Source organism: Campylobacterota bacterium, assembly GCA_040752835.1.
GTDB lineage: Bacteria > Campylobacterota > Campylobacteria > Campylobacterales > Sulfurimonadaceae > Sulfuricurvum.
This window is the reverse complement of the sequence record JBFMGG010000006.1, coordinates 57,672-168,238: the sequence shown is the minus strand read 5'-3', so window position 1 is coordinate 168,238 and position 110,567 is coordinate 57,672. Positions and strand designations below refer to the sequence as shown.

General features: G+C 52.1%; 129 protein-coding genes and 1 tRNA gene (2 of these 130 cut by a window edge). 74 read left to right on the top strand and 56 right to left on the bottom strand.

The window, feature by feature from the left end; genetic code table 11:
* The 3 genes in view from AB1763_05235 to AB1763_05225 are tightly spaced (at most 9 nt apart) and all read left to right on the top strand, a layout consistent with a single transcriptional unit that may run on beyond the window.
* Window positions 1-1,832: the 3' portion of a diguanylate cyclase gene (locus AB1763_05235; protein ID MEW5832222.1), read on the top strand. It extends 463 nt beyond the left edge of the window; only the last 1,832 of its 2,295 coding nucleotides appear in the window; its start codon lies beyond the left edge, outside the window; the stop codon is at window positions 1,830-1,832.
* A complete protein-coding gene (locus AB1763_05230; protein MEW5832221.1) occupies window positions 1,826-2,665 on the top strand; it encodes a CheR family methyltransferase in 840 nt (279 codons plus the stop codon). The genes AB1763_05235 and AB1763_05230 overlap by 7 nt, the downstream gene beginning before the upstream one ends.
* Window positions 2,666-2,674: 9 nt before the next feature.
* Window positions 2,675-3,277, top strand: coding sequence for a CheB methylesterase domain-containing protein (locus AB1763_05225; protein MEW5832220.1), 603 nt, complete (start codon window positions 2,675-2,677; stop codon window positions 3,275-3,277).
* A gap of 3 nt (window positions 3,278-3,280) precedes the next feature.
* Here AB1763_05225 and AB1763_05220 read toward each other — a convergent pair whose 3' ends face one another.
* The 3 genes from AB1763_05220 to AB1763_05210 all read right to left on the bottom strand — a co-directional run bounded on the left by AB1763_05220 (window position 3,281) and on the right by AB1763_05210 (window position 5,789).
* Window positions 3,281-4,885, bottom strand: coding sequence for a methyl-accepting chemotaxis protein (locus tag AB1763_05220; protein MEW5832219.1), 1,605 nt, complete (start codon window positions 4,883-4,885; stop codon window positions 3,281-3,283).
* A 103-nt stretch (window positions 4,886-4,988) separates the two neighbouring features.
* Window positions 4,989-5,177 (bottom strand): hypothetical protein, encoded by a 189-nt coding sequence (locus AB1763_05215; protein ID MEW5832218.1) that lies wholly within the window; start codon window positions 5,175-5,177, stop codon window positions 4,989-4,991.
* A 72-nt stretch (window positions 5,178-5,249) separates the two neighbouring features.
* Complete coding sequence (locus AB1763_05210; GenBank protein MEW5832217.1) at window positions 5,250-5,789, bottom strand: transglycosylase SLT domain-containing protein; 540 nt, start codon at window positions 5,787-5,789, stop codon at window positions 5,250-5,252.
* Between the two features lie 261 nt (window positions 5,790-6,050).
* Between AB1763_05210 and AB1763_05205 the strand changes: the two genes are divergently transcribed.
* Window positions 6,051-6,566 (top strand): hypothetical protein, encoded by a 516-nt coding sequence (locus AB1763_05205; GenBank protein ID MEW5832216.1) that lies wholly within the window; start codon window positions 6,051-6,053, stop codon window positions 6,564-6,566.
* A 25-nt stretch (window positions 6,567-6,591) separates the two neighbouring features.
* On the opposite strand, the gene AB1763_05200 is transcribed toward AB1763_05205, so the two are convergent.
* On the bottom strand, window positions 6,592-6,882 hold the full coding sequence (locus AB1763_05200; protein ID MEW5832215.1) for a hypothetical protein: 291 nt from the start codon (window positions 6,880-6,882) through the stop codon (window positions 6,592-6,594).
* A gap of 5 nt (window positions 6,883-6,887) precedes the next feature.
* Window positions 6,888-7,409 carry an inorganic diphosphatase gene (gene ppa / locus AB1763_05195; protein MEW5832214.1) on the bottom strand — a complete coding sequence of 174 codons (522 nt, stop codon included), beginning with the start codon at window positions 7,407-7,409 and terminating at the stop codon, window positions 6,888-6,890.
* A 175-nt stretch (window positions 7,410-7,584) separates the two neighbouring features.
* Between ppa and AB1763_05190 the strand changes: the two genes are divergently transcribed.
* From AB1763_05190 to AB1763_05180, 3 genes are read left to right on the top strand one after another with little or no spacing between them, the layout of a single operon-like run.
* The gene (locus AB1763_05190) at window positions 7,585-7,818 is read left to right on the top strand and encodes an OadG family protein (protein ID MEW5832213.1); all 234 of its coding nucleotides are present in this window, start codon (window positions 7,585-7,587) and stop codon (window positions 7,816-7,818) included.
* 8 nt (window positions 7,819-7,826) lie between these two features.
* Window positions 7,827-9,653 (top strand): biotin/lipoyl-containing protein, encoded by a 1,827-nt coding sequence (locus tag AB1763_05185; protein ID MEW5832212.1) that lies wholly within the window; start codon window positions 7,827-7,829, stop codon window positions 9,651-9,653.
* A 7-nt stretch (window positions 9,654-9,660) separates the two neighbouring features.
* Window positions 9,661-11,013 (top strand): sodium ion-translocating decarboxylase subunit beta, encoded by a 1,353-nt coding sequence (locus tag AB1763_05180; protein MEW5832211.1) that lies wholly within the window; start codon window positions 9,661-9,663, stop codon window positions 11,011-11,013.
* 177 nt (window positions 11,014-11,190) lie between these two features.
* On the opposite strand, the gene AB1763_05175 is transcribed toward AB1763_05180, so the two are convergent.
* Complete coding sequence (locus tag AB1763_05175) at window positions 11,191-12,153, bottom strand: chemotaxis protein (protein MEW5832210.1); 963 nt, start codon at window positions 12,151-12,153, stop codon at window positions 11,191-11,193.
* A gap of 154 nt (window positions 12,154-12,307) precedes the next feature.
* Between AB1763_05175 and AB1763_05170 the strand changes: the two genes are divergently transcribed.
* From AB1763_05170 to AB1763_05145, 6 genes are all read left to right on the top strand, one after another.
* Window positions 12,308-14,038 (top strand): molybdopterin-dependent oxidoreductase, encoded by a 1,731-nt coding sequence (locus AB1763_05170; GenBank protein MEW5832209.1) that lies wholly within the window; start codon window positions 12,308-12,310, stop codon window positions 14,036-14,038.
* On the top strand, window positions 14,035-15,210 hold the full coding sequence (locus AB1763_05165) for an aspartate aminotransferase family protein (GenBank protein MEW5832208.1): 1,176 nt from the start codon (window positions 14,035-14,037) through the stop codon (window positions 15,208-15,210). Before AB1763_05170 ends, AB1763_05165 begins: the two co-directional genes overlap by 4 nt.
* Before the next feature lie 8 nt (window positions 15,211-15,218).
* Entirely contained in the window at window positions 15,219-16,208 is a 990-nt protein-coding gene (locus AB1763_05160; GenBank protein MEW5832207.1) for an SAM-dependent methyltransferase, read from the top strand.
* 6 nt (window positions 16,209-16,214) lie between these two features.
* The gene (locus AB1763_05155) at window positions 16,215-16,730 is read left to right on the top strand and encodes an ankyrin repeat domain-containing protein (GenBank protein MEW5832206.1); all 516 of its coding nucleotides are present in this window, start codon (window positions 16,215-16,217) and stop codon (window positions 16,728-16,730) included.
* Between the two features lie 8 nt (window positions 16,731-16,738).
* Entirely contained in the window at window positions 16,739-16,939 is a 201-nt protein-coding gene (gene thiS, locus AB1763_05150; protein MEW5832205.1) for a sulfur carrier protein ThiS, read from the top strand.
* Window positions 16,940-17,056: 117 nt separating this feature from the next.
* Window positions 17,057-17,728 carry a superoxide dismutase gene (locus AB1763_05145; GenBank protein MEW5832204.1) on the top strand — a complete coding sequence of 224 codons (672 nt, stop codon included), beginning with the start codon at window positions 17,057-17,059 and terminating at the stop codon, window positions 17,726-17,728.
* Between the two features lie 3 nt (window positions 17,729-17,731).
* Here AB1763_05145 and AB1763_05140 read toward each other — a convergent pair whose 3' ends face one another.
* From AB1763_05140 to fliL, 4 genes are read right to left on the bottom strand one after another with little or no spacing between them, the layout of a single operon-like run.
* Entirely contained in the window at window positions 17,732-18,043 is a 312-nt protein-coding gene (locus AB1763_05140) for a hypothetical protein (protein ID MEW5832203.1), read from the bottom strand.
* Between the two features lie 8 nt (window positions 18,044-18,051).
* Window positions 18,052-19,224, bottom strand: coding sequence for a class I SAM-dependent rRNA methyltransferase (locus tag AB1763_05135; protein MEW5832202.1), 1,173 nt, complete (start codon window positions 19,222-19,224; stop codon window positions 18,052-18,054).
* Between the two features lie 53 nt (window positions 19,225-19,277).
* Entirely contained in the window at window positions 19,278-19,634 is a 357-nt protein-coding gene (acpS, locus tag AB1763_05130) for a holo-ACP synthase (GenBank protein MEW5832201.1), read from the bottom strand.
* A complete protein-coding gene (fliL, locus tag AB1763_05125) occupies window positions 19,631-20,182 on the bottom strand; it encodes a flagellar basal body-associated protein FliL (protein ID MEW5832200.1) in 552 nt (183 codons plus the stop codon). The genes acpS and fliL overlap by 4 nt, the downstream gene beginning before the upstream one ends.
* Window positions 20,183-20,288: 106 nt before the next feature.
* Between fliL and AB1763_05120 the strand changes: the two genes are divergently transcribed.
* Complete coding sequence (locus AB1763_05120; protein MEW5832199.1) at window positions 20,289-21,083, top strand: ABC transporter permease; 795 nt, start codon at window positions 20,289-20,291, stop codon at window positions 21,081-21,083.
* Window positions 21,084-21,116: 33 nt separating this feature from the next.
* Here AB1763_05120 and AB1763_05115 read toward each other — a convergent pair whose 3' ends face one another.
* Genes AB1763_05115 through AB1763_05095 form a run of 5 tightly spaced genes read right to left on the bottom strand, consistent with a single transcriptional unit; the run spans window position 21,117 to window position 24,899 of the window.
* Window positions 21,117-21,797, bottom strand: a complete 681-nt coding sequence (locus AB1763_05115; GenBank protein ID MEW5832198.1) for a carbonic anhydrase — start codon at window positions 21,795-21,797, stop codon at window positions 21,117-21,119.
* A complete protein-coding gene (locus AB1763_05110) occupies window positions 21,788-22,060 on the bottom strand; it encodes a hypothetical protein (protein MEW5832197.1) in 273 nt (90 codons plus the stop codon). The genes AB1763_05115 and AB1763_05110 overlap by 10 nt, the downstream gene beginning before the upstream one ends.
* 48 nt (window positions 22,061-22,108) lie before the next feature.
* Window positions 22,109-23,458 (bottom strand): DNA repair protein RadA, encoded by a 1,350-nt coding sequence (gene radA, locus AB1763_05105; protein ID MEW5832196.1) that lies wholly within the window; start codon window positions 23,456-23,458, stop codon window positions 22,109-22,111.
* 2 nt (window positions 23,459-23,460) lie between these two features.
* Window positions 23,461-24,345 (bottom strand): signal recognition particle-docking protein FtsY, encoded by an 885-nt coding sequence (gene ftsY, locus AB1763_05100; GenBank protein ID MEW5832195.1) that lies wholly within the window; start codon window positions 24,343-24,345, stop codon window positions 23,461-23,463.
* Between the two features lie 2 nt (window positions 24,346-24,347).
* Entirely contained in the window at window positions 24,348-24,899 is a 552-nt protein-coding gene (locus AB1763_05095; GenBank protein MEW5832194.1) for a TlpA disulfide reductase family protein, read from the bottom strand.
* Between the two features lie 59 nt (window positions 24,900-24,958).
* Here AB1763_05095 and AB1763_05090 point away from each other — a divergent pair, with 59 nt between their 5' ends.
* Window positions 24,959-25,603 (top strand): 5-formyltetrahydrofolate cyclo-ligase, encoded by a 645-nt coding sequence (locus AB1763_05090; protein ID MEW5832193.1) that lies wholly within the window; start codon window positions 24,959-24,961, stop codon window positions 25,601-25,603.
* Window positions 25,509-27,077 (top strand): ribonuclease Y, encoded by a 1,569-nt coding sequence (rny, locus tag AB1763_05085; GenBank protein ID MEW5832192.1) that lies wholly within the window; start codon window positions 25,509-25,511, stop codon window positions 27,075-27,077. Before AB1763_05090 ends, rny begins: the two co-directional genes overlap by 95 nt.
* Window positions 27,078-27,107: 30 nt before the next feature.
* Here rny and AB1763_05080 read toward each other — a convergent pair whose 3' ends face one another.
* Window positions 27,108-27,665, bottom strand: a complete 558-nt coding sequence (locus AB1763_05080; protein MEW5832191.1) for a DUF3365 domain-containing protein — start codon at window positions 27,663-27,665, stop codon at window positions 27,108-27,110.
* Between the two features lie 67 nt (window positions 27,666-27,732).
* Window positions 27,733-28,617, bottom strand: coding sequence for a cation diffusion facilitator family transporter (locus AB1763_05075; GenBank protein MEW5832190.1), 885 nt, complete (start codon window positions 28,615-28,617; stop codon window positions 27,733-27,735).
* Window positions 28,618-28,698: 81 nt separating this feature from the next.
* Here AB1763_05075 and cmoB point away from each other — a divergent pair, with 81 nt between their 5' ends.
* Both cmoB and AB1763_05065 read left to right on the top strand, forming a co-directional pair.
* Window positions 28,699-29,592 carry a tRNA 5-methoxyuridine(34)/uridine 5-oxyacetic acid(34) synthase CmoB gene (cmoB, locus tag AB1763_05070; protein MEW5832189.1) on the top strand — a complete coding sequence of 298 codons (894 nt, stop codon included), beginning with the start codon at window positions 28,699-28,701 and terminating at the stop codon, window positions 29,590-29,592.
* Between the two features lie 2 nt (window positions 29,593-29,594).
* Complete coding sequence (locus AB1763_05065) at window positions 29,595-30,062, top strand: hotdog domain-containing protein (GenBank protein MEW5832188.1); 468 nt, start codon at window positions 29,595-29,597, stop codon at window positions 30,060-30,062.
* Window positions 30,063-30,066: 4 nt separating this feature from the next.
* On the opposite strand, the gene AB1763_05060 is transcribed toward AB1763_05065, so the two are convergent.
* Window positions 30,067-30,660, bottom strand: coding sequence for an MBL fold metallo-hydrolase (locus AB1763_05060; protein MEW5832187.1), 594 nt, complete (start codon window positions 30,658-30,660; stop codon window positions 30,067-30,069).
* Window positions 30,661-30,701: 41 nt separating this feature from the next.
* Between AB1763_05060 and AB1763_05055 the strand changes: the two genes are divergently transcribed.
* The 6 genes from AB1763_05055 to AB1763_05030 all read left to right on the top strand — a co-directional run bounded on the left by AB1763_05055 (window position 30,702) and on the right by AB1763_05030 (window position 35,399).
* Window positions 30,702-31,514: a ferritin-like domain-containing protein gene (locus AB1763_05055; protein MEW5832186.1), complete on the top strand. Its 813-nt coding sequence runs from the start codon at window positions 30,702-30,704 to the stop codon at window positions 31,512-31,514.
* A 60-nt stretch (window positions 31,515-31,574) separates the two neighbouring features.
* Window positions 31,575-32,375: an NAD+ synthase gene (locus AB1763_05050; GenBank protein ID MEW5832185.1), complete on the top strand. Its 801-nt coding sequence runs from the start codon at window positions 31,575-31,577 to the stop codon at window positions 32,373-32,375.
* Between the two features lie 13 nt (window positions 32,376-32,388).
* Entirely contained in the window at window positions 32,389-33,507 is a 1,119-nt protein-coding gene (locus tag AB1763_05045) for a DegT/DnrJ/EryC1/StrS aminotransferase family protein (GenBank protein MEW5832184.1), read from the top strand.
* Window positions 33,504-34,415, top strand: coding sequence for a tetraacyldisaccharide 4'-kinase (locus AB1763_05040; GenBank protein MEW5832183.1), 912 nt, complete (start codon window positions 33,504-33,506; stop codon window positions 34,413-34,415). The genes AB1763_05045 and AB1763_05040 overlap by 4 nt, the downstream gene beginning before the upstream one ends.
* The gene (gene argB, locus AB1763_05035; protein ID MEW5832182.1) at window positions 34,399-35,250 is read left to right on the top strand and encodes an acetylglutamate kinase; all 852 of its coding nucleotides are present in this window, start codon (window positions 34,399-34,401) and stop codon (window positions 35,248-35,250) included. Before AB1763_05040 ends, argB begins: the two co-directional genes overlap by 17 nt.
* A 62-nt stretch (window positions 35,251-35,312) precedes the next feature.
* Window positions 35,313-35,399 (top strand) — tRNA-Leu (locus AB1763_05030).
* Between the two features lie 89 nt (window positions 35,400-35,488).
* Here the strand turns inward: AB1763_05030 and AB1763_05025 are convergent.
* The 12 genes from AB1763_05025 to AB1763_04970 all read right to left on the bottom strand — a co-directional run bounded on the left by AB1763_05025 (window position 35,489) and on the right by AB1763_04970 (window position 43,967).
* Window positions 35,489-35,671: a helix-turn-helix domain-containing protein gene (locus AB1763_05025; protein MEW5832181.1), complete on the bottom strand. Its 183-nt coding sequence runs from the start codon at window positions 35,669-35,671 to the stop codon at window positions 35,489-35,491.
* Window positions 35,671-35,982: a hypothetical protein gene (locus AB1763_05020; protein ID MEW5832180.1), complete on the bottom strand. Its 312-nt coding sequence runs from the start codon at window positions 35,980-35,982 to the stop codon at window positions 35,671-35,673. The genes AB1763_05025 and AB1763_05020 overlap by 1 nt, the downstream gene beginning before the upstream one ends.
* Window positions 35,963-36,661, bottom strand: a complete 699-nt coding sequence (locus tag AB1763_05015) for a hypothetical protein (protein ID MEW5832179.1) — start codon at window positions 36,659-36,661, stop codon at window positions 35,963-35,965. The genes AB1763_05020 and AB1763_05015 overlap by 20 nt, the downstream gene beginning before the upstream one ends.
* A gap of 27 nt (window positions 36,662-36,688) precedes the next feature.
* A complete protein-coding gene (locus AB1763_05010; protein MEW5832178.1) occupies window positions 36,689-37,216 on the bottom strand; it encodes a hypothetical protein in 528 nt (175 codons plus the stop codon).
* A 14-nt stretch (window positions 37,217-37,230) separates the two neighbouring features.
* Entirely contained in the window at window positions 37,231-38,076 is an 846-nt protein-coding gene (locus tag AB1763_05005; GenBank protein MEW5832177.1) for a DNA adenine methylase, read from the bottom strand.
* 28 nt (window positions 38,077-38,104) lie between these two features.
* Window positions 38,105-39,001, bottom strand: a complete 897-nt coding sequence (locus tag AB1763_05000) for a hypothetical protein (protein ID MEW5832176.1) — start codon at window positions 38,999-39,001, stop codon at window positions 38,105-38,107.
* The gene (locus tag AB1763_04995) at window positions 38,998-39,201 is read right to left on the bottom strand and encodes a hypothetical protein (GenBank protein MEW5832175.1); all 204 of its coding nucleotides are present in this window, start codon (window positions 39,199-39,201) and stop codon (window positions 38,998-39,000) included. Before AB1763_04995 ends, AB1763_05000 begins: the two co-directional genes overlap by 4 nt.
* Window positions 39,201-39,410, bottom strand: coding sequence for a hypothetical protein (locus tag AB1763_04990; GenBank protein MEW5832174.1), 210 nt, complete (start codon window positions 39,408-39,410; stop codon window positions 39,201-39,203). Before AB1763_04990 ends, AB1763_04995 begins: the two co-directional genes overlap by 1 nt.
* A gap of 91 nt (window positions 39,411-39,501) precedes the next feature.
* On the bottom strand, window positions 39,502-41,493 hold the full coding sequence (locus tag AB1763_04985; GenBank protein ID MEW5832173.1) for a DNA cytosine methyltransferase: 1,992 nt from the start codon (window positions 41,491-41,493) through the stop codon (window positions 39,502-39,504).
* Window positions 41,486-41,968, bottom strand: coding sequence for a hypothetical protein (locus AB1763_04980; protein MEW5832172.1), 483 nt, complete (start codon window positions 41,966-41,968; stop codon window positions 41,486-41,488). The genes AB1763_04985 and AB1763_04980 overlap by 8 nt, the downstream gene beginning before the upstream one ends.
* A gap of 591 nt (window positions 41,969-42,559) precedes the next feature.
* Entirely contained in the window at window positions 42,560-43,375 is an 816-nt protein-coding gene (locus tag AB1763_04975) for a ParB/RepB/Spo0J family partition protein (GenBank protein ID MEW5832171.1), read from the bottom strand.
* Window positions 43,353-43,967 carry a ParA family protein gene (locus AB1763_04970; GenBank protein ID MEW5832170.1) on the bottom strand — a complete coding sequence of 205 codons (615 nt, stop codon included), beginning with the start codon at window positions 43,965-43,967 and terminating at the stop codon, window positions 43,353-43,355. The genes AB1763_04975 and AB1763_04970 overlap by 23 nt, the downstream gene beginning before the upstream one ends.
* Before the next feature lie 538 nt (window positions 43,968-44,505).
* Here AB1763_04970 and AB1763_04965 point away from each other — a divergent pair.
* Complete coding sequence (locus tag AB1763_04965) at window positions 44,506-44,775, top strand: hypothetical protein (protein MEW5832169.1); 270 nt, start codon at window positions 44,506-44,508, stop codon at window positions 44,773-44,775.
* On the opposite strand, the gene AB1763_04960 is transcribed toward AB1763_04965, so the two are convergent.
* On the bottom strand, window positions 44,735-44,938 hold the full coding sequence (locus AB1763_04960; protein ID MEW5832168.1) for a hypothetical protein: 204 nt from the start codon (window positions 44,936-44,938) through the stop codon (window positions 44,735-44,737). The two genes, AB1763_04965 and AB1763_04960, sit on opposite strands and share 41 nt — an antisense overlap.
* A 694-nt stretch (window positions 44,939-45,632) precedes the next feature.
* Here AB1763_04960 and AB1763_04955 point away from each other — a divergent pair.
* A complete protein-coding gene (locus AB1763_04955; GenBank protein ID MEW5832167.1) occupies window positions 45,633-46,394 on the top strand; it encodes a S24 family peptidase in 762 nt (253 codons plus the stop codon).
* Window positions 46,395-46,403: 9 nt separating this feature from the next.
* Complete coding sequence (locus AB1763_04950) at window positions 46,404-46,904, top strand: hypothetical protein (protein ID MEW5832166.1); 501 nt, start codon at window positions 46,404-46,406, stop codon at window positions 46,902-46,904.
* 21 nt (window positions 46,905-46,925) lie between these two features.
* On the opposite strand, the gene AB1763_04945 is transcribed toward AB1763_04950, so the two are convergent.
* From AB1763_04945 to AB1763_04935, 3 genes are all read right to left on the bottom strand, one after another.
* On the bottom strand, window positions 46,926-47,279 hold the full coding sequence (locus AB1763_04945; GenBank protein ID MEW5832165.1) for a hypothetical protein: 354 nt from the start codon (window positions 47,277-47,279) through the stop codon (window positions 46,926-46,928).
* A 40-nt stretch (window positions 47,280-47,319) separates the two neighbouring features.
* Window positions 47,320-47,523 carry a hypothetical protein gene (locus AB1763_04940; GenBank protein MEW5832164.1) on the bottom strand — a complete coding sequence of 68 codons (204 nt, stop codon included), beginning with the start codon at window positions 47,521-47,523 and terminating at the stop codon, window positions 47,320-47,322.
* A gap of 287 nt (window positions 47,524-47,810) precedes the next feature.
* Window positions 47,811-48,905, bottom strand: a complete 1,095-nt coding sequence (locus AB1763_04935; protein ID MEW5832163.1) for a hypothetical protein — start codon at window positions 48,903-48,905, stop codon at window positions 47,811-47,813.
* A gap of 256 nt (window positions 48,906-49,161) precedes the next feature.
* Here AB1763_04935 and AB1763_04930 point away from each other — a divergent pair, with 256 nt between their 5' ends.
* The 35 genes from AB1763_04930 to AB1763_04760 all read left to right on the top strand — a co-directional run bounded on the left by AB1763_04930 (window position 49,162) and on the right by AB1763_04760 (window position 73,624).
* Entirely contained in the window at window positions 49,162-49,581 is a 420-nt protein-coding gene (locus AB1763_04930) for a hypothetical protein (protein MEW5832162.1), read from the top strand.
* The gene (locus tag AB1763_04925; protein MEW5832161.1) at window positions 49,582-49,881 is read left to right on the top strand and encodes a hypothetical protein; all 300 of its coding nucleotides are present in this window, start codon (window positions 49,582-49,584) and stop codon (window positions 49,879-49,881) included.
* Window position 49,882: 1 nt separating this feature from the next.
* Complete coding sequence (locus AB1763_04920) at window positions 49,883-50,236, top strand: hypothetical protein (protein ID MEW5832160.1); 354 nt, start codon at window positions 49,883-49,885, stop codon at window positions 50,234-50,236.
* A complete protein-coding gene (locus AB1763_04915) occupies window positions 50,233-51,054 on the top strand; it encodes a conserved phage C-terminal domain-containing protein (protein MEW5832159.1) in 822 nt (273 codons plus the stop codon). The genes AB1763_04920 and AB1763_04915 overlap by 4 nt, the downstream gene beginning before the upstream one ends.
* Entirely contained in the window at window positions 51,047-51,649 is a 603-nt protein-coding gene (locus AB1763_04910; protein ID MEW5832158.1) for a DUF6475 domain-containing protein, read from the top strand. The genes AB1763_04915 and AB1763_04910 overlap by 8 nt, the downstream gene beginning before the upstream one ends.
* Window positions 51,646-52,239 (top strand): hypothetical protein, encoded by a 594-nt coding sequence (locus tag AB1763_04905; protein MEW5832157.1) that lies wholly within the window; start codon window positions 51,646-51,648, stop codon window positions 52,237-52,239. Before AB1763_04910 ends, AB1763_04905 begins: the two co-directional genes overlap by 4 nt.
* 130 nt (window positions 52,240-52,369) lie before the next feature.
* A complete protein-coding gene (locus AB1763_04900; protein ID MEW5832156.1) occupies window positions 52,370-53,011 on the top strand; it encodes a hypothetical protein in 642 nt (213 codons plus the stop codon).
* Entirely contained in the window at window positions 53,001-54,857 is a 1,857-nt protein-coding gene (locus AB1763_04895; GenBank protein ID MEW5832155.1) for a terminase gpA endonuclease subunit, read from the top strand. Before AB1763_04900 ends, AB1763_04895 begins: the two co-directional genes overlap by 11 nt.
* A complete protein-coding gene (locus tag AB1763_04890) occupies window positions 54,857-55,048 on the top strand; it encodes a hypothetical protein (protein MEW5832154.1) in 192 nt (63 codons plus the stop codon). The genes AB1763_04895 and AB1763_04890 overlap by 1 nt, the downstream gene beginning before the upstream one ends.
* Window positions 55,049-55,156: 108 nt before the next feature.
* Window positions 55,157-55,393, top strand: coding sequence for a hypothetical protein (locus AB1763_04885; protein ID MEW5832153.1), 237 nt, complete (start codon window positions 55,157-55,159; stop codon window positions 55,391-55,393).
* Between the two features lie 89 nt (window positions 55,394-55,482).
* The gene (locus AB1763_04880; protein MEW5832152.1) at window positions 55,483-56,970 is read left to right on the top strand and encodes a phage portal protein; all 1,488 of its coding nucleotides are present in this window, start codon (window positions 55,483-55,485) and stop codon (window positions 56,968-56,970) included.
* Complete coding sequence (locus AB1763_04875) at window positions 56,967-57,761, top strand: S49 family peptidase (GenBank protein MEW5832151.1); 795 nt, start codon at window positions 56,967-56,969, stop codon at window positions 57,759-57,761. Before AB1763_04880 ends, AB1763_04875 begins: the two co-directional genes overlap by 4 nt.
* A 13-nt stretch (window positions 57,762-57,774) precedes the next feature.
* The gene (locus AB1763_04870; GenBank protein MEW5832150.1) at window positions 57,775-58,290 is read left to right on the top strand and encodes a hypothetical protein; all 516 of its coding nucleotides are present in this window, start codon (window positions 57,775-57,777) and stop codon (window positions 58,288-58,290) included.
* Window positions 58,290-58,649, top strand: a complete 360-nt coding sequence (locus AB1763_04865; protein ID MEW5832149.1) for a head decoration protein — start codon at window positions 58,290-58,292, stop codon at window positions 58,647-58,649. The genes AB1763_04870 and AB1763_04865 overlap by 1 nt, the downstream gene beginning before the upstream one ends.
* Before the next feature lie 10 nt (window positions 58,650-58,659).
* Complete coding sequence (locus AB1763_04860) at window positions 58,660-59,691, top strand: major capsid protein (GenBank protein ID MEW5832148.1); 1,032 nt, start codon at window positions 58,660-58,662, stop codon at window positions 59,689-59,691.
* Entirely contained in the window at window positions 59,691-60,152 is a 462-nt protein-coding gene (locus tag AB1763_04855; GenBank protein ID MEW5832147.1) for a Rho termination factor N-terminal domain-containing protein, read from the top strand. The genes AB1763_04860 and AB1763_04855 overlap by 1 nt, the downstream gene beginning before the upstream one ends.
* 2 nt (window positions 60,153-60,154) lie before the next feature.
* On the top strand, window positions 60,155-60,436 hold the full coding sequence (locus tag AB1763_04850; GenBank protein MEW5832146.1) for a hypothetical protein: 282 nt from the start codon (window positions 60,155-60,157) through the stop codon (window positions 60,434-60,436).
* Window positions 60,436-60,741, top strand: a complete 306-nt coding sequence (locus AB1763_04845; protein MEW5832145.1) for a hypothetical protein — start codon at window positions 60,436-60,438, stop codon at window positions 60,739-60,741. Before AB1763_04850 ends, AB1763_04845 begins: the two co-directional genes overlap by 1 nt.
* Window position 60,742: 1 nt before the next feature.
* Window positions 60,743-60,910, top strand: coding sequence for a hypothetical protein (locus AB1763_04840; protein ID MEW5832144.1), 168 nt, complete (start codon window positions 60,743-60,745; stop codon window positions 60,908-60,910).
* Window positions 60,888-61,802, top strand: coding sequence for a phage tail tube protein (locus AB1763_04835; protein MEW5832143.1), 915 nt, complete (start codon window positions 60,888-60,890; stop codon window positions 61,800-61,802). The genes AB1763_04840 and AB1763_04835 overlap by 23 nt, the downstream gene beginning before the upstream one ends.
* A gap of 90 nt (window positions 61,803-61,892) precedes the next feature.
* Window positions 61,893-62,339, top strand: coding sequence for a hypothetical protein (locus AB1763_04830; protein ID MEW5832142.1), 447 nt, complete (start codon window positions 61,893-61,895; stop codon window positions 62,337-62,339).
* A 375-nt stretch (window positions 62,340-62,714) separates the two neighbouring features.
* Window positions 62,715-65,285 carry a tape measure protein gene (locus tag AB1763_04825; protein MEW5832141.1) on the top strand — a complete coding sequence of 857 codons (2,571 nt, stop codon included), beginning with the start codon at window positions 62,715-62,717 and terminating at the stop codon, window positions 65,283-65,285.
* Window positions 65,285-65,623 (top strand): hypothetical protein, encoded by a 339-nt coding sequence (locus AB1763_04820; protein MEW5832140.1) that lies wholly within the window; start codon window positions 65,285-65,287, stop codon window positions 65,621-65,623. Before AB1763_04825 ends, AB1763_04820 begins: the two co-directional genes overlap by 1 nt.
* Complete coding sequence (locus AB1763_04815) at window positions 65,620-66,252, top strand: hypothetical protein (GenBank protein MEW5832139.1); 633 nt, start codon at window positions 65,620-65,622, stop codon at window positions 66,250-66,252. Before AB1763_04820 ends, AB1763_04815 begins: the two co-directional genes overlap by 4 nt.
* The gene (locus AB1763_04810) at window positions 66,249-66,635 is read left to right on the top strand and encodes an NlpC/P60 family protein (protein MEW5832138.1); all 387 of its coding nucleotides are present in this window, start codon (window positions 66,249-66,251) and stop codon (window positions 66,633-66,635) included. The genes AB1763_04815 and AB1763_04810 overlap by 4 nt, the downstream gene beginning before the upstream one ends.
* A complete protein-coding gene (locus AB1763_04805) occupies window positions 66,623-70,243 on the top strand; it encodes a phage tail protein (protein ID MEW5832137.1) in 3,621 nt (1,206 codons plus the stop codon). The genes AB1763_04810 and AB1763_04805 overlap by 13 nt, the downstream gene beginning before the upstream one ends.
* A gap of 12 nt (window positions 70,244-70,255) precedes the next feature.
* Window positions 70,256-71,113, top strand: a complete 858-nt coding sequence (locus AB1763_04800) for a hypothetical protein (protein MEW5832136.1) — start codon at window positions 70,256-70,258, stop codon at window positions 71,111-71,113.
* Window positions 71,114-71,115: 2 nt separating this feature from the next.
* On the top strand, window positions 71,116-71,490 hold the full coding sequence (locus AB1763_04795) for a hypothetical protein (protein ID MEW5832135.1): 375 nt from the start codon (window positions 71,116-71,118) through the stop codon (window positions 71,488-71,490).
* Window positions 71,490-71,753 carry a hypothetical protein gene (locus tag AB1763_04790; protein ID MEW5832134.1) on the top strand — a complete coding sequence of 88 codons (264 nt, stop codon included), beginning with the start codon at window positions 71,490-71,492 and terminating at the stop codon, window positions 71,751-71,753. Before AB1763_04795 ends, AB1763_04790 begins: the two co-directional genes overlap by 1 nt.
* Window positions 71,753-72,097, top strand: a complete 345-nt coding sequence (locus tag AB1763_04785; protein ID MEW5832133.1) for a hypothetical protein — start codon at window positions 71,753-71,755, stop codon at window positions 72,095-72,097. The genes AB1763_04790 and AB1763_04785 overlap by 1 nt, the downstream gene beginning before the upstream one ends.
* A gap of 3 nt (window positions 72,098-72,100) precedes the next feature.
* Window positions 72,101-72,280, top strand: coding sequence for a hypothetical protein (locus tag AB1763_04780; protein ID MEW5832132.1), 180 nt, complete (start codon window positions 72,101-72,103; stop codon window positions 72,278-72,280).
* Window positions 72,273-72,839 (top strand): glycosyl hydrolase 108 family protein, encoded by a 567-nt coding sequence (locus AB1763_04775; GenBank protein ID MEW5832131.1) that lies wholly within the window; start codon window positions 72,273-72,275, stop codon window positions 72,837-72,839. Before AB1763_04780 ends, AB1763_04775 begins: the two co-directional genes overlap by 8 nt.
* A complete protein-coding gene (locus tag AB1763_04770) occupies window positions 72,832-73,047 on the top strand; it encodes a hypothetical protein (GenBank protein MEW5832130.1) in 216 nt (71 codons plus the stop codon). Before AB1763_04775 ends, AB1763_04770 begins: the two co-directional genes overlap by 8 nt.
* A gap of 2 nt (window positions 73,048-73,049) precedes the next feature.
* Complete coding sequence (locus tag AB1763_04765; GenBank protein ID MEW5832129.1) at window positions 73,050-73,394, top strand: hypothetical protein; 345 nt, start codon at window positions 73,050-73,052, stop codon at window positions 73,392-73,394.
* Complete coding sequence (locus AB1763_04760) at window positions 73,391-73,624, top strand: hypothetical protein (GenBank protein MEW5832128.1); 234 nt, start codon at window positions 73,391-73,393, stop codon at window positions 73,622-73,624. Before AB1763_04765 ends, AB1763_04760 begins: the two co-directional genes overlap by 4 nt.
* A gap of 11 nt (window positions 73,625-73,635) precedes the next feature.
* Here AB1763_04760 and AB1763_04755 read toward each other — a convergent pair whose 3' ends face one another.
* The 5 genes from AB1763_04755 to AB1763_04735 all read right to left on the bottom strand — a co-directional run bounded on the left by AB1763_04755 (window position 73,636) and on the right by AB1763_04735 (window position 79,518).
* Window positions 73,636-73,986 (bottom strand): hypothetical protein, encoded by a 351-nt coding sequence (locus AB1763_04755; protein ID MEW5832127.1) that lies wholly within the window; start codon window positions 73,984-73,986, stop codon window positions 73,636-73,638.
* The gene (locus tag AB1763_04750) at window positions 73,983-74,537 is read right to left on the bottom strand and encodes a hypothetical protein (GenBank protein ID MEW5832126.1); all 555 of its coding nucleotides are present in this window, start codon (window positions 74,535-74,537) and stop codon (window positions 73,983-73,985) included. Before AB1763_04750 ends, AB1763_04755 begins: the two co-directional genes overlap by 4 nt.
* A gap of 93 nt (window positions 74,538-74,630) precedes the next feature.
* Entirely contained in the window at window positions 74,631-75,788 is a 1,158-nt protein-coding gene (locus AB1763_04745; GenBank protein MEW5832125.1) for a tyrosine-type recombinase/integrase, read from the bottom strand.
* A 462-nt stretch (window positions 75,789-76,250) separates the two neighbouring features.
* Entirely contained in the window at window positions 76,251-77,420 is a 1,170-nt protein-coding gene (locus AB1763_04740; protein ID MEW5832124.1) for an FAD-dependent oxidoreductase, read from the bottom strand.
* 97 nt (window positions 77,421-77,517) lie between these two features.
* The gene (locus AB1763_04735) at window positions 77,518-79,518 is read right to left on the bottom strand and encodes a nitrate- and nitrite sensing domain-containing protein (GenBank protein MEW5832123.1); all 2,001 of its coding nucleotides are present in this window, start codon (window positions 79,516-79,518) and stop codon (window positions 77,518-77,520) included.
* Between the two features lie 167 nt (window positions 79,519-79,685).
* Between AB1763_04735 and thrC the strand changes: the two genes are divergently transcribed.
* A complete protein-coding gene (gene thrC / locus AB1763_04730) occupies window positions 79,686-81,158 on the top strand; it encodes a threonine synthase (protein MEW5832122.1) in 1,473 nt (490 codons plus the stop codon).
* A 33-nt stretch (window positions 81,159-81,191) separates the two neighbouring features.
* Here the strand turns inward: thrC and ppk2 are convergent, their stop codons facing one another.
* Together ppk2 and AB1763_04720 are read right to left on the bottom strand one after the other, a co-directional pair.
* A complete protein-coding gene (gene ppk2 / locus AB1763_04725) occupies window positions 81,192-82,103 on the bottom strand; it encodes a polyphosphate kinase 2 (GenBank protein ID MEW5832121.1) in 912 nt (303 codons plus the stop codon).
* Window positions 82,104-82,143: 40 nt separating this feature from the next.
* Window positions 82,144-84,060: a thioredoxin domain-containing protein gene (locus AB1763_04720; protein MEW5832120.1), complete on the bottom strand. Its 1,917-nt coding sequence runs from the start codon at window positions 84,058-84,060 to the stop codon at window positions 82,144-82,146.
* Window positions 84,061-84,202: 142 nt separating this feature from the next.
* On the opposite strand from AB1763_04720, the gene dsbD reads away from it, so the two are divergent.
* Both dsbD and AB1763_04710 read left to right on the top strand, forming a co-directional pair.
* Window positions 84,203-86,008, top strand: coding sequence for a protein-disulfide reductase DsbD (dsbD, locus tag AB1763_04715; protein MEW5832119.1), 1,806 nt, complete (start codon window positions 84,203-84,205; stop codon window positions 86,006-86,008).
* Window positions 86,008-86,391: a thioredoxin family protein gene (locus AB1763_04710; protein ID MEW5832118.1), complete on the top strand. Its 384-nt coding sequence runs from the start codon at window positions 86,008-86,010 to the stop codon at window positions 86,389-86,391. The genes dsbD and AB1763_04710 overlap by 1 nt, the downstream gene beginning before the upstream one ends.
* Window positions 86,392-86,394: 3 nt before the next feature.
* Here AB1763_04710 and AB1763_04705 read toward each other — a convergent pair whose 3' ends face one another.
* Genes AB1763_04705 through AB1763_04695 form a run of 3 tightly spaced genes read right to left on the bottom strand, consistent with a single transcriptional unit; the run spans window position 86,395 to window position 88,312 of the window.
* Window positions 86,395-86,925: a hypothetical protein gene (locus AB1763_04705; protein MEW5832117.1), complete on the bottom strand. Its 531-nt coding sequence runs from the start codon at window positions 86,923-86,925 to the stop codon at window positions 86,395-86,397.
* Complete coding sequence (lpxB, locus tag AB1763_04700) at window positions 86,922-87,968, bottom strand: lipid-A-disaccharide synthase (GenBank protein MEW5832116.1); 1,047 nt, start codon at window positions 87,966-87,968, stop codon at window positions 86,922-86,924. Before lpxB ends, AB1763_04705 begins: the two co-directional genes overlap by 4 nt.
* A complete protein-coding gene (locus tag AB1763_04695; GenBank protein MEW5832115.1) occupies window positions 87,965-88,312 on the bottom strand; it encodes a c-type cytochrome in 348 nt (115 codons plus the stop codon). The genes lpxB and AB1763_04695 overlap by 4 nt, the downstream gene beginning before the upstream one ends.
* A 73-nt stretch (window positions 88,313-88,385) precedes the next feature.
* On the opposite strand from AB1763_04695, the gene AB1763_04690 reads away from it, so the two are divergent.
* Complete coding sequence (locus tag AB1763_04690) at window positions 88,386-89,606, top strand: dihydroorotase (GenBank protein MEW5832114.1); 1,221 nt, start codon at window positions 88,386-88,388, stop codon at window positions 89,604-89,606.
* 49 nt (window positions 89,607-89,655) lie between these two features.
* On the opposite strand, the gene AB1763_04685 is transcribed toward AB1763_04690, so the two are convergent.
* Complete coding sequence (locus AB1763_04685) at window positions 89,656-89,955, bottom strand: chorismate mutase (protein MEW5832113.1); 300 nt, start codon at window positions 89,953-89,955, stop codon at window positions 89,656-89,658.
* A 236-nt stretch (window positions 89,956-90,191) separates the two neighbouring features.
* On the opposite strand from AB1763_04685, the gene AB1763_04680 reads away from it, so the two are divergent.
* The 4 genes from AB1763_04680 (at window position 90,192) to AB1763_04665 (ending at window position 94,393) form a co-directional block, all read left to right on the top strand.
* Window positions 90,192-91,589: an FAD/NAD(P)-binding oxidoreductase gene (locus tag AB1763_04680; GenBank protein ID MEW5832112.1), complete on the top strand. Its 1,398-nt coding sequence runs from the start codon at window positions 90,192-90,194 to the stop codon at window positions 91,587-91,589.
* A gap of 93 nt (window positions 91,590-91,682) precedes the next feature.
* Window positions 91,683-92,411: a twin-arginine translocation signal domain-containing protein gene (locus AB1763_04675; protein MEW5832111.1), complete on the top strand. Its 729-nt coding sequence runs from the start codon at window positions 91,683-91,685 to the stop codon at window positions 92,409-92,411.
* A gap of 12 nt (window positions 92,412-92,423) precedes the next feature.
* Window positions 92,424-92,837 carry a hypothetical protein gene (locus AB1763_04670; GenBank protein ID MEW5832110.1) on the top strand — a complete coding sequence of 138 codons (414 nt, stop codon included), beginning with the start codon at window positions 92,424-92,426 and terminating at the stop codon, window positions 92,835-92,837.
* A gap of 317 nt (window positions 92,838-93,154) precedes the next feature.
* Window positions 93,155-94,393, top strand: a complete 1,239-nt coding sequence (locus AB1763_04665; protein ID MEW5832109.1) for a porin — start codon at window positions 93,155-93,157, stop codon at window positions 94,391-94,393.
* Window positions 94,394-94,525: 132 nt separating this feature from the next.
* Here the strand turns inward: AB1763_04665 and AB1763_04660 are convergent, their stop codons facing one another.
* A complete protein-coding gene (locus AB1763_04660) occupies window positions 94,526-96,028 on the bottom strand; it encodes a DUF4080 domain-containing protein (GenBank protein ID MEW5832108.1) in 1,503 nt (500 codons plus the stop codon).
* Window positions 96,029-96,101: 73 nt separating this feature from the next.
* On the opposite strand from AB1763_04660, the gene ppsA reads away from it, so the two are divergent.
* Window positions 96,102-98,492 carry a phosphoenolpyruvate synthase gene (gene ppsA, locus AB1763_04655; protein MEW5832107.1) on the top strand — a complete coding sequence of 797 codons (2,391 nt, stop codon included), beginning with the start codon at window positions 96,102-96,104 and terminating at the stop codon, window positions 98,490-98,492.
* Here ppsA and AB1763_04650 read toward each other — a convergent pair.
* The 4 genes from AB1763_04650 to AB1763_04635 form a co-directional block, all read right to left on the bottom strand.
* A complete protein-coding gene (locus AB1763_04650; GenBank protein MEW5832106.1) occupies window positions 98,489-99,316 on the bottom strand; it encodes a universal stress protein in 828 nt (275 codons plus the stop codon). The genes ppsA and AB1763_04650 overlap by 4 nt on opposite strands.
* Before the next feature lie 19 nt (window positions 99,317-99,335).
* The gene (locus tag AB1763_04645; GenBank protein MEW5832105.1) at window positions 99,336-101,039 is read right to left on the bottom strand and encodes a cation:proton antiporter; all 1,704 of its coding nucleotides are present in this window, start codon (window positions 101,037-101,039) and stop codon (window positions 99,336-99,338) included.
* A 90-nt stretch (window positions 101,040-101,129) separates the two neighbouring features.
* Complete coding sequence (locus AB1763_04640; GenBank protein ID MEW5832104.1) at window positions 101,130-102,761, bottom strand: Na/Pi symporter; 1,632 nt, start codon at window positions 102,759-102,761, stop codon at window positions 101,130-101,132.
* An 89-nt stretch (window positions 102,762-102,850) separates the two neighbouring features.
* On the bottom strand, window positions 102,851-103,438 hold the full coding sequence (locus tag AB1763_04635) for a hypothetical protein (GenBank protein ID MEW5832103.1): 588 nt from the start codon (window positions 103,436-103,438) through the stop codon (window positions 102,851-102,853).
* Between the two features lie 114 nt (window positions 103,439-103,552).
* Between AB1763_04635 and AB1763_04630 the strand changes: the two genes are divergently transcribed.
* On the top strand, window positions 103,553-105,175 hold the full coding sequence (locus AB1763_04630; GenBank protein MEW5832102.1) for a YcaO-like family protein: 1,623 nt from the start codon (window positions 103,553-103,555) through the stop codon (window positions 105,173-105,175).
* Window positions 105,176-105,183: 8 nt separating this feature from the next.
* On the opposite strand, the gene AB1763_04625 is transcribed toward AB1763_04630, so the two are convergent.
* From AB1763_04625 to AB1763_04615, 3 genes are all read right to left on the bottom strand, one after another.
* Complete coding sequence (locus AB1763_04625) at window positions 105,184-106,215, bottom strand: hypothetical protein (protein MEW5832101.1); 1,032 nt, start codon at window positions 106,213-106,215, stop codon at window positions 105,184-105,186.
* 133 nt (window positions 106,216-106,348) lie between these two features.
* Window positions 106,349-106,831, bottom strand: a complete 483-nt coding sequence (locus tag AB1763_04620; protein ID MEW5832100.1) for a rhodanese-like domain-containing protein — start codon at window positions 106,829-106,831, stop codon at window positions 106,349-106,351.
* 98 nt (window positions 106,832-106,929) lie between these two features.
* Window positions 106,930-107,721 (bottom strand): polysaccharide deacetylase family protein, encoded by a 792-nt coding sequence (locus AB1763_04615; GenBank protein MEW5832099.1) that lies wholly within the window; start codon window positions 107,719-107,721, stop codon window positions 106,930-106,932.
* A 90-nt stretch (window positions 107,722-107,811) separates the two neighbouring features.
* Here AB1763_04615 and AB1763_04610 point away from each other — a divergent pair, with 90 nt between their 5' ends.
* Window positions 107,812-108,123: a hypothetical protein gene (locus AB1763_04610; GenBank protein ID MEW5832098.1), complete on the top strand. Its 312-nt coding sequence runs from the start codon at window positions 107,812-107,814 to the stop codon at window positions 108,121-108,123.
* A 7-nt stretch (window positions 108,124-108,130) separates the two neighbouring features.
* Here AB1763_04610 and AB1763_04605 read toward each other — a convergent pair whose 3' ends face one another.
* The 3 genes from AB1763_04605 to AB1763_04595 form a co-directional block, all read right to left on the bottom strand.
* Window positions 108,131-108,943: a hypothetical protein gene (locus AB1763_04605; GenBank protein MEW5832097.1), complete on the bottom strand. Its 813-nt coding sequence runs from the start codon at window positions 108,941-108,943 to the stop codon at window positions 108,131-108,133.
* 85 nt (window positions 108,944-109,028) lie between these two features.
* Window positions 109,029-109,889, bottom strand: coding sequence for a zinc-dependent peptidase (locus tag AB1763_04600; GenBank protein ID MEW5832096.1), 861 nt, complete (start codon window positions 109,887-109,889; stop codon window positions 109,029-109,031).
* Complete coding sequence (locus AB1763_04595) at window positions 109,886-110,461, bottom strand: hypothetical protein (protein MEW5832095.1); 576 nt, start codon at window positions 110,459-110,461, stop codon at window positions 109,886-109,888. Before AB1763_04595 ends, AB1763_04600 begins: the two co-directional genes overlap by 4 nt.
* An 89-nt stretch (window positions 110,462-110,550) precedes the next feature.
* On the opposite strand from AB1763_04595, the gene AB1763_04590 reads away from it, so the two are divergent.
* On the top strand, window positions 110,551-110,567 hold the 5' end (the start) of the coding sequence (locus AB1763_04590) for a PDC sensor domain-containing protein (protein ID MEW5832094.1). The gene runs 853 nt beyond the window's last position; 17 of the gene's 870 nt are visible here — the first part of the coding sequence; its start codon is at window positions 110,551-110,553; its stop codon lies off the right edge, out of view.

The following is a 110,567-nucleotide window of genomic DNA, read 5'->3' as shown; positions in this document are numbered from 1 at the left end:
ACACTTTCCACGTCGACGATTTCGTCAACGGCAAAGTCGACGTCATGAGCGTTTTCCGCTCCAACGAGCTGTATTATCTCGACAAGGCGGGGATTGAATACGAAACGATCGATCCCGCCGATTACGGGTTCGTGATGAGTGCGGTGAACCTTTTCACGTCCCCCGCCGAAGCGCTGAAGCATACGGAACGGACCCGGCGTTTTATCCAGGCGACGAACCGTGGATGGCACTACGCGTTGGCCCATTCGGACGAGATCGTCGATATTATTCGGCGCAAATATACCACCAACAAGTCCCGTGAAGCGCTGCAGTACGAGGCGAAAGTGACGAAAGATCTGATGCTGACCGATTTTTACAAAATCGGCGAAGTCAATCCCGAACTCACCGTGCGCGCCTTCAAGCAGCTCTCGCAGGCGGGGCTTTTGCGTTCGGACCAGAAGCTCGGACGGTTTATGTTCAACGATATCATGGCCGCTTCGGACAAGGGGCTCGAACTGAGCCCGGAAGAAAAAGAGTATCTCCTGAACAAGAAAAAGATCCTCATGTGCGTCGATCCCGAATGGTATCCTCTCGAAGCGATCCGCGAGGGCAAGCACATCGGTATGGCCGCAGAGGTAGTGGATCATTTCGAGAAAAAGCTCGGAACGCCGATCGAGCTTGTGCCGACCTCTTCTTGGGAACAATCCCTCCAATACGTCAGGTCCCGGCGGTGCGATATTCTTTCCCTCTCGGGCGAGACACCCCAGCGGCTGGCCTATCTCGATTTTACCGAGCCCTACCTGACCTTTCCCCTCGTGCTGGTCACGACCGTGGAAAAACCTTTCAGCGAAAACCTGAATGATCTGAAAGGGAAAAAAATCGGCGTCGTCAAAGGATATGCGACCCTCGGACGGCTGAGGGAACAGTACAAAGAGGTCTCGATCGTCGAGGTGGCATCGATTACCGAAGGGCTGAAAATGGTCGAGAGGGGAGAACTGTTCGGATACATCGACAATCTGGCGGTTGCCACCTCGTACGTCCAAAAAGAGTACGCTGGCAGTCTCAAAGTCTCGTCGCGCCTCTACGAAAAAGACGAATTGCGGGTCGCGACCCGCAGCGATCAGCCGATCCTGCATTCGATCTTCGAAAAATCGGTTCGGAATCTCGACGAGGGGACGATGCAGGGGATCTACAACCGCTGGATGTCCACCGTCGAAGAGGTCCCCTGGATCGACCGGAACGTCATCTACAAAACACTCGGTTTCATCCTCCTCGGATCGCTGATGTTCGGATGGCGTTATTACGATCTCCGGCGCCTGAACACCAAACTCCGGGAGATGTCGATCACCGACAAACTGACGGGGCTTTACAACCGTCAAAAGACCGACCAGCGCCTGATCGAAGAGAAAACGGTACTGTCGCGTTATTCGGAATATCGCAGTTCGATCATACTGATCGACATCGATTATTTCAAAACGATCAACGACACCTACGGCCACCAGGCGGGGGATACCGTTCTTTGCGAGCTGGCGGGCATTTTCCGGAAAAATCTCCGATCGATCGACATCGTCGGCCGGTGGGGGGGCGAAGAATTTATCGTCATTCTGCCGCACACGGCGCTCGAACAGGCAAAATCGGTTGCGGAAAACCTCCGCGTGGCGGTGGCGGAACACCGGTTTGACGGCTACGGGACGGTGACGATCAGCATCGGCGTGGGGGAAATGGATCGCGCCCTCAGTATCCACGAAAACATTGCGCACGTCGATTGCGCTTTGTACAAGGCCAAACGCGAAGGACGCAATCTCGTCCGGATCGTGGATGATGAAATCTGCGGAAAGACGATGCCGTGCTGAAATGGTTCCGAACCCAAAAAACGAAATCCGAACCGCAGGTTTCGGAAGTGACCGAGGATTTCAGCGACCCTGATGAGGTTTTTGCCTATTTTACGGCAAAAACGGGGATCACCTTCGAACAGAAAAAATCGATTACGGCGACCAAACTCGCCCATTTCGCCAAGGATCGCGGTTATACTTCGTACGCTTCCTTGCTCAGCGCGCTGCACCGCGAAGAACGGGTCATGGAAGCGCTCGTCAATTTCCTGACCGTCAACGAGACCTATTTTTTCCGGGAGATGGCACAGATCGAATTTATCGCGCGGCATGCGGCCTCGTCGCGTTTCGGCGCGCGGATATTGTGCGCTCCGGGATCGACGGGGGAGGAACCCTACACGATTGCCATCGCGCTCAGCGAAGCGGGAGCCGATATGAGCCGTATCGAAATCGTCTCCATCGATATCAACACCGAAGCGGTTGAGCGGGCGCGAAAGGGGCTCTACGGCAAACGGTCGCTTCATCGCCTCTCCGATGCGCTGATCGATCGCTATTTCGATTCGGAAGGGGACAAATACCGGATCCGGGATTCGATCCGCTCGCACGTCCGTTTCGAAGCGATGAACGTGTTCGATCCGCAGATGAAGCGACTGGGAACGTTCGATTACCTTCTCTCGCGGAACATGCTGATCTATTTCGACCCTCCGACCGTGCATGCCGCTGTCAGGGCGTTGTGCGCATTGGCCAAGGGTCCCAAGAGCCTTTTTTTCTTCGGCCATGCCGACATCCATGCCACACCGAGCGAACTGAGCGAACACTACACCGACGGCGTAAAATACTACACCGTCCGTTCCTGAGACGTTTCGATGTACCTTCCGGCCCCTTCCAAAATCGTTCTCATCGGCGCTTCCACCGGAGGGCCGGGCGTGATTGAAAAGCTGATCAGCGGCGTGAGGGGCGATTACCCCTGTCCGATCTGCATCGTGCAGCATTTTCCCTCCGGACTGAGCAGCTCTTTTGCTTCACGACTCCAGAACTGTACCTCCAACCGCGTCGTGGAGTCGTCCGATCGCCTCGTACTGGAGCGGGGAATGGTCGTCGTCGCGCACGGAGGGTACCATCTGACGTTCACCGAAGCGGGAACGGAAGGACACTTCGCCGTACGTCATCTGTACGGAGAGCAGGGGAAACGTCACGATTTCATCCCCAGCGTCGACGACATGTTTTTCAGTGCGGCGGATTTGTGGCCGGGTAAATCGATACTGGCGATTCTGCTAACGGGGATCGGGGATGACGGGGTAGAGGGGATGGTCCGTATCGCATCCAAAGGGGGAATGACGATCTGTCAGGATGAAAAGAGTTCCCCCGTTTTCGGAATGCCCGCCCGGGCAATCGAAAAAGGGGCCGCCGGATACATCCTCTCTCCCGAGGAGATCATCCGGATGATGGACGATTTCGTCCGTACGTAAACGTCAGGTACGGAAAACCGAAATCTGGTCGGTGAGGCGCTCGGTCATCTGGTGCAGATGCTCGGCGGCCGCGGCGATCTCTTCGACGCTTCGTGCGTTGGAGGTTGAGAGTCTGTTGATGTTTTCGATCTTCTGGATAATGCGGTCGGTCGTATCGGCATTCGTCTGCGAATCGGCCGAGAGCTTCTCGATCGCCTGAACGGTATCGGCCAGGGCGCTGACGGCGATTTCGGTGTGATCGCTCACTTCGGCCGACGCACCGGCCAGTTTTTCGATCCGCTGCGTGTTGTGATTCATCTGATCGGTGATGTCGTTGATCGACTGGACGATGACGTTGACGGTTGCATTGGTTTCGATCAGGCTTTTCTGGGTCCGTTCGGCCAGTTTACGCACCTCGTCGGCGACGACGGCGAAGCCCCGGCCGTGCTCACCGGCGCGCGCGGCCTCGATGGCGGCATTGAGAGCGAGGAGGTTCGTCTGGTCGGCGATGTCGGCGATGACGGTGAGGACCTGTTTGACCTGGGACGCTTCGTTGGAGAGCGAATTGAGCCGTTCGTTGATCTCCCCTTCCATCTGGACGGTAAGTGAGAGCTGCTCGATCGTGTTGTGGAGCGCCGACTGCGCTTCGAGGAGGTTTTCGCGGGCGTTAAGCGCTTTGTCGCGTACGGATTGGGCTTCGAGTGCGGAAGCTTTCATCGCTTCTTTCATCTGATCCGATTCCGCGGTTGTCTGGGTGACGATTTTGGCCTCTTCTTCAGCCGCTTTTCCGATCGAGAGGGTCGTTGCTGAAAGCTCGGCCGAAACCGAGAGGTTTTCGCTCGACGTCGAACGGATACCCTGGAACGAATCGCGCAGCAGGTTGACCAGCTCGTTGATTTTCATACTCATCAAGGTCAGTTCGTCGTTCCCTTCGATTTTGACGTTGCGGGTAAAATCGCGGTTCTGCGCGACGGCCTCGATCGTCTCTTCCAGACGGCCGATGGAGGCCGTGATAGTACGGATGATGAAAAAGAAGATCGCCATCATGATCGCGGCACTGATGAAAACGATCACCTCCATCATGACGGCATTCGAATCAAGCGTTTCGAGGTTTTTTTTCTGCATCGACGCGACGAGATCGAGCTGGTCTTTGACGAATTTCTGGTAGACGGCAGTCGATTCCTTGGTGATCTGCTGAAGTTTTTTCCCCTCATCGGTCTGCGCGAATTCAAACGAGTGGATGTCGTTTTCGTTTTCGCTGATGATCTGCAGGCGTGGTTCGTTCATCTCGATCCACGCTTTGTGGTCGGAGGCCATTTTCTTCAGACGTTCCTGGTTTTCGGCCGAACGGGTGATGTCGAGGAGTTTCTGGATCGAATCGGCGAGCTGTTTGTTGGCCTCGCGGTAATTGTGAAGGGTCTCTTCCGTGTAGAGCATCTGGTAGCCGCGCAGTTCCGCCGCCGCCTTGTTCGTATACGAACGAATATCGCCGAGCAGTACCATCCGCTCCGCCGTTTTGTTCGCATCCCGGTTGTTGCTGTCGGTGAGATACCCCAGCGTGACGTAACTGATGAAACTCAGCACCATAAGTGCGATCAGTTTTCCCTTGATCGTAGAAAAGTTAACCATACCGAATACCTTTGTAACCGTTTTGTAATCAAAAACGAAAGTATATCACGCACGATGTTAAATATAACTCAAATTCTACAGACCCGTGCAACGGGAAAGGAGATTATTGGTTGGGCGGCGGCGGCGCTTTGCCGGCACGGATCCCTTCGGAAATCTTTTTGAGCTGGGTATCGAGCGTTTTGGGATGGGGATCTTCTTTGAGCGGGAGAACGAAAGCGAGCAGAATGAACACGAGACTGAAAATAATACCGCTTAAAAGCGCGAGTACGATTTTGAGCTTTTCATCATTCATGCAGACCTCCCGGCGTGTACTGGGAGCATTATAACCTATAATCGGGGAAAAGCGGGGACGCCTCCGCGGGGGTCAGGAGATTTTTCCCGACGAGAGGAGACGGTTGACCAGATCCATGTTTTTCATGACGCGGTTGTAGTAGGGGCGGTTGGAGAGTCCCCCGTTGTATCCGCTGATCGCATAGAAATGGTCTTTGCGGTTGTTCTGGAGCAAAACCAGGTAATGGGTTGCGATTTTGGCCGAAAGTTTGATATCGCCGAGCAGCCGTCCTGCGAGCTGGGCGTCGCTCAGGTCGTTGAGCCAGCGCAGCTTTTTAACGTTCTGCGACACGTGGCGGGCGGTGGCGATTCGGATCTGCATCGGTCCGAGCGATGCTTTCGTGATCGATTTTTTCTTTCGGAAATCTCCGATGATATTCTTTCCGGCACTGCTTTCGGTCAGACAAATGGCGCTGAGCGTGTTCTCGTACGTTCTGCCGTTTTTGTCGGGAATGCTTTTGGCAACATCCCGTACCGTTTGCAAAACATAGAGTTGTTTCGGAGTCATTTTGTTGATGACGTCGTCACTCAAAAGTGACACAGCCAGCAAGGCAATCAGGGCAAGAAATCTCAAAATCTGCACCTCCTAAATTGGATGTGAAATTTTAAGGTATAAGCAAAGCTGTAACCATTGCGTAATGTTTTTAAATAAATCAGTTAAGAAAAACTAATAGAAATCTGGTGTAAGCTACCGTATGGCGGGAAACCGTTCGTTAAGTTTGGGTAAAAATGCTGTTGTAATGTGTTTTATTATGCTGGAAATACGGCTGTTGATTTAAGTTTGGACCCAAAAATATTTCTAAACGAGACAAAAAAAGAGTTCAAAAACGGAACGATGAGTAAAAAAGAAACAAAAATTATCCTCTTTGGCCTCTTTCACCTCGCGGTGACGGTTTTGCATGCCGATATCAGCGTCGCGCTGCTGGAACGGGTCGAATCGAACGAAAAAATGCGGATGCTTTATCGGAATATTCCGTTCCCGTGTGAACCGTTCGGCATTATCGGATTGGAAAAAATGGTCTCGCAGGCTCCGCAGCCCCAGGCGTGCAAACAAGAGATCGAAAGCTTCTGGCGTTCCCACCCTTCGCAGCGTAAATACGCTCTTCTGCACCTACACCCGCGCCAGTCGTATCATTTCCAGCTGATACCGGGAGGGTGCGTGCTCTACGCCAACGGTCCCGAAAGTTACAGCGAGATGCTGTTGCGCGAAGGTTTGGCCGTTCGCGATCCCGCATTCCGCAATCCCGAATGGGACGCGAAGCTTCAGCGGGCCCAAACGGCGGCGGAAAAACTCAAAAAAGGGCTTTACGGGACGTCGATCAGATCGTTGTGTATCAAAGATGAAGAATAAGCGGTTTAAAGTTTAAAAAAAGAGTTTAATCGTTGCTGGTCAGATAGATCCAGAACTCTTTGTGGGTAAGTCCGCGGTCGAGGAAGTAAAACTGCAAAACGGCGACCCGGTAGAGGGTGATGGCCATTTTGGCGTAGGGAACGGCCAGCGAGAGGGAGAGCCACCACGGCTGGACCCGGTTCCCTTTCGAGAGGATCATCTCTTCGACTCCGATGTTTTTGCTCAGGTAGAGGCCAAAGGCGATCGAGAATACGAAATTCAGGATCAGGCCGAAAATGGCGTAGGCAAAAATTTCCTGGGAGGCGAAATCGATCATGCGCGTTATTCTTTATAGTTGTTGATGGCGTCTTGAAGAATTTTGGTCGCGGCGGCTTTGTTTTCAAACCCTTTGACTTTGACCCATTTGCCCGGTTCGAGCATTTTGTAGGTTTCAAAGAAGTTTTTGATTTTTGCCAGCGTGTGTTGGGGGATATCGCCCAAGTCCTGGATCTCTTCGTACGTCGGATCGATTTTCGACGTCGGGACCGCCAGGAGTTTTTCGTCGATACCGCTTTCGTCTTCCATGATGAGAACACCGACAAGGCGGCAATTGGTGACGCATCCCTCAACCATCGGGTATTCGGTCAGGATCAGAATGTCCGCGGGGTCACCGTCTTGCGAGAGGGTTTTGTTGACGAAGCCGTAGTTTGCCGGATAGTACATTGCCGAGTGCATGACCCGATCCAGTACCAGCGCACCGCTCTCTTTTTCCACTTCGTATTTGATGTTGGACCCGCAGGCGATTTCGATGATCGCTTTGACTTTGTCCGGGTTTTCGCCGTAGCCGATTTTGGTTAAATCCATAAGAGTACCTCTTTGTATTTTGATGACGCGATTGTAGCCAATCAAATTTTAAAAATAGCGAAGAGTAACATTTTTTGCACTTGGCCGGGCGAGGCGTATTCCGGTAAATAATATTTAAACATCGTTTGGATAAAATCTGCGCGTTACGATTTGATTACAAACCAAAGGAAAGCGCGTGTTTTTCGAAAGCGTCAAAATCATGTTGTTGGGCATGGGTACCGTTTTTTTGTTCTTGATTATCATGAACTACATGACCGTACTGATGTCCAAAATGATCAACAAATATTTCCCTGAAGCCCCAAAAGCGCCTGAACCGACTCCCAGAGCACAGGCTAAACGCAGTGATGACAAAGCGAAAGTGGCAGCGATTGCCGCCGCGATCCATCATCATCAACTTACCCAAAACTAGGAATCTAAATGGCCAAAAAATACATTGATATTATGGATACGACGTTCCGCGACGGATTCCAGTCGGTTTTCGGCGGACGCGTTCTCATGGAAGATTTCTTCCCTGCGGTCGAAGCGGCGAAAGAAGCGGGTATCCGCCATTTCGAATTCGGCGGCGGTGCACGCTTTCAAAGTCTTTTCTTTTACCTGAACGAAAACGCGTTCGACATGATGGACCGTTTCCGCGCCATCGTCGGACCCGATGCGAATCTTCAGACCCTCGCGCGCGGGGTCAATACGGTGATGCTCGATACCGGTAGCCGTGAAATGGTCGATCTTCATGCCAAAATGTTCAAAAAACACGGCACGACCACGATCCGAAACTTCGATGCCCTCAACGACGTCGAGAACCTCAAATATTCAGGTGAGCGGATCGTTCATCACGGTCTGAAACACGAAGTGGTCGTCACGATGATGGACCTTCCTCCCGGATGTGTCGGTGCACACGACGGCGCGTTTTACGAAAAAACCCTGCGCGCGATCCTCGATTCGGGAATTCCGTACGATTCGATCTGTTTCAAAGACGCCAGCGGAACGTCCAGCCCGCAAAAAGTGTACGAGACGATCCAGATGGCGCGCCGCCTCGTTCCCGAGGGGACCCATCTGCGTCTGCACACGCATGAAACGGCAGGGGTCAGCGTCGCGTGCTACATGGCGGCGCTCGAAGCGGGCGTAGACGGTATCGACCTCGCAGCCGCTCCCGTCAGCGGCGGTACGTCGCAGCCCGATATCCTGACGATGCTGCATGCGGTCAAAGGGAAAAACTTCGATCTCGGCGGGCTTGAACTCGAGAAAATCCTCAAATACGAGGATGTCCTCACCGACTGCCTCAAAGACTATTTCATGCCGCCCGAAGCGACGCAGGTATCGCCTCTGATCCCGTTCTCTCCGATGCCCGGAGGCGCGCTTACGGCCAATACGCAGATGATGCGCGACAACAATATCCTGAACCGCTACCCCGAAGTGATCCGCGCGATGCGCGAAGTGGTCGAAAAAGGGGGATACGGCACTTCGGTTACGCCGGTCTCCCAGTTCTATTTCCAGCAGGCGCTGAACAACGCGCTGATGGGACCTTGGAAAAAAATCGCTCCGGGATACGGACGGATGGTTCTTGGGTATTTCGGAAAAACTCCGGTTGCTCCGGATGCCGAGATCGTCAAGATCGCATCAGAACAGCTCGGACTCGAGCCGACGACTGAAAACGCCATCGATCTGGCCGACAAAGACGAGACGAAATCGATCGCGTTCTGGACGAAACGTCTGGAAGACGAAGGGATCGCCGTCAATGACGAAAATATTTTTATCGCTGCGTCATGCGATGAAAAGGGGATCTCGTTCCTCAAAGGAAACGCAGAGGTCAACGTCCGTAAAAACATTCCCGAAGCCGTAGTGCCTGCGGGTCATGTGCCAACACCAATCAAATCAGAAGGAACCAAAAAAATGTCAAACGCTACCGGAAACTATACTGTTGTCGTAGACGGTCAAAAATACAACGTTCAAATCGCTGCGGGCAACGTCGACGTACAGGTTGTCCCTCACGTGGCTACCGCAGCCGAAGCGCGCGACGAGCTGCCGGTCCAGGAAGGTGCCGAAGTGCGCGCCATGCTGCCGGGTGCGGTGTGGAAAATTATCGCGGAAGCCGGTACGGCTGTCAACGAAGGGGACAAAATCATGATCCTCGAATCTATGAAAATGGAAGTCGACATCGTCGCTCCGTGCAACGGTGTGGTTCAAAGCATCCTTGTCCGCCCGAACGACAAAGTGGTCGAGGGCCAAGCGCTCGCCATCATAGGATAAGTGACGGATGAAAAAACTTCTATTTTCTTTGATCGCCGTTTGGACGTTCGCGACCGCAGGCATGGCATCAAATGCCGCCCCTGCGGCGGCAGCGGTAGAAAACAACGCGACGGCTCATGCGGCGGTCAGTACCCACCGTGAAGAGACGTATCAGCCGATGTCGGCAGGCGATATGCTCGATAGCTTTTATCAGACGACCGGCATCAATGCCCTGCTCAATCCCAAAGAGGGTGTTTTGACCGCGCACGGCGAACCGATGAGCGATTTCCACCAGACATGGGGCCGTACGATCATGTTCTTTGTGACGTTTATCCTCTTTTACCTGGCAATTGCCAAAGGTTTCGAGCCTTTACTGCTGCTGCCGATCGCGTTCGGAGGCCTTTTGGCCAATATTCCGATCGCGAACATTGCAGGGCCGGAAGGATTTTTGGGAATCATCTACAGCATGGGGATCTCCAGCGGTCTGTTTCCGCTCCTGATCTTCATGGGAGTCGGTGCGATGACCGATTTCGGGCCTTTGCTTGCGAATCCGAAGCTTTCGCTTCTGGGCGGTGCGGCACAGTTCGGTATTTTCGGAACACTCGTCGGTGCATACGCGCTGAGCCAGTATACGACGGTTTTCGATTTCACGCTGCAGCAATCGGCGGCGATCAGTATCATCGGCGGAGCCGACGGCCCGACGTCGATCTTTATCGCTTCGGCTTTGGCACCGGAACTGCTCGGGGCAATCGCGGTCGCATCGTATTCGTACATGGCCCTGGTACCGATCATCCAGCCTCCGATCATGCGTGCGTTGACGACTCCCGAAGAGCGTAAAATCAAAATGAAAACATTACGTCACGTGACGCGTCTGGAAAAGCTGATTTTCCCGATTATCGTGTTGATGCTGGTCGTGTTGATTCTTCCGGATGCCGCTCCGCTGGTCGGTGCGTTTGCGCTCGGTAATTTCTTTAAAGAGACCGGAGTGGTCGATCGTCTGAGCGACACGATGCAAAACGCCCTGATCAACATCGTTACGATTTTCCTCGGGCTGGGCGTCGGGTCCAAACTGGCCTCCGATCAGTTCCTGGTTGTCGATACGCTGGCGATTTTGATGCTCGGTTTGTTGGCCTTCTCCGCAGGGACGGCCGCCGGGGTTCTGATGGCGAAATTCATGAACCTTTTCAGCAAAGAGAAAATCAATCCGCTTATCGGTTCGGCCGGTGTTTCCGCCGTGCCGATGGCGGCACGTGTTTCACACAAAGAGGGTATGAAAGAAGATCCTACGAATATGCTTCTCATGCACGCGATGGGACCGAACGTAGCCGGTGTTATCGGTTCGGCGGTTGCCGCGGGTGTCATGATCGCTCTTTTCAAATAATCCGCTTCACTGTTTCACATAAGGGGGGAGTTCCTCTCCCCGATCATCCACTGTTTTCTTTCCGTACAATATTTCCATCGGCAGTGTAGCCGGCTTGACGCCTGCGGATCTCTCCGTACTTAAAACCGGGCAATACAATAGCAATGCATTTGAAAAGCGAGGAAGAGGGGCCCGCCCTTAGCGGGGGAGAAGATTGTTTTTTGACGGTCCCATTTTTTCGATGATGAGGCTGAGAATGTTTTCGCTTTTGGTTTTGTCGATAAAGCCGTCGGCTCCGAGACTTGCCGCTTCGCGTTTGTTGTTTTCACCCGTCATGGAGCTGTTGACGATGATGGGGATCGCCTTGGTCGAAGGGTTGCCCTTGAGTCTTTGGATGACCGTGAACCCTGACATTTCGGGCATTTCGATATCGGTAATGATCGCCGGAATGGATGAAGGGTCGGGGTGTTTGGCAATGTAGTTGACCAGGTCTTTTCCGTTGTTGAAGATCTGATAGCCGACGTGGGCGTGTTCGAAAATCTGGCGGAGATGCCGCTGCGCCGTTTTGGAATCTTCGGCGATGAGAACCGTGCCGTGTTTGAGTTTTTCGGGAAGCGGGAGGTTTTTGATGCTTGCCGCGGCCTGGTCGACGTTGACCATCGCCTGGGGGATGACATCGGCGAGAAGCTTTTCGTAATCGAGTACGAGGCACAGGCTGCCGTCGTCGAGGCGGGTGTCATTGATGACAAGACCGTCTTCTCCCATCCGGTAGCTGTCCGGGGCGTGCATTTCGTTCCAGTTCTTTTTGACGACACGGTAGGCGTACATGATCCGGATGCCGATGATAATGCCGTTGAAGTCGCAGATCAGGAGATTGGATGCTTTGCGTTTTTCTTCGCTCAGTTCGACGTCCAGCCATTTGGGCAGGTTGAGAATCGGAATCTGAAGCTCGCGCAGAACGATCGTCCCTTCCAGCAGCGGATGGGCCCCGGGGATCTGCGTGAGGTAATGGCGTTTGGCTTCGACGACTTCACGCGTTTTGAATACATTGATCGCATAATAGGGCGATTCGGGCGCATCGTCGATTTTAAAAACGAGCAGTTGGACTTCGTTGTTTTTTGCCAGGTTGGTTGCGGCATCGACATGTTCTAAAAGAGACATTATTTCCCCATTTGTTTTTAATCCCTTAATCATATCGAAATTCATCGTTTTTTTTTACTTAATGCAAGGGGGGGCAGTGTAAAATACGCTTAAATCCCTGTGAAAGAAGAACGCAGCGTGCCGTCGCGGCGCGCCATGCCGGGAACCTTGAAAGATGAAAACGACTGCCTGTCCTCTGGATTGTTACGACGCCTGTCGAATCGTTATTGATGAAAACGGGATGCCCAAAGGGGATAAGACCCATCCGATCACCCGCGGATACCTGTGCCCGAATCTCAACCATTACGGCGAGTATCCCCGAATTCCCGCCCCCCGCCTTCACGGCCGGGAAGTGAGCATAGACGAAGCACTGAGGGCGTTGGAAAAGCGGCTTGAGGAGAGTAAACCGCGCGAAGTGCTCTATTACCGAGGAAGCGGCAATGTGGCTCTGATGCAGCGCAGCGTCGAACATTTTTTTGCCCACTACGACGCGGTCGGTACCTCCGGATCGCTGTGCGACGGTGCCGGTGCCGCCGGTATCGAAACGGGACGCGGACGCAACTACGTCCTTTCCCCCCAGATGATTGCACATGCCGAAGCGGTGGTCGTGTGGGGACGCAATCCTCATGCGACCCATTCGCATCTTTTGCCGTTTTTGAACGCCAAGACGCTGATCGTGATCGATCCGGTCGAGACGGAACTGGCCCGAAAAGCCGATCTGCACATAAAAATCAAGCCACGGGGCGATTTGCACCTGGCACTGCTGCTGAGCCGTTTCGCGATCATCGAAGGTTCTCACGACCGGGAATGGCTGGAAGAACATGCGGGCGACGTCGAGGAGTTTTACGAACTTACCCAAAGCATCCGTATCAAGGCGACCCTCGATGCGATTGATGTATCCCTGGGGCAGATCGGCGATATGCTCTCGCTCATTCAGGGGAAAAGAACGGCGATTCTCGTCGGTGCGGGGGTGCAGAAATACCGAAACGGCGCCGAGGTGCTTCGTGCCATCGACGCGTTTGGGGCGGTGATGGGGCTGTTCGGCAAAGAGGGGTGCGGCGTCAGCTTTCTGGGGGATTCATCGGTAGGGATCGATTCCCCGTTTCGGAGCATTGCCAAAAAGGTTTCGAAGCCTACCGTCGATTTTTCGAAGTATAATTGCGTTTTCGTTCAGGGGGCGAACCCCCTTGCCCAGATGCCCGACTCCAACCGGGTACGTCAATCGTTTTCACAGGCGGGGTTCCGTGTCTATTTCGGGTTGTACGAAAACGAAACTTCCCGCGCTTCGGATCTGGTGATTCCGGCAAAGAGTTTTCTCGAAAAAAACGATTTCCGCAGTTCGTACGGAGACTACACGCTGCAGGAGATGCGCAAAATCCACCAAAGCGATATCGGGATCGGCGAGTATGAAGTGGCCCGAAGGCTGTGCGATACGTTCGGCTTTCCCCTTCTGGGGGAAGAGGAGTATCTGGAGCATTTCCGCGATCAAGCAATCGAACGCGAAGGGGTGACATACCGCTCCTCCATCCCCGATATCCCGTATTCGGAGGGGTTTGAAGAGGGGGAATTCGTTTTTCCCGACGAGGTTGAGGCGAGGCTCGAGGAAAGGGAAGGGTTTCATCTCATCACCCCCAAGCATCCCAAAGGGCTCAATTCGCAGTTCTACCGCGAATCGGCCGCTTTTTTCCATCCCGATGCGGGGTTCGAAGAGGGGAGGCGGGTTCGTCTCTCCTCCCCCTCGGGGAGCGTCGAAATGGAAGTCGCGTGGGACGGGCGGCTTCGGAAAGATTGCGTCCTGATTTATTCGGGGACACCCGATGTGAACGTCCTGACGCCCGCGTGGTTGAGCTACGAGGGGGAATGCGCCGTCTATCAAGAACACACACTAAAGGTTGAAACGTTATGACAAAAAATTTTGAAAATTATGTATTGCCCACCTATGGGCGCCAGAACGTCAGTTTTGTGAAAGGGATGAATGCCCTCCTCGTCGACAGTGAAGGGAAAGAATACGTCGATTTTGCCGCGGGGATCGCGGTATGCAGCGTCGGCCACGGCAATGACCGCCTTACCAAAGCGATCTGCGAGCAGGCGTCGCGGATCATCCATGTCTCGAACCTTTACCTGATCGAACCGCAGGCCGAATGTGCCCGCCGGATCGTCGAGCAAAGCGGATACGACATGAAATGTTTTTTCGGAAACAGCGGTGCCGAGGCGAACGAGGGGGCGATCAAAATTGCCCGCAAATACGGTGAGGAAAACGGTCAGCCCAAACGGTACAAAATCATCACGCTGCAGCATTCGTTCCACGGCCGGACGATCACGGCGCTCAAAGCGACGGGGCAGGAATCGATGCACAACTATTTCGGGCCGTTTCCCGACGGTTTCGTGTATGCCAAAAACATCGATGAGATCGAATCGTTGCTGGACGATCATACCGTCGCGGTCATGATCGAACTGGTGCAGGGGGAAGGGGGCGTGCAACCGCAGGATCGCCAGAAAGTCCAGGCACTGGCCGCGCTGCTCAAATCGCGCGATATTTTGCTGATGGTCGACGAAGTGCAGACGGGTATTTACCGCACGGGCGAGTTTCTGGCGTCGAACCTCTACGGAATCGAACCCGACGTGATCACACTGGCCAAAGGGCTGGGCGGGGGCGTACCGATCGGCGTGGTGATGACGAGCAAAAAAGATATTTTCGCCCCCGGCGACCACGGCTCGACGTTCGGCGGCAATTATCTCTCCACCGCAGCGGCGAACGAGGTGCTCGACATCCTCTCCGAACTCAAGCAAAGCGGGGAACTTGATCATATGCTGATCTATTTCGAAGAGTCGCTGGCCCGCTTTGCCGCCGCTCATCCGGCCATTTTCCTCGAACACGTGGGACTTGGGATGATGCGGGGGCTTAGAGTGGCCGACGGGGACACCCTCTCCAAAATCATCAACGCCGCGCGTGAGGCGGGGGTACTCGTCCTCAAAGCCGGACGCAATACCCTCCGTTTCCTGCCGCCGCTGACGATCACCAAAGCGGACATTGACGAAGGGTTCGCGCGTCTTGAAAAAGCGATGGCGTCCCTCTAAGGCTATTCGTGCGTTTTAGCGACTATATGCAAGAGTGGCTGTACGGAGAAGAGGGGTATTACGCCTCGTACCGCCCGATCGGCAAAAAAGGGGATTTCTATACGGCGGTGAGTACCTCCAAGTTCTTCGGGGGAACGATCGCCAATCACATCGTCCGACGCATCGACGAGGGGTTTTTGCGAAGCGACGCGCTGATCTGTGAAATCGGCGCCCATCACGGCTACCTCCTCGCCGATATCATCGAATTCATCCATACGCTGCGTCCGCAGCTTCTGCAGACTCTTCGGTTCGGAATCGTCGAACGGTTCGAAGCGCTTCGAACGGCGCAGCAAAATTATTTCGACGAATCGTTCGGCAACGCGGTGAAGCTCGAACACTACGGCGATTTGACGGAAGTCTCCGAACGGTGCGCCTTTTTCGTCGCGAACGAGATTTTCGACGCGTTTCCCTGCGAATTGTTTTACAAAGGGAAAACGGGCCGCGTCGAAGAGGGGAAAGTCCTCTTCGACATCGACGATCCTGAAATAACGGAGCTGGCCGAAAAATATAAGCAGGATCGGGGCGAAATTGCGCGAGGATACGAGTCGTTTGCTCAGGCGATGCGCAAGGCGGCGGAACGTTTCGAATTCGTCAGTTTCGATTACGGCGAATTGCAGGCGCGAAGCGATTTTTCGATCCGCGTCTATCGTGAACACCAGGTCTACCCGCTCTTTGACGAAGCGCTCGACATGAATGAAGCGTTCGGCCGAAGCGACATCACCTACGACGTCAATTTCACCCACGTAAAAGAGGCGTTTGAAAACGAAGGCGTCGTTTGCGCCCAGTATGCGACGCAGCTTGTGGCGCTCGTGGAGATGGGGATTCTCGATCTGCTTGCGATCCTCAAGGAACGCGCCGGCGAAGCGATCTACAAACAAGAGCTCGAAAAAGCCAAAATACTCATTACCCCTTCGCTGATGGGGGAACGGTTCAAAATGATACGGTTCGTAAAGGAATAAGAAACGATGATGCGGTGGATAATCCCGTTTTTCGTGCTAGCGGCATCCGCCGGCGCGGGAGTGCTGCACGATGCGGCGTTCGATGGAGACCGGCAGTCGATGGAACGCCATATCCGGGCGGGACACAAGGTCGACGAAGCCAATGCCGCGGGGCTGAGTGCCCTGCACGTCGCGATCAAGCTCTCAGACACCAAAATGGCCGCCTACCTGCTCGAATGCGGAGCCGATATCAATTTTCAGGATAACAACGGCAACACGCCGCTCATCCTGGCGGTCAAGAAAAAAGACCTCGACCTCGTGACGTTCGTCGTCCTGCGCGGCGCGGACGTGAATCTGGCCAACAAAGACGGCATCACCCCCCTGCACCAGGCGGCGTTCAGCGGGAATGAGAAAATCGTCGATTTTCTCCTTAAAGCCAAAGCCGATCCCCATCTTAAAAACAACGACGGGGCAACGGCGTACGATTTCGCGATCGCCAAGGAGTTTTTCCAGATCGCCCAACTCATAAAAATGTCGATGTAGGAGAGAGTATGCACATCAAAGTAAACGGCGAAACCCGTGAGGTTTCCGAAAATACGACCCTTTTGGAACTGATCCGTTCGCTCGGCATCGAGGCCAAAGTGATGGCTGCGGCGGTGAACATGCAGATCGTGAAGCAAGACGGGTGGAACAGCGCCGTTTTGCACGAAGGGGATGCGGTCGAACTGCTCGATTTTGTCGGCGGGGGATGAAGCGGACCGTACCGCTGAACCTTGCCTGAAGCTTGCCTCGGATCGAAACGGCGTTGGGATTCTTTCAGCCTCGTAGGCTAAGATGATGGATGATACTTTCGTTTTTGGAGGTTTCCCATGCTTCACGAATTGATGAAACTCCCTTTCGAGCCTTCGTCGCTCGAACCTTCTATTTCCGCCGAAACGCTTTCATACCATTACGGTAAGCACCATGCCGCGTACGTCAACAAGCTCAATGCCCTTATCGCCGGCACCGAATACGAATCGATGAATCTCGAACAGATTATTCAAAATGCCACAGGTCCTGTATTCAACAATGCCGCACAGGTATACAACCACGATTTTTACTGGAAAGGGCTGAGCGGTTCCGTGACCGAACCCTCGGCACGTCTGAGCGCGTTGATCGAACGCGATTTCGGATCGGCCGAGCGTTTCAAAGAGGCTTTTGTGAATGCGGCGATAGGGCTGTTCGGATCGGGATGGACCTGGCTGGTGGTGACCAAGGAGGGGCGGCTCGAGCTGCGGACGACCTCCAACGCCGATACCCCCCTACGACAGGGAGAAACACCGCTTCTGACCTGCGACGTATGGGAACACGCCTATTACATCGACTACCGCAATGCGCGTCCCGACTATCTGGAAGGGTGGTGGAAACGGGTCAACTGGAATTTCGTTTCGGCCAATCTGGCCGATTTCGAAAAAAGCGCTTCGAACCCTCCCTGTAACGACAATACGGACGTATGCGGCTACATCGATACGATGCAGAGGAATGAACGCACCCCCTCCTGAGACTTAGTGCCCGGAGTGAGAGGAAGCGGCAAGAAGTTTTTCGTAGCGCGTTTTGAGAATCAGGTATTCGGTGTGAAGGTCTTCGTACGCTTTTTTATAATCGATTTCTTCGTCGACAGGATCGGAGGGTGCGGGAGACTCGGACACTTGAACCGGGGCATGGGGCTGGGATGAGAGGAGAATGTAGGTCGTTTTTTTGCCGTCTTCTTCTTTTTCGACGCTTTTGAGCTCACCGTTCATCGTCTTTTTGATGACGGTATGGATGCTCAGGCGGTGCATTGCGGCGTATTTTTGTACGGTTACGAGTTGTTCCATCATGACTCCTATAATACGGTTTTACGAACGATGATTCCGCTGAGATAGGCGGAATTCGGGATATTGAGAATGTAGGGATGATCATTGTCTGCGCGCTGAAGCTCCAGAACCTCCAACGGGACCCCCGCCTTGGCGGAAGCTTCGCGGGCGATCTCGAGGAGGGCGTCTTCTCCGATATGGTGCGAGCAGGAGTAGAGTGCGACGATCCCCCCCGGTTTGGTCAACGACAGGCCCGCCGAAAAAAGAAATTTGAACCCCTTGATTGCCCCCTCGGCCTCTTTTTTCGTTTTGGCAAACGGGGGAGGGTCGAGGAAAACCGCGTCATAGCGGTTCGGCGTTGTTTTTTCGAGGGTCAGGAAATCGAAAGCGTCCTGGCGGATGATGTCGCACTCTGGAAAACCGTTGAGTTCGAGGTTGTGCCGGACTTGCGTCAGGGCATGTTCGGAGAGATCGACAAACCGGACGTCGGCACCGTTGCGCAGGGCGTAGAGACCGAAACCTCCGGCATTGCAGAAAACATCCAAAACACGCATCCCCTCGCCGACATATTCCGCACTGATACGACGGTTACGGCGTTGGTCGAGGTAGAAGCCCGTTTTTTGCCCTTCGTGAAGGTTGACGCTGAATTTGATCCCGTTTTCAGTGATCGTAACGGTTTCGGGAACCGTACCGGAAATGACGCCGTTACGGGTCTCGAGTCCCTCTTTGGCGCGTACTTTGGCATCGGATTTGTCAATGATGCCGATGGGGTTGAGGACCTTTCGGAGGGCATCGATGATCGGGGCGCGCAGCCGTTCCATTCCCAGGGTGTTGATCTGAATCGCAAGATAGCCGTTGTAGCTGTCGACGATGAGACCCGGGAGAAAATCGGCTTCGGAGTGGACGACGCGGTAAGCGTCGGCGCATCCGGCTATGGCCTTGCGTTTGACGTAGGCCGACCGGATCCGTTCTTCGAAAAACGAAGCGTCGATCTCTCGGCGCTCAAACGCGAGGACCCGTACCGAAATCGTGCTTTTGCGGTTGAGATACCCCCGCGCGAGAAATGTCCCATCGGGTGCAAGGATATCGACGATCTCTCCATCGGCAATATCGTCCGGGGCGATCAGTTCGTTGCTGTAAACCCAGCAAAAGAAATTGCGTAAGGATCGGGCGGCGTTTTTGGTGACGGTAATGGCGTTCATGGGATTCCTCGTAATGATGCTAAAATCATAACCCAGAGGCGATAAGAGAAGGGTTAAGCCCTGTGCCGTTCAAGGGCGACGACGGCGATCGCGTAGTCGCCGTCATGGGTGATCGAGACGCTGAGGTTTTCGATAGCGAACGCCGTTTTGACCCGTTCGGACAGATCGATCAGCGGTGCACCTTTGGGGTTTTTTGAGAGGATGATATCGTGAAATCCGCACTCGGCCCCGATGCCGCATCCGAGCGCTTTGGCGCATGCTTCCTTGGCGGCCCAGAACCCGGCGGCGTTACGGTGGTTTTTGACGAGGAGAATTTCATCGGGGGAGAGGAAACGGGAAAGCCCCCGTTCGCCGAAACGGCCCAGTAGCCGTTCCATCCTCTGCGTTTTGACCAGGTCGATTCCGATCATTGCACCACGAAATCGGTGAAGTAGACGTTTTTGACTTTACCGTCTTTAAGACGCATGTTGATCTCGTCGACGATCTGTTCTTTGAGTTTCTCTTTTCCTTTGATCGTCGAAATTTCTTCGAGCGATTTGGAAGAGAGAATCCGGATAATGATATCGCGGAAAATCGGTTTTTTCGTATCGAGTTCAGGGCTAAGTTCTTCCCCCTCGATTTCAAGGTTGATCTCGACTTTCAGATAACGGCGTCCGCTTTCGGAAAGGAGATTGACCGTGAAAACGTCAAGCGGGTACATCAGTCCCACTTCGGTCAGGGAAGAATCCGAAGGGCCCGCTTCGCTTTCGGCTTCGTCGGCATGCGGCGCGGCCGCGGCTTCTTTTTTGGCTCCGTGAGCCGCTTCGCCCGCCGCATCATCGTTACCCATCATCAAAAATGCAATGGCCCCGCCGATCGCCAGTACGAGCACCAGTACGATGATGATAATGATCAGCAGCAGGTTCGATTTTTTCTTTTCTCCGCCTTCTGCGGTCTGTTCTTCTTCTTTTTCAGCCATCCGTTGCTCCGGTTGTTTGGTAAGATAATGGATATTGTAGCGAGAAACTTTTGAATTTTAGGCTTTCTTGGAGTAAACTTACCCGATTAAAACAAGGAATAGTGCAATGATAGAGAGGCTATTGGGTTACGTCGGCCGTCCGTTCGTCCGTTTTTTCGACACGATTGAGAGATTCGGGGCGTTTATTCTGTTCCAGGTCAGACTTTTTGCACTCTTTCCGTACGTACTGCGCCGCCCCAAAATTTTTCTGACCCAGATCGAAGTTATCGGGATGGGGTGTATGGGGGTTATTACGCTGACCGCCGTTTTTACCGGAATGGTGCTGGCGATACAGCTTTACAACGGGTTCCACCAGTTCGGCGCCGAAAATTTTATCGGCTATACCGTCTATTTTTCGATTACGCGCGAACTGGGGCCCGTGTTCGCGGCCTTGATGCTGATTTCGCGCTCCATCAGCGCGATGGCGGCGGAACTGGGGACGATGCGGGTGAGCGAACAGATCGACGCAATCGACATCCTGGGGGTCGATTCCAAAGAGTACCTGATCTCTCCGCGCATCGTCGCGACGATCATTTCCCTTCCGCTGTTGGTGGTCTGGTTCGATTTTATCGCCATCGGGGCCGGTTATCTGATTTCGACGGGAGTTCTGGGGATCAATCCGGTCGTGTATCAGGACACGCTGATGCGTCTGGGAGAATTCGACGACATTATGACCGGCGTCATCAAAGCCGCGGTTTTCGGTTACATCGTCAGCGCAATCGGCAGCTACATCGGCTACCATACGACCGGCGGGGCGAGGGGAGTCGGAGAATCGACGATCTATGCCGTCGTCTATTCGGCGGTAGCGATTTTCGTCGCGAACTATTTTCTCTCGGCCCTGTTTTTGTTCCTGGATTGGTAAAAAACCGTCCGGAAGGACGGCATCAGAAGTGTGTTATTCGGCGAGGTCGCTGAGAGGACGGAACTGGTAGGAATCGGGATCGTAGTAATCGATCGTTCCGGTTTCGATATCGTAGTACCACCCGTGGATGAACAGTTTATCCGAGTCCACCAGTTTTTTGACGTAAGGGTAGGTGAGAAGGTTTTCGATCTGGGTGATGATCGAGAGTTGCTCGGTTGTCCGCAGGAGATTGTCCTTGGGGGCGTTGTCTCCCAGTGCGATCAATGCCATCGATTTGGCTTTTTCTCCCAGAGTCAGCCATTTGGCCGTATGGACCATCGACGTATCGCACGTCGTTTTGTACAGCGATTCGATCGCCCCGCAGTGAGAATGTCCGCAGATGATGATCTCGGAGACTCCCAGGACGTTCACGGCGTATTCGATTCCCGCCGCGGTCGAGTGAAAATCCTCGTCGGGTTTGTAGGGAGCGACGAAGTTTCCGACGTTTCGGATAACGAATAAATCGCCGGGATTGGACTGGACGATCAGGTCGGGAATGACCCGTGAATCCGAACATCCGATGAAAAGGGTCTTGGGGTTTTGACCTTCTTTTGCAAGTTTGAGCAGTTGCGCTTCATTCTTGCGGAAGTAGGTTTTCTGGAAGGTTTCGTTCCCTTCGGCAAACTCTTTAAGACGCTGGACACTCAGATCCGAGGGGTTGATGGTCAATGACATTCCTCTATTCCCAGTTTTTTGATGATCGCTTCGAACACGTTGCCCCCTTCGCGGTCGCAGTCGTCATGGTATTCGATCGTGATCATCCGTTTTCCGCCGGTGACGGCACCGCCGTAAATGGTCGGCTGGATTGAACACAAGGGAGTACACGCCTCGATCGTCTCTTCGATCAGTTGGCGTTCTTCGTCGGTCGTATAGGCGAGCGAGAGCTTGGAATAGCGCTCTTCGGATTTATGATCGGCAAAAATGGAACACATAGGCATGTTGTTTCTCCTCAGGTTATGGGTTGGAAATTATACTCGAATCTACCTTTAAAACCACTCCAGCAGTTTACTCACTTCGTCGATTTCGTAGCATTTGACGCTGCTTTTTTCGAGCGGTTTTTTGGGGATGAGTGCTTTGGTGATCTGTTGGGAAGCCGCTTCTTTGAGCCGCTGGTCGAGTTGGTACACTTCGCGGATATCCCCGACGAGCGAGACTTCGCCGATAAAAACGGTCTCTTTTGAGATGGAGCGGTTGCGGAAGCTGCTGATGATGGCGGCGAGAATCGCGAGATCGGCGGAGGTTTCGGTGATTTTGATGCCGCCCGTGATGTTGACGAAGACGTCGTAACTGTTGAGCGGCAGTTCGAGTTTGCGCTCCAGCAGGGCCAGGAGCATGTTGAGACGGTTGGTTTCGAACCCCGTCGCCTGACGTTTGGGATTGGGGGCGTGGGTGTCGCTCACCAGCGCCTGCACTTCCAGCACGATGGGGCGGGAACCCTCCATAATGACGGTCAGGGCCGAGCCGCTTTGGGATTTGGAGCGGTTGAAAAAACGCGAGGAGAGGTCTTTGGCCGAAACGAGCCCTTCGCCGCGCATTTCGAATACGCCGATTTCGCTGGTGGGGCCGAAACGGTTTTTGAACCCGCGCAGGATCCGCAGTTCGTGACCGCTGTCCCCTTCGAAATACAAGACCACGTCCACCATGTGCTCCAGTACCCTCGGGCCGGCGATCGAACCCTCTTTGGTGATGTGCCCGATGATGAAGATGGCGATTTTGCGCTCTTTGGCAATGCGCATCAGGTCAAACGTGATCTGGCGTACCTGCGTCACCGATCCGGGTGCGGAGGGGATCGTCTCGGAATAAAGGGTCTGGATCGAGTCGACGATGATGCATTCGTACGCGCGTTCGTGCAGTTCGCCCAGAACCTGTTCGAGGCGGATTTCGCTGAGGAGGTAGAGGTGGTCGACGTTGGCCCCGAGGCGGTTGGCCCGCAGTTTGACCTGTCCTTCGCTCTCCTCGCCCGTGACGTAGAGGACGTTACGGTTCTGGCGTGCTAGGTTGGAGCCGATTTTGAGGAGCAGGGTCGATTTTCCCACCCCGGGACTCCCTCCGATCAGGACAAGTGACCCCGGGACGATTCCGCCGCCGAGAACCATGTCGAGTTCGCTGTCATCGCTGCTGTAACGCTCGGTCGTCTCTTCGACGATACTCGTGATCTCTTTGGCCTTGGCTCCGGCTGCGGGAGATGATGAGGTGAGTTTGATGATCTCCTGCTGCTGTTCGTTCAGCTCGATAAAACTGTCCCAGCCGCCGCAGTTGGTGCATCTGCCCATCCATTTGGGGGTGGTGAAGCCGCAGTGCTGGCATTCGAAGAGGGTCGTTTTCTTTTTGGCCATGATCAGGCGGCTTTCTCGCCGAAAATCGCGTCGAGGATACCGTCGACGAATTCGTATTTGTCAAACGGGATGAGATGTTCCGCACTCTCCCCGACGCCGATGTAGAGGATCGGGAGTTTGAGGGCGTACGCGATACTGAAAACCGATCCCCCCTTCGCCGTTCCGTCGAGCTTGGTGATGATGATCCCATCAACACCCACCATCTCGTTGAACGCTTTGGCCTGGGCGATCGCGGAACTCCCCTGTGTCCCGTCGAGAATGAGGATTTTGCGGTGGGGCGATCCGGGATGGGCCTTGTCGCAGATGCGGACGATTTTTTTGAGTTCGTTCCCCAGATTCGTCTGGGTGTGGAGGCGTCCGGCGGTATCGATGATGACCTGCTCAAACCCCCGCGCTTTGGCCGATTCGATCGTATCGTACGCCACGGCGCTGGGATCATGCCCCTGGCGCGAAGAGACGATGGGGATTTCGAGTTTGTCGGCCCAGCGGGTGAGCTGTTCGATCGCGGCGGCGCGGAAGGTGTCTCCCGCACCCAGGATGACCCGTTCGCCGTTGTTGAGGTGGCGTTGGGCCAGTTTGGCGATCGTCGTCGTTTTCCCGGCCCCGTTGACGCCGATAATGAGGGTGACGGTCGGTTTGTCGGGGTTGTCGGGGAGGGTGTTCTGGGCGAATGCCAGGGTCGCGAGGAGTTTCGACTCGAGCTGTTCGCGGGTGACGTTTTCCTGATAGAGTTCGCGGAGGATGATTTCGACGAGGTCGTATTCGACGTCGGCTTCGAGGAGGATGTTTTCGAGTTCATCCTTGGAGACGGTGGCTTTTTTTTCGGGGAGTACCGCCGCGATCGCGTCGACCGTTTTTTGGAGCCCTTTTTTGATGAATCCGAACATCCTTAACGCTCCAGTGCTTCGGCGATGTCGTGATCGATGATCTCTTCGTGGGTGGCGCCGGCATAGTGGGTGACGTATTCGCCGTTTTTGTACAGCACCATCAGCGGTATCGGGAATTGCTGTCCGACCCCGATGGTCGACGCGATCGCTCGGGCGAGCTCTTTGTTGTCGGCTTTGTTGCTGATCAGGTAGTTTCCACCTTTGTACTTTTCGCGAAATGCTTCGAGCTCGGCATTGCTTTTGTCGTCTTCGATCGTGATCCCCATGATAATCAGGTCGTCGCCGTATTTTTTCTGGAGATTACCGAGGTGTTTCACTTCGGCCTGGCAGGGAGGGCACCAGGTGGCGAAAATATCGAAAAGAACGACTTTATCTTTGCCGGTGCTGAGGGTGAAGTTGGTTCCCCGTTTCTCGACGGTATAACCCTTGCCTTGGGTATCCATCAGGTTGAACGTAGCGGTAGAAACCATCGCATCTTCGGCCGAATCGTCACCGCATCCCTGAAACAGGAGGGTTATCGAGATCAAAGAGGTAAAAAAGAGTGAAAAACGCATCGAAGTGCCTTTTGGAATTGGATAAAATTAGGCTGATTATAACGAAGCAAAGGTAAAAAGTGACCAAAAGCGAGTTCCGAAGCGTTTGCAGCAAACGACTTAAAAGTGCCAGCCCCGCGACGAAAACGATGCGCGACGCAAAGGTCAGAAGGGTGCTCGAACGGGTTCTTGCGGAACTGGATCCCCGAACCGTGCTGGCCTACTGGCCCATGGACTTCGAGGCCGATATCCGTAAAACGCTCCGGAGTGCGCGCCGCAGAGGAAAAGTATATCTCCCGTTTATGGATGGCGTCAGTTTCAAGATGGTACCATTGAGATTACCGTTGGAACGTAAAGCTTTCGGGATTTACGAGCCTCGGGACAGTTATCGAAAAACAGATTTAATAGATGTAGCTATCGTCCCCGCTATAGGGGTAGACGCCTCGCTGGGCCGGATCGGTTTTGGCAAAGGGATGTATGATCGATTTTTCCCGACCCTTAAAGCCCGACCGTTTACGATTTTTATCCAGTCCTGCGAATGTTTGACAAACAGATTTTTATGTGACGATTATGATGTGCGGTCTGATTTGTTGATTACCCCGCGCGGGGCCTATAGTATGAGGAAAACCCATGTTGAACGAACTACTCGCCGGCGGCGGCATTGCCGTCGCCAGCGGTGTAGTCGGATTTTTAATTTCGAAAAAGATTTCCGCCGCCCATTTTGATTTGTATCTCGAACAGGCCAAGGCCAAGGCCAAAGCGATTGAAAACGAAGCGCAGATCGTGTTGGAACGCGCTTCGAGCCGTTCGCGCGAGATCGAAAAAGAGGCTCAGAAACGGTACGATGAAACGTACGAACAGGTCAAAAAAGACCTCGCGGAACGGGAAGAAAAGATTCTCGCCCGTGAAAAAACGTTCGATCGTTTCCGCAAGAGCGAGGAAGAGAAACTCTCCTCCCAGCGTTCGGCAATCGACAACCGTCGTCTGAATCTCGAACGCAACGAGCGGTCTTTGGAGAAATTAAAAGAAGACTATCGCCGCAAAAGCGACCAGATGCAGGTGATCGTGGAACAGCGCGCGGGACTTTCCGCGCAGGAAGCCAAAGCGATCCTTCTCGAACAGGTGCGGGACAAAGAACGTCTCGCCCTTGCGCGTGAAATGCGGCTCCTCGAGGAGCAGTCCAAAGAACAGCTCAAACGCAAAGCCGATTATATCCTTGCGCAGGCGACGTCCCGTTTTGCGGGCGAGTTCGCGGCCGAGCGGCTCATCAGCGTCATCCATCTCGATGACGATGAACTCAAAGGGCGCATTATCGGAAAAGAGGGGCGCAATATCAAGACCCTCGAAATGGTGACGGGGGTCGATATCATCATCGACGAGACGCCCAACGCCATCATTGTCAGCTCGTTCAACCTCTATCGGCGCGCTATTGCGGTGCGGACGGTCGAGCTGCTGATCCAGGACGGGCGGATACAGCCCGCGCGGATCGAAGAGGTGTACCAAAAAGTGTGCGAAGAGTTTGAAGAAGCGATGCTCCGCGAAGGTGAAGACATCGTTTTCGAACTGGGACTCAGCGGGATTCACCACGAACTGGTCCGACTCGTCGGACGGCTCAAATACCGTTCGAGCTACGGGCAAAACGCCCTGGCGCATACCCTCGAAGTCGCCCATCTGGCGGGCATAATGGCGTCGGAGATGGGGGGCGACCTCAAACTCGCCCGACGCGCCGGCCTGCTGCACGACATCGGCAAGGCGTTGACCCAGGAAAGCGGGGGCAATCACGTCGACATCGGCGTTGAGCTCTGCCGCAAATACAATGAAGATCCCGTCGTGATCAACGCAATTTACGCGCATCACGGGTTCGAGGAGATCAAAAGTATCGAATGCGCCGCCGTGTGTGCGGCCGATACCCTCTCCGCCGCCCGTCCGGGCGCACGGCGCGAAGTCCTGGAGAGTTTCCTGCGGCGCGTCAGCGAGATCGAAGAGATCGCCACCCGCAAAGAGGGGGTGAAACAGGCCTACGCGATCAATGCGGGGCGGGAGGTGCGCGTCATCGTCAACGCCCAAAGCGTCAACGACGACGAGAGCGCGCTGATCGCCCGCGAGATCGCCGAAGAGATCGCCCAGAAGGTGCAGTTTCCCGGCGAAATCAAAGTCAATGTCATCCGCGAAAGCCGCGTCGTGGAGTACGCGCGCTAGAAGGCCGATACCGAAGGGCGGAACCTTCGGTTATTCGGCGATTTCAACCTTTACCATCCCCCGTAAATCTCCCATTTTGTATCCAACCGCTTTGTCTTCGGGATAGGTCGTCTTGAGCGCTTTGCCCAGCGCTGATTCCGGGGCGATGTCGCCGTGGCATTTCAGGCACGCTTCGTTATTGATAAGAATCGGCTTGTAGTAAACGCTACGGGTTTCGGAGAGTTGTTTCAATGTGTGCGGGGGGAGACTTTCTCCGCTTTTGACCATTTTTTCCCATTTTTCCAGCAACTCCTTCTCCTCCCCGACCGCCGCGTTGAGAGGATTGCGGTTTTTGAGGCTGAGTCGCTGGATCTTCGTCCCGCTCTCTTTGGACACCTGATCGGTCATGGGAAGGGCGTTCATCGAACAGAATTCGAGCGTTTTGACCGCTCCGGAAGCTTCCATGTTCTTTTTGACCTCTCCGCCGAGCTTTTGAAGTAGAGCCGAAGAGGATGAGGCGCCTTTCGCGATCCGTTGATCGTCGTTTAAAGCGGCGGCACAGAGAAACGAAGAAGTGGCAAGAGCAACAGCAAAGGGAAAAATTTTCATGAAGTATATCCTTGTATTATGATTTGTATCATTCTATACTATAATAAATAACATTTTCTTCAGACACTCAGTCTAGATACTCTCCCTCAGAATCATCATAGGGGTCCAGATGAATCAGGGCGTGCACGTTTGCATCGGGAAAGAGCTTTTTGAGTGCGAGTTCAATACGGTCTCCCACTTTGTGGGCGTCGTAAAGAGAGGTGCTGATGCTGAAAACGATGTGGACGCTCATGTAGATTTCCGATCCCGAACGGCGGGTACGCAGATCGTGATAGCCGCTGATGTCGTACTGGTTATGTAAAAGGGTATGGATCTTCTCGACGCTTTCGGCGTCGAGCGCCGCGTCCAGGAGCATCAATGTCCCTTCCCGGATCAGCGGGAAAGCCGAATAGATCATGTAGATCCCGATTCCGATCCCCAGCAATGGATCGATGAACGTGTAATCGGTAAAGTGGATGACGGCGAGCGAGATCAGAACCGCCGCGTTGCTGAAGAGGTCGGTTTTGTAATGGAGGGCATCGGCCTCGATGACCATGTTCCCCGTTTTTTTCGCCACAAAGTGCAAAAATACCACCAGCGCGGCGGTTACGACGATCGAGACGACCATCACTCCGATCGAGAGATCCAGGTGCTCGATGGGACTCCCCTGAACCAGTTTGGAGATCGCTTCGTAGAGGATGAACAGGGCCGAGAGGCTGATGACCGTCCCTTCGACGACCGCGGCCAGGGGCTCGAGTTTTCGCCGTCCGAAATTGAAATATTCGTCCGGCTGTTTTTCGGCATTGTGCAGGGCGTAATAGTTGAAGGTCGAAACGACCATGTCCAGCAGCGAGTCGATAGCGGAGGCCAGAACGGCGACCGAACCGCTGATGATGCCGACGGTGAGCTTGAACGTCACCAGCATAAAGGCGACGGTGGTAGAGACGAGGGTGGCTTTTTTTTCGATACGCATAGGGTGATTTTAGCCTAATATGGCTAAAATTTCGGGCTTTCGGATACGAAAAGCAGCTCAAAGGCCCGGACAGGAGAGGGAATGGATTTAAACGCGATACGCGCCGAACGGATGAAATGGATGGAGTGGAAAAACATCGCGCCTTTGCGCGAAGCACTCGCCGTCCTTCCCGATTTCAGGGCCGAACTTTCGTCGCAGAATACGGTCGCCCTTCGCGGCGGCGGAGAGATCGACGCCGCGGAACTCGAAAGAGTCGCACGGATGATGATGCCCTGGCGCAAAGGGCCGTTTGACCTTTTCGGACTTTTGATCGATACCGAATGGCGTTCGGACATGAAATACAACTTTCTCCGCCCCCATTTCGACCTGCGCGGCAAAAAAGTCGCCGACATCGGCTGCAACAACGGTTATTACATGTTCCGTTTTCTCGAAGACGCTCCCGCAAAAATGGTCGGATTCGACCCTTCCGCACTTTTTAAGACGCAGTTCGATCTGATCAACCGGTTTGCGAAAACCGACATCGTTTACGAGCTTTTGGGGGTTGAACACCTGCCGTATTACGAGGAAAAATTCGACGTCATCTTCTGCCTGGGGGTGCTGTACCACCGCAGCGATCCCGTCGCCATGCTCAAAGGGTTGCGGCAGGGGCTCGCCGAAGGGGGAGAAGTCTATCTGGATACGTTCATCATCGACGGCGACGAAGCGGTCGCGCTGTGCCCCTCGGAAAGCTATTCCAAAATTTCCAACGTCTATTTCGTCCCTACGCTCAAAGCACTGGAAAACTGGTGCATCCGGGCCGGGTTTAAAGAATTCGAGGTGCTGGGAACGGTGGTAACAACCTCCGATGAACAGCGCAAAACCGACTGGATCGAGTCGCAAAGTCTTGAAGATTTTCTCGATCCGGCCGATAATAGCAAAACAGTAGAGGGGTATCCCGCGCCCAAACGGGGATACGTACGGATCAAAAAAGGATAATTTTGGCGAAAGAAGCAGTAGAAACAGCGACGGAAGTGCTCCAGTCGGTTACAAATCCCCAGGCGGCGCTGAACACGCACGAACGGATCAATACCTCATTCAGCGGTTATATCGTACGGCTGGAAAGCGGTTACGCGCAGGTGACGCTCGAAACCAGCGACGTCATGCGGGCGGACGAGCTCGGACTGGTACACGGCGGCTTTATTTTCAGTGCCGCCGATTTCGCGGCGATGGCCGCGGTGAACGAGCCCAACGTCGTGCTGGCCTCGTGCAACTGTCTTTTCCTGGCCCCCGTCCGCTCCGGCGACGTCGTGACGTTCGAAGCGACCGAACACCAAAAAGAGGGGCGTAAACGCAACGTCACCGTCAAGGGTTTCGTCCATGAGATCAAAGTGTTCGAAGGGGAATTCAAAACGGTTATTACCGAGCGCCACGTTTTGCGCCTCGATTTGATGAAAAACGTCGAATAAGGGGTTAGACCACCTTCAGCCAGTAGTCGACGTTACGCTGTTCCGCACGGACGCTCGTTGCTCTTCCGTGGCCCGGATAGAGCGGTTTGTCGTCGCTCCAGAGCGCAAACTTTTTGAGGCTTTGGCGCATCGCTTCGGGATCGGAGTAGGGGAAATCCCAACGCCCGATCGAACCTTCGAACAGAAAATCGCCGCTGAAAACGGCATCACCGATCTCGATCATCGAACACCCCGGGCAGTGGCCCGGAAAATGGTGGAACGTCACCCGGATCCCCGAAATGTCAAACGTTTGGTCCCCGTCAACTTCGACATCGGGAACCGAGGGGGGAAGATCGGGCATCCACGTACTCCCCGAAAGAAGCATAAGATCCGCTTTGGGAGCGTAGAGGGGGACGCCCAGCCTGCGCTGGAGTTCGCTGTTGCTCCATACGTGGTCGAAATGACCGTGGGTATTGAGGATGGCGACGGGACTGGAGACGTTGGAAAGGACCCATTCGGTGGCCCCCATCCCCGGATCGATGATGATCTCCTTGCCGTCGATTTTGACGATATAGCAGTTGGTCTGATAATCGCCCATCGGGCGTTTTAGAATTTCCATACAGTGCTCTTTTTTAGTCAAATTTTAGCATAATTGGCTCCATGGAACTTTACGGTACTCTCGAAACACTGCTGGAAACGGCCGCCCCGGCCGAAAAGATCGGGGGATTCAAAACCTTTTATGCCGCCTATCAAAACGGGAGCGTCAGCCGCGATCCCGCCCGGGCGTGTCGGGTTTTCGAACACCCCTCGTATGAGGGATTTTGTACGATCGCCGATCCCAAAGAGGTCCCGCGGCGTAACCATCTCAAATCTCCCCACGGCCAGACGTTGCTGCTGCACGCGATCGCCCACATCGAATACAGCGCGATCGATCTCGCCCTTGATGCGGTTTACCGGTTTCGGGACGAAGGGGAGGAGTTCGAACGCGACTGGCTCGAAGTGGCCGACGACGAGGTTCGTCATTTCGAGATGATCGAGGCGCTGTTGCGCGAACTCGGGAGCGGATACGGAGCATATCCGGTACACGACGCGCTGTTCGAAGCATCGATGCGGACACTGAGCCTCAGCGAACGGATGGCGGTAGTCCCCCGTTACCTCGAAGCCAACGGTCTGGACGCGACGCCGCAGATCCTGCGAAAACTCGAGCCGCACAAAAAAGAGCCGATGGTCGCGAAAATCATCGCGGCGCTCCACGTCATTCTCGACGAAGAGGTCGATCACGTCCGAAAAGGGGACAAATGGTTTGCCCGATCCTGCCGAAAAGAGCAGATCCCCCAATCTTCGTATTTCGAAATCATCGAACGTCATTACCCCGGGAGCTTTCCCCGAAAAATCGATATCAACTGCGAGGCCCGGCGGCGCGCCGGATTTGCCCAGGGGGAACTTGAAAAAATTTCGTCGAACCGATGTTGACGGCGGCCGCGCGATTTTACGTTATAATGCAAAATGTTAATTTTACGGTAAGGTTGGCAGGTGGGCAAGTACGCATTGATCAGCGAGTATCTGACACGGTTTTTGGAAGAGGAAGTTCGCAAGACCGGCCTCGCTAAAACGGTCGTCGGTTTAAGCGGCGGTATTGATTCGGCCGTGGTCGCGGTGCTGGCTCACCGTGCATTCGGAGATGATCTTCTGTGCGTCAAAATGCCCTCGCACTATTCGTCCCAAAGCAGCCTGGACGACGCCGACGAACTGTGCCGCGTTTTCGGCCTTCGCAGCGAAACCCGCACCATCGAACCGATGTTACGCGCCTACGGAGAAGAGGGGATGTCGGCGCTTCGCATCGGCAACCTCTCCGCACGGCTTCGGATGGTGACGCTGTTTGATATTTCCGCGCGTGAAGGGGCACTGGTGCTGGGGACCAGCAACAAAAGCGAATTGATGCTCGGCTACGGAACCCTCTACGGCGATCTGGCCAGCGCCCTCAACCCGATCGGCGATTTGTACAAAACCGAGGTTTTCGAACTGGCCCGCCATCTTGGGATTCCCGATTCCATCCTTTCCAAACCGCCCAGCGCCGATTTGTGGGAAGGGCAGAGCGACGAAGCCGAGATCGGCTACCCTTACAGCGATCTGGACCGTGTGTTGAAACGTTACGTTGAGGAACGCCATACACGCGAAGAGATGATCATGGGTGGAGAAAAACCCGATTTGGTCGATATGATTATCGGAAAGATTTATAAAAATCAGTTCAAACGCCGCATGCCGGTAATCGCCAAACTGACAGCGCGTACCGTCAATATCGATTTCAATTATCCCAGAGATATAACCCTATAAAAAGGAAAAGCAGATGAATATCCCGTTTTATCGTGTCGAAGTCGGAGGAGATGAGAGAGAAAAAATCGACGAGGTGCTCGACGGCGAGGCGCCGGACATCATCAAAGATCTCGAAAGCGCGTTTGAATCGTATATCGGCGCTTCGTACGCCCTGGCCACTTCGCACGGCACTGCGGCACTGCATCTGGCGATGCTGGCGATCGATCTCAAGCGGGGTGACAAGGTACTGTGTTCGATCAATGCCTATCCCTCGGTTCCTGAAGTGGTGCGCCATTTCGACGCCGAGCCGATTTTCATCGATATTGATCCCGATACCTTTAACATCGATCTGGGCAAACTCGAGCATTATCTGGCCGAGAACAAAAGCAAAAAACTCAAAGCGGTCATCGTTTCGCACGTGGGTGGGCAGAGCGTCGACCTAGACCGCCTCTACGAGATCGCCAAACAATACGACGTCAAAATCGTCGAAGACGCTTCAGACGCACTGGGAGCGACCTATAAAGGCCGGAAAATCGGTTCGACCGGCGCCGACATCACCTGTTTTGATTTCAGTCCCCATCTCCGCCGCAACGTCTGTAACGGGGGAATGCTCGTCAGCGACGACGAAGAGATCATCGAACGGGCCCGGTTGCTCCGAAACCATGCGATGGTGACCGAAGACGAATCGCTGGGCTACATCTACGACGTCACCGATATCGGGAGCCAGTACATGATGAGCCCGCTGGATGCGGCCACGATCCTCGTGCAGCTTGAAAAGCAAGACGACATCATCGAACGTCAGCGCGAGATCGCCGCGGTGTACAACGAGCGTCTCGAAGGGGCACCCCACATCAAACTGCCGATTGCGAACGAAGAACATCCCTATTCGCTCTTCATCATCAAAGTCGACAAAAACCGCGACTCTTTCGCCCGTGAGCTTTCGGCGCGCGGGATCGAATGCGGCCTCCACTACATTCCCCTGCACCTGCTGAGCTACTACAAGGCAAAATATTCGCTGCGCGTCAACGATTTTCCGGTCGCGCTGCGCAGTTACCAGCAGGTTCTTTCGATTCCCAACTACGCCGCTTTGAGCGACGATGATGTCGACGAGATCTGCGAAGCAATTCTGGACGTAGCGTCGACCCGGGTGTGAAACGCTTTCTGACACGATGGGGGGAGGGGTATCTGTATCGCCCCTCTCTGCTCCAGAAACTCCTTTCGCTTTTGCTGCTCCCCTTAAGCGCCCTGTATTGTCTGTGCGCCTACATCCGCTACCGTCGAAGCGTTCCCAAAAATCAGGGTATACCGGTTGTCAGCGTCGGCAACCTGATTGTGGGGGGGAGCGGTAAAACGCCTCTGGTGATCGAACTGGCACGCCGCTTTACCAAACCCGCCGTCGTTTTACGCGGGTACGGGAGATCGAGCCGCGGTATGGTGGTCGTCAAAGACCGGGACATTTTGTGCGACATCGCCCAAAGCGGGGACGAAGCGATGCTCTATGCCAAGTCGTTGCCCCATGCCGTGGTGATCGTCAGCGAGATCCGCGAACGGGCCATCGCCGAAGCCAAAGCGATCGGGTGTGACGTCGTGCTGCTCGATGACGGATACGGGAAACACGCCATCGAGAAACTTGACCTGCTGATCCGCGTTCCGACTCCCAATCCGTTCTGCCTCCCCAGCGGAGCCTTCCGCGAAAAACTCTGGAAAGGTAAAGCGGCGATTATCGCCGAAGAGGGGACGACGTTCACCCGTCGGGTGAGCATTCAGAATCCAACGCGTAAAATGGTTCTGGTGACCGCCATCGCCCGTCCCGAACGGCTCGATCCCCATCTCCCCGAAGTAATCGAAAAGGTTTATTTCGAAGATCACCATCTCTTTACCCCCGGCGAACTCGAAGCGATCGTCAAGCGGACCGGGGCGACGAGCCTGCTCGTAACTCAGAAAGACTTCGTTAAAATGGCGTCTTTTAATCTCAACCTCACCGTCATGGAACTTTCCCTGGACGTGGATGAGGCGCTTATCGAACAGGTAAAGGAATACGTCAATGCAAAAAAAGATTGATACCGTCAAAACCCTGATGGACGCGATGCCGTTCATCAAAGAGTTTCGTGACGAGATCGTCGTCATTAAATACGGCGGATCGGCACAAAGCTCCGAAGAACTCAAGGCCAAATTCGCGCAGGATATCGTATTGCTGCACCTGGTGGGAGTCAAGGTCGTCATCGTCCACGGCGGAGGGAGCCGCATCAGCCAGCTGCTGGGGGATCTGAAGATCCCGACCGAGTTTATCGACGGCGAACGGGTCAGCACCCCCGAAGTGATGCGGATCGTCGAAATGGTCCTCAGCGGGGAGATCAACAAGGAGATCACGTCGCTGCTCAATTCCCACGGGGCCAAGGCGATCGGGATCAGCGGGAAAGATGCCCACTTCCTCAAAGCCAAGCCCAAAGACGAAGCCAAATTCGGCCTTACGGGACGGGTGAGCGAGGTCAAAGCCGACGTCATCCACAACCTCCTGCGCGAAAACTTCATCCCCGTCATTGCCCCCATCGGTGCCGACGAAGCGTTGGGACACCCGGGTTACAACATCAATGCCGATCTCGCCGCATCGGCCATCGCCGCCGCCATCGGTGCGTGCAAAGTGATTTTTATGACCGATACTCCGGGGGTGCTGAACAAAGAGAAAGAACTTTTCTCTACCCTCAGCGAAGCGGAAGTCGAAGCGCTGAAAAAAGACGGAACGATTAGCGGCGGGATGGTTCCCAAAGTGGATGCGTGCCTTGAAGCGGTGGACGGCGGCGTCAAAAAAGCGCACATCATCGACGGCCGGATCGAGCACGCGATTTTGCTCGAACTTTTCACCTCCGAAGGGGTGGGGACGCAGATCACCCTGTGATCGGCCCGAACTTTAAGCTTCCTGCGTTATAATTTCGGTCTCTTTTCACACAAAACACTAACGCGGTCGTGGTGAAATTGGTAGACACGCTAGATTCAGGTTCTAGTGGCAGAAATGTCGTGGAGGTTCAAGTCCTCTCGACCGCACCATCGTAAAATAGGCACTTTCAGAGCCTAGCAACAATCACTCAAATTTTTAAGAATTCGTTTGGGGTACAACTTGGGGTACAACTTCGATTTCACGATGCGATATCAACTTTTTTAGATTCAATCCACTTTTCAAGCTTTTCCACCTCGAAATAATTTCGGTTTCCAACTTTGATCGCCGGTATGAATTCTCCCTTCATGTAGAGTTTCGTAAGGGTGTTTTTTTTCAGTCCGTAGATTTTTTCAATATCGCGGTATGTGATAAGCTTTGTCATCATGGTTCCTTTCGTATTACCGAGCACCGGACGTATCCCAGTCCGTAGTCTTCGGTAAGCTGTTTTTTGTAAGAGAATTTTCCGTATTTGACGACTTCGCCGGTGACGATCACCGTGTCGCCGTAGGATGGTGGCTTTTTGATTTTGCATTCGATCCACAGGTGGTCGCACAGGTGGCGGCCTTCTTCGTTCTGAACCCTTCGGATCAGGTGCGAATCTGGGTGGTTTTTGGCTTCCCTGCAATACTCTGCGGTGACGGTTATCGTCTGACCGGATAGATTGCGGAGGCGGTTACGTGGTATGGCGCTCACGGTACGCCTCCTCTTTACTGATCAGTTCAAACTCAATCACCAAAACGTATCGATTATCGAATGATTCTTTACCGTCGATTGATTCCCAAAATAACCCAAACGCATCACTCGGTGACTGTCCCGACATTTCATCATTACCATAGTGCCATTCAACCATAGTATAGGTTCTATTTGTGTATCCTTTAACATTTCGCTCAATTTTAATAGCGCCCTCAGCAATCGCATCCTCTTCGCTGATCTCATTCAATCGCTCAACTCGGATATTAGTGATACGGATAAATGTGCGTGCCATTTCACGGATACAACCGTTCGGGATGCCTTGGCAGTTTATTAACCATTTTGGGATAGGAACAAATCTGCTTGGAATATCAATACAATTAAATGAATTATCAGATAGGTATTCATACGTGATATTAGGTATCTTATCTGCTGTCCAAGTAGTTACTCCCGCGTGTTCAATAATTTTTGCAGGCTCACGAACCCAAAGGACTTCACCTAATCGGTGTTTAAGAGGGAAGCATTTACCGTCAAAGAATACAAAGCATCGACCCTGCTCATCGAACTGAGTAGTAACCTCTATGTCTCCGCTCGGAAGTCGTTTGTCGATACGGCGAGTTTGTGTCTTTCGTCCATCAAGTATCGCTCTCACCATTTCGGTGTTGAATATTGCGGGTTTCATAGTTGATCCTTATCTGTTCCAATATTCTCATTGCCTGGTGGTAGTCGTGCCACTCGTCTGCGGTGTCGAAGTCGTCTCTGGTAACTTCTTCGATCGGTTCCGCTTCCATTCTCGGTTGTAGTTGCGATGCTGTTCCGGGTTGTTCTCCCGCCATCGCTTCACGCTCTCGTAAGATGCTTTCGGGTTGTCCTTGCGCCATTTCTTCATGTAGTTGCGTTTCCACTCCCGTTTTTGTTCCAAAGTGAGACGCGGTTTTTTCGGCTTTTTGACCATCTCGTGGACTTGCACGACATGATCTGTTTTCGGCTTTGGCTCTTTCGGATCCTTGGCCGATTCGGGCTTTTTTCTCCGGCGCTCTTTTACCTCTGCGGCGATTTTGGCATGGTTGTCGATCGACGACGATACTGATCGCTTCGGGGTGATCTGTAGAGGCGGTTGCCCCGTGCGGTCGTATCCCATCATCGCGTCGAAGTCGCGGCGGATCATCGGTTTCTGCCCGCGCTCGCGCATCTGGGCGCAGTAGGTTTCGTAGGTAAATTTCGGGTTTGGGCTCATTTCGTATCCTTTTTTCACCAAATATTGAATAAATTCGGCTGTTCAGCGTTCGGAGAGATCCAGACGCACTCTTTTCGAATGACTGTACCTGCTTTGGAAGATGCTCTTGCATCGAAGCTGATCATACGCCAGTCTTTGAGCATGTCGTTGTAGAGATCGGAGTCATACCCGGACAGTAATACCATCCCGTTCACCTGCAGAAGTTTTTTTAGCAGCTGCTCATGGTCTTCTGCGGTCATTTCGTGGCGATAGTACTTTGTACCAGAATCCATAGAAGACCGCGTCTCAGGAAGATAAGGAGGGTCGACGTAGAAAAAGGTACCTTCATGGTCGACGGTATCGATCAGACGCTCCGCTTCCATATTTTCGATGACCACCCCTTTCATACGTGTGATGATCGCATGAAGGTGATCCGGCAGGGCATCCCATTGTTTCGCCGGAGCGCTGAAAGATGCTTCGCATCGATCAAGCCCACGGAAACCGGTGCGTCCTTTTGTGGCACCGGCCGATCCGAACCCCATATGGGATCTGACGATACATCGGCGAGCCTGCTCTACAGGATCGTCAGTATCTTCCCAACCGAGCTTCATCTCTTCGCGAGCGAACGGTGTCAGTTCTAGCAGCTGAATGAGTTTCGCAGAATCAACCGGGTCACGGAGTACTCTGAACACATTGACGATATCGCCGTCGAGGTCGTTGTAGATCTCGTTTTTGCTTCGCGATTTGCGCAACAGCACACCAGCACCCCCCCCGAATGGTTCGACGTATGTCATGTGTGGGGGCATGAGTTCGATGATCCTGTCAGCCACGCGCCACTTCCCGCCGTGGTATCTGAGCGGTGGTCGTGTCGGTTTACTCATGCTGTTCTCCTTATCTGTTCCAATATTCTCATTGCCTGGTGGTAGTCGTACCACTCGTCGGCGGTGTCGAAGTCGCTTCGGGTGACTTCTTCGCCGCTCTGCGTTCTCTCGCCTTCGTCGCTTCCTTGGATTTGTAGGTCGAGGAGGACTTGTACAGTTTGCGCTTCTGGTTGAGCACTGCTTTGTGTTTCTGGTAGTGCCGCGCTTGGGCTTCTTTTTGCTTCCGCTTTTTGTGCTCGGAGATCTGTTCCAGGGTCATCGAGGAGAAGTCCGCTTTCTTGCGTAGTTCCGGCGGGACTTTTTTGTAGTTCGATCTTCCCTCCGCCTTCATGCGCTCCCTGAGTTCCTTCTGCTTTTGGCGGACATAGTCCGGGTTCTCCTGTTTCTTGGAGAGGTAATACTGTTTTGAGTATTCCCGCTGACGGATCCGTTGCTCCTCGGTATAGGTCCTCTTTGGCGCACCGGACTCCATGCGTTTGCGTCGGTATTCTCTCTGCCGCGCGTTGCGAATCAGTCTTCGCTCTTCTTCGGATAGTGTTGAGTATTTCCCGCGGGGTCGGAACTTCGGCTTCGGCTCTTTTGGGACCTTTTCCTTTTTCGGCTTTGGCTCTTTTGGAACTTTTTCTTTCTTCGGCTTTTTGATCATCTCGTGGACTTGCACGACATGGTCTTTCTTCGGCTTCGGCTCTTTCGGAACCTTGGCCGCTGCGGGCTTTTTTCTCCGGCGCTCTTTTGCCTCTGCGGCAATTTTGGCATGGTTGTCGATCGACGACGATACTGATCGCTTCGGGGTGATCTGGAGCGGTGGAACCACATCATCCGGAGTTATGCCGAACGCCTCGTTGAACTGCTGTTCGGTCATACCGGCGACTCCGCCGACTGATTTGAGGTACTGTGCGTAGGTAAATGCTGGTTTTGCACTCATTTCGTTTCCTTTTCGATATGACTCCCCAATTCCTTGGCGAAGTAGTCTCTGATCTTTTTTCCGTAGTAGGCGATGGCGTCCGGGCGGCTCATCGGAGGGGGGAGTCTGCCCAGCGTTTTTTGTATCTGGATGAAGTTTTTGCGGAAGTCGATGTTTTCGCGTTTGAAAACGTAGGCTTCTCCGTGGGTCATCCGGCGCATTACCAGCACCCCGCTTTGGCATCCACTTTTACAGCTTCAGATGTGACGTACAGAGGGCAGATATCATCTTCTGCAGCATGCACTCCGTCTTGCTGGGTCAGCCCAGCGTCAATACACCGTGCCGGGTGATAACACTTCAGCTCCTCAAGATAGTCGTCGGCAAAATCAGAGAATCCACAGGTAAGGCATTTTTTTGGTATTCTTGGCATGGTGAATCCTTTGTCGATTGTCTCACAGTGAATCCGTCGATGTTCGGAATGGTTGGACGTATTCAGTCTGGGGCAGGGATGGGTGCGGCGCTCAGGCCGCGAAAGAATCAGGGTTGTTTGCGAAGCGTTTCCACGCCTCAAAGTTGACCCGTACCAGAGCCGCTGCGGCCGGTGGGCATACGCTGTTTCCGACCATTCTGACCTGAGCGTATCCTGGGATAGGCTTTTTGTCCGAAGTGTGGTCGATGATGTAGTCGGGGCGAAAGCCCTGAGCGTTGTAGAGCTCTCTGGGTTTGAGCATCCGGAGTTTGATGTCGATGATTTGGTATTTGGTCCCGTCGATCGTGACGATACCCATCCGCTCATCGTCGCTCAGATCCGGTCCGCAGTAGTGCGCGATGAACTCGCGTACCTGGATGATACGGTCCATCGTTTCGATATCCCACGACGCTCCGGTGAGCGGGTCGAAAACAACGTCCACTTTTGCAAAACGGTCTTTTGTGACGACGGTACGAAGCGGATCGGATACGTCCTGACCTATATCCTGACCCTGACCGTAGTAGGTACTCAGGAACGTCTGAACGATTCCCTGATGCGTCCCGGCCGCTGTGATCGTGTGGGCGGGTTCATCGACCGGATAGCCGTAGTTGGTTCCTCTGAATTTGATCGCATAGGAGACGCACAGCGCCGCTTTGCCGTTTCCGTTCGTCGTGATCGTCCCGATCGGATCGCCTACCGGACTGCCGACCGAGCTTGTGAAGTCTCGAACGACGTGTAGGAGCTGTACCATTTCGTTTTCGATCAGGGCGTGACGGTTCTCGGTCGTGATGGTTGTCAGCGGATCGAGTGGACCCCACGACGATCCCTTCGAGCTTTTGTTGTCGATGCCGATCAGAACCGGCGATATCATCGCATGATGGTTCCCGGTTGTCACCGTATGCAGCGGGTCATTCATGACTCCGCCCGGGTGTCCGGTATTGTTCATCATGATGAATGGGGCAACCTCTGCGGAAACCAAACCATGCCGCATCCCTCCGCTGGTGATTGTCGACAACGGTTTGTCCATCGCAGTACCTCTCCCATCTGCTTCCCCGTTGCGTTCTCCGAAGTACGTCGTGACAAACGGTGCCATGTTGGCGGTCGCGAGCGCATTATGGTCGACGGTGGTGACGGTACCAAGCGGGTTATCGATCGAACTTCCGATCGCACCTTTCGGACCTCCGTAGTTTTTGACGATCCACGGCCGATCTACAATGTATGGATTTTTGCTTTGCATCACAAACTTCTTGAGCCCTTTTCCGATTCGTCTTAGTGAGGCATCTTTGAGCGGCCGGTTGATGCGGAGTTTTTGCTCGCGCACCTGCTCTTTTGTCATGAATATCGAGTATGACGGCACCGACCAGTCGATGATGTCCGCAGCGGTTCGGTACGGTTTCAGACCTTTGCTGCCACCGTGCGTCGCTTCGGGCCATACCGGGGCATTACCGTAGCACGTAGCGACCATAAATAGACGTTTTCGGATTGTCGGAGCTCCGTACTCATGTGCGCGAAGCTCTCTCCACTCTACCTGATACCCGAGCTTCTCGAGCTCTCCGACGAAGCGGCTGAACGTCTCACCTTTACGCACCGGGCATGGCTGGCCGTCATCGAGGACCGGACCCCAGTCGGTGAACTCCTCGACGTTCTCCAGGAAGATCATCTTCGGTCGTCTGAGCTTCGCCCATTTGACGACTACCCATGCGAGGGACCGTAGCTGTTTGCAGACCGGCTTCGATCCGCGTGCTTTAGAGAAGTGGGTACATGCAGGCGAAGCCCAGAGCAGCCCGACCGGGTATTCCGGGAAGATAGTTTTTGGATCGACTTCGAACACGTCCGCGGTGAAGTGGATCGTATCGGGGTGATTGACCTGGTGCATGGCAACCGCATCCGGGTCATGGTTGACCGCAACGTCAGGATCACGTCCGATCGCGGCACGTATCCCCTCAGATGCTCCGCCCCCTCCGGCGAACAGATCCACGATCAACCCAAACTCGGGGTCGAAATGATCGAGCATGTCGATCATAGTGCGCTGGATTTTACTCATACGAACTCCGATTAAACGATTTCAGCAACGGGTTATCTTCCGACGTTTCAAAAGGTGGTAGGCAGTAATGCTCGCATCTAGCATCGTACTCACCCATAGGCATTACTGTAAGAGCGCACCATGTGCCGATATTGTCCGATAACAGATAGTTGCACCCCCTGCATCGAGTGTCTTTTTGCTCTTCGCGGACGATGCGGTCGTATTCCGCCATGAAAAAAGCGGCTCCGATGATCAGGTTCGTTTTACGGTCATGCTTTTGGCGTGAATCGAAAACGGGACACCACGGATACAGGGTTCGGACCGGGAACATTTCGCCTCCGAGTTTGTAGACCGGCACGGTAGCACCGTAGCATGCTCCGGCATCCGCCAGCGATCCGTCGGTATGTTCATCGTCATGCTCTCTGGTGTATCCCTTTTCGACGATCTGGCGGGTCCGCTCTTTGGCTACGAGTTCGAGGAAGTTTGATCTGTGCATGGTGAGTCCTTTTTCTTTCTTTCGTGTTCTTCATACCAGCCGAGCAGTACGGCCAGCACCAGCATTACCGCTATCAATACGGTCATTTTTTTGCCTTCGAATATTTCGCACCTGGAGCGTTTTCACCCCATCTACGTTTTGATCCATATAATATTCCGATCACGGCCATAACGGATATGATCAGCGCGGCTCCTATGAGTTGGTCTTCCATGTCTGCTCCTAAAAAAGTATTTTCATGGGGTCAAGTCCTGTGCGTTGACAGAATTTGATGATTTGTTTAAGGGGGGGGGTGATTTCGTTTTTTTGCAGATGCGAGAGCATTACCCCTCATATTTAACAAATTGGCGACGTCATTGTCAAAAAAAACACCACTCTTGTGTTTGCAAGTGATATCTTTGATCCGCTCGATCATTTCCGCAACAGACACAAACTCATCCATCTACGCCGCCTTACATGAGATCGTATTTTTCACACCAATCGAGGAGCTTCTCAAAATTGGTTTCAATGACTTGCCAAGCAATAAACATCGTTTCTCCTTTTCTATTTCTTCGAGGATTCGCACCGCTTCACCGATGCTGATAGATCTGTACTTCATCCGATCTCCTCGATGGTGATTTTGTATCTCTTCCACGGTTGCACTTCCCGGAATAACAGGTGAAAATCATCCCCGCCAAAAAGCAAACGACCATCACCTTGTGTGACAGCAACCTCTTTTTGGACTTTTATTTTTTTAGGTTCGATCGGCTTTTCTGCTTTCGGCTTCGCCGCCTCTTTGAACTCATCCCTCTTGATCTCTCCGGCGTTGTAGCGGTCATAGACCTCGCGCTGTTTTTCCGGCTCGACTCGGCTCAGTTCTTCGAGCACGGAGAGTCCGGTGTCGCGTTTGTTCTCCTCGATGTCGGCTCTGATCTCCGGGTCGAGGTTGAGGAGGCCGAACGCTTTGGAGAGATACGAGCGCGGTTTGGATATCGCGCGGGCTAGATCCTGTTTTTTATCGTACTTGCCGGTTTCCCACAGCCGCACGACCGCCATCGCGATTTCGTAGTCGGTTAGGTCCTCGCGCTGGATGTTTTCGATCAGGGCGATTTCGTCAACGTCGAGTTCACCACGCTCCGACACGATCGCTCGGATTGTAATTGCCTTGTTGAGCAGGTGTGCGCGATATCGACGCTCCCCGGCTACAATCATGTAGCACCCCCCGTTTCTTCGCACGACTACGATCGGCTGCATCAGCCCTTTGCCCCGTATCGATTCGGCCAGTTCGGCGAGCGATTCGGGATCGAAGTTCTTGCGGGGCTGGTCTGGGTTTGGGTATATCTTCGATACCTCGATCTCCATCAGATCGGTAATGCCGGAAGTGCGGGGCTTGGATTCGCTGACCGCGTTATCGAGTGCGTCTAAGTTCATCTCTAAGCTCCAGTATTTCGGTTTGGGCCAGAGCGTTTCCAATGCTGCTGAAAACGCTCTGACCGTTGCCCATCGTGGTGTAGTAGATTTTGCGCGAGCGGATGGCGCTGTCCAGGATGGTGAAGCGCGATCCCTTGACCGCTTTTTTGAATTTGTCGAAGTTGCGGGTAGCGGCGTGGACGTTGTTGAACAGTACGTGGAAATGCGTATCGACGGTGTCCAGTTCGGAGAGGATCGCGTCAAACGTCCGGAACCCGAGCACCTCGGTCACGCGGTCTGGGGTGATTGGGATCACGACGTGGTCGCTGTGCCGGATCGCCGCACGGTTCAGATCGCTGTCGAAGCCTCCGATATCCATGATGAGCGTCACATCGTGCGTGGTGCGGGCGATCAGGTCGTACAGCTCTGCGACGCTGCGCGGCTGATGGACGGTGAACGGTCGACCCGCCATGATGTTGACGTAATGGAGCGTCTGGTTGAAGTCCATGTCGACGATCTCGACCGGACCGATCAGACTGAATGCATGGGCCAGATGCCATGCGGCGGTCGATTTTCCGACACCGCCTTTGGTGTGTGCGAGGGTGATGTTCATTTGGGGCCCTTCGATTTGTATTTATTGCACCCATCATTTAAATCAACATCACAGCTATAGAAATTGCAATCAATATTTAAACATTCAAGTGAATCATGTGGGGAAAAATACCCCGAATATTCACACGTTTCACACGTTTTTGGCTTTGTGAGTTCTTCAACTTCGGCTATCGCCGCATCGTACACTTGAGCGAACTTGTGGTCGTCTTCTATCTGTAATCGTGTCTTTTGCAAAATTTCCAATGCATTCATCGTTTGACCTTTTTGATTGAATTTTCCCGCGGGAAATTTTGAGCGTTCCACTGGATATAGGGATAGTGAACCGCAAAGGGAACCTATACCCAGCGCAACGCTCTCGGTGAAGCCCTCACGGCTAATCCCCTACCGTTAAATTTCCGTAATGTCTATTTTCAGGAGAAGGTCGTAGAACCTCATGCAATCGGATGACTTTAGAGGGCTTCATGGAGAGTGTTTTCCACGGTGAAACCCTTTGGTATAATGTGAGTTCTCACACAAACATCAACACAAAGGGCTTCATGATGGAAATTACTGTTCGATACCAAGGGCACAGCGGGGTGAATCTCGGGTTTACCGACACGATGGAATATCTGCCAAGAGTAGGGGAAATGATCGAAAACAGCTATCTGAGAAGCCACAGCTGCACCGGGCTGTTCGTCATCATCGAGATCACGCACGCCCGTGATGACAACGGCAAGTTCTCGGCACTGGTTCAGTGCATAGAGATCAGCGACGTCGATGACAAGCGCTTCAGGCTGGCTGAGGCTGGAAACATTCCTCACATTCCGTGATCAAAAAAGACGCTTCGAGCTCTTTGCGAAACTGGATGATCTCGTCTCTGATCCTCATCATCTTTTTATCGAACATATTGAGTTTGTCGATTTTGTTGATGCCGTTGTAGCTGTAGTATTTGCCGAGCGGTCTAAGGCAGTGAAACAGGTCTGATTCCGCCATTGATATATTGTTCGATACTTCCACAGCGGCCTTAATTTCATCGAAAGGGACCATCGTTGCATCCTATGAGTGATCTGTGAAACGCAGACGTGATGGAATCCCAACATCCTGCGCTTCATTAAGCACTCGTTGCTTCGCCCCTGACTTCGTACCATTGGGGGCTATAGGATGGTGTCGCTGCACGTGGCGCGCTCACCAGCCTCCCGCAGACGCCGTTACCGCTGCTTGCCGGATCGACATGATCCGACTCCCTCAGAGATTACTCTCCGCTTCGTTGAGCATAGGCTCAATTGACCGTACCGATGTACGATCTATGAAACTATGTTGATGCCGTTTGTTTCGCAGTGTTCTTTGAACCCGCTGCAATGTGTTTGCATGTATTTGAAAATCTGTTTATCCAACGGTGTGCTTTTTCCGTCACGGATCAAACGCTTGTGTAGGCGCTCTTTTACAGAGGAAGGTTTCGCACCGATAGCCTCACACGCTTTTTCGAATGAGGACCCTTTTACCATGAGGCCCATCTTGACATTCTGGTAAAGCGAAATTTGCGGATTAAACGTCATATTTGTCAAACCTTTTCGCCTATTTGGCGAGTGTGTTATAATTGTTTATGTTTTGTAAACGTAAACGATTGAAGGTATTGTACATTCAAAACGAATGTATTGTCAAGTATATTTTGAAGGTTTTTGAAAGTATGAAAGAAATAGAACAGATTTTAGTGCGGATTCGTAAGGCTGCAAATGTAAAAACAGACGTTGAGCTATGCGAAAAAATAGACTTTTTAAAATATCCTACGCTAGATACGTGGAAAAACAGAAACAGTATCCCATTTAAAAAACTACATATGATTGCGGATCGGTTAGGTGCTGATTATCAGTTCTTGCTCACTGGCAAAAGTAGTGGGACAATGGTTTCTCAATCCATGGTTGGTAATGGCAATAACCAAGTCAATGGTTCAAATAACAGCATCTCAGGAATATCAGCTCAAAAAGAGGATGTCGCAGATTATCAGGAAGAAGATGAGATGATCAATATCCCGTACCTGCACGATGTAGTGGCATCGGCTGGCGGAGGTGCGGTTATCCCTCATGACATCGAGAACAGCTTCATAAAATTTTCAAGTGCATTTCTAAAAGACTTTTTGAGGGTAGACCGATTTGGCGGGATCCATGTCATCAGTGCGACCGGCAACAGTATGGAACCTACGATCGCGGCCGGTGAGCTGCTGATGGTAAACCCGTACGAGAACGAGGACTGCAAGATCAAAGACGGTGCGATCTACGTCATCATATGCTCCGATTCGGTTTTCGTGAAGAGGATCAGGACCAACCCGATCACCAAAGAGATGAAGCTTGTCAGCGACAACAGAGAAGTAGATGACATTATCATCAAAGGGGATGATTTCGACGGATGCAAGATCATCGGGCGTGTAGTAGGACATTTTGATAAATTATAAGGGGTAATCGTGCAAAACATCGATGGGAATGACAATGTCCAAGTTTTTGGAGACGGTAATACCATTACTGTCAGCAGACAATTTGAAGTTAATAAAAATAGCCATGCTGCTGCAATGGCGATGGAGTCTTCACCTACAGTTTACAGACTATTAAGTGACTATGTAGAATTTCCGATGTTTATGACCTACTTTTTTGGAATGGTTGCATTAACTTTTTATGCCAAGGAATATCTAGGTACCTTTATGATCTATGGCGCGATTAGCATGGCTATAATATGGTATTTTTTACCAATGAAATATCCTTTCTTACTTGGGACAATATGGTGGAATAAACTTAGCCGTACAGGTGGGGAAAGTATCGATTTTAGGGATATACATGAGATGCACTGGAAAGGTAGGGATGTTTATATCACTACGTTTGGTAGAGAGCGGTACAAGATTTCTTTTTTCAGTATTGGTGGGGCGAGAGAACTATTTGATGCCTTTTCGATCTATGTGAAGTTAAGATAGAAAAAGTTTCATCGAAGATTGTCAAGCATCTTCTTCTTTCGATTTTGCTGTTTTGAATTTGAAGAATTGGGCAAAAGCTATTCCCACTGTCGATGTCAAAAATAATCCTGCAGTGATCGGATCATGGTAATACCCAAAATAAGCCCCTCCTGCTAAAGAAGCTCCTCCTATAAAAAACGCCATAAACTGTCCAATAAATGCGTATGCTCTCACATACGGCATTTCCTTCTCGCGCATTGTTTGTTCTTTTTTTTCTGTTTCTACGACGTCTTTTTGTATATCTAACTCTTGTTGCCTAAACCCAAGAATACGATCTACTAGTTCTGGGTGAGATTCTTGCATGCGGTGGAGAGCATCTATTTCAGATGCTCCCATGTGGAAATTATTTTGCTGAAGAGTTAAAGAGTTATGTTCACTATGATGCAGATGTTCTGCTAATTTTTGATTTACCACTTTGCGCTGTGATTTCGTCAATCTGCTCACGTGTAAATCTCCTGTGTGGATTCATTTTTCGATCAATACGTCTGGAAATATCCCCAATCTTATTGATTTCCGAATAGTCAACCGGGGTGAATGCATTGGTAAAACCAACGACAAAAGCTCTCAGCTTTTCGCTCATCTGCCACCTCCTGAAAAATTGCGGGATTATATCTGAAACCGCTTTAAAATGTTCACTACTTATGAACATACTTTTTATTGAATAACTACCAAGTATATCGTCAAATCGGAAATAAGTTGCAATTTAGCGGAAATATATTGCTACTTTTTACCTTTAGTAACATCTTCACTCTTATCGCAAACATGATTGCAAAGATCATTCCAAAATTGTGCGCTTATTTTCCCGCGGGAAAATTACAGGCTTACATCTTCACCATTTTTTCCAGCACATTTTAAAGAGACCCAAAATTATATCCCCAATTTTTTAGTTGCATAGTCTAGCGCTGTCTGTTCTGACGGATGGATCGTTTTTTGAGTATTGACAATTGCCGACATTGTTTCAATAATATCTCTTTTAATATCCTGCGTGTAATCCGACATCCTTCCGATCCTGACTTTGAATGTTCTCTCGCTGATAGGGTACATACGATCCATGACTTCATTGATCATTTCATCCGTGATTCGGTCATCTTTTCCGATTCTTCGAACTGCATTACAGATGATTACCCGTTCTTCTCTCCTGAGTTGTGTATCCGCCTTGCCCACATAGAACAGAATTTCCATGATATTGGAATGTTTTTCCATGAAATCGTCAAACGATTTTCGTGGAGATGCCTGATATTTTTTCTCCAGATACGGCAGAATGTATTCAATCACTTCCCCTGTTTCGAGGTCGATAAACTCTTTGATATTTTTAATGATGAACGTCCTGTTAGCATTACGCAGGTGACAATATGCATATACTGCCTTCCCGTTTCCTGCGGTTCCAAAACCAGTTACGTCAATATCCCTGAGCGTCTCATTTCCATTTCTGTCCTCATAGACGATTCTAGCTTTTATGCGTAGGTGCAAAAAATCTGCGGCGTCATAGATGGTACCTTCGAACGGATCGTAACCACGGTCTACCTCTTTCTCCCAAGCTTCATCCGAATCAATATCTGATTCATATTCCCATATTGCATTTTCGAGCTGATCTATCGCATCTTCCAGTATCGGCCTTGTTTTATCATCAACGATTTCAAGATAGTCATTCAGTTCATCGAGCTTGTCTTCGGCTTTTCGGTAATCATCTTCGTTTTTAATGTCAAGCGATATGGACAGCTCCACTTCTCCTTGCTTGAGCAGTTTTTTACGATTGTTTTGTTTTTTTGTAAATCCTGTTTCGAAACTGGAAACAGCGTCGCTATTGCCTACATTTGTTGGCGTTCGCTGTGGAAATCCTGGTGGAGCTTTTGAGCTGTTTGGGTACTGCTGTGCGTTTTTTTTGATCTCTTCTCCCTGTTTTTTTGCCCACTGATATATGGTTCCTCCCACAAACGCAATTGCTACCGCCTCCCAAAACATCCACTTCCTCCAAAAATAATATAAACTTTCAAATACTTGACAATACATTCAAAACGAATGTATAATGACGGTTCAAACCAGATTCATCTGAGCAGCGGGGGTTTGACCTTTTGGGCCCGTTCGCTCTTCAGATGAGTTCCCAAAAGGATTCCATATGGCAATTCCAAAAACACCATGGCTATATCGTGCCGTATCCAAAGCGATAGCATCGTTCGGAAAACGACACCATATTACAGAGCGCCAACACTTCGCACCTATGATAGGTCTTACCGGATCGAACGGAGACATACAGTTTTCGACGATTCTCAATTATACCACTTATAACCCTGCAGCACCAAAGCCGTTGTCATCCGATCAGCTCGTAGTTCTTCTGGATGAACTTGGGGATGACCGAAAAATCATCCTGGACGCGATAGCAAAGCAGTACGACGGTGTATTCGTTTTCAGTGCAGATGCCGAAAACACGGCTCCTGAATCAATTAAAGATGAGCTGCTGTTGATCTCTTCATTCGCCGGGAACCTGTCGGCCAAATTCCTCGAACATCACAACGACGACGGGATGATCGATGATGCAGAGGCCGATGAACTGATGCACATCGCTTACAAAGCCAGACAGCGTATTAAGACGTTCGAGGAAATGGTCGAAAAATGCAAATTGCGGGTTAAGGAGGAGTAGATGGCGAAGATTGTTTTTAAAATCGGTTCGACACCGTATACGCTGCATGAACACTTCATGTCCGGCGGATCGCTAACACACGACGAAGCCTACGACGGGAAATGCGGAGAACGGATTCGAAACCTGCCCCAGCGGATCAAGGATCTGCAGTTGAAATTTGAGGAAGCGAACGCCGTATGCCCACTGATGTACATCGACGAGCCAAACGAATACGATGAAAGGTCACATCGTCGCTATTTCTACCGCGGGTTCGGATGTCCGCACGAGAACGATCCGGAAGCGAAAGCGTACGGTGAATGACATGCGCGTCCTGTCCCAATACGAGCGAAGCCAGTTCGAATCCGCGTTCACCTGTATCATGAGGCTGTCGAGCGTATACGATCCCAAGCGCGATACCGACACATTCGCCATCACATCCGGCGGAGAATCTCTCCCGAGCGTTTATAACCGCCTGATCGCAACACTGGGCGGGCTGGACAAGGTCGTGAACCTGTTCTGCCCACTGAACCGTGAAGAGGCTATGGATAGACTGATACGGTGGTGTTTCAACAACAAGATCCAGCCGTCAGCGTTCGCACTTCCAGGTGTGTTAGGTACTGGACCAAAGCGATCGTATACGGTTGAGTATGAGTTCAAAAGTAAGGACGCCGCGTGAGTATCAAACTGATTCAGCAGGCTTGGGATTCTCCTCTCAAGGGGAATGATTTATTGGTGCTGATAGCGCTTGCAGATAACGCATCCGACGAGGGGTATTGCTGGCCATCATGGCAATCGATCATGTCAAAGACGAAAGTATCTCGGGGGACTCTTTCGAGCGTTTTGAACCGGTTGGAGGAAGGCGGGTACATCGCCAGAGAATCACGAAAAAGAGATTCCGGAAGCGATGCGTCGAACGGGTATTTTATTCTCCAAAATAAGCGGAGTTCAAGATTTGAACACCACCAAAGCAAGGGGCAAAGTTCAGAATCTGAACACCAGAACGACGGGGGGCGGAGTTCAGAATCTGAACTGGGCGGAGTTCAGAATTTGAACCCCCAAAGTTCAGAATCTGAACACCTATATGAACCGTCATATAACCGTCAGTTAGAACCGTCAGTTAAGACCCCTAAACCCCCCGTTGAAAAAAACGATGCGAAACCATACGCCGAAATCGTCACCTACCTGAACGAAAACACCGGATCGAACTATCGACCGAACACGTCAAAAACCAAAGAGCTCATCAACGCACGTATCAAAGAGGGCTTCACCGTCGAAGATTTCAAAACTGTCATCGACAAAAAAACGGCGATGTGGAAGAACGATCCGAAGATGTCGGCATATCTCAGACCAGAGACGCTGTTCGGTACGAAGTTCGAAGGATATCTCAACGAGCGTGTCAGCACTGCGCAGGTGCTGGCGGCATCCGGTACGATCAGCGACGTCACCGCTCACAACATCGAAGTAGCCCAAAGATGGAGTCCGAAGAATGCTTAACGAAAACATGTTCCTCGCCAAGATGACAATGCTCGGCGAGATGTATGACAAAAAGATCACCGACGCTTTGCTGGACGGTTACTGGATGGTGCTGTGCGATATGAGCGACGAGGAGTTCGTCGGATCGATCAAAGCGATCCTGTCCGGCCGGAAGTTCGCATCGTTACCGAAGCCTGCCGAAATCCTCGACTTCGCCAAACCGGATCTGGAATCGATTGCGACTATCGCGTGGTCGGATGTGGAGCGTGCGATCTACAAAGCCGGGAAATATGAATCGGTGTCGTTCGAGGACCGCGTCGTCAACTCCGTCATCGATGCGCTGGGCGGGTGGGTGTTCGTCTGCTCTCAGGACATCAGCGAGATGAAGTGGCTGAAAAAAGAGTTTGTCAAGCTGTACTCGATCCACTCGAAGCGTGAAGATCACCCGACACACCTGATCGGGATTGCGGAACGTGAGAACGGGAAAGCGAACGTGATCCCGATGGTGAAAGCCGGATATGTCGTGCATGCTCCGGTAATCGTTCCTGCTCTGAATCCTGCGCGGTCGGTCAACGAAGCGCTGATCGGGTTGAGCAAGCAAGTGAGGGTGTCGTGATCAACATCGATGCGAACTTCAAAGAGATGAACCGCTTTATCGGATCACTTCCAAAGCAGCTCAACTACGGAGCTTCGGTTGGTTTGAACAACCTTGCCACGCATATGCGCGACTCTGAGTTGGCCGGTGCCAAGAATGCTTTGACACTTCGCGGAAGATGGTATGAACCTCGCTCTCGTTTCGGGTTCAATGTTCAGTTTGCCAAGAAGAACGATTTAAATGCTTCTGTCTATACCAGAGCGGACTGGTTGGTACTTCATGCAGAGGGAGGAATCAAGACTGCACGTGGTCGTATTGCTATCCCGACTGCAGAAGTGAAACGTAGTAAACGCGACATGATCACACGATCGAATCGACCCCGCAATATCAAAGGATCGTTTCTTGTTCACACGAGCAAGGGAGATGCTATTGCAGTTCGAAAAGGTAGAGGCAAACGTTCTCGGTTGGTGATTCTGTATTGGTTGGAAAAACAGGCAAAAATCAAAAAGGTGTATGACTTCTATGAGATCGGTAAAAAGGTTTACGACCGTAATGCGCAAAAATATCTTAGTGAAGGGATTGACAAAGCATGGGTATCTATGAAAAATTGACGGGTCCTTCTGGGAAAATATCCTTCGGGGGTACGCGCCACCTCGATCGTTCCGTAGTTTGTGGACTTTTTACTTGGTTGACAACTTCGAGTGTGTCAACGTTGACAAATATCGGCACCAACGGAGTTAGATGATGTTGATGACACAGGCTGCTTTTGCACGAAAGATGAAACGAAGCCGCCAGTACATCAACAAACTCGTCCAAAAAGGGATTATCCCAGCCCACGACAAAGGAAGGGTGGACATGGAGGAAGCGGAGCGCCTGATGAAAGAGCATGAGGACCCGCGCCGTGATGGTCAGCGTGAAGCGAATGCCGCCAAGCGTTCAGGAGATGATTTATTGTCTATGGCAGGAAGTTACCCGTCACAGGCCGATATGACCGATGAGGAACGTGAGATCGTGCGAGAGCAGTTGAAGCAGACGCTTCGAAATTTGCAAAATCAGGCACACGATATCGGTGAAGATGACGAAAACATCGGTGACATAGAATCGATGAATGTCAAGCAGCTCAATATCGCCATTTTAAAACAGGATCTTAGGATCAAACGGGCAAAGGCTGATGAGAGTGAAAAAATGTCCGTGCCTATCGATGAAGTTCGTAATAGTGTTTTTGCTGCATCGCGCATTGTCAGAGATGGGCTACTTGGGATACCGGCTCGTTTGGCGGCACGGATTGCCGCAGAGACTGATCCGCATAAGTGCCGGACAATGATGGAGCAGGAGATACACCGACAACTAGAAAATCTAAGCGAGGCGTTCCGTGAGCTGTAATCCTGTTTATGATGCTTTTGCTCTTGGGTTTGCGCCTGATCCATATATCACCATCGATGAGTGGGCAGACAAGTATAGACAGCTCCCAAAAGGGGCCAGTGCCGAGGCGGGACAGTATAGCACTGACCGTATGCCGTATCTCAGAGAGGTTATGTTCGAACTCAGCCCGCAAAGTCCGGTACAGCAGGTAAAGGTCAAAAAAGGGACTCAGCTAGGTTTTACAGAAGTTTCAAATAATGTTTTGATGTATTACATGGACGTAGTTCCTACATCACAGCTGATGATTCTACCAACGGAAACGCTGGCAAAACGTCATCATGATAAAAAACTGGAACCTTCTCTTCGTGCGATGCCAAGCCTTGCCGAAAAGATTCATGCCGGCAAAACCAAATCAGATATCGGGTCAACGTTTGAAAAAAACTATTCAGGCGGGTCATTGTCGATAGGGTGGTCTGGTTCATCGGCAAACTATCGCTCCCTATCATGCCGTGTAGTAGTAATGGATGACGTTGAAGGGTTTGTACGTGATGTTGGAGATGAGGGTGATCCGATGGATCTTGGGAAAAAACGTACCGACTCATTTGGGATACTGCGAAAAATATATATCAACTCCACGCCTGCAGAAGCTGAAAACTCAAACATAGACCCTGAATTCGAAGATTCCGATCAGAGACATTTTTATATGCCTTGCCCATATTGCAACGGACTTGTGACATTTGAAAAAGACGGGTTTGTATTTGAGTATAACAAAGAGACTTACACATTGATCGGAGATGTCAAGTTTGCTTGCAACCACTGCGGATCATTGATCGAAGAATATCACAAGACATGGATGATGGACCTCAAAAACGGTGCAAAATGGGTACCACATAATCCTGGCCATCCTCATGCCGGGTTTTATGCTCCAGCCTATCTATCACCGATAGGGTTTGTTAGCTGGAACGAAATTTTCAGAGAGTTTCTACTGGCAAAAATGACCATGAAGCGCGGCGACATCCGAAAAATGAAAACATGGGTAAATACCCGTGATGCGAAGGTATGGGAAGGCGATATGGAGACGGTAAAAGCCGATGATCTCCCATCACGCAAAGAACATTATACCGCTGAAGTGCCTGATGGAGTTCTTGTGTTATCTGCTGGAATCGATACGCAGAACGACCGATTTGAAATCGAAGTTGTAGGGTATGGAAAAGACGGTGAGACATGGAGCATCGATTACAACATCATTCATGGAGATCCTGCTGACATAGAGACGAGAAAACAGCTTGCATCGTATCTGAACCGTACATTTGAGTGCGAGGACGGAGCACGTATGAAAATATACTCCAAAGGGGTTGATACCGGAGGGCACAGAACGAAAGCGGCGTATGCGTTTTGTAAACCACGGTACAGCCAGCGTGTATATGCGCTGAAGGGATCAAGCACCATCGGAGCACCGTTTATCAACAAGCGGGCCAGTACGAAAAACGAGGGCAAAGTAAACCTGTTTCTTGTAGGTGTAAATGCAGGAAAGGATGAAATTTACGCAAACATCGAAGTCAAAGAGCCTGGCCCGAACTATATGCACTTCCCTGATTATGACATCTATGACGATCAGTATTTCAAGCAGCTCACTGCAGAGAAGCGGGATAAAAAAACTGGTGGATGGGTCAAGTATCGGCACCGTAATGAGGCGATAGACTGCCGCAACTATGCCAATGCCGCGCTACAGCTCGCAGGAGTCGATGAACAGATACTGAATATAGGGAGACGGATTGGGATCGTATCAATTCAACCAAAAGATAGCGTTGAAAAAATTTCCCGCGGGAAAAAATCCGGAAGAAGAATCATTTCAAGGGGGCGATGATGGCAGAAAAAGAGTATAAAGCACGCATGAAAGTGAGCATGGATGTGAATGTTCTTAATACAATCGAGATGCTAAAAGCTGAAAAAAATACGGAAGAAACAGGGTCACTTTTAAAAATGTTGCTTCTTGAAAGCCCAACATTCGCCCAAAAATACGAAGAAATCATGAGATTATTCGGTAAAACTGCCTAAAAATACCAAAAACACTTTTATAAAGTCAAGACCCCTTTTTTGGGTCCTTTTTTATTTTTTCTGCTTCTGTGAAAATGTCGTCAAGATTAAAATTTATCGGATTTAACCTTGGCAAAAACACTCATTCAACAACTCGAATCGGTACAAATGGCGATTGAAGCCGTCCTCACGTCTCAGAGCTATGAGATGGATGGGCGTAAACTCACCCGCGCTGATCTTGAGATGCTGCAGGCTCGTGAAGAACGCCTCGAAGAAAAAATCCGCAAATACGGTCCGAATTACGATATTACCCAAGAGCAGATCACTCCTCGCCGCGGTCCGCGTGTCAAAAAGGCGGTATGGTGATGAAAAAACCGACCGTAACCCCAAATATCATCGATAAAACTGTCATGTTCATAGCCCCGCAATGGGGCATATCACGCATCAAGTCGCGCATGAAGTATGAGTCACTGGCTATGGGTGGCTATATCGGTGCCGATACGTCGCGCCGGTCCATGCGTTCGGCAAATACAACTATCGGATCATCCGACACCGATGACCTCCCATCTCTCGAAAAACTTCGTGCCATCGCCCGTGATATGTACCGCAACGCTCCGATCGTACACGGGGCAGGGGATACGATCCGGTTTAATGTCATCGGTTCCGGGCTGACCGTCCAGTCAGATATCGACCGCGAATTTTTGGGGATGGATGAGGAAGCGGCGCGCAAATGGGAGCAGAACGCAGAGCGGCTGTTCCGGTTCTGGGCAGATTCGGAGAGCAGCGACGCAGAGCGAACGTCAAATTTTTATGAATTGCAGACGATCGCGCTGATGGGTGCGCTGATCAGCGGGGATATCTTTGCAGCGCTTCCATATGTCAAACGTGAGGGTACTCCGTTCTCACTTATCGTCCAACTGATAGAAGCAGACCGCTGTTCCAACCCGAACAGTAGCATGGATACCGACAAAATCGCCGGAGGGGTAGAAGTAGACGCGCTTGGCGCCCCCACCCACTACCATTTTACAAAATACCATCCAGGGGGACTGCGGTTATCGAACGAGTGGAAACGGATTCCAGCATTCGGAAATAGTGGTCGCAGAAATATCCTGCACGTGTATGAAAAACTCCGCCCCGGGCAGAAGCGCGGCGTCTCTATCCTCGCCCCGATCATCGAACCGCTCAAGCAATTCACCGATTACACCCATGCTGAATTGACAGCTGCGGTGGTAAGCGGACTGTTTACGGTGTTTATCGAGAGCGAATCGGGCGGTGTCAATCTGGATATGGAAGATGAAAACGGCGGCAGCGGGTCAAATGTAGATGCCGATGAGTTGAACCTATCAGCCGGTGCCATCCTCGGGCTTGCCCCTGGTGAAAAGGTGACTACCGCAAACCCGAACCGACCGAACACGGCGTTTGACCCGTTTACTCAGGCGATCCTGAAACAGATCGGCGCTGCGCTAAATATCCCGTTTGAAGTGCTAATGAAACATTTCAGCGCTTCATACTCAGCAAGCCGTGCCGCTCTTCTGGAAGCATGGAAGATGTTCCGTTCCCGCCGCACATGGTTTTCGAAAAAATTCTGTCAACCCATCTATGAGGCGGTGCTCACCGAAGCGGTGCTGATCGGTCGGCTCGATGCTCCCGGTTTTCTAGAAGATCCGATGGTCCGTAGAGCGTATTGTCAGGCATCGTGGAAAGGACCTGCGCAGGGGCAGCTAAACCCGGTCAACGAGACAAAGGCCGCAGACATGAGGGTTGAATCAGGGTACAGCACACGCGCCGCCGAAGCGGCGGAGATGAACGGGAGCGATTTCGATCAGAACATCAAACGAGCTACTGTCGAGACGCGGCAGATGAAAGAATCCGGACTGTTTGAAATGAAATACACGACCGCCTCTATTGAGCAGGCGAAAATTGATCAGGGGAACGAACAATGAGCGCAATTTTAAATGCGATGGCAAATCAGCCGTGGTTAATGATGCCGGACCGTCTGGAAATGATGGCAAAAATAGCCAAACGCGAACACGACGTTGAAGCGCTTGCGGCCCGTGTCGGGTCGAAGCTGGACAATACTCGTACCGTAGAGATGCGCGGGAGTATCGCCGTGATCCCCGTCATCGGAGGGATTTACCGATACGCAAACCTTTTTACCGAGTTTTGCGGTGGTACTTCAACGGAAGTGCTCGCCAAAGACATCATCGCGGCGGGGGACAACCGATCGGTGAGCCATATCGTGCTCAATTTCGACACCCCGGGCGGTCAAGCTGCTGCTATCGCTGAAAATGCAGAACTGATTCGTATGGTCAGCAAAAAGAAACCTGTAATCGCCTATGTGGATGATCTCGCCGCATCGGCCGGGTATTGGCTCGCCAGTGCGTGTAACCATATCGCCGCGTCCAAAACGGCTATGGTTGGGAGTATCGGTGCAGTGTATTCGTTTCGGCTATATGCCGACGGCAGCGAGAAGATCGAGATCGTCTCGTCAGTAAGTCCGAAAAAGCGTCCCGACATCCGAACTGATGAAGGGAAAAGCCAGATTCAGGCGTGGGCGGACAAGCTCGGCGAAATTTTTGTCGAGGATGTGGCCGCGAACAGAGGCGTCTCCGTCGATGAAGTGCTTCAGCGCTTTGGTCAGGGGGATCTACTCATCGGCAGCGACGCGCTCGATGCCGGGATGATCGATGAGATCACAACATTCGAGGCTCTGATCACAGAGCTTCAATCTTAAACAAGGAGCATCAATGGCAATGTACAAAGACAGCGAAATCACCGCCGCGATGATTCAGGATAAATTCCCGAGTGTCGCTGCTGAGATTGTTGCATCGGCAAGCGCCGAAACAGGAATTACGATTACGGCGGCTTCGCTTCGGGAAACTCACCCGGACGTAGTGGCTGAAATCATGGCCGGGGCTACAGCCAATCAATCAGAGGCGGTAGCCACAGCAGTAGCGGCCGAACAAAAACGGATCGCTGATATTCAGGCGCTTTCTCGTCCAGGGTATGAGAGCATCATCAGAGAGGCTCTTTCGGATACCAAAGTAACTCCTGAGCAGGTGAAGATCAAGATGTTCGATGCGATGAACTCAAAACGTACCGAAACGGCGTCAGCACACAGCGCTGATGGCGAATCGCTCGGGAAAGATCTGGTCGAATTGGGTGGAGGTTCAGCCGACGGAGCGGATGCAAATACGTCGGATGATGAAAAAGCGGTTGCGGCGATGGCCGAAGCCGGTAAAAAAGCAAGAGGAGAAATGTAATGGCTGAAACATATACACCGGACAATCTGATTGCCGGGGAGACACGGACGGTTTGCGACATCGTAACGATCGCATCAGGAGGCACAGCGCTCAAACGCGGTGCGGTATTGGGAAAAGTGACTGCAACAGGGAAACTTATACTGTCTGCATCTGCTGCAGTCGATGGTAGTCAAATACCGAGTGCTATTCTGGCAGAGGATTGCGATCCGAGCTTGGCGGACGTGACCAATGTCGCTGTCTACATCAAAGGAGAGTTCAACGCAAACGCATTGAGCTTCGGAACCGGGCATACGTCCGCGTCGGTAAAAGATGCGCTTCGTGATGGCGGAATCTATATCAAAACAGCCGTAACGGCATAAGGGGTAAACGATGGCAATCAGTATTTTTGCATCACGAGCTATGGCGGCGGCAATGCGCCAGGAAAAGAAGACCGGGTCGTTCATACTTGACCTTTTGTTCTCAAAAACCGAACCAGTCACAAGCGAGACGGTGGATATCGACATCATCAAGGGCAAGCGCCGTATGGCACCGTTCCAGTCCCCGCGCGTCGAAGGTAAACTGGTCGAGAAACTCGGATTTACAACCAACAGCTATAAACCGGCATATATCAAGCCTAAAAAAGTGCTCGAATCTGCTGATATCGTTAATAACCGTGCTGCCGGCGAATCGGTGTATGCACTTCAGTCTCCGGAAGAACGTGCCCGTATGAAGCTTGCCGAAGAGCTCACTGATCTTGAGGATATGATCATCCGTCGCGAAGAGTGGATGGCGTGTCAGCAAATTGTAAACGGGTATGTCGATGTCGTCGGCGACGGCGTGAACTACCGGATCGATCTGCTGATGGATGCAGATCATAAAATCACGTTAACCGGAACAGACATCTGGACCGATGCCGGGTCAAATCCGAACAGCGATATCGGAACTGCCGTACAGCTGATCTCAAAAGATGCCGGAAAATCTGCAAACGTCATGATTGGGAACACGACCACTATGGATGTGTACGTGAACCATGCAAAAGTCCAAAACACTCTCAATACACGCCGTATCGATCTTGGGATGATCAAGCCCGAAGACATGGGTGATGGTGTGTCGTACTACGGGTATGTCACGGTCAATGGAAAACAGCTCGATCTTTACGGTTACGATAACTGGTACATCGACGATAACGGCGTAGAGCAGCCGATGATCCCTGACGGCCAGGTCGTCATCACGTCGACAAAAGCAGATTTCCGTCGTCACTACGGTGCGATCAAGGACAAAAAAGCCGGATTCGCAGCTATCCCGCGGTTCCCTAAGACATGGGACGAAGAGGATCCTGATGCAACGTGGCTGATGGTTCAGTCTGCTCCGCTTCCTGCCGCGCATGAGATCGATGCGATCGTCTCTATGAAGGTGTACTAATGGAAGCGATTAAACTCATGAATTCCGCCAAAGTAGGCGGAAAACTGCATAAGGCCAAAGCGGTGCTTGTAGTCGGTAACGGGAAAGACATCGATGTTAAAGATGCTGAGTATCTGGTGGCTCACGGTGCTGCAGAAGAGACATTCAAACCTTCATCTACACAACCATCTCCAAAGGGTGATGAACTCTCTGTTGAAGAGATGGCGGTACTGGATGATCTGAGTCAGCTCAAAGTTGACGACCTGAAAAAAGTATGTGAATACCTCGGTCTCGAAAAATACAGCGGTATGAACAAAAAAGAGCTGATCGCGCTGATCGAAGATCATCGCGGCATTGTCGACATCGACGAAATGGATGAAGACGCTCTGCGCGAGCTGGCTGAAGAGGAAGGGATTACGCTCCCAGACGATTCGGATATCGAGACTATCCGTAAAATCATTGCGACGAGCATCGGAGAGTAACGATGAGCCTCAAAGACCAACTTGCCGCTGACATGGAAAACGTGTTCATGAACTCCGAAGAGCTTGCCAATTCGTTAACGATCGATGGGGTAGTGATATCTGGGTTTTTGCTGGAGCAATCCGGCGAAATGGAAGAGTTGGTCAATGTGCTTAAAGTTGCGTCGAGCGTAGTGATCAGTGCTGATTCGGTGATCGTTGCAAACGGTAAAACATACGGTGTTGCAAGCGGTCCGCACGATGACGGTTTTGGATCAAAAACGGTCGTTTTGGGTACGCCTTTATGATGAGTGAAGCTGACGTAAAAATACGGATTTCGGATGCGGTTCGTCCTATCGTAAAGACGGCGGATGTTTTCGTATTCCGACGCACTCCTACCGCGTCAACGCTCAAAGAGGTTGTATTCGCAGTAAAGGTCAAGCGCGATGCTGATATCGGTGAATCGATGGTCAATGCATTGATGACGATAGGCAACGCGGGTGATCTAAACCATCCTGAGAAGATCGAGTTTGCCGAAAGTACCCTCGATTTTAACGAGGGATTGGAACACGAATATTTTATGGTCAAAGCGACGCTTTGGTCTGGAGTGTGATATGGCAAGAGCCAAAGATGAAACGGTGACGCTTGTCATCGAGGACAATACGGTGGTGGTCCTCAGCGATCTGGAATACAGCGGAGAGGTAACGGTCAATGCGGCCACCGCCGAAGCTCTGAAACAAACAGGAAAGGTAAAAGATTATGTCGAATCAGCTGACGCTTAAAAATGTTGTCCTGGCAAAATCAGGAGGCGCACCGGTTGCTGATGATGTCATCACAACCAACGGGCTCGTTTTTGTCAATCCGAAGGTGAAATCCGGAGATTACAAAGACATGGGTAACGGGATGATGGGTGCTACCAAAACATTCATTGACCCCAACTGGGTCAATGCAGAGTTTGACATTCCTGTACAGATGAAAAAAGCGTCTGCACTAGGAATAGCCCCCAGCATCGACGAGCTGCTCAAAATCTGCGGACTTGCAGAAACGGTCACAGCAGCGACAAAGGTCGAGTACAAGCCGGGCGGAACCGGTGCAGGTACAGGACAGATCAAGGTTTATACCGACGGGTATGTCCGTGCTCTCACCGGTGTGGCAGGAAATCTGAAAATCAGCGGGAAAGTAGGTGAGCCATTGTCGGCTACGGTATCGGTCAAAGGGTTTATGGCTGATGCAGCCGCTACTGCGGAAGAAAACCCTATTGTTACGCTCGATACTAATACGGCTCCGCTGGTAACCAAAGTTTCGGTTCTGACCGTAGGGGGTGCGACGCTCAATGCAGACAGCTTCGATTTTGATCTCGGCAACCAGATCAATGAGATTTACGCGATCAATATGGCCGAATACTACATGCAGGATTTCGACCCTACGATCACTGTCACTGCGGTCAAGATCAAAGGAACCGATGAAGCTGCATGGACCGATTTCGCAGCGGGAACAGTACGGGAGATCATCATCCAAGTTGGTGAAGCTGGGTCACAGATCGAGCTCTCGATCCCCTATGCAATCCTCAAAGATGTCAGCGAGAGCGACGATGCCGGAAACGTCAAAATTTCCCGCACCTTCCGCGCTCAGGCATCTGCCGGGAACGACAATTACACGATCACCTACAAGTGATCCAAGGGGTTAGCCATCCCCTCATCAAAAAGGCAATGAATTTTTTGATCAAAAAATTTCCTGCGGGAAAATCCATAAAAAGGCAAAAAAATGGCTTTGTTCACAACTATAACAATCGCATTGGAGATCGATGAGATCACATTCAATGTCACGGTTTCAAATTTGAAAAAAGAGCAGCAGGATACGCTGAAAGAGAAGTACGGTTCATTCGAATCTGAGGTCAAAGAACAGAGCGAAATCGAGACAAAACTCGGTCGAATGATCGAGCGGTACCAGCTTCTCAAAGCGGACAGTCAGAATAAAGAGGCTCTGCAACTTCTTGACAAAATCGAAGATGCTGAAGCACTTATTTCTCCAAAAAATATCGAAGAAACCGAAAAAATGCTCAACGATATGTATGAGTCTCGATTTTTGATGACTGTTTCGGGGGATGATAAACAACGACTTAAAAATTATGTTGACGAACATAATGTCGGTTACATGACACTTGTAAAAGAGATTGAAAAGCTCGTTAATGAGGCTCGCAAGGGAAAGTAGAGCGACTCAAACGGTTTGCGCGTGAGTACGGCAAAGGTCAAAGCTGCTTTGATCTTGCGGATGATCTGCACCGTTTGGATGAAGATGCCGTGTTTATCCCTGAGTGTGAGTCTGAGGAGATGCTGATCGATTGCTTTACGTTGTCGCTTAAAAGTGGCTTCAAAAGTCCAGAGATCAATTATGAGATTGTCAAAGATTACGCAACCAAGATAGATGACGATCCAATCGAAGTTTATCGAATAATGAGGGTTATGCTATTTGAGCTTAACGGGTAAAAAATATCCAAATAAGCGTAATTGCAATCAAAAAAGGTGCCGTAAAACCGATCACGGCTGTTCTAAAAAGAGAAGATAAATATTTCATAGGAGGCAGTATATGGAAAAAGAGCTTAGAATCAAACTTAATACCGTATCTGACCTCAAAGGGATAGAAAGCGTTAAGCGAAGTTTCTCCGAAATGGAGCGCGAATCGATGCGCGCCGTATCGGCACAGCGATCTGTTTCGTCGGCAACTTCAGATGCAGCAAAATCGGTAGATAACCTGTCTGAACGCATCGGGTTTATGGGACACGCTTATGTTGGCTTCCAGGCCGTTATGGCTGGATCGTCCTATATGAGTGATCTCGCCAGAGATGCCATCGCTCAGGCAGACACATGGAACCTGTTAGAGGGACGTTTACGCCTTGTCACAGATTCCACACAGCAGCTCGTATCGGTGCAGGCCGATCTGTTCGATATTGCGCAGGAAAGCCGGACCAGCTTCGAGAGCAACGCCGATCTGTATGCTCGTATTGCACGGGCTACGCAGGATATGAACAAAAGTCAATATGAAACGCTCGACGTAACGGAGGCCATCAGTAAATCATTTATAGTTTCAGGGGCTGCCGCTGAAAGTGCAAAAGCGGCAGTAATCCAGTTGGGGCAAGGGTTTGCATCCGGAGTACTCCGCGGTGAGGAGCTCAACTCTGTGTTAGAACAGGCACCGAGACTGGCGGAGGCTATTGCAGATGGGATGGGAGTAAGTGTAGGGCAACTTAAAAAGCTTGGCGAGGAAGGGAAGCTTACCGCTGAAAAGGTTTATGAAGCGATCCTAACGCAAAAAAAAGCTATCGAAGAAGAGTTTGACCAGATGCCAAAGACAGTCGGTCAGTCGCTTGTTAATCTTCAAAACCAAATCGGGCTCACTATCCATGAGTTCGATCAGATGCATGGGGTAACTACCGGTATTGCGGAAGCGATATCAGGGGTAACGGTGGTATTGTCTGATCATAGTGGAGAGATCGGAGACTATGTCGGGTATGTTGGTACAGCTGTAACAACTATTTTGGCATGGAAAATTGGGACTATTGCATTATCTGGAGCTCAAAAACTTCATGATGCTTATCTTGCTGCATCTACCGTAACTACTACTGCATATAGTATGGCAGTAGGTAAAAGTGCTGGGGCTGTTACGACATTAACTGCTAGACAAGTTGCTGCTAATGTGGCCATGTCCGGTTGGAATAAAATAGTTGCATTAAATCCATATGCTATCGCTGGTGCAGCGATTGTTGGCGTAGGTATAGTTCTTAAAAATCAGGCAGATGAACTGCGTGATTCAGTGAGAAGAACCGCTGTGGATGTAGAAAACCTGAGCGCAAAAGCACTGCAGGCAAAGATTACATATGGAACTATCGAGCTTGACAAGGTAAATGAATCAATCAATAATCCTTCGATAATGCAATCACTTTTTGGGAATGAAAGGATTGCGCTTCACCGCAGAGTTCAGATTGAGAATGAACTCAAAACATATGGAAAACAGCTTCAAAAATTACATGAAGTCGCGAATGCTAAACCATCTGGTGGAGGGGCAAATAAGCCTTACATACCCACCGATAAAGAGCTAAAAGCAGCAGCCAAATCCGCAGAAGAGTACGCCAAAAATTACAAATCGCTTCAAGATACTATCTTCAATATCAGTGCATCTGATCATGACAAAGCGATCAAATCTATCGAGGACCAGGCAAAGGCGTGGCGTGATCAGAAAATGCCTGAGATAGAAATTGCCAGATACGTATCTGAAGCAAAATCGGCGTTGAACCGTAAAGAGCTTGATGAGCTTGGAAGTATGATGAAAGAATCCAGAAAAATCACAGAGGAAGCATTCGCAACTGCTGATGCCGAAGATACGCAAAAGATACTGCAGCGTTGGGAAAGCGGAAAAAGCGCAATGCTTGACTATTACAAATCCGTAGGCGATGAGACTTCGGCGTTTTATATCGAGGAGTCTGACAAGATCGCCCGTCTTGCAGAAGCAGGTCTTTTGTCCAATGAAGAGCTGATCGGAGTACTCGAAGCGGATCAGGAGACATTCCGTAAATCGCTCGAAAAAACCAAAGACGCTACCATAAAGTTAAACACCGTCTTCGAAGACGCATTCAAATCGATGGAAGATTCGATGGTTGATATGTTCATGACCGGAAAATTCAAAGCGGAAGATTTTTTCAATTCTATCATCGAGGGGATCATCCGGATGCAGATCCGCAACTCGATCACTCAGCCTTTGACCACTGCGATCGGCAGCATCGATTTTTCAGGGATGTTTTCAGGCATGTTCGCATCTGCGAACGGAAACGCCTTTAACCGAGGTGCGCCGGTCTACGCCTTCGCCAACGGGGGTGCGTTTACGAATCAGGTCGTATCTTCTCCGACTATGGCACCGATGTCGCTGTTTGGAGAAGCCGGTCCAGAGGCAATTATGCCGTTGACCCGCATCGGTTCATCGCTCGGTGTGAAGGCCACTCCGTCCAACGTTGTCGTCAATATTCAGAATAACAGCGGCACACCAGTATCAGAGGATAACGTATCCACGTCATTCGACGGCGGGACGATGATCGTCAACGTCGTACTCGATGCGATCACGCGGAATAAAGGCGGTATGAGAGACACCATAAGAGGGGTGCGATAATGAACATATTCCCATCTAACCCTAAACCGCGTATCAACGGCACAGGTGGATCAAAAGAGTTCCTCATTATCGAATCAAAGTTCGAGAATAATTTTTCCCAAACAAGACGGGGTGCCACAAGGGGGATTCGCACGTTTGAACTCAATTACGATGCGATCACTTTTGCTGAATATAACACGCTCGAAGCATTCTTTGATGCCAATGTAGGGTCAAGTTTTCTATTCGTACACCCGGAAACATCAGTGACTCACACGGTCAAATTTGTCGATGGAAAAATGAACTACAAATACATCTCTAACAGCCGAAAAAACACATCGATTACGTTGGTGGAAGCATGATACCCCTCTCTTCCATAGTCATCGACCATAAAAACGATCTCGCTTCCAATGAAGCGTTCCTGATCGCCCTGGAGCTGTCGATCCCGTCGCTCGAATCTCCCATCTACCTGATCCGCAACAACGAGAATATCACCTGGCGCGGCATCACATGGCAGGCGTTCCCGTTCTCGATCGACGAGATCAGCGAGACGTCGACCAACGAGGTACCGTCGATCGCGATCACCCTGGCGAACGCATCGCGGGTAATGGAACTCTACGTCACACAATACGACGCATGGCTCAAAGAGAATCCGCATCAGCCGATCGTCGCCACGATCCACATCATCAGCACAGCTGATCTAGCAAATACCGACTCGATCCGCTCTATGAGCTTCGAGATCAGCTCGTTCAACTCCACCGCTCAGGCGATGGTGTTCAACCTGACTCAAAAAAACCTCTACGTCAAACGCTGGCCGCCCAACGCGATTACCCGCAAATGCCACTTCAAATTCGGCTCAGTAGAGTGCGGTGTGAACTCGGCAGGCAAGACGTGCAATAAAACGCTCTCCGACTGCAGACGCCATGCCAACTCTATCCGTTTCGGAGGGTATCCGTCCGTCGGCGGCAAGCTCGAAAAGGTGTTCTCATGATCGCGCGGTTCATCGGGATACCGTTTGGCGACGGTGAGCCATCGTTTAGTGGTGCGAATTGTTACGGTCTTGTTCGGCTCTTTTACCGCGAACACCTCGGAGTTGAGATCCCGGATCTTCGCGTCCACTCCGATCACTCGAACCGCGTATGGGCAACGTACCTGCGCGAGATCAGTGAGCGGTGGGACCGTGTAGAAGAACCGCAGTTCGGCGACGTCGTGGCGATGGCGCAGGATATCTCTCATCCGCGCATCGTTCAGCATGTCGGGGTCTATGTCGGTGATGGCAAAGTGCTCCACACGCTGAACAAGATCCATTCACACATCGTCACCCTTGAGAGTGTCAAATACTCCGTGAGAGGATATCACCGATGGCGCTCCTGACCACAGTACACAACCCGTTCGACCCGATCGGAAGCCGTGAGATCAAAGAGGTGCCATCTGGCAAACCGATCTATGCCGTCATCGACGGGTTCTACTGCCAATTCGATGTCGTCGTATCCCTGAACGGGACAATCACCCACGACTATGAGTATGTCATCAAACCGGAAGATCATATCGGTTTTGTGGCTGTTCCTGGAAAAGGAGGAGGTAAAAATCCGATGATGGTAGTGGCCGCTATAGCGTTGGCAGTAGCTACAGCGGGGGCAAGTTCAGCCGCATCAGGAGCACTTACCGCAGCAGGGTATGGGGCAACTGCAGCTGCAGTAGGTGGCGCAGTTGCCGGTATGGCGGTAGCAATGGTTGGCGGGATGCTTATCAACTCGCTACTCGCACCTTCGGCCCAATCTGTAGGGTCTATCGAAGATATGAGTTCTTCTCCTACGTATGGATGGGAAAGCGCTCGAAACCAGAATAATGAAGGTGTTCCTCTCCCGATCATTTATGGGAAAGCCAAGCTTGTACCTCCGGTAATAAGCCAGTATGTAGAGACAAGCGGAAACAAGCAATACCTCAATGTGTTGTACGCTCTCAATGATGGTGAGATTGCATCCGTCAGTGATATTTACATCAACGGAAATCCCATAGGTTTTTATTCAGAGGTATCGTATGATGTTCGGCTCGGCACCAATAACCAATCACTGATACCATCTTTTGACAATACCAGAGTCGATACGTCTGTTGGGTCAAAGCTTGGCACTTCGGAAACGATAAGACGCACGTCATATAACAATGTGTCCGCTTTTACAGTTGTCGTTGCAGCACCGGCAGGGATGTACTATGCGAATAATACAGGCGGCCTGGACTATGTGAAAGTAGAGCTTGACATTAAGTACCGCATGGTCGGATCATCGGCATGGATAAGTCTGACGCAATACTCCCCGGTATATGAAACTCAGGTTGTTTGGGATGAAGCGTTGGGCGAGTATGTTGAAACAAATGTTTTGACCGGGTACGCATCAAACACTGTTGTATGTGGAGCTTCTACATCACCATTAAGATCCACTTTTTCTGTCGACAATCTTCCGCAGGGACAGTATGAAATCAGCGTGAAGAGAATTTCTACGGAAAGCACTTCGTCGCGCATGCAGGATAAAGTTTTTTTCGAATCGTTCACCGAGGTAATCTATGATGATTTTACCTATCCAAACACCGCCCTGCTTTCGATACGTGCTCTGGCAACTGACCAACTATCAGGCTCGATGCCAACGATTTCGTGTGTAGTTAATCGCGGTGCTAATACGTCAAATCCATCCGTAGCCGCTCAGAATATCCTGACAACCATAGGGGGGGAAATAAACCAGGGTGCTTTCGATGCTTGGTCTCAATGGTGTACCTCTGAAAATCTAGAATGCAACATTGTTTTCGATAGCGAAGTAAATGTCCGTGATGCATTGAATATGGTCGGGCTTCTCGGCCGAGCCAATATCATCCAAATCGGATCAGAATTTACTCCGCTCATCGAAAAAGAAGAAATACTTCCTGTGCAGCGATTTTTATTCACGATGGGCAATATCATCCAGGACAGTTTCAGGGAAGACTATCTGCCTCTGTCTGATCGATCCAATGTTGTCGAAATTACCTATTACGACGCATCTCTCGAGTATGAACGCCAGAGCGTTGAATTGTACCAGCACGGATTTGATGAAAGCACCGATACAGTACGCAAAGCCTCGATCGCTTTGTACGGGTGTACTTCACGAGCTCAGGCCATTCGGCATGGCAGATTTCAGCTAAATAAAAACAGATATCTAACCAATACCGTCAGTTTTGAAGCCGATGTGGATGCTATCGCATGTACTATCGGAGACATTATAGACGTATCGCATGACGTACCTCAATGGGGGTATTCAGGGCGTTTTTTGAAAGCTTCATTGGTCGACGATATGAGCTGGGCGTTTATCCAAAGCACAACGGTCAATGGGGTAATCGCCTCCGTATTAAACACGCGGCTCATGCAGATAGATCGTATCGTAACGCTTCTACCTGGAGTCGAATATGGAATAGCAGTCAGGCTCAAAGACGACAGTCGATACACCGTATCAATCTCAACCGATACCTTTACAGAAACCGACATTCTACCTATGCCAAATTCGATTGATGCCCAGCGTTACGACCTGTATGCATTCGGTACCACCAACAGGGTGTCAAAAATGTTCAGGGTTATAACAATCAACAGATCGTCGGATCAAAGACGAAAGATCAATGCTATAGAGTACATCCCTGAAGTTTATAACGACACTACTGACACCATCGAAGTCAACAATATATCCGATCTTGCAGAAGTTTCATATCTTATTGTAACCTCAGACACAGAACTGAATTCCAGTGGCCGCAGCATAAACGTGGTTACCCTCATATGGGCAGGTCAGGCTATATCATGGGATATCTACATTTCTTATGGTGCCGGCTGGGAACTGATTGAAAATACGAAAAACAACTACTACCAGATTCGGGACCTTCCGGCCGGAACGTACGGATTTCAAGTCGGTGATAAAACGATAGAAATAAGTTTGTCGGTAGCTGTAGTGCCGCTCCCCGATATTCAAAACCTTACCGACTATTTCAACGGATCGAGCGTCACTCTGCGATGGGATAACGTTACAGATATCAGGAAGCCTATCGAGTACGAAGTACGCTACGGAAACTCATGGGAAAACGGGCAATCATACGGGGCATCGGTGTCTAATGAGTTTACCCCTCAAAATGTAGGATCGTACTGGTTCAAAGCACGGTATTACGACAGCAGCCTAAACGAGTATATCTATTCTGAATCGGCTTCAGGGATAACAATCGCCGGGGTTGAGATCGTCAAAAATTATGTTGCACAGTTTGATGAACACGAGTTGTGGTCGGGCGATATGTTAGGACTGTGGGTCAATGGGGGAAGCTTGGTATTGTCAGGTACTCTGAATGTATCACAATGGCCAATGATCTCTACCATTCCTTCCATCATGTACGCAGGCGGAGTAATGCCGTCAGGTGAATATATCATCCCTGATGAGCATATCGTTGATATCGGAAGTGCGCAGCTATGTAGCGTCACATGTTCGTATTTGGCATATGGGTTTAACGTCATCGATCTAGTGAGCAACTGGCCGCTTATATCTTCGATGCCGTCAATCATTGGCAATGCAGGGGCAGAATGGTCTATTTTTCCACAAATAGCAATCGCGGGTAATGATGGAATATTTGGGGATTGGAGAGCATTTATACCTACTGAATATGTAGGTAGAATGTTTAAAATGAGGCTCCTTTTTGAGTCAAAAAACCAAAACATATCGATCAAAGTCGATACGTTCAGCTGGGCGGTAGACGTACCGGATCGTACTGAACGCGGAAACGCACTATCGGTTCCTGCAGAAGGAATAACGGTTGCCTATAGCAGACCGTTCCTCGGAATACCTAATACCCAGATCACGATTCTGTCAGCTCAGGAAAACGACGACGTTCATCTGAGCGATCAAACATTGAATGGGTTCACAGTTCAAATCAAAAACGGAGGCGTAGGGGTGCTTCGATCAATCAACTGGATGAGTCAATCTTATTAAAAGGAGAAACAAATGGCGCAAGATTCAACGGTATTGCCCGATAGCAACGGGGTAACTTTTCTAGCTAATGCCAATAAAGCATTGGCTACGCTGAACTCAAATAATGCAGGCGATACGGAACCGACAAATGAAGTCGTAAAAGGTAAAACGTGGTTTGACGGTTTACTCAACAAAATGAAATTCAGGAATTCGGCCAACGATGGCTGGAAGACAGTGGTAACCGAAGATACGCTTTCTGGAGTGATGGCCTCATCTATCCACGCCGCAATATCAGAAGAACCGGGTGACACCGATGAGTTCGGTTTTTACGATAGCCTGACCGGATTGCTGCGGAGAGTGAGTCTGTCCGGATTTGCCGCGAAGCTGAAAACGTACTTCGATACCTACTATGACGCGAAAACTTTGCTGGTCGAGTACACGGTGACCGGAGCAGCGGTCACATCAATCGACATCAGCGGTCTCGACATCAACACGCATAAAAGTTATCGCGTCGAATTTGAAAGCCCATTAAGTCCAGTTTCATCAGCGTATCTGTATGTATTTTTTAACAATGTAAATACGCTGACGCACTATTATTGCCAGCGCACCAACAGCAGCGGTGGGGCTATTTCCACAGCCACTTACAACTCCCCAAATATCGGGGGGTTGTCAAATACTGCTCCTATCTTGGCATCGCTCGACATCAGGCTGGCTAACGGATTCGTGAACTGGTTCGCCAAGACTAAAAACTCGAATATCTCATTTGACATGTCGGCCGGCTGGATGACGGCCTCAACTGTGCAAAACGTCACAAGCATATCATTGGCTTCCGGAGTAGCTGGGGCTATTCCAGTGGGTGCAAAAATCAGAATTTACCGGGGGGATGTATAAACATGGAAATCAAAATTACGACCGATATGGTTCTTCCTGCGCCGAAAACGCTCGATCAGTTGAAAGATGACAAGCTGCAGGAGTTGAGAGATGCTTTCAACTCCAAAAGCCTCAGACCGAGAGTCGATACTGGGCTTGGGTATTATGTAGACGGATCATATGCTGATCTTAGAAATTTTGAGATTGGGCAAGAGTTCGGACTCCAATTCATCAAAGATGCTGATGGCGCGGATCATCCAGCAACAGCCGGTGATTATGATCTGGTAATCGCCGCGATCAAACAGCACGGGCTTGATCTGTATCAGTGGAAGTGGGCGAAAGGGCAGGAGATCGCCGCCTGCACCACTGAGGCAGCTATCAACGCGGTGGTGATCTGATGGAACGCACGCCTGAACAGCTCGCCACGCTGTATGACAAATTTGAATCCGATATGAAGAAGCGCTCTCGCCGATTTCGTCTCGCTCTCGCCATCGATCAGTTCTTCAACGTTCTGATCTGGAACGGATCGCAGGACGAAACGATCAGCTCACACATCCATCGCCGCAAAGAAAAAGGGATCGCAACACGGTTAGATAACGTCGTGTGCTGCTGCCTTTCCAAGCTCGAATACAATCACTGTTATCTGTCAAGGGGGGAATGATGGTTGTAGAAACGAGCCTGATCATAAGTGGAGGCGGGATCATCGCGTCGGTTGCCGGAGCATGGGCCATGATGAAGGCACAGGGTGAGCGGCACAGCAAGGAGATTGAGTCGCTGAAGAACTCGGTCAACGGGCTGGGGGGAAGGATCGACGGACACGGCGAATCGATCGTGGAACTGCTGACAAAACAGAGCGCGTCGATCACGGCGCGGGAGTGCGATGACAAGTACGTATCCAAAGAGCTGTTCCGGCAGTTCGAGAAACACATCGACGGGCGGTTTGATACGATCGAAACCGGAGTGGGGAAGATCCTCGGTTACCTTGAGAACGGGAAGAGGGGGTAGCGGATGGAAGATTACAAAGGAATCAGCCGCGACGAGTTCCCGGCATGGCAGGGCTGGAAGATCATCGCCGACTACGCGAAGTTCGCATCGGACGAACTGACGCTGATTCAGCTCTGTGAAAACAATGTTCAGCTCCATGAGCTGGTCGCTCAATTTTACGAAGGAGGAAGAAAAAATGGCTGATTTTTCAATCGCCTATGCGCGTACTGCAGAGAATGAGGGGGGCTATGCGAACCACATCGGAGACCGTGGTGGAGAGACATTTCACGGCATCGCCCGGAAATACTGGCCGATGTGGAAGGGGTGGGAACTAATCGACGCGCACCGCTCGAAATTCCCGCGCGAAATTCACTCCCCATCGAGCTGGCGTAAGGTGGACAAAATACTCGAAGCAGAGCCACGTCTCAAAGAGCTTGTGCGCCGCTTCTACCTGGTCAATTTTTGGGACGACATCGAGGGGGACCGGATCAAGTCGCAGGAAGTAGCGAACATTCTCTACGACTGGGCCGTCAACAGCGGAGAGGGTTCACCGGCCAAATCGGTGCAGCGGATAGTTGGGGCGAAAATAGACGGAGATATAGGCCCGGCAACTGCCGCGAAGATTAACGCATACCCAGCACAGGAATCACTCCAAACGCTGCTGCGTACCGAGCGGGTCAAGATGGTGCGCGAGATCGTGCGACGCGATCCGAGTCAGGGGGTGTTTCTGGACGGCTGGATCGAGAGGGCTCAAAATGCGTAACATCATCCGTAAAATTTTCAGCAACTGGTGGAAATCAAAAACGCAGGTATTCAACGCGATGCTCGTCGCGGTGGGGCTGATAGAGGCGAACACGGGGGAGTTTAGATCCCTCGTCGGTGATGATAACTACGGGTTTTTCATCGTCGCGATCGGGGTGATGGGGTGGTACCTTCGTACCGTAACGACCAAGTCTATGAAGGATAAGTGATGGTGCTGCTATACTGGCGGGAGCTGATCATCCTCGGGCTCACAATAGCAGTAGTTGTAGCTGGCGCGTATGTGCTCAAGACAACAGGCGAGCGCAACTTCTTCGAACAGGCAGTCTCGACAAAAGAGGCGGAGCTGTCCGGATCAAAAAGGGAGATCGAGTATCTCAAAGCGTGGATGGCCCGCGATAAACTCGACGCCCAGGCAAAAGATGCCGAATACAACCGTACTATGGCTGCCAAGCCGAAGTACGTCACCCAGATTAAATACGTTCCTACCGGGGAGAAGTGCGCCGATTTTCAGGGTATCATCAGCGAAGCACGATTGAATCAGGAGGCGACACGATGAAGCTGTTGAGAATGGCGGCACTTCCGCTGGTGCTGATAGGGTGCGCCGAGCCGAAACCGTGCGAACCGATCACGATCACAAAGAAGTGCGAGACGAAGATGCCAGCAGATCCGAAGTGGAGCCAGCACGATGGGAGTGATGCTTCATGGTTGAAAGCCGAACTGGAAAACAGTGCGAAGAAAGACGGGCTTATTTATGATCTGAAGGCGGCGCTAGAGAAGTGCTTGTAATTTAGAATCCGCTAAACAGATTCATTCATTTTTAACACAGCTAGCCCGAGCAGCATGAGCTTTCTTTTCTTCGGATCATACTGGGATACAGCACCTTTTGTAACCCCGAGATAATCCGCCAGCTCCTGTTGAGTCGTAGGCCTTACCTGCAATTTTTCGCCTGCCCATATCGCCCGATTGTCCTGCGTGTCGCTTCGATCACCAAGCCATGCTGCGTAATCGGATTTGTCAAAGGGGATGAAGGTCACCGATTCAATCTCATCTCCGCTTTCAAATGCGCCTTGAACTGCCCCGCCGATGTGCGCGGCGTAATCTTTTTTTGTCATCGGGATATCCCGGTAATAGGTGATGCAGACCTTCATTCTGCATCCTCTGATCTTGCGGCATCAAACTCGTCTTCGAATCTTTCGGCGACGAAAGATACGATTTCGGCGACATCTTTTCGCATTGGAAGTATAGAGCCTGTGGCGATCTGCTCCTCGATCAGCTCGATAGCTTCCTCTTTGGTTCCGGAGAAGCTGTGGCCGTTCATCGCGTCCGAGAGGTATTCATTGATCACCTCTCGGTCTCCATCTTTCGTGTAAATCTCTTCGCGGCCGTTACTATACACGGCAAACGGAGCACCGGTCTTCTCTGCATTGGCTATACACTCAGCCACGTACTCACGATCATCGTCCTCATCCTCGTCATCCGAGATATAAAAAACATCTTCGAGATGCGAGCGATATTCTTCGATCGTGTCGAACTCTGTCAAACTCTCCATTTCCCCCATAAGTTCCCCTATGGAGTCGTAGGCCAGTCCGAACAAGCCGCGAGAATATGCCCGCCCGATCGCAAGGTTTTTGTACGGAAGCTCTTTTAAAACTTCTACGGCAGCTTCCAGGTCTTTCATTGTCATTGATTGCCAGTTCATCCGATCCCCTTCTTTCGATTGATATACCGAAAGTTTAGATTATCTAAACTTAAATAGTGTTTAAAATGTTTAGATTATCTAAACGTATCTATATTATTTCATAGCATTGTGAAACTGGTTCAGCGCATTTGCTGCCGTCTCTTTTTTGACTTTTGAGTACCGTTTTGTGATCGTCGTAGAGCTATGTCCAAGCACCGCGGCGATCTGTTCCAGCGTCGCCCCTGAGTTTACCAGGGTGCCGCCGATAAGGTGCCTGATATCGTGGATTCTCATATTGATGTCCAGCTTTTGCAGAATCTTGACCCAGTGATTCCGGAACGTCTCCTTGCTCATCGGTCTGTTCGTGTCGATCCGTGCCGGGAAGATGTACTTCGATATCTTCGGGATTGCGTCCAATACTTCCGCCGTGTCATCTCTGAGCTGATACTGGGCTGTTTTGCGGTTCTTCGTGGTGAATGACTGAACCGTGTACGATCGGCTTGGAATATTGACCGATGTCCACTCCATGAGCAGAATCTCTCCAAGACGTCTGCCGTCCAGCAAAAAAGACATTACCCCCCGGATTGTTGGCTCTGGGTAAGATGACATTGCCTGCACCAGAGCTTTTGCTTTTGGCTTCGATAATTCGAAACGGACCGTATTGTCGAATGTAGGTAGCTCAATATCCGTAGCTGGGTTAGGATATATCTTCGCCGCTTTGAAAAAAGGCCTGAGATAGTCCTGGATCAGTTTTGCCGTGCGGGGTTTTTTCCCTGATGCCAGAATAGAGTTCACGATCTGCTGCAGGTCTTCAGTCTCTATCTGCGAAACGGGGAGATGCTCTATCTCTTCCATGTATTTGTCAAATACCAGCTTTTGAATGTCGATGTTTTGTTTCGATAACTTTCCATTCGCATCTCGCTCCGAGATGTACTGATCCCACGCCTCTCTGAGCGTCACGTTTTTTTTCACCTCTTCTTTGCGTTTAAAAGTGAGATCGTCGCGGAAGCTGTCTCGTAGTCCAGACACTTTCTCAACTGCGCGTTTGAAAGTAATACCCTTATCAGTGAACGAGAATGTTTTTTTAGAAGTGACTTTTTTCCCGCGCTTCATGACTGTAGTACGTAGGATGATTTTAAAAGGTGGTTTGATTTTTTGATGAGGATAGGAGTCGTCGATTTCGGAGGATTCGAAGAGGTTTTGCGAGTCTTCAAAATAGATGCCGCGGCATTGGTATCCCCTGAGATTTACTTTGATGAGACGTTGGGCCATTTCTATTCCTCGGGTGCAATTTGGGGTGCAACTTTTGAGGAATGATTGTACCCAAAAAGGATACGTTAGGAATAGATATTAGGCAAAAGAAATACCGCAATATAGGCAAAATGCTCAATTAAGAATAGTTTGAATCCTCGATTCAGGTTCTAGTGGCAGAAATGTCGTGGAGGTTCAAGTCCTCTCGACCGCACCATCCCTCTTGAAAATCCCTGTTTAAGCCATTCTTCAAAGCTGATTTATCTGTGTTACCGAATTGTGTCCGTTATCCAACGCTTCCAAAACGCATCAACGTATCCACAAACAATCCAACCATTATTTTTTTTGATGCCATTTTGATGCCATATCGTATAAAGTTCCATATCCCGTAAATAGGTTTTTCGCATATCCTTCAAATCGTAACAGTAAAACGGAGCGGAAACACTTATTTTATGGGGCTCTTTCTGTATGCCCCCTTGTTTCTTACAGCCCCGGCAATCTGGGGATATAGCCCATTTTGGACAGTTTGTAATACCATCCCCACCCGATTTTGAGCCAGTGTCCGAAGAACGGCATCGGAATAAGACGGGCTTTGACGTCGTCGCGGTAGACGAAGCCCGCCCCGTTGCCCATATCCATCAGGCACAGGATGTTGAGATGGCCGTGATAGGTTTTTTTCGCTTCGCGCTTGAGGCCGAAAGAGACCGCACTGTTGTGGGCCGCGTTGCGGGCCATGATTTCGGCGATGTGCCCCTGTTTGGCTTTCCAGTCGGGGCCTTCTAGCGCGGCGGCGTCGCCGATGGCGTACCACCCTTCCACCCCTTCGATTTCACAGTGGCCGTCGATGCGGATGAACCCGGCCGCGTTTTGCGGCAGATCGGAGTTTCTGACCAGTTCGGAACCGTCTCCGGCGGGGATAAACATCGTCAGGTCACTTGCGAGGGTACTGTCGTCTTCGAACACGATTTCCCCGGCTTCGAATCGCTTTATTTTTTTGCCGTAACGGGTCGCGAAACGGTTGCGCTTGAACATCGTATCCATCATGCACAGGGCTTTATTCCCCATCCGGGCGCCGGGAGAGGGCATCGGTGCGAAAAAAGTCATTTCGAAATTTTCGCGAATGCCGAGTTTTTTGAGACGGTGATGGAGGTTGAAAAAGAGTTCGAATCCCGGTCCCCCGCGCACTCCGCTGGGATCGTTGGGGTTGCCGCCGAAGCCGAAGGCGATTTTGCCGCTGCCTCGGGCGATGAGGGCGTCGATCTTTTCTTTGAGCTGGAGCGATTGTTCGGGTGCACCGCAGATCGAGAGGGTATGGGCGATCCCTTCGTGTTTCATCTTGCCCGCCCCGATCGCGATGACGAGGTGTTCTACCGTGCGTTCGCCCCCTTCTTGGAGGGTGATGGTACGGGTTGCGGCGTTGAGTGCGCTAACGCGGTCGATGGTCAGTGTGAATCCGTGCCGTGCGGCGAGCCGGTCCAGTGAAAGGGTGGCGTCGTCGAAGCGGTTGAGGTGGACGGGAATCCAGATCGCGATAGGATAAACGAACAGATAGCTGCGGTCACTGATGAGTTCGACTTGGAAACCTTCTTTGCGATAGTAGATGGCGGCTTCGATTCCGGCGATTCCGCCGCCGAGGATGGTCACGTTTTTCATGGATGCTCTCACGTCTTAGAATTGAATCTTTCGGGCTTTCTGAAAGGAGCCCGGTTTGTTTTGTATAATATAGACTTTTTATAAAAATTTGACTTAATTATGATTTCTCCGTTGCGGCCGATTCCGGAACGTTCTGCTGCGGGTAATGATTTTTTTCGCTGTAGGCGTCCCGGATCGCGAGGAATTCGTCCAGATGGTCGAAAAAGATATCGATCAGCACCGGATCGAAATGGGTTCCGCGCTGGCTTCTAAGCAGGGCGAGAATGTCGTCGAGTTCCCATGCTTTTTTATAGCAGCGGTCACTTCCCAAAGCATCGAAAACGTCGGCTACCGCGGTAATCCGTCCGAAAATATGGATCTCTTCGGCTTTCAGTCCTCTGGGGTATCCCGAGCCGTCGTATTTTTCATGGTGTTCGTAGGCGATGATCGAGGCGGCCTTGAGCAGCGGCTTGGACGAATCGCGGAAGAGGTCGTAGCCGATGCGGCAGTGGGTACGCATGATTTCCCACTCCTCGGAGGTCAGCGGGCCGGGTTTGTTCAGGATGTGGTCGGGGATTCCCACTTTGCCGATGTCGTGCATCGGGCTGGCGTTGGACAGGACGGTCGTTTCTTCTTCGCTCAGGCCGTATTTCTGCGCGAGCAATCGGGAGTATTCCGCCACGCGCCGGACGTGGTAGCCGGTTTCGCGGCTGCGGGTTTCGCCGATCTCCCCGATGCGGGAGATCATCTCCTGCTGGGTCTGTTCGAGTTCTTCGTGCAATCGGATCGTTTCGGTGATGTCGCTGCGGATCGCGATGAATTCCTCGATGTTCCCTTTGTGGTCGAGGATCGGATTGATCGTCGCGTCAACCCAGTAATACGACCCCTCTTTGGTCCGGTTTTTGACGACGCCGTGCCAGGGGTCCCCTTTGATAATCGTCGCCCACATCTCTTTGAAGGTTTGTTTGGGCATGTCTTTGTGCCGGACCATGCTGTGCGGTTTACCGATCAGCTCGTCGTGGCTGAATCCCGAAATGGCGCAAAATTTTTCGTTGGCGTAGGTGATCCGCCCTTTTTTATCGGTTTTGGAAACGATGCTGCTGCGGTCGACGGCGTTTTTGTATTCGTCGAGGAGTTTGAAGTTTTTGCGGATGTTGTCGGCGATCCGGTACCCCAGCCACAGGATCAGTCCGATGGTCAGTGAAAGGAGGGCGATGACGATGACGAGATACTCGCGTGCTTCGAAGATGCGGGTATGAAGTTTGTCTTCGATAACCGCGAAATTGTGTTTTTCGCTCAGGCGGAGTTTTTCGAGGGACAGGGCGGAGATGCGGAGCCATTCGGCGGGAGCCATAGCGGGCGATTCGTGCCGGGAACGTATCGAGAGGTCGATCATCCGGTAGGTGGTGTTGATGTCGGGCCCTGTGAAGGTTTTACGGTACATGGAGCGGAACCGTTCGGAGGCAAGCGTTTCGAAACGTCCCGCGGCGGTATCGTGCTCTCCTTTGGAGAGGATCAGTCGGACGTAGAGGTCATGCCCCATCCGCTTTTGGGAGAAAGAGGTGTTCAGCAGAGACTGCATCTGGCTGAGGGTCTCTTTGATGGCCATGAGGTTGGTGTAGGCCTGAAAGTCGTTTCGCAGCGATACGTCGCTGACGGTGAGGACGATGGCGAGGTAATCCGAACGCATCTGGCTGATGAGGCGGGTATAGTAGTCGAACGAATCGATCGGGCGTACCGAACGCTTATCGACGTTGCCCCGATGGCGCTGGAGGGTGTCGAACGTCGCGCAGGAGGATTTGAAAGCGGTCGTTTCGCTGTCGGAGGCGCTTTTAAGGTTTCGAAGCGCGCGATCGACTTTGCCGCGCTGGAGCTGCAACGCCGGTTCCGTTTCTCCACCGCTGCGGGTCAGGGCCGCCGTGCTGAGGGAACGTTCGGATTGCAATTCATGGATCAGCACCGCGACGTACTTGATCTGATCGACTCTTTTATGCAGCGTCTGCAGCGTATTCATCTGGTTGAACAGATAATATCCGTAGGCCAGGGAGGCCAGCACGATCAGGAACATCGGAACCGACAGCAATAGGCGTAGCCGGTTGATAATGCTGATCGAGTGCATCGTGCTCCTTTGATATTTTTTTGATATTTTAGCGGACGGACACTGTATTAACCCTTGTCGCGATGCATTTCGCGATCCAGTCGACGAATCAACCGATTACGCTGCGCCCTAAGCCATCCGTGAGAGCCTCTTTGTTATAATCACCCAAAAATTTTAAAAGTGGCACGATGAAATTTATTGAAACACGCGGAAACGACGGAAATCACCCCCTGGAAATCACCTTCTCCGAAGCGATTTTGAGCCCTATCGCTTCGTTTGGCGGATTGTACGTTCCCAAAGAGCTCCCCGATCTTGGGGAATCTTTTTTGAACAAGCATCTGAACTCCTCGTACAAAGAATTGGCCAAAGATTTGCTCGCCACTTTGGCGATCGACATCGAATCTTCGGTGATCGACGAAGCGCTTTCGCTGTACGACAAATTCGATGACCCCGCCAATCCGGTTCCGGTGGTCAAAGTCCGCGAAGACCTCTTTGTGAGCGAACTTTATCACGGTCCGACCCGTGCGTTCAAGGATATGGCGCTTCAGCCCTTCGGCGTAGTGCTTAGCTCCATCGCGCAAAAACGGGGCGAAGAGTATCTGATTTTGGCGGCAACAAGCGGCGATACGGGTCCTGCGGCGCTGGAGACGTTCAAAAACCGTCCCAACGTCCGCGTCGCCTGCCTCTACCCCGATGGCGGAACCTCGGACGTACAGCGGCTCCAGATGGTGACCGAGGATGCCCCCAACCTCAAAGTGATCGGGATTAAAGGGGATTTCGACGACGCCCAGAGTGCGCTGAAACGGCTGTTGGGCTCACAAACGTTCAAAGAGACCCTCAAAACGAAACATATCTCCCTTTCTGCAGCCAATTCGGTTAACTTCGGGCGGATCATTTTCCAGATCATCTACCACATCCACAGTTACCTCGAACTGGTGCGCCAGAACGTCATCGCCATGGGCGAAAAAGTCTATCTCGACGTTCCGAGCGGAAATTTCGGGAATGCTCTGGGGGGATACTACGCGTTCAAAATGGGACTTCCGGTCGAGAAAATCATCATCGCTTCGAACGAAAACAACGTGTTGACCCGCCTCATCAACACCGGACGTTACGATCTGCGCGGCGAGAAGGTCGTACCGACCACCTCTCCGGCGATGGACATCCTCATTTCGAGCAACGTCGAGCGGATTTTGTTCGATCTCTTCGGAGCCGATCGGACCAAAGAGTTGATGAAGGGGCTTGAGAGCGAACGTTTCTATGCCCTGAGCGACGACGAGACGATGAAGCTTCAGTCGCTGTTCGCCGCGGATTACTGCAACGGTGCCGAAGGCAAAGGGTACATCAAGGAGGCGTTTGACGGCGGATACCTGATGGATCCGCATACGGCGACCTGTTTCAAAGCGTATGACTGCTGCGCGACCAAACCGATCAAAACGATCGTCTATTCGACCGCCGAGTGGACGAAGTTTTCTCCGACGATCGCCAATGCGCTCACCGGAGAAACGGGCGCACGTGATATCGACGCCCTCGAAGCGATTTCCAAAACCGCTTCCACCCCGATCCCCGCGATGATCAAAGGGCTCTTCACCAAACCCATCACCCAGGCGACCGTGATCGATAAAGAAAACATCGAAAACGAAATCCTCTCCTTCTTGAACTGATCCGCTTCCCTTCCGCCTCGGGCGGGAGTTTTTTTATTTCTCTTTTTTCGAGAGCGCGGTTTCGAGCCGGTTGATCTCTTCGGCCCCCCACACGACGATTTTTTTGGATACGCTCAGGTCCGGCGGATTTTTGCTGGGATATTCGATGCTGGAAAGAATATGCCGGATGCAGTTGAGCCGCGCCTTTTTCTTGTTGTCGGAACGGACGATGACCCAGGGGGCGATTCCCGTATGGGAGGCTCGGAGCATCTGGTATTTGGCTTCGGTGTATTTGTCCCACAGTTCCTGGGAAGCGGCATCGACGGGTGAAAGCTTGAACTGCTTGAGCGGATCGGTCTTGCGTTCTTTGAAACGGCGGGCCTGTTCTTCTTTCGAAACCGAGAAATAGAATTTAAAGAGGATGATCCCGGAGTTGACGAGCATCCGCTCGAATTCGGCGACGTGATCAAGAAACTCTTTGTGCTCGGCTTTGGTACAAAATCCCATGACCGGTTCGACCCCCGCGCGGTTGTACCAGCTGCGGTCGAAAAACACCATCTCCCCCGCGCTGGGCAGATGGGCGACGTAGCGCTGGAAATACCATTGGGTTTTTTCGACGTCGGAAGGTTTTTCGAGCGCCACGATCCGTGCACCGCGCGGATTGAGGTGCTCGGTGATCCGTTTGATCGTTCCCCCTTTTCCCGCCGCGTCGCGCCCTTCGAAGATGACGAGGATTTTCAGCCCTTTTTCTTTGACATGGTTTTGGAGTTTGAGAAGCTCGATCTGGAGTTTTTTGAGTTCCTGTTCGTATTCGAGGACCGATTTTTTGACCCAGACGGGAAGTCTTTCCTCTTGGTCCCCTTTGTGCCGCTTTTCTTTGACGGGCTTCGGGTTTTGTGATTTGCGCCGGTCTTCGTGGACGATGTCCTCGATTTTATCGGCTGCGGCGATCTCCGCGGTGGCCATCGAGTGTTTTGCTCCCATCCTCGCTCCTGTGTTTTGGCTATTATAACGTCGAGCGGATGATCCCGTCAAGGGACGCGGCGTCGGCGGTCGTCTCATAGCACGCGTTTTCCCCGCACACCAGGTACGCAGAAAGCGTTTCGTCGTTTCGGTACAGTACGAAGGGGTAAACCGGGGCTTTTTCCAAGGCGGTGAGCCGGTGAGCAGGGCCCTTGACCAGGCGGTCGGGATGAAGCCATCGTATGGCCTGAAGGGTAAGCGTCGGAAAATAGATCGGCGTTTTCATCAGTTTAAGCGAAGCGAATTCGAGGCTTTTGAACGCGAAGCGGCGGTATTTGGGATCGATCAGCGTCCCCAGATCCATCAGCGCTTCGACCATCACCGCCATGGAACCGGGGTAGGTGCCGTCGTCGAGTTCGGCTTCGGTCGTGAACGCCCCGCGGCTGAAATACCATTTTCCTTCCCGGTAAAAAAGTTCGAGGGCTTTGTTGGCGTAACGCTGGGCATCGACGAGATAGGGTTCGTACAAGGTGGTGCGGTACCCTTCGAGCAACGCGGCGCAAAGATAGGCGTAGTCTTCCAGAAAACCGTCGATTTTGGCGGTTTTGCCGATGAGTGCGGAGTGTTTGAAAAGATCCCCTTCGCCCATGGAGGCGAGGAGTTTTTCAAGGCTCCGTTTGGCTTGGGAGAGGTAGCGTTCTTCCGTTCGCCCCAGGACAAAAAGGGCGCGGATCATCATCGCGTTCCATGCGGTGATCACTTTGCGGTCGACAAACGGATAGTTCCGCCCTTTGCGCAACGAAGCGAGGTACCCGCGCACCGCGTCGAACCATTCGGGGCGCTCAGGTGAGGCGAGACGGACGATGCAGTGCCCTTCAAAATTTCCCTCGGGCCCGGGGCCGATAAGGTGCGCCGCGTGTTCGGGATCGGCAACGCCGCACGCGTGGAGCGCGTCGAGGATTTCGTCGTAGGCGTAAACGAAGTATTTTCCCTCTTCGCCGTCGCTGTCGGCATCGCTGGCGCTGTAAAAAAGGTCTTGTTCGGACATGAACGCCATCATGAAATCGGCGATTTCGCGGGCTACGGCCATGAAACGGGGTTCGCCGTAAACCTCGGCAGCTTCGGCGTAGAGGGCGCACAGCAATGCGTTGTCGTAGGTCATTTTTTCAAAATGGGGAACGAGCCACGACGCATCGGTGCTGTAGCGGCAGAATCCTCCGTCGATGAGGTCGTACATCCCTCCCAGCGCCATCTGATGCAGGGAGCGGCGTACCATCTCCCCCGGTATCGGATCGCCATAGAGACGCTCCAGCCGCAACAGGGTCCGCAGCGTCGAAACATGGGGGAATTTCGGAGCGGCCGAAAACCCGCCGTTGGTCTCGTCGAAATTGTGGCGGGCCTGTTTGAGGTAGAGTTGGGCGATTTTTTCGGTGAGCGGGGTGGCCTGAGGGGGCGTATCGTCCGGACGGAGGAACGAAGCGATTTCGTCGGCGTTTGCAAACAGCTTTTCGTCATTTTCGGCCACTTTGGCCGCAATGATTTCCGAGAGTTCGCTAAATCCCATCATCCGGTCCCGGTTGTACGGTGGGATATAGGTTGCGGCGTAGAACGGCTTGTTGCCGGGGGTGCAGAAAACCGAGAGGGGCCATCCGCCGCTCCGGCGGTTGAGGAGCATGTGCAGTTCCTGATAGTGTTTGTCGATGTCGGGGCGCTCTTCCCGGTCGACCTTGATGCAGATGAAATGGCGGTTGACGAACTCGGCAATTGCGTCGTTTTCGAATACTTCGCGCTCCATCACGTGGCACCAGTGGCAACTGCTGTAGCCGATACTGATGAAGATCGGTCTGTTTTCGCTTCGCGCGCGTTCAAACGCTTCGTCGCACCACGGATACCAGTCGAACGGGTTGTCTTTGTGTTGCTGCAGATATGGGGAGTCTTCGTGGGCCAGGCGGTTGGACATGTTCGTTTCCCGGTGATAAAGTTGCGCTAGTGTAACACCCGATGCTATGAGAAAGCTGAAAAATATTAACAATGTTGCTCAAAAGGCTTTGCTACAGCTTTATGCGGTACAATTTGCAAGATATTCAGAATAAGGTTTTGCTATGCGTTTCCTATGGTTGTTCCTTCTTCCTTTCGCCCTGTACGGGGTAGGGTTCTTACAGCCCGAAGAGGCATTTAAACCCAAAATTTCGATGGCCGACGATCAGACGGCGGCAATCGAGATCGAGCTTGGCGACCAGATTTATCTGTACGCCGACAAAGTGAAGGTCGAAGATGCTGATCCCAAAGACGGTATCGGTTTCAAAGCCGTCACCATGGCCGATCCGGTCGATCATGAAGGGGAGCAAGTGTTCGAAAACTCTCCCGCGATCCGGATCGCTTTGGCCCGCAGCGGCGAGGTTGAAGGGGAAAAAGAATTCAAAGTCAAACTATCCTATCAGGGATGTTCGGCCGCAGGGCTGTGTTACGAACCCCAAGAGGTCGTCCTTAACGTCAAAGTTGATGCTACCAAGCTTCTTCCCGCAGACGGCTCGTCGATCCTCAAAGCCCCTGCGGTCACTTCCGGCGAGATCGATCTGGCCCCGGCGCCCAAGCCCGCCGTCGAAGAAAAATCCGAAACCGATCGGATCGCACAGGTGATCGAGGGGGGTAGCCTTTGGTTTATCCTCCTGAGCTTTTTCGGATTCGGCCTTTTGCTCGCCCTGACGCCGTGCGTCTTTCCGATGGTCCCCATCATCTCCTCGGTCATCGTCGCCCAGGGCGAAGGGCTCGGGACCAAACGGGCGTTTTGGCTTTCGGTCGTCTACGTGTTGGCGATGGCGGTCGCCTACACGATCGCCGGCGTGCTCGCGGGGTTGTTCGGCGCCAATCTTCAGGCCGCCTTCCAGACGCCGTGGATCATCACCCTTTTCGCGCTGATTTTCGTCATTCTGGCAATGTCGATGTTCGATCTCTTCGAACTCCAGATCCCCAACGCGATCCAGTCGCGCATCACCCAGATCAGTGGTCGCCGCAGCGGTATTCTCGGCGTTGCCGTGATGGGATTCCTCTCCGCCCTGATCGTCGGCCCCTGCGTCGCGGCACCGCTTGCCGGAGCACTGATCTACATCGGTCAGACCGGGGATGCGCTGCTCGGAGGCGTCGCATTGTTCGCGCTGAGCATCGGGATGGGGATTCCGCTGATTGCGGTAGGGACCAGCGCGGGCAAATTCATGCCCAAACCCGGACCGTGGATGGATACCGTCAAATCGATTTTCGGCGTCATGCTCATCGGGGTATCGATCTGGATGATCAGCCGGATTCTCGATGAAAACATTTCGATGATGCTCTGGGGAGCCCTCGCGGTGTTCGTAGCGGTCAATATCGGGGCCCTCGAACCGATCCGGGGACGCTGCATCCGCTGCCACCGTGCGAACAAAAAAGCGCTCGGGATCATCTTGTTCCTTTACGGGATGTCGCTGTTGCTCGGAGGCATGAGCGGGGCCAAAGACCCGCTCCATCCCCTCGATCCGTTCCTCCCCGCAAAAGGGACGGTGAACGTCGAAGCCGCACAGCATAAAACGTTTGAAAAGATCACCTCCATCGAGGAACTCGAAGCGATCCTCGCCGAAAACAAAGGGAAGCGGGTTCTGGTCGATTTCTATGCCGACTGGTGTACCGCATGCAAGGAGCTGGAAGAAAAAACGTTCAGCGACGAAGGGGTCAAAACCGCGATGGACCGATTCGTTCTCGTCAAAGTCGATCTCACTTCCAACGACGATGCGGCCAAAGCGATCAGCGCCAAATACGGCATTTTCGGACCTCCGGCCATTTTGTTTTTCGACGAGAACGGCACGCGGATGAAAAGTGCCGATATTGTCGGGTTTAAAGAACCCGGAGAATTTTTAGATCATTTAGGGAAACTCTGATGAAAAAAATCGTACTCGCTTTGTCCCTCGTTGCCTCGTGCGCGTTTGCCGAACTCAAATGGGCTTCGTCGTACGACGCGGCGCTTTCTCAGGCGAAAAAAGAGAAGAAGAACGTGATGGTGATGCTCTCGCGCGAAGAGTGCCCCGCGTGTGAATACATGAACGACGTGGTATTCGAAGAGAAGGCGATCAGCGCGGAGGTGCATAAATATTATGTCCCCGTCCACATCGACATTCACAAAGACTTCGTCCCCGAAGGGCTTTCGTACATCGGTACGCCGACGTTCCATTTTCTGAACGCCTCGGGCAAAAAAATCGGACGCCACGACGGTGCCGCGAATATCCCCACGTTTATGGGGATTTTGAACAAGTATAAAAAATAATTTTTACCGTTTTCCCTCGACGAGCCGGTCGAGAATGTAGAGCTGCAGGTTTTTGTGCGGTATCTCTTTGTCGAGTGCTTCGGAATAGATTTTCGCCACCTCTTTGGCGTGAAGAGCGTAGTCGAAATGGGGAAAATGGTTCTCCCACGCTTTTTTGATAATCCGCAGCGCGACCGTGTCGATCATGTACTCTTTGAACATCGCGTACGTCGCGAAAAACATCCCCGTAAACAGTACCGCCATCAGGATCAGGAGATGACAGTCGATTTTGGCCAGTACCGAATGAAAGATCGCCGACGCGGGAAAGAGAATCAGGTGCCAGAGCGCGATAAAGACGACGTAGCTTCGTCCGATGCTCAGACGGAATCCGGGGATTTTTCCTTCGAGCTTCAGTCCGTCCTGGTACATTTTGTTCGTGTTGAGCATATCCCGAAACAGCATCGGATCGTCGCTGAGCGTAAACATGTAAGGGACGATTTTTTCGTCTTTGAAGCGTTTGAGGGATGTTTTCATCCATGAAAAGAGTCTAATCATTTCGAATCCTTGATAATTTCGCTGACGCGTTTGGCGCTTCCGTGTCCCAGAAGCCCCCGCAGGCGTTCGGCATCGCTGAAAAAAGCGGCCGTATCCGTTTGACGGTAGGCATTATACAGGTTTTGGGCATACACTTCGTTTTGCAGTAGTTCAAGATGCAGCGGGCGGCCGAAAGCATGGGAAAAAAGGATATTCCCAAGCCCGACGTAATCGAGTTTCACGAGCCGTCTGGCAATCGCGTAGTCGAGCGCTTTGGCGATGTAGACCAGGACAAACGGCGTACCGATCAGTGCGGCTTCAAGGGTTGCGGTACCGCTGCAGATAAAAGCGAAATCGGATTCGACGAGGCTTCGGTGGGCGTCATGGACCACTTCGAATCCGGCGATGTCGCCGTAAAGTTCTTCTACCTGCCCGGCGGTAAAGTGGGGAGGGATGACGAGCTGCGCGGTGCATTCGAGCATCGGCCGAAGCTCCCGGAAAACCGGCATGAGCCGTTTGATCTCTCCGGGGCGGCTGCCGGGCATGAACGTGATTTTGCCGCTGTGGGTGAGGTCCGGCTTGCGCAGGGAGATCTCGTCGAGCAGCGGATGTCCGACGTATTCGATCGGGGCCTCCTTCGAATAATACGAGGGCTCGAAGGGGAGGATGGAACAAAGCCGGGTGATGGTTCGCTCCAGTACCGGGATCCGTTTTTTCTTCCATGCCCATGCCTGGGGGAGGATGTAATAGACGATCTCTTTTTCGGGATACCGTTTCCGGATTGCTTTGGCCAGCGGAAGATTGAATCCTGAGGAATCGATCAGCAGCACTTTGTCGGCCGTCGCGGCGAGTTCGAGCATCCGGTCTTTGAGGCGGAAGAAAAACGGGAGTTTTTTGAGCGCGTCAACGAACCCCATGACGGAGGTCGAACGCAGATCGACGATACTCTCTCCCAGCGACGAGTCGAAAATGCCGCACAATTCGACCTCCTCGCCCAATTCCCGGACTAGATAGCGTAAATGGACGTTTGCGGAATGCTCCAGGGCGCTGACGAGTAGCTTCATGATCCTCCGTCTCCCCGGTTGCTCATATCGGGCGTATAGGTGCTTTTCCCCTCGCGGTATTCGCCCAAAAAGGTGGTGAGCGCGTCGATTTCGCGGTCGCTGAGCCCCATGGCAAAAGGGATCATCATCTGGGAAAGCTGGGTGGAACCTTTTTTGGCGCGGTACTCTTTGAGTTTGTGTGCCAGAAATGCTTTGCGCCGATACGCCAGCGCGGGGTACTGGGCGGAGCCGGCGGCCGAAATGCCGTGGCAGCCGTTGCACCCTTTGGAAAAATAGAGTTTTTTCCCCTGCGTGTAGAGATCTCCGGCCGCGAAAAGGATCATCGGAAACAAAAATAACAACATTTTCGCCATTTTTAGAGGTGCCTTTAACCATTCATAGTCTACAATAACGTAATTATAGCGAACGGGAGCAACTATGATCATTTCGGGTGCGGTTATTTGCGATATTCACGGGGAACGGAGAAAGGATGTCCGGATCGAAGAGGGGATCGTCACCGAAATCGGCGACGATTTGCACGGAGACGAAACGATTGACGCAAAGGGGTGTTATCTGTTCCCCGGACTGGTCGATACCGACGTTCGGTTAAAAGACGCGCAGCTCAACCGGACCAACCTCGAAAAACTCTCCCGCCGCGCACTTCGCGGCGGCGTTACGACGGCGGTACTGGCCAGCGATTGCACGCCGCGCATCGATGACGAAATCACCCTCGAGTTCGTACAGCAGCACCGCCATCTCGCACACGGTGCGACCATCGAATCAACCCTCAGTGCCCTGAACGAAGAGGGGAGCCTCAGCAATATCGCGATCATGCTCAAAAAAGGTTCGGTCGCCGTTCATACCGATACGATCGACGATTACAACCGCATCAGCCGTATCGCCCAGTATCTGAAAATGGCGGACAGGACGCTGTTTTACAAAGCGACCGATAAAAGTCTGCACGAGAGCGGCGTCATGAGCGACGGCGAAATCGCTTCGCAGCTCGGACTTCCGGGAATTTCCCCCCTTTCGGAAGTGGTACACGTCGCCTCGATGATCGAGATCGCCCGCCATTTCGGCATACGGATCGTCTTCAAAAGCGTCACGGAGCCCCGAACGGTGGAAATGGTTTCCAACGCCCGTTCAGAGGGGGTCGACGTATCGTGCGAGGTCTCGCTGCACCACCTGCTGAAAAACGATTCGGCGTGCCTGGGATTTGATACCGACGCCAAAATCAATCCGCCGCTGGTGAACGAGGCCAAACGCCTCGCGCTGCTCGAAGCGCTCCGAAACGGCGCGATCGCTTCGCTCAGCGCCCTTCACCAGCCTAATTCGGACGTTCACAAAGACATTACGTTTTACGACGCGCAGTTCGGTACGACTGCGATCGAAGAGTACCTTCCGCTGTGCTATACCTACCTGATTCGACCGGGTACGATCTCCGTATCCCGCTTCGCCGAAGTCGCGTCGCGCGTTCCGGGGAGCCATATCGGGATCGAAAGCGGTGAAATCGCGCTCGGCGCAAAAGGGGACGTGATCGTGTTCGATCCCGAAGGGACAACCTCCGTATCGCACCATCACAGTCTCTACAAAAACGAAATGCTTCGGGGAAAAGTGGTGGCGGCGCTCTGCCGCGGCGAAGTAACGCGGTTTGAATGAGTACGGCATCCGGAACGGTGATTCCTCGCGGATCCGGAAGCGTGTTGCATTACAATGACTTGGCGTTGCGGAATTCCGAAATTTCCGCTTCGACCATTTCGTCTATCATTATTTTATAGAGTTTCGAGAGGAGATTGGGGGATACCCCCGACTCCATCGCCTTGAGCCGGACGCGGTCCATGACCGCTTCCATTCTCTCTTCACCTTTAATCTCCTCGATCGAATGTTTGAACTGGGCAGCCTGCTTGACGTAAGCGTTGCGCGCGGCGATCAGTTCGACGATCTGATCGTCCAGACGGTCGATATACTGGCGTACTTCTTCTAAACTGTGGCACTCTGCGGCTTGCATGCTTTTCCTTTGGGGAATGGGTTGGCGTTATCATAGCATGAATGCGGTAATTTGGAAAATATCACATAGTTATCACACTGATTGATATAAAATTAACTTATTTGGTATTTTTTTTGATATTTTATATATAGTTATAAATCTTTAAGAATTAAATACCTATGATACTCCTCAAGCGATGACGAATTTGTTATTGTTTTCGCACTCGAAGCTAATCGAAGAAGAGGAGAACCCTAAGTATGAAACTTTCAAGACGTGACTTACTCAAGTTTGCCGGTATCAGCGCCGCTGCTGCCGCTGTTTCAGGTTGTACGGCCGCTGCAGGCGCGGCGCCGGGATCGGCGGCATCAGGCAAAATGCTCGGTAAACACCAGGTCGTTATTATCGGTGGCGGATGGGGCGGTCTGACCGTTGCCAAAGAGCTCAAAAAAATCGATCCTAAATTCGATGTGGCAATCATCGAGAAAAACGACAGCTTCATGTCTTGTCCGTTTTCAAACTGCAACCTCGGCGGAATCGAAGGCGTCAATCTGAACGTTTTGATGCACGACTATTCCAAAGCGGTTGAAAACTTCGGTTACGGAATGCTTCAGGCCGAAGTGACCGGCATCGACCGTGAGGCCAAAGTCGTCCATACGGCAAAAGGTTCGGTCGGTTACGATATCCTCGTTCTCGCACCGGGTATCGACTATAACTATAAAAGTTCGTTCCCCGCATGGGATGCGGCCAAAGTCGCCAAAGCAAAACGTCTTGCCCCTGCGGCTCTCGTACCCGGCGGCGAGCACGTAGCGCTTGACCGTTTGGTCAAAAATCTTGAAGGCGGTGATGTCGTTATTACCGTTCCAAAAGGAAAATACCGTTGTCCTCCCGCACCGTTCGAACGTGCGAGCATGATTGCCAACTACATGAAAAACGAAGGAATTGAGGGTAAAGTCATCATCCTCAACGAAACGGCTGAAATCGCCAAAGGTGCGGCATTCAAAGAAGCATGGAAAGAAGTAAACAATGGCATGGTAGAACACCGCGATCATTGTAAGATCGTAGATGTTGATTTCGATAAAAAAGAGATCACTTACGTTCAGACGACTTTCAAAGACAAAGACGATACCGAAGGGACAAAAGCGACCCACACGATCAAATACGGCGTGTTCAACCTTATCCCGCACAACATGTCCAACCCGGTCATCGACATGGCGGGCGTCGCAACGACTCCCGATTCGTTCAAAAAAGTCAAAATGGCGACAAGCCCTGAAAAGCCGGTATCGTTCCAGACGGCTACAGATAAAAACGTTTACGCTGTCGGTGACGTTGTCGGGCATGCGGTTCCGCCAAGCGGACAAACTGCTATCTGGTCAGGTAAAGAGTGCGCGAAAGAGATCGCACACGTCCTTCACGGCAAAAGCTACAGCGTTGCGTCGGCTCTTCCGTACAAAAGCGCGAACGTTTGTTACTCTATGGTTGGAAGTAATCCCGAAGAAGCGATCATGGTTAATCATGAGTTCATGGTTTCCGGTCCGGTTATCGGTTCTAAAGGAAGCGTTCCAAAAGACGAAAAAACGGGCAAATTCCGTACGACAGGCCTTGCGAAAGCAACCCGCGACTGGTACAAAGGGGCGATGCGCGACCTTTTCGGTTGATGCTTTCCCCCTTTTTCTCCCCGCCCGGGGGGAAATTTAAATGCAATATCTGCTACACTAATCACCGCAAAATCATTCAACACGGACATTATCATGGATAGAAGAAATTTTTTGAAAGTTGTTGCCGCAGGTGCAACGGTTGTTGCGGTCAGCCCATCGCTGATCCGCGGAAATTTGTATGCCGCAGACGGCGCCCTTTTCAAAGCGTATGAGAAGGCACAGCTGGTTGATGCGGCCGGTAAACCGATCAAGGCCTCAAGTCTGGCCAAGGAAGTGACGTATATCTTCAATTATCCGTACGCTTCGACTCCGTGTATGTTGATCAACCTCCCCAAACCGACGGCGACGGACGTTCAGCTTACCTCCGAAACCGGTGAGAAATACGTCTGGAAAAGCGGCGTCGGCAAAGAGCGTACGCTGGTCGCATACGTGGCGATCTGTACCCACCAGCTGACTCACCCGACTCCGAACGACAGTTTCATCGGATACGTCCCGACCAACAAAAAAACGATGGCGTACGATAAAAGCGGCGTAATCGTCTGTTCGTCTCACCTCTCGGCGTTCGATGCCGGTTCGGGTGCCAAAGTTCTCGGCGGGGCGGCGACGCAACCTTTGAATGCGGTGGTGCTCGAACACGCGGCCGACGATACCCTGTGGGCTGTCGGGATTTTGGGTCAGGACAAATTCCACGACTATTTCCAGGCGTTCCGTCCGGAGATCAAAGAGTTTTACGGGAAACCGGCAGAGTCGAAAAAGCTCGTTTCCATTTCGGCCAAGACCGTCAAACTCAGCGAGTTTTCGAAAGAAATTATCCAATATTAAAAGGGGCAACCGATGAAAAAAGCTTTAGCGTCACTGGCAGTGGGAGTGTTTCTCGCCGGATCGTTGAACGCGGCTGAAAAAGCCGATCCGCGACTGGAACTGATGAAAGAGATGCGTACGATGATGGACGCGATGGAACAGATCCAGCGTGGAGGCCTGTACAGTTCGGGTGACGAGATGAAAATGGGGGTCAAAAGACTTCAGGGGACGCTCAAATCGCTCGAAAGCGAAGAGGTCAAAGCGATTCTTCCCAAAGACCAGGTCTACGCCTATAAATTCGCCCAGAAAACGGCTCACATGCTTCGTCTCTATTCGGACGATCTGATTGCGTCGGTCGAAGCGGGCCGCATGGACAACGCGCTCGAGGACTATACCCAGTTGCTCAAGCAGTGTACGTCGTGCCATATCCGCATCCGTAACTGGTAATCCTTTTTCGGCTCTTCTCCGCCCTGTGTGGGGCGGGACTCTTTTTCTATCTCTAAACCTTTTTATTCTGTATTAAATATGATAATTAAAGTTATGAAATCAAATATTTGATTTTCTGATTCAAAATCCCGATCCGCTGCGCCGAAAAGTATAATTTTTTCTTTTTATCACATTTTTGTCTCAAAAGCTTACAAATTTGTAACTCCATCAAAAAAAATTATAGTTTTAAAGATTTATTTAAGATAAAGACCTTTAAACTGAGTCTCGAGATCCAAATAAGATTATCTTATTACGGACGGTTTCTTGAAGGAGAATGAATGAAATTAGGAAAACTGAGTCTTGTAGCCGTAATGGCTCTGGGAACAAGCGCGTTTGCGATCGACAACGTCAAAGTAAACGGTGAAGCAAAAGTTTGGTATCAAACATCCGAAACACTGGGAAGCAACCTGGATATGTTCGACCACGGGACAAACTCGTTGGCGGAAGTATCATTGTTGGTCGGTGCAACGATGGACCTTGCTCCAAACCTCAGCATGGGTGCCAGCGCGTACGCGTTGACAACACTCGGTCTTGAGAACAACCTCGTCGGACAGGTTCCTACCGCACGTTTGAATCCAGATGGTACAGCCGCGTCAGGTGCGCTGGACGACCAGTCATGGGCCCGCGAATTGTACCTTGCCTACACTGCCGGCAAAACGACGCTCAAAGTCGGTCGCCAGGAACTGAATACTCCGCTTGCGTTCACGGAAAAATGGAACGTTGTTGACAATACTTTCGATGCTGCGGTTGTATTGAACAACGATCTTCCGGACACGACACTCGTCGGTGCATGGGTCGGTAAAGACAACGGTGCCGCCAGCAACACAACTGTCAACAACGGCGGTAAATTCTCGACGTTCGGTGCTACCGGTGCTTACGCTGCGGGTGCGATCAATAAATCAATTCCTAACACAACGGTTCAGGCGTGGTACTACGACGTTCAGAGCGTTGCGGATGCATACTGGTTGCAGGCTGATGCCAAACTGATGGGCGACATGGTCGAACTTGGTCTTCAGTACGCAAACATGGATAAAAAATACGTTAACTACAGCGACACTGATATCTATGCAGTGAAACTGGGTGTAAACGTTGCTAACTCAAACATCTATGCAGCGTATTCGTCTGCAAGCGACAACAACGGGAACGGTATCGCACAAGCGGATAACTTTTCTAACGTTGCAACGGGCGATAAATCAATGATTTACACTGCGCTGGGAAGCATCTACATGGATGGCGAGCACACTACGAAATCTGATACAGATGCGTGGAAAATCGGTGCGTCAACCAAAATGATCCCGGGTGTCACTTTGTCAGCTAGCTACGGTGAAGCCGAAACAGACGGTAACAACAATGCTGCAAACAAAGCTGAATACAGTGCATGGGATGTTATTGCATCCGGTAAAGTTGGACCACTTGGTTTGACCGCTATCTACACACAGTATGATAAAGAAGATAATACTGGTGCAAAAACAATCGATACCGATACTCTCCGTATCATCGCTTCTTTGAAATTCTAAGAAGTCATTTCTTCAGGGCCTTCGGGCCCTTTCAATTCTCCTTATGTTAAGTTTGCCGCGTGGGATTCGTCACCCCGCGCACACTCCGCCCGCAGATTCGTCACCTGCGGGCATTTTTAATCTCCCTTTTTCTTACTCATCCATCCGTTTGGCCTGCCGCTTGGGGACTACGCTTTTTTTACTTTCATCCCGGTTGTTCGTCTCGTGTTTCAGATAGTGCGGTAACGTCCTTCCTTCGGACTTGGCGATATCTTCGAGCAGTGTGGAACGTACCGTATCGGTATCCCGGAGCGTGCAGAGGTATTCGTAGATCAGGGCGCTTTGGCGCTCCAGTGAAATTTTCCAGGTTGAGAGGGTACGGGCATAGATCCACTCGCTGAAGGCGTAAAACGACTCGAATACGCTTTTCCCCTCCCAAAGCAATCGTACCGTCGAATCGAAATTTCCGCTGTTGTAATAGATGTCCCAAAACCGGGCGAACCGTTTCATCTTCTGTATCTGTGTGAAGCTGAGGAGATCGTTTTGCAAAATGTCATAGGGAGGTGTGTCGGCATAGAGCATCCCGTGCGCGGCATCGTGGCGCGAGAGGGTGGTGCCGGAGAGGTTTTTGAGAATCCCGATCTGGATTTCGCTGCGGGTGAGAGAGACGAGGGTGTCGAGGTTCCGTCCGAATCCTTCGAGACTCTCACCCGGAAGGCCTACGATGAGATCGAGGTGCAGATGCGCCGAGGTGCAGCTTTCGAGGAACCGCAGGTTGTCGATAATCTTTTCAAGCCGCAGGGGACGGTTGATCCCTTTGGCGATGAGGGGGTCGAGGGTCTGTATTCCGATTTCCAGTTGGAGCGATCCGGGAGGGAAAAGGGAGATTTTGTGACGGAGCGATTCGGGGAAATGGTCGGGGATCACTTCGAAATGGGCGAAATAGGGTGGTTCCTTGGACAAAAAGAAATCGAGGATCGCATTGGCGAAGGTCATATTGAGGTTAAAGGTGCGGTCGATGAATTTGAAACTGCGCGCGCCGCGCTGCCAGAGGGTTTCGAACTCTTCAAGCAACGTTTCGAGCGGAAAATTGCGCACCTTTTCGTCGATCGAGGAGAGGCAAAACTCGCATTCGAACGGGCAGCCGCGCGAGGCTTCGACGTAGATGTATCGGTGGGCCACGTCTTCGTCAGCGTAGGCGGAGTAGGGGAGCGCGATCGATGTAAGATCGGGAAGCGGGGCTTTGATGAACCGTTCTGCGGGAGCTTGAGCGTTCAGGACACTGCGGCATACTTCGTAAAAGGCGATTTCCCCCTCGCCGCCGATGATGCAGTCGGCTTTGGAAAAATCGACGCGGTGGGGAAGATGGCCCGCTTCGGGGCCGCCGAGGACGATGAAGGTTTGAGGGGAGACTTTTTTCAGGACCCCGATCAGTTCCGCCGTTTCGGAGGCGTTCCAGATGTAGACGCCTATGCCGATGATGCGGGGGGAGTGTTCGAGCAGCCTCTCAGCGATACTTTGAACCTGCTCGTTGATCGTAAATTCCAGAATCGCAGCGTCGCTTTGCAGCTCGCGCAGGTTGGCATAGAGATAGCGCAGCCCGAGGGCGCTGTGGGCGTATCGGGCATTGAGGGTCGTGAGGATGATAGGGTGCATGGGCGTTCCGGTAAAAGATAAACGTATTATATGGTATTCTATATAGACTCATAATAATGACAAAGGAAACATTATGCGCTACATTCGCCGTTTTGATTCGCTGAATATTCATGATATCGCTTTGGTCGGGGGTAAAAACGCTTCGCTCGGAGAAATGATCGGTTCGCTTAAAAAACTCGGGGTCAAGGTACCCGAGGGGTTTGCCGTTACGGCCGATGGGTACCGTGTTTTCGTGAACCATAACGGGTTCGAACCCAAAATCCGCGCATTGTTCGAGGGGGTAGACATCGCCGACATCGAAGAGCTCTCCCGCTGCGGGGAAGCGGTGCGGACGCTGATGCTCTCGGGCGAGATGCCCGAAGAACTTAAAAACGAGATCGCCGCCGCCTACCACGAGATGGAAAAAGAGTATGCGATGTCCTCGGTGGACGTAGCCGTCCGCTCCTCTGCCACGGCGGAAGATCTGCCCGATGCGAGTTTCGCGGGGCAGCAGGAGAGCTATCTCAACGTGCGCGGCGAGACCATGCTCGTCGAACACGTCAAACGCTGTTTCGCATCCCTCTTCACCGACCGCGCGATCAGCTACCGTCACAGCCGGGGGTATGACCATTTCGCGGTTGCCCTCTCCGTCGGCGTTCAGAAGATGGTACGCAGCGATCTGGCCAGCAGCGGCGTCATGTTTACCATCGACACGGAAAACGGCTCGGAAAACCTGATCCTCATCAACTCGATTTACGGACTGGGCGAGAACATCGTCGGCGGGAGGGTCAACCCCGATGAGTTTTACGTTTTCAAACCCACGCTGCGGGAGGGCAAAGTATCGATCCTCAAACGTCAGCTCGGTTCCAAAGCCCTTACAATGCGCTATGACGAGCGTCACCATACCGTGAATCTGGCCACGCCCAAAAAACTGCAGGAACGTTTTTCGATTACCGATGACGAAGTCGCGGTGCTCGCCCGCTACGCGATGATTATCGAAGAGCACTATACGACGCAGGCGGGAGAATACCGTCCGATGGACATCGAATGGGCCAAAGACGGTCAGAGCGGCGAGCTGTTTATCGTGCAGGCCCGCCCCGAGACGGTTCAGAGCCGCCGGATGGGTGAGAATATTCTTGAGCAATACCACATCAACACAACCAAAACACGAAATGTTTTGGCCAGCGGAAAAGCGATCGGGGAGAAGATCGGGGCGGGCAAAGTGAAAATCATCCGTTCACCCCACGAAAGCGACCGTTTCAACGAAGGGGAAGTGCTCGTTGCCGACATCACCGATCCTGATTGGGAACCGATCATGAAAAAAGCGTCCGCCGTCATCACCAACCGCGGCGGGCGTACCTGCCATGCCGCGATCGTCGCGCGCGAGATCGGCGTTCCCGCGATCGTGGGGACGGGGAATGCGACGGAAGTGCTCAGCGAAGGGGACGAAGTGACCGTCAGTTGCGCCGAAGGGGAAAACGGGAACGTCTATGCGGGTCTGCTGGATTTTGAGATCAAAAAAACCGATCTGGGGACGCTCCCGCCGACCAAAACCAAACTTTACATGAACGTGGGGAACCCCGAAATCGCGTTTAAAGTCGCCAAGCTGCCCAACGACGGGGTAGGGCTGGCGCGGATGGAGTTTATCGTCACCCAGTACGTCAAAGCCCACCCGATGGCGCTGGTTGACAAGGCGAAGGGAAAAACGCTCAGCGACGAAGACGCGGTTGTCGAAGCGATGAGGGGATACGACGATCCCAAACGGTTTTTTGTCGACAAGGTCGCCGAAGGGGTCGGGATGATCGCCGCGGCATTTTATCCCAAGCCGGTCATCGTCCGAACCACGGACTTTAAATCGAATGAATACAAGCACATGAGCGGCGGATTTGCGTACGAGCGCGACGAAGAGAACCCGATGATCGGGTTTCGGGGGGCGAGCCGTTATTATTCGCAGGAGTACCGCGAAGCGTTCCTGTGGGAATGCGAGGCGCTGAAGCGGGTACGCGACGAGATGGGCCTTACCAACGTCAAAGTGATGCTCCCTTTCGTCCGGACTCCCGAAGAGGGGAAAAAAGCGATTACGGTGATGAACGAAGCGGGGCTCGTGCAGGGGGAGAACGCTCTGGAGGTCTATGCAATGTGCGAGATTCCCGCCAACGTCATTCTGGTGGATCAGTTTTTGGAAATCTTCGACGGCTACAGCATCGGTAGTAATGATCTGACGCAGCTTGTGCTGGGAGTCGATCGCGACAGCGCGCTGGTATCGTCGGTATTCGACGAACGTAACGAAGCGGTCACGCGGATGCTCAGTATGGCGATCCGTGCGTGCAAAGAGCGGGGAAAATACATCGGCATCTGCGGTCAGGCCCCCTCCGATTACCCCGAAATCACCCGTTTTCTCGTTCAGCAGGGGATCGATTCGATCTCGCTCAATCCCGATTCGCTCCTGAAAATGCGGCAGGTCGTCAGCGAATTCGAGCGTTAAAATTTGAAGATCAGAACGTCGTGGTCGGCTTCTTCGAGAAGATCGAATGCGAAAAAGCTGAACGAACCGGATGTGTGGATGCTGATGAGATCGGTTCCGTAAGATCCCGATATCTCCATGAAAAGGGGAGGGTTAAGCGGTCCTTTGCGGGTGAGCATCTGAACCTTTTCGGGCAAGAGGTGCAGGGATGCGGCGAACGTCTCGGCAGCGAGCTCTTCGTTTTGGCTGATCTGCATCTGATATTCGAGGATATCCTCTTCGGTAAAACCGTACGTTTTTAGCCGGCCTTCGAAAGGGAGGTTGTAGATATTGAGCAGTGAAAGCTCGGCATTGGGGAAAAGGTCCGCCGTTGCGAGAATTGCGGTCCTGGAGTGATCGGAAAAATTGGTCGGGATCAAAATGCGGCGCGGGTTCAGCGGAAGATCGTTTTTGATGACCAGCACGGGAATCGAAGAGTTGCGGATGATGCTTTTGGTTGTCGATCCTACCAGAAGCTCTTTGAACATATAGGTCTCGCCGCTGCTGCCGATCACGAGAAGCGTCGCTCCGATCTGCTCGGCGATTTCGGCGATTTCGCGGACGACGTTGCCTTGCATGCAGTGAAAGAATTTTTTGTTCAGATGCGGGAACTGTGTACTTAAAGCACTCCAGCTGTGTTCGCGGATCGATTTGATCTCCTGTTTGAGGGCAAACCACGATTCTTCGATGACGTGGACCACATGCAGATCGGCACCGTGGGATTGGGCGAGTGAGAGCGCTTTGCGCACCACCGTCAGGCCGGTTTCGGAGAAGTCGGTAGCTACCAAAATCGTCATTTTTTTCATTATTGCTCCTTGGATGGTTTCATACGGGTCGGGATGAGCGCTGTTCGAGTATCGGTTTGTAATTGCGATCCCGTACGCTTTGGATCAGCTGTTCTACCTCTTCACTTGCAACGTCAAGCATCTGCAAGGCGGTTGCCCCCAGGCTCAGGCTCGCTTCGATCGCTTCGGGATAGGCATGCGTCGCACCTTCTTCGAGCAGTTTCATACTCGCTTCGGCATCTTTGGCTCGGACGATGATCGGCAAATCGGGAGATATTTTTCGCAAAAACGAAACCGCTCTGAGGGCCTGTTTGGAATCATCAACGGTCATTACGACCAATGAAGCGCGTTCGGCGCGAATGGCTGAGAGGAGTTCAGGATCGGAAATATCGCCGTAGGCGACGGGATGCCCTTCGGCGAGCCCTTCGGCAACCCGTTCGGGATCGGTATCGAACGCTTTGAACTCGATCCCCCGTTCCTGCATAAGCACCGCCACGGTGTGCCCGACCCGGCCGTAACCTCCGATGAGGACCTGTTCGCTCGAATCGATCAGCGACTCGGGGAGGGGATGCGGCAGAGTGCGGTGGCCGGATAGCAATTTGGCGATGGCTTCATTGTAGCGGATCAGCAGTGAACCCCCGATGAGCGAAAAAAGGACCGATGTCAGGACGATCTGTCCCAGATCGGTATCGATCACGCGCGAATCCAGGGCGATCGCGAGGAGGGCGAAACCGAACTCTCCTCCCACCGAAAGCAGTAGCCCGGTTCTCCAGGCGTCGGAGAGGTCCATGCCGCTTTTTTTGACCAGTACGGCGACGATGAGGATTTTACTGATCAGGATCAGCAGCGCCCCCAGCACCGCCCAATACCAGATATGGGGAATTGCCGCAGGGTTGAAAAGCATCCCGATTCCGACGAAGAAAAGCCCCAGCAACACATCCCGAAAGGGGCGGATGCTTGATTCGACCTGATGGCGGAACTCCGTTTCTCCCAGCATCATACCTGCCAGAAACGCACCGAATGCGAGCGAGAGGCCCAGACTGTTGGACGACCACGCGGCCACCAGCGCCACGAGCAGTACCGTGAGGGTAAATACCTCTGGAGACTGGCGGGTAGCGACGAGGTGAAACAGGGGGCGAAGGAGCCATCGCCCGGCGATAAACACAAGCGCAAAGGCGAGGATTGCTTTGGCAAAAGCCCACCCTAGCGCCATCCCCAGAACATCGGCGGTAACCGCCATACCAAGGACCGGAATGATGACGAGAAAAGGGACGGCGGTGACGTCCTGAAAGACCGACATGGCGATCCCCAGCCGTCCGTGAGCCGTGTTTTCTTCATTTTGCTCGGCCAGCTGGCTGGCGATGATGGTGGAGGAAGACTGTGCAAACACGGCACCGATGACGAAAGCGACGGCGGGGGGGAGGCCGAAAGCCCACAGCAAACCTCCCACGATTACGGTGGATAGGACCACCTGTGCGGTCCCCAGTCCCAAAACCTGGTGGCGCAGGGCATGCAGCTGGGGCAGCGAGTAGTTCAGACCGATCGTGAAAAGGAGGAAGACGACCCCGAATTCGGCGATGACTTTGAGCTCGGGAACATTAAGGGTGGGGCCGATTGTGTAGGGGCTGAGGATGGCTCCGACGAGGAGATACCCCAGACTCGTGGGGATTCGGAATTGCTGGAAAACGACGATGACCGCCACCCCGATTCCGAGCAGCATCAAAATCTGAGTAAGTTCGTTCATCGTTCCCGATCCTCTTGCAGCGTTGAGACGATTATATAGGCAAATAGTAAACGCTCAACTGACTCTCCGTTAAGGGGCTGTGGCGTTTGATTATCCCTCGTTTTGGGATGACATGCTTTTGTACAGCGCTTTTGAAAAATTGCGGGTGATGTGGGTGATGTTCATGAAAATGGCCGTCATCTGTTTGGAAATTTTGTAATTGACGATCATATCGTTCAAGATCGCGAGACTGTTTTTGTAGCTGGTATCGAGTTTCGTAAAAAGCGCTTCGAGCTTGGCATGCGCTTCGGCGTCGCCGTTTAGCCAGTCGGTGTAGTGCATACAAAGGGCGAGAATCTGATAGCGCAGCTCATGAAAAAACGCTTCCATTTCTCTGCTGTCGGATTCGCTGAGCATCTCGATATCGTGCAAAATATCCCGGATGGATTTCGATGCCCCGATCAGTTGTGTTGCCATATAGAGGGTTTGATCAAACTCTTTGCGAATTTCGGGAAGTTGAATGCGTACCGATAGCGCGCTGGCGTAATCGAGAATCTCCCCCTGCAGATGCTGCAGATCGTGATAACGTTCAAGCGGTGACGGGGAGAGCGGCTGTTTGTAGGTTTCGAGAATTTTGGCAATCGAGCCGTGATGTTTCAACCCCTCCTCGGGAGGGATATGGATCGCCGCGACGGCAAAAGCGCACACCTTGTGCCCCAGATGGTTCACCTCCTGACGCAGGGCTTCGTGCTCCAATGCCGGGATCGTGCGGGATACGTTGTGGATGTAGAGCGTCATGACCGGTTTGACGACTAGGAATTTCGTTTGCAGCCATTGCGTCAGCTGCGGGATCAGCGGGAACCATATGACAACCCCCAGCACATTGAAAAGGGTATGGAAAAGCGCCAGCGCTTCGACGCTCTGATCGAGCCCGACATGGGTGACCGACCACGTCAAGGGCGTAAGCAGGAGAAAGGCGATGATGCCGGTAAAGAGATTGAAGAGCACGTGCGCCACCGCGGTACGCTTTTTGTCGCTTGACCCCCCCGCCGCACCGATAATCGCGGTGGCCGTCGTGCCGACATTGGCGCCGATGACGAACGCCGCCGCATGCTCAAACCCCAAAATACCGGTGAACAATGCGCTTTGGGCGATCGCCACGGACGCGGAGCTGCTTTGGATGAGCGCGGTCAGTGCCAATCCCGCAACGAGAAAAATGAGCGGGTTGTATTCGCCCAAAGAAGCGATGTCGATGGTGTGGGCCAATGATGAAAAACTCTCTTTGAGCCCTTCAAGCCCCAGAAAAATAAGGCCGAAGCCGGTAAAGCCCCCGAAAATGTAGCGCGTTTTGCCTTCGCCGAACAAAACGCTGCCGATCCCTCCGAATCCGACCATGACGAAAGCGATCAGTTTGATGTCGAATTTAAAGCCGATCAGCGCGATGATCCATCCGGTTGCGGTTGTGCCGATATTGGAACCGAAGATCACCCCGATAGCGCCCTGCAGACTCATCAGCCCCGCCCCGGTCAACGACAACGCCATCAGGGTGATCACTGAAGAGCTTTGAAGCAAAGCCGTCGCCGAGGCTCCTACGAAAACGGCTTTGGCATCGGTATCGGTGGAAATCTTCACCCATTTTTTGAAGGAAGAACCCGCCGCTTTTTTGAGAGAATCTTCGAGATAAATCATCCCGAACATGAACAGTCCAAGGGAAGCGAACGCTTCAATCATCACCGAGGTCACTAAGTCTCCTTGTACTGCAATAGGGGCGTATGATCCATTTGCTCAGTGCCCGAGAACAAAGCAATTATAACCTTATCGTTTGTTTACTTTCAGGAAGTCTGCGAACGCTGGAAGTATTCCCCTTCGGTGGTAAAGAGTTTCAGGATTTTGCGGTATTCGCCGTACGCCTGTCGGTAGAGGTGCTGGGTGTGGTTGTTGCTCTCATAAAGTTCCGTGGCGCTCTGGCCTGTTTCGAGAGCGTTTTTGAGCAGTTTGGTACGGCGCAGGTAGGTAAACGCCATCCCCGGAAAATGTTCGTGGATTTTTTCGCGGATCGCCAGCGCGTCGTTGGGGTTTTCGAGCATGTTGGCAAAGACGAGGATCGTTTTCTCGCGGAATTTTTTGATGAACACGAGGCTTTTCATGATCGAGTTCGCATCGTTGGTCGTGGGGAGGAGGATGATGTCGGACTGATGGAGTATCTCCTCGACGTGCGGGCTCTCGAATCCGCCGAAATCGTAGACGGTGTCGGGATAGAGGGGGATTTTATTCGGGTAATAGCGGGCGTTGCGGTATTTGTTCAGTGCGACCGACATGTCGTTCGTGGCGTAGCGGTAGCCCAGATCTTTGGCGAGGGAAAACGCAAGCGAGGTTTTGCCGACTCCCCCTTTGGTCGATGCGATGGAGATGATAGCCATGGGACCCTTTGAATCGTTTATTGGATGAAATAGTAGCATAAGAAGAACGTATATTGCCATCTTTAGGCTATACTGACGCTTTTTAACGCTTGAACCAAACAAAAGGCACGGATCATGAACCTGTTATCGAAAAACGCCCCGCTGGAAGAATCGATCGGGCGTATGCGCTCGACGCTCGAAGCGGTGGGATGCGGACTGGTGTTTTCGCAGGAGAAACACCCTCTTGAACACTGCTATTCGGTCAACCTGGCTTCCACCGAAGCGCCGAATCATATTTACTCCAACGGAAAGGGTGTCCTCTCCGACGCCTCGGTCGCCAGTGCGCTGGGAGAATACATCGAACGGCTCCAGACCAACAATTTTTTCATCGATTTTCATCTCCCTCAGCGGCGCTATTACCCCGATGAGGTGGCATTCGGTTTCGACGAACCTTACCTGGACGACTCCCTGCGTGCCGTCTACGACCCCCATGGAGAGATGGACGACGAGGACTGGATCGACTATAACAGCGACTATGAGGATAAAATCGTTTCGCTGCCGTTTGTCAAACAAAGCTCCGGCGAGAAAGTGTATATCCCTTTGAATGTGTTAAGCAACCTGTACGCGAGCAACGGCCTGGCTACCGGGAATACCCCGCTTGAGGCGCAGGTGCAGGCCCTCAGCGAGATCTGCGAACGCCATGCCAAAATCGAGATCATCCGCGAGGGGTATGCCCTGCCGAGGTTTCCCGACGAGATTATCAAAGGATTCGACCGGTTGTATGGCGACGTCTGTGCGCTGAGGGAAAAAGGGTACGTCGTCGAGGTACTGGATGCGTCACTGGGGGGGCGGTTCCCCGTAACCGCGATCTCGCTGATTAACCCGTCCAATTCGACTCTGTTCGTTTCGTTCGGTTCCCATCCGATTTTGCAGGTGTCGCTGGAGCGGACGATGACCGAACTGATGCAGGGGCGGACCCTTGCCGAACTCGATGCGTTCGAGGTTCCGACGTTCGATATGAGCTTGGTCGCCGACAGTTTCAACCTCGAATCCCATTTTATCGATTCGAACGGCAAACTCGGCTTCCCCTTTTTGAGTGCGAAAAAAAGTTTCGCTTTCACACCGTGGAATTACACGGGAGGCTCGAGCGAGGAAGAGTACGCCTACCTGTGCGGGATACTCCGCGAGGAGGGCAAAGAGATCTACGTCCGCGAATACGATTACCTCGGGTTTTATTCGTGCCAGATCGTCGTTCCGGGATTCTCGGAGGTCTATCCGATCGAGGACATGGTCTACAACAACAAAAACAGCGGCAAAAAAATCCGCCGGATGGTGCTCGATTTCGAAGCGTTCGATCCCGAAGAGGTACTTGAAAACGTCGAATCGCTCGAAGACACTCTCAACGTCGAGAAATACATCGGAGTAATTTTCCGACGTAACTTCACGATGGCCGAATTCAAAGCGCAGATGCACCTTCTGGCGGGGAACGACGAAGAGGCGATTGCCCTGCTCGAATTTGCGGGTAACAAAACGGGCCATCTCGTCGCCGAGCTGATCCGGATGCGCTCGCGCGACGAGGCGTGGGAAGACTATGAAGAAGCGCTTTTCAACGTTTTCGGACGCGATCGGGTGATCGAAGCGGTCCGTATCCTGAACGGGGAGTCCACGCTGATCGACGTCACGCTGCACGAGCATTATCACAACATGCTCGGGCTGTATGACCGCCTCGAAGCGAAAAAAGCGCTGATGGTTCGTTAGGAAAGAGCCTACTCTTTCCCTTCCGCGGGTTTGAGAGATTTGACGGTAATGCGGCGGGGAGGGCGTTTTGGCTCTGCGGGAGATGAGGAAGACGGTTTGTCGCCGGCGGGTTTTTTACCGCCGTAGGGTTTTTTGTCACTGAACCCCTTTTTGTCTCCGTAGGGTTTTTTCTCCCCGAAAGATTTTTTCTCCGCGTAGGGCTTTTTGTCGCCATAAGGCTTTTTGTCTCCAAAAGGTTTCTTTTCCCCTTTGACGAACTCTTTTTTCTCTTTGGCCGAGGCCGTTTTATCGGCACTTTTTGCTTCTTTTCCGTAAAACTTCGGTTTGCTTCCGTAGGGGGTTTTATAGGCTTTTTCCGCTTCGGTCCGGGGCGTACCGTCGATGTAGTGGTTGCGATCGCGGGTTTTCCCCTCGAAAATCGCTTTGCCGTTTTCGTCTTTGCCCAGGAATCGCGGTTTTTTGTCTTTGGGGGCCCACCGATCGCTCGGTTGGTCGTTTTTAAACCCTCTCTTATCCTCTCGGGACTTCTCCGAACGCGGTTTGAAATCCCGTTTGGGGCGTGCATCGCGTTTTGCGTTTTCTTCATCGCGTGCGGCACGTCGGGTTTTGGCCTCTTCTTTCTCCTTTTTTTCCGCGGCGATGCCGAAAGAGGGTTCAAACCCTTCGATCACCTCCTGGATGATCGTCCGTCCCAGCAGCGTTTCGATGGGATAGAGACGTTTTTGCTCTTCGGCGTCCATCAGCACGAGGGCGAATTCACGTGTTTTGGGGATACGCGCCATGTACACGAGGGCTTTTTCGGGGAGATCGTAACTGATGAGGAGATCGTATTCGCCGGCGCCTGAGGCTGCGAGTGCCGCATCATTGAGCAATGCGATATTCGCCGCTTCGGGAAGGACGACGGCATCGGTGCTGCCGGCAGTAACGACGAGGATTTTTTTGTTCCCGTAACGCGCGGCCAGATGGGAAAGAAGTTCGTTTTTACGGGCAGCGTCGCAGGGGTGGATACGGTGGTTTTGACGTTTGATGGTTAATGACATGGAAAGTCCTTGAAATATTGACCTCGAGGTGAGGGCGGATAAGCGGCCAATGGGGAAGACTCAAGCGCAGACCGAACGCGCAAATGATGGCCGCATTATAGCGTGATTTACCTCTTGATACGTTGAGGACGTTTTAGCGCTCTTCGAGCGGGTATCCTTTTTCTTTCCATTCGTTGAAACCGTTGAGGAACCAGTAGACGTTTTTATGGCCGAGTTTTCGCACCGCGAGTGCCGCTTCGTACGAGTTGGCACACGATTCGCCGTAGCAGTAGAACACGAGCGGCTGCTCTTTTTCCCGTGGCAGTTCGATCACCATGTATTCGGCTTTGGAGACGTCGAAATGAACGGGCTTGGCCCCTTTGATCCGGGATTTATGGAAATGGCGTTTTTCCCGCGCGTCGTAAAAATGGGCTTTCTGGTCGTGTAGGGCCCGGGCCTGTTTGAGATCAATTACTTTAACCCCTTTGGCGATCGCGTCGTTAATCTGCGGAGGGACAATGCAGACATCGTATTTGGTTTCGAGCAGGTAGCTTTTTTCACCGTCGTATTCGACCGCTCCGGCAGGAACGAACGGGAGGGTGATGAGAGCACATACCAGGGCAAAATGGCGTAGCATGGATGACTCCTTGGATGGGATGGAATCATCATAGAACAAACAATATTAACGCAGTAACCATATTATAAATAATTATAAATCTATAAGCTTCCGTTTAGCTATCGGTCACGGTAGCTCTCGACCCCCAGGTGGCGGTCCAGGGTTTCGAACCGATACCCCATCGCCCGCAGCCGTTCGATGATGGGTCCCAGCGCTTTGGCGGTCGCGGTATTGGACCGTGAGCTGTGCATCAGGACGATGTCGCCGGGACGGACGTTGGCAATCACGTTGCGCTCGATTTCGAGAGGGTCTTTGATGACCCAGTCAAGCGAGTCGAGAGACCATAAAACGGTAGTGTACCCTTCGGCGTTGAGGGTGTCGACGACGGATCGGCTGATCGAACCGTAGGGGGGACGCACGAGACGGGGGAAACGTCCGGTGATCGAAGCGATTTTTTCCGAAGCCGTTCGGATCTCGCCGATAAGCCGTTCGGGCGGCAAGACGGTGAGGCGCGGATGGGTAAAACTGTGGTTGAGGACCAGGTGCCCCTCGTCGTGTGCCCGTTTCACCGCGGTGGCGTTGAGGTCATTCATCGGAGCGGCAATCATGAAAAAGCTCGCTTTGACGTCGTAGCGTTTGAGGACGTCGAGAATCGCGAACGTCGTATTTTCGTCGGGGGAATCGTCGAAGGTGAGGGCGACGGTTTTGGTATCGCCGCAATCGGCGCAGAGCCGCACGTTGGTGTAATTCCCTTCCCGGATGGGAGCGGTCGTAGAAGTGCGCCAGTGCTGCAGAAAACGGCTCATGTTGGCGTCGAGCATCGCAGATTCCCCGCGGATTTCGTATCGGGGAGCGGCAAAAAGAAAAAGCTGCAGAAGCAGGGTCAGAAAAACAGTCAGTCGCGTCGTCATCGGGCCGTTTCGGTTGAAAATAAAGGACCATTATAGCGCATCGGGCTTGAGCCGTTTCAATCGCCGGGGTGATCGGTTATAATTTCGCCCATGAAAGAGAAATTAAAAGCCAAAGCGCGTTCGCTCGCGCAAAATCCCGCCGCCCGCAACGCCCTGCGTTCCATGAAGCCCGAAAAGTCGCTCTGGGGCTTTTTGGGGGTTGCCGTTTTCCTGATCCTCCCCGAAATCGTTGCGTTTATCTGGGGAACGGAGATCGCGGCGTATGCCAAAGCACAGCTACCCCATACTGTTTCGTACGTCGAACGCCAATATTACGATCTGCTCGTGATGCTGTTCGGCGAAGGGGGTAGCTGGGTGAATCTCGCCATCGGGATCGCCTTGCTGGTGTGGCTCTTTTTTTAGCCGCCGACTAGTAGAGCAGTTTCAGCGTTCCCGCTTGCATCGCGTCGTACGCGACCGAGGGGGCGACGTCGGCGATACCGATCAGATACGGTTCGAGCTGCGTCTCTTCGAGTCCGAACAACACCCGTACGGCCGCGGCCGCTTCGAACGATTTCTGGATCGAGCTGACGTCGAGAATCGACTGGGAGGGGACCGACATCGCGACCTTGTCGTTGCTGATGCCGTAGACGAGAAAACTCAGCCTTCCCGTCACTTTTCCATCCTGCGCCGCCAGCCCGATGGGGAGGAGGCCGCTGAGATCAACGCCGTCCGAAGCGGTTTCCAGATCGGCCGTGATCCGCAGCCCCACCCCGATTCTCCCCAGCGCGGAAGTTTTGCCCGAATCGCTGAACGAAAGGTTCTGGGTCGTATAGTTGACGTAGTCAAACGTCACCTTGTAGCTGCCGCGGGACACTTTTCCCCCCGATCCGAAATAGGTCAAAGAGCCCGATTTGTCCCGTTTTTCGATGGTCACGATCGTTTCGGTACTGGTGAGGCGTTTGCGTATCTCCGCCGAGCTGAGCGACAACACGTCCGTTTCCACCCGTTTTTTGAGCACGGGGTCGTACGTCTCGATCGTCCGGACGGGCATCGGATTTTCCAGCGGAATCATTTTCGCTTTGGTGGTTGCTTCAGTGCTGACGATGCTTTTGGTACCGAAACCGTCGAAGGGGAAAACCTCGGCACATCCGCTCATCCCAAAGACGAGAAGCGCGGCGGCGAGAGGAAAGCGGAGTGAAGAACCGTTCGGCAATCGCCGAAAATAGGCGGGATGAATCATTATGACCCCCTTGTGTCGGATGAGACGGTCGAAACGTGAATCAATGCGTATGGAACGATTATATCTTCGGGGGCATAAAGTTTTCTTAACGGATCGGCGCACTGTCGCTTTGCGAAAACAGCTCGGCGGCGTCGATCCCATAAAAGGTGCGCAGCCGCTCATACAGCTCGCCGAAGTCCTCTTTGAAATCTTCCGCCGCACCGAAAAACCGCTCCGTCGCAACGGCGAAAAACTCCGCTTCATCCAGTGCGGCGTCGGCTCCGAACAGCTCGTATTTCCCCAGCTGCGAATGGTCCCGCACGAGCGCTTCGAGGGTCTCGAATTCGCGGTCGAACACGTCGATCCACGCTAGATAGTGCTCCTGCGCCATCGGCGGAACGCCGTCGATTTCGCCGTTCATGAAATCGATTTCGTGGGCGAATTCGTGGAGGATCAGATTGTAGTCTCCCATTTCCAGCGCTTCGGCCCGCGCGGCGTCCCACGTAATGATGACCGTACCGTCCGCCGACTGGCCGTCGATGGCCACCTCTTCGCTCGTGACCACCCCCCCGTCGTTGCGGTTTTGTTCGATGACGACCGAATCGGGATAGATCAGGATCGTGGAGAGATGGGGATAGGGAAGGGGGGCGTTTTTGCGGATCAGCAGCAGCGAGGCGTAAAAGGCGATGAGAACCCGCATCTCATCGTCGATGCGGGTACCGATCCCCACAAAATCCTTGGTATGGATAAAACGGAGAATTCTGCGGCGCATCTCCTGCCGATCCTCTTCTGCCAGTTTCGGAAAATGGGGGGTGGATGCAAGGATGGTTTCGTATTCGGCAGGAAAAGGGAGTGCGTCGATCCGCGAAAGTTCTCTGCGTCTGAAGAGGCGATAGAGGGCATACGATGCGAATGCCGCACTTCCGAGGGCCGCTACGATCCAGAAAAGGGCGCCGTAGTAATTCATTTGCGGTCGAAATGGTAAATCGAGTGGGTCGTGTGGAGTTTTTTGTCTTTCCACGCGAAATAGGAGCTTTTGAGGTGTTTGCCCTCATCGCTGAGTTCGTGGACGATACGGTGGATGTGGTCTTCCTCCGAATTGCACAGCTCGGTGCTCATGTCGCAGTCGAACACGATCCGTTGCGGGGTGCTTTCGCGGAGGTTGGCGAGAAACTCGGGCTGGTTTTGCTTGGAGCAGTAATGGGTCGCTTTAAGATTGGTGCAGGCGATGTCTTTGCAATGGTACATCGTTACCATCTGCTTGGAGGTCGCGGGGAGCAGATCTTCCTGAATCGTCACTTCGCCCCCGATGAGTTTAAACGCCATTCCCGTCGCGTCGGTACCGACCAGGGGAAGTACCGCTTTGTGTTTGTACGATTCGGTGCCGCTTTGGGCGTGGGCGGGGGAGAGTTTCCATTCGCCGACGAGGGCATCCTCCATCCATCCGAAAAGTTCCCAAGCCGTCGTGTTTTCGGCGGCATGGACGGCACCGGCGAGGGCAAACGTAGCAAAAAGGGACACAATCGGTTGTCTGAGCATGATAATTTCCTTGCGATGATTGAAATTTTACTGTGAAAAGGGGGTTTTGACTATAATAAACGTCATCAACAGACCAGGACAGCCCCATTATGAAACAAATGATGCA

What these genes read in the sequence shown, in the direction of transcription:
- AB1763_04875 (MEW5832151.1), top strand. Translation starts at nt 56,967, where the DNA reads ATGAGCGCAATTTTAAATGCGATGGCAAATCAGCCGTGGTTAATGATG.
- AB1763_04770 (MEW5832130.1), top strand. Translation starts at nt 72,832, where the DNA reads ATGCGTAACATCATCCGTAAAATTTTCAGCAACTGGTGGAAATCAAAA.
- AB1763_04800 (MEW5832136.1), top strand. Translation starts at nt 70,256, where the DNA reads ATGGCGCAAGATTCAACGGTATTGCCCGATAGCAACGGGGTAACTTTT.
- AB1763_04785 (MEW5832133.1), top strand. Translation starts at nt 71,753, where the DNA reads ATGGTTGTAGAAACGAGCCTGATCATAAGTGGAGGCGGGATCATCGCG.
- AB1763_04835 (MEW5832143.1), top strand. Translation starts at nt 60,888, where the DNA reads ATGTCGAATCAGCTGACGCTTAAAAATGTTGTCCTGGCAAAATCAGGA.
- AB1763_04690 (MEW5832114.1), top strand. Translation starts at nt 88,386, where the DNA reads ATGATCATTTCGGGTGCGGTTATTTGCGATATTCACGGGGAACGGAGA.
- AB1763_05135 (MEW5832202.1), bottom strand. Translation starts at nt 19,224, where the DNA reads ATGAACGCCATTACCGTCACCAAAAACGCCGCCCGATCCTTACGCAAT.
- AB1763_05220 (MEW5832219.1), bottom strand. Translation starts at nt 4,885, where the DNA reads ATGGTTAACTTTTCTACGATCAAGGGAAAACTGATCGCACTTATGGTG.
- AB1763_04635 (MEW5832103.1), bottom strand. Translation starts at nt 103,438, where the DNA reads ATGGCTATCATCTCCATCGCATCGACCAAAGGGGGAGTCGGCAAAACC.
- AB1763_04830 (MEW5832142.1), top strand. Translation starts at nt 61,893, where the DNA reads ATGGCTTTGTTCACAACTATAACAATCGCATTGGAGATCGATGAGATC.
- AB1763_04680 (MEW5832112.1), top strand. Translation starts at nt 90,192, where the DNA reads ATGAAACTTTCAAGACGTGACTTACTCAAGTTTGCCGGTATCAGCGCC.
- AB1763_04910 (MEW5832158.1), top strand. Translation starts at nt 51,047, where the DNA reads ATGCTTAACGAAAACATGTTCCTCGCCAAGATGACAATGCTCGGCGAG.
- AB1763_04820 (MEW5832140.1), top strand. Translation starts at nt 65,285, where the DNA reads ATGAACATATTCCCATCTAACCCTAAACCGCGTATCAACGGCACAGGT.
- AB1763_04845 (MEW5832145.1), top strand. Translation starts at nt 60,436, where the DNA reads ATGAGTGAAGCTGACGTAAAAATACGGATTTCGGATGCGGTTCGTCCT.
- AB1763_04990 (MEW5832174.1), bottom strand. Translation starts at nt 39,410, where the DNA reads ATGCCAAGAATACCAAAAAAATGCCTTACCTGTGGATTCTCTGATTTT.
- AB1763_04650 (MEW5832106.1), bottom strand. Translation starts at nt 99,316, where the DNA reads ATGAAAAAAATGACGATTTTGGTAGCTACCGACTTCTCCGAAACCGGC.
- AB1763_04740 (MEW5832124.1), bottom strand. Translation starts at nt 77,420, where the DNA reads ATGAAAAACGTGACCATCCTCGGCGGCGGAATCGCCGGAATCGAAGCC.
- AB1763_05185 (MEW5832212.1), top strand. Translation starts at nt 7,827, where the DNA reads ATGGCCAAAAAATACATTGATATTATGGATACGACGTTCCGCGACGGA.
- AB1763_04670 (MEW5832110.1), top strand. Translation starts at nt 92,424, where the DNA reads ATGAAAAAAGCTTTAGCGTCACTGGCAGTGGGAGTGTTTCTCGCCGGA.
- AB1763_04805 (MEW5832137.1), top strand. Translation starts at nt 66,623, where the DNA reads ATGGCGCTCCTGACCACAGTACACAACCCGTTCGACCCGATCGGAAGC.
- AB1763_05005 (MEW5832177.1), bottom strand. Translation starts at nt 38,076, where the DNA reads ATGAGTAAACCGACACGACCACCGCTCAGATACCACGGCGGGAAGTGG.
- AB1763_05075 (MEW5832190.1), bottom strand. Translation starts at nt 28,617, where the DNA reads ATGCGTATCGAAAAAAAAGCCACCCTCGTCTCTACCACCGTCGCCTTT.
- AB1763_05140 (MEW5832203.1), bottom strand. Translation starts at nt 18,043, where the DNA reads ATGGAACAACTCGTAACCGTACAAAAATACGCCGCAATGCACCGCCTG.
- AB1763_04860 (MEW5832148.1), top strand. Translation starts at nt 58,660, where the DNA reads ATGGCAATCAGTATTTTTGCATCACGAGCTATGGCGGCGGCAATGCGC.
- AB1763_04610 (MEW5832098.1), top strand. Translation starts at nt 107,812, where the DNA reads ATGAAAGAGAAATTAAAAGCCAAAGCGCGTTCGCTCGCGCAAAATCCC.
- AB1763_04920 (MEW5832160.1), top strand. Translation starts at nt 49,883, where the DNA reads ATGCGCGTCCTGTCCCAATACGAGCGAAGCCAGTTCGAATCCGCGTTC.
- AB1763_04605 (MEW5832097.1), bottom strand. Translation starts at nt 108,943, where the DNA reads ATGATTCATCCCGCCTATTTTCGGCGATTGCCGAACGGTTCTTCACTC.
- AB1763_04840 (MEW5832144.1), top strand. Translation starts at nt 60,743, where the DNA reads ATGGCAAGAGCCAAAGATGAAACGGTGACGCTTGTCATCGAGGACAAT.
- ppa (MEW5832214.1), bottom strand. Translation starts at nt 7,409, where the DNA reads ATGGATTTAACCAAAATCGGCTACGGCGAAAACCCGGACAAAGTCAAA.
- AB1763_04660 (MEW5832108.1), bottom strand. Translation starts at nt 96,028, where the DNA reads ATGCACCCTATCATCCTCACGACCCTCAATGCCCGATACGCCCACAGC.
- AB1763_04975 (MEW5832171.1), bottom strand. Translation starts at nt 43,375, where the DNA reads ATGAACTTAGACGCACTCGATAACGCGGTCAGCGAATCCAAGCCCCGC.
- AB1763_04780 (MEW5832132.1), top strand. Translation starts at nt 72,101, where the DNA reads ATGGAAGATTACAAAGGAATCAGCCGCGACGAGTTCCCGGCATGGCAG.
- AB1763_05045 (MEW5832184.1), top strand. Translation starts at nt 32,389, where the DNA reads ATGAATATCCCGTTTTATCGTGTCGAAGTCGGAGGAGATGAGAGAGAA.
- rny (MEW5832192.1), top strand. Translation starts at nt 25,509, where the DNA reads ATGTTGAACGAACTACTCGCCGGCGGCGGCATTGCCGTCGCCAGCGGT.
- AB1763_05055 (MEW5832186.1), top strand. Translation starts at nt 30,702, where the DNA reads ATGGAACTTTACGGTACTCTCGAAACACTGCTGGAAACGGCCGCCCCG.
- thiS (MEW5832205.1), top strand. Translation starts at nt 16,739, where the DNA reads ATGCACATCAAAGTAAACGGCGAAACCCGTGAGGTTTCCGAAAATACG.
- AB1763_04980 (MEW5832172.1), bottom strand. Translation starts at nt 41,968, where the DNA reads ATGCACAGATCAAACTTCCTCGAACTCGTAGCCAAAGAGCGGACCCGC.
- AB1763_04965 (MEW5832169.1), top strand. Translation starts at nt 44,506, where the DNA reads ATGGAAATTACTGTTCGATACCAAGGGCACAGCGGGGTGAATCTCGGG.
- ppsA (MEW5832107.1), top strand. Translation starts at nt 96,102, where the DNA reads ATGCGCTACATTCGCCGTTTTGATTCGCTGAATATTCATGATATCGCT.
- AB1763_04685 (MEW5832113.1), bottom strand. Translation starts at nt 89,955, where the DNA reads ATGCAAGCCGCAGAGTGCCACAGTTTAGAAGAAGTACGCCAGTATATC.
- cmoB (MEW5832189.1), top strand. Translation starts at nt 28,699, where the DNA reads ATGGATTTAAACGCGATACGCGCCGAACGGATGAAATGGATGGAGTGG.
- AB1763_04695 (MEW5832115.1), bottom strand. Translation starts at nt 88,312, where the DNA reads ATGTTGTTATTTTTGTTTCCGATGATCCTTTTCGCGGCCGGAGATCTC.
- AB1763_05095 (MEW5832194.1), bottom strand. Translation starts at nt 24,899, where the DNA reads ATGCGTTTTTCACTCTTTTTTACCTCTTTGATCTCGATAACCCTCCTG.
- AB1763_04865 (MEW5832149.1), top strand. Translation starts at nt 58,290, where the DNA reads ATGGCTGAAACATATACACCGGACAATCTGATTGCCGGGGAGACACGG.
- fliL (MEW5832200.1), bottom strand. Translation starts at nt 20,182, where the DNA reads ATGGCTGAAAAAGAAGAAGAACAGACCGCAGAAGGCGGAGAAAAGAAA.
- AB1763_04755 (MEW5832127.1), bottom strand. Translation starts at nt 73,986, where the DNA reads ATGAAGGTCTGCATCACCTATTACCGGGATATCCCGATGACAAAAAAA.
- AB1763_04960 (MEW5832168.1), bottom strand. Translation starts at nt 44,938, where the DNA reads ATGGCGGAATCAGACCTGTTTCACTGCCTTAGACCGCTCGGCAAATAC.
- AB1763_04855 (MEW5832147.1), top strand. Translation starts at nt 59,691, where the DNA reads ATGGAAGCGATTAAACTCATGAATTCCGCCAAAGTAGGCGGAAAACTG.
- AB1763_04815 (MEW5832139.1), top strand. Translation starts at nt 65,620, where the DNA reads ATGATACCCCTCTCTTCCATAGTCATCGACCATAAAAACGATCTCGCT.
- AB1763_04630 (MEW5832102.1), top strand. Translation starts at nt 103,553, where the DNA reads ATGAACCTGTTATCGAAAAACGCCCCGCTGGAAGAATCGATCGGGCGT.
- AB1763_04955 (MEW5832167.1), top strand. Translation starts at nt 45,633, where the DNA reads ATGAAAGAAATAGAACAGATTTTAGTGCGGATTCGTAAGGCTGCAAAT.
- AB1763_04675 (MEW5832111.1), top strand. Translation starts at nt 91,683, where the DNA reads ATGGATAGAAGAAATTTTTTGAAAGTTGTTGCCGCAGGTGCAACGGTT.
- AB1763_05200 (MEW5832215.1), bottom strand. Translation starts at nt 6,882, where the DNA reads ATGATCGATTTCGCCTCCCAGGAAATTTTTGCCTACGCCATTTTCGGC.
- AB1763_04735 (MEW5832123.1), bottom strand. Translation starts at nt 79,518, where the DNA reads ATGCACTCGATCAGCATTATCAACCGGCTACGCCTATTGCTGTCGGTT.
- AB1763_04705 (MEW5832117.1), bottom strand. Translation starts at nt 86,925, where the DNA reads ATGATTAGACTCTTTTCATGGATGAAAACATCCCTCAAACGCTTCAAA.
- AB1763_04970 (MEW5832170.1), bottom strand. Translation starts at nt 43,967, where the DNA reads ATGAACATCACCCTCGCACACACCAAAGGCGGTGTCGGAAAATCGACC.
- AB1763_04595 (MEW5832095.1), bottom strand. Translation starts at nt 110,461, where the DNA reads ATGCTCAGACAACCGATTGTGTCCCTTTTTGCTACGTTTGCCCTCGCC.
- AB1763_04625 (MEW5832101.1), bottom strand. Translation starts at nt 106,215, where the DNA reads ATGTCATTAACCATCAAACGTCAAAACCACCGTATCCACCCCTGCGAC.
- AB1763_05225 (MEW5832220.1), top strand. Translation starts at nt 2,675, where the DNA reads ATGTACCTTCCGGCCCCTTCCAAAATCGTTCTCATCGGCGCTTCCACC.
- AB1763_05215 (MEW5832218.1), bottom strand. Translation starts at nt 5,177, where the DNA reads ATGAATGATGAAAAGCTCAAAATCGTACTCGCGCTTTTAAGCGGTATT.
- AB1763_04940 (MEW5832164.1), bottom strand. Translation starts at nt 47,523, where the DNA reads ATGAGCGAAAAGCTGAGAGCTTTTGTCGTTGGTTTTACCAATGCATTC.
- AB1763_04600 (MEW5832096.1), bottom strand. Translation starts at nt 109,889, where the DNA reads ATGAATTACTACGGCGCCCTTTTCTGGATCGTAGCGGCCCTCGGAAGT.
- AB1763_05155 (MEW5832206.1), top strand. Translation starts at nt 16,215, where the DNA reads ATGATGCGGTGGATAATCCCGTTTTTCGTGCTAGCGGCATCCGCCGGC.
- AB1763_05115 (MEW5832198.1), bottom strand. Translation starts at nt 21,797, where the DNA reads ATGTCATTGACCATCAACCCCTCGGATCTGAGTGTCCAGCGTCTTAAA.
- AB1763_04790 (MEW5832134.1), top strand. Translation starts at nt 71,490, where the DNA reads ATGGAACGCACGCCTGAACAGCTCGCCACGCTGTATGACAAATTTGAA.
- AB1763_05080 (MEW5832191.1), bottom strand. Translation starts at nt 27,665, where the DNA reads ATGAAAATTTTTCCCTTTGCTGTTGCTCTTGCCACTTCTTCGTTTCTC.
- AB1763_04825 (MEW5832141.1), top strand. Translation starts at nt 62,715, where the DNA reads ATGGAAAAAGAGCTTAGAATCAAACTTAATACCGTATCTGACCTCAAA.
- AB1763_04620 (MEW5832100.1), bottom strand. Translation starts at nt 106,831, where the DNA reads ATGCTACGCCATTTTGCCCTGGTATGTGCTCTCATCACCCTCCCGTTC.
- AB1763_05010 (MEW5832178.1), bottom strand. Translation starts at nt 37,216, where the DNA reads ATGAGCCCAAACCCGAAATTTACCTACGAAACCTACTGCGCCCAGATG.
- AB1763_05110 (MEW5832197.1), bottom strand. Translation starts at nt 22,060, where the DNA reads ATGCCTATGTGTTCCATTTTTGCCGATCATAAATCCGAAGAGCGCTAT.
- AB1763_05000 (MEW5832176.1), bottom strand. Translation starts at nt 39,001, where the DNA reads ATGAGTGCAAAACCAGCATTTACCTACGCACAGTACCTCAAATCAGTC.
- AB1763_04760 (MEW5832128.1), top strand. Translation starts at nt 73,391, where the DNA reads ATGAAGCTGTTGAGAATGGCGGCACTTCCGCTGGTGCTGATAGGGTGC.
- AB1763_04870 (MEW5832150.1), top strand. Translation starts at nt 57,775, where the DNA reads ATGGCAATGTACAAAGACAGCGAAATCACCGCCGCGATGATTCAGGAT.
- thrC (MEW5832122.1), top strand. Translation starts at nt 79,686, where the DNA reads ATGAAATTTATTGAAACACGCGGAAACGACGGAAATCACCCCCTGGAA.
- AB1763_05205 (MEW5832216.1), top strand. Translation starts at nt 6,051, where the DNA reads ATGAGTAAAAAAGAAACAAAAATTATCCTCTTTGGCCTCTTTCACCTC.
- AB1763_05120 (MEW5832199.1), top strand. Translation starts at nt 20,289, where the DNA reads ATGATAGAGAGGCTATTGGGTTACGTCGGCCGTCCGTTCGTCCGTTTT.
- dsbD (MEW5832119.1), top strand. Translation starts at nt 84,203, where the DNA reads ATGCGTTTCCTATGGTTGTTCCTTCTTCCTTTCGCCCTGTACGGGGTA.
- AB1763_04985 (MEW5832173.1), bottom strand. Translation starts at nt 41,493, where the DNA reads ATGAGTAAAATCCAGCGCACTATGATCGACATGCTCGATCATTTCGAC.
- AB1763_04745 (MEW5832125.1), bottom strand. Translation starts at nt 75,788, where the DNA reads ATGGCCCAACGTCTCATCAAAGTAAATCTCAGGGGATACCAATGCCGC.
- AB1763_04810 (MEW5832138.1), top strand. Translation starts at nt 66,249, where the DNA reads ATGATCGCGCGGTTCATCGGGATACCGTTTGGCGACGGTGAGCCATCG.
- radA (MEW5832196.1), bottom strand. Translation starts at nt 23,458, where the DNA reads ATGGCCAAAAAGAAAACGACCCTCTTCGAATGCCAGCACTGCGGCTTC.
- AB1763_05060 (MEW5832187.1), bottom strand. Translation starts at nt 30,660, where the DNA reads ATGGAAATTCTAAAACGCCCGATGGGCGATTATCAGACCAACTGCTAT.
- ftsY (MEW5832195.1), bottom strand. Translation starts at nt 24,345, where the DNA reads ATGTTCGGATTCATCAAAAAAGGGCTCCAAAAAACGGTCGACGCGATC.
- AB1763_04925 (MEW5832161.1), top strand. Translation starts at nt 49,582, where the DNA reads ATGGCGAAGATTGTTTTTAAAATCGGTTCGACACCGTATACGCTGCAT.
- AB1763_04615 (MEW5832099.1), bottom strand. Translation starts at nt 107,721, where the DNA reads ATGACGACGCGACTGACTGTTTTTCTGACCCTGCTTCTGCAGCTTTTT.
- AB1763_05170 (MEW5832209.1), top strand. Translation starts at nt 12,308, where the DNA reads ATGAAAACGACTGCCTGTCCTCTGGATTGTTACGACGCCTGTCGAATC.
- AB1763_04850 (MEW5832146.1), top strand. Translation starts at nt 60,155, where the DNA reads ATGAGCCTCAAAGACCAACTTGCCGCTGACATGGAAAACGTGTTCATG.
- AB1763_04900 (MEW5832156.1), top strand. Translation starts at nt 52,370, where the DNA reads ATGATGTTGATGACACAGGCTGCTTTTGCACGAAAGATGAAACGAAGC.
- AB1763_04930 (MEW5832162.1), top strand. Translation starts at nt 49,162, where the DNA reads ATGATAGGTCTTACCGGATCGAACGGAGACATACAGTTTTCGACGATT.
- AB1763_05165 (MEW5832208.1), top strand. Translation starts at nt 14,035, where the DNA reads ATGACAAAAAATTTTGAAAATTATGTATTGCCCACCTATGGGCGCCAG.
- AB1763_04645 (MEW5832105.1), bottom strand. Translation starts at nt 101,039, where the DNA reads ATGAACGAACTTACTCAGATTTTGATGCTGCTCGGAATCGGGGTGGCG.
- AB1763_04750 (MEW5832126.1), bottom strand. Translation starts at nt 74,537, where the DNA reads ATGAACTGGCAATCAATGACAATGAAAGACCTGGAAGCTGCCGTAGAA.
- AB1763_05145 (MEW5832204.1), top strand. Translation starts at nt 17,057, where the DNA reads ATGCTTCACGAATTGATGAAACTCCCTTTCGAGCCTTCGTCGCTCGAA.
- AB1763_05015 (MEW5832179.1), bottom strand. Translation starts at nt 36,661, where the DNA reads ATGAAACCCGCAATATTCAACACCGAAATGGTGAGAGCGATACTTGAT.
- AB1763_04880 (MEW5832152.1), top strand. Translation starts at nt 55,483, where the DNA reads ATGAAGTATGAGTCACTGGCTATGGGTGGCTATATCGGTGCCGATACG.
- acpS (MEW5832201.1), bottom strand. Translation starts at nt 19,634, where the DNA reads ATGATCGGAATCGACCTGGTCAAAACGCAGAGGATGGAACGGCTACTG.
- lpxB (MEW5832116.1), bottom strand. Translation starts at nt 87,968, where the DNA reads ATGAAGCTACTCGTCAGCGCCCTGGAGCATTCCGCAAACGTCCATTTA.
- AB1763_04720 (MEW5832120.1), bottom strand. Translation starts at nt 84,060, where the DNA reads ATGTCCAACCGCCTGGCCCACGAAGACTCCCCATATCTGCAGCAACAC.
- AB1763_04775 (MEW5832131.1), top strand. Translation starts at nt 72,273, where the DNA reads ATGGCTGATTTTTCAATCGCCTATGCGCGTACTGCAGAGAATGAGGGG.
- AB1763_04710 (MEW5832118.1), top strand. Translation starts at nt 86,008, where the DNA reads ATGAAAAAAATCGTACTCGCTTTGTCCCTCGTTGCCTCGTGCGCGTTT.
- AB1763_04665 (MEW5832109.1), top strand. Translation starts at nt 93,155, where the DNA reads ATGAAATTAGGAAAACTGAGTCTTGTAGCCGTAATGGCTCTGGGAACA.
- AB1763_05175 (MEW5832210.1), bottom strand. Translation starts at nt 12,153, where the DNA reads ATGTCTCTTTTAGAACATGTCGATGCCGCAACCAACCTGGCAAAAAAC.
- AB1763_05025 (MEW5832181.1), bottom strand. Translation starts at nt 35,671, where the DNA reads ATGACAAAGCTTATCACATACCGCGATATTGAAAAAATCTACGGACTG.
- ppk2 (MEW5832121.1), bottom strand. Translation starts at nt 82,103, where the DNA reads ATGGCCACCGCGGAGATCGCCGCAGCCGATAAAATCGAGGACATCGTC.
- AB1763_05180 (MEW5832211.1), top strand. Translation starts at nt 9,661, where the DNA reads ATGAAAAAACTTCTATTTTCTTTGATCGCCGTTTGGACGTTCGCGACC.
- AB1763_04945 (MEW5832165.1), bottom strand. Translation starts at nt 47,279, where the DNA reads ATGGGAGCATCTGAAATAGATGCTCTCCACCGCATGCAAGAATCTCAC.
- AB1763_04890 (MEW5832154.1), top strand. Translation starts at nt 54,857, where the DNA reads ATGGCAGAAAAAGAGTATAAAGCACGCATGAAAGTGAGCATGGATGTG.
- AB1763_04995 (MEW5832175.1), bottom strand. Translation starts at nt 39,201, where the DNA reads ATGCGCCGGATGACCCACGGAGAAGCCTACGTTTTCAAACGCGAAAAC.
- argB (MEW5832182.1), top strand. Translation starts at nt 34,399, where the DNA reads ATGCAAAAAAAGATTGATACCGTCAAAACCCTGATGGACGCGATGCCG.
- AB1763_04795 (MEW5832135.1), top strand. Translation starts at nt 71,116, where the DNA reads ATGGAAATCAAAATTACGACCGATATGGTTCTTCCTGCGCCGAAAACG.
- AB1763_04935 (MEW5832163.1), bottom strand. Translation starts at nt 48,905, where the DNA reads ATGTTTTGGGAGGCGGTAGCAATTGCGTTTGTGGGAGGAACCATATAT.